Here is a 109,131-nt window from a genome sequence, read left to right on the forward strand (position 1 = left end):
TCCGAGTGCGTATTATTTCACCAAAACTGATTAAACTGCCAGTTTTTCGAGCGTTTTGAAGCCATAACGCTGGAGGACTGGCAGTAATTGTTCAGCTTCAGGCGTCATTGCCATACAAAAGGCAATATTCTCGTCAGCTGATTTTGCGTCAGGTGCTTCATGTTCTAACAACCAAGCCGTGCGACGCGCAATCGCGGCACCGGAATCCACCAGTCGCGTCCCTTCAGGTAGAACCTGTAAAAGTTCTTCCTGTAATAGAGGGAAATGCGTACATCCGAGAACAACCGTATCCGGCGGTTCCGACATCCGCAACCATGGTCGCAGAATGCGGCGCAACTCATCCAGAGGAACCGCTTCTCCGTGCAGCTTCGCTTCCGCCAGCTCCACCAGCTCAGCGGAACCCAACATCGCGATCTGGCACTCGTTCGCAAAACGCGCAATCAACTCATGCGTATATGAACGCTTCACCGTCGCTCGCGTCGCCAACAGCCCCACTACACCGTTAGCCGTAAGGCGCGCCGCCGGTTTAATCGCAGGTACCACGCCGACGACCGGGAAAGCGAACTTTTCGCGTAACGCAGGGAGTGACACCGTGCTGGCGGTATTGCAGGCGATAACAGCCAGTGAAAGGGGGTAGCGCTGCTGAACAGCAGTCACAATCTCAACAACACGCTCGACAATAAATTCCTCGCTCTTCTCTCCATAAGGAAAGGCAACGTTATCGAAAGCGTATATATAGTGGAGATCCGGCAAGAGGTTGCGGATCTCATTGTAGACCGACAACCCACCGACGCCGGAATCAAACACCAGCACGGTGGGACGTGGATCAGAAGGTGTAGCTGCCAGACAAGGTGTATTCCCGTCCTGCAGTTGGGTAGCCATAAACTGTCTCGTAATCTTTATCGAACAGGTTGGCGATTTTACCACGAACTGTCAGCTGTGAGGTGATCGGATATGACACCGCCAGATCCCACAAACTCACTCCACCCATTTTCACCGGCTGGTAGGTAACATAGTCCGTGTCATAGCGAGTTCCCAGATATTGATACGTCAGACCCCAGTCAAAATCATAGACCTGCCAGTCGAGCTGATACTTCACTTGCTGTTTGGAACGACGGGCCAGCGGCTTGTCCGTAATCGCATTGCGCGAATCGACGTAGTCATAGCTCAGCGTATGCGCCAGCGGACCCGTATCGAAGTTCGCCGTTGCCTCAACGCCTTTAATCCGCACTTTCCCTTCGTTATAGTATTTTTCCGTATGGGTGTTGTAATCGATCATGTTATCGATATCGTTACGATACCCTGACACACGCCAGGTCACCCCTGCCGTTAGTCCTTCAAACGCCCCTTCCCACTGCTTACTCTCCTCTGGATTCAGATTTGAGTTGCCGTAATAGCCATGCAACTGTCCCAGATTAGGTGCTTTATAGGAGGTACCATAAGAAGCAATGAAACGATAACCGTCAATAAACGCCCATCCGGCGCTGGTTTGCCATGTGCCATGCCGACCAAACTGGGAGTTGTCGTCGCTGCGCGCCGCGCCTTCGAAGGTGAAATCGCCGAGCTGTTGCAATCCGGTCAGATAAAGGCCAGTGTTACGCTGATCGTAACCGTCCGTAACATACCCGGTGCCTGGCTCTGTGGTTTGCTTTTGCCAGTCTACACCTGCACCGACGTTGCCGTGACCAACCACCATACTGTTTGACCACTGCACGTTATATTGCTTCATCTCATCCAGGGTCGCCGACGAGTCATAGCGGCCATAATCTGGATCATAGTTGTAGTCTTTGCTGTGGCTGTAGCTGGAAACCAGCTGTGACTGGATTTGCTCGCCATTAAAGCGCAGTCCGGCATCCCAGCTTTGGCTGTAGAGCTTGCGGGTATCGAGAAGCGCCGACCCCGGAGAATAATAGGAGTCATAATTGGTGCGGTTATCATAGCCATAGCCGCGCACAAACCCGCTCCAGGTGTCGGAGAAATTATGTTCCAGCGCACCATACAGCGTCTTACTTAAGAAACCGTCCTTGTCGGGCTGCGCCTGTGCACCAGTGCTGCCGTAGGCGACAACGTCAAACCCTTTGGTATAGGCGTAATCCCCCATTAGCGTCACGCGCGTATTCTCACCGAGCTGTTGCTGCGTCGAGATGTCGTAATTCTGATAACCATTACTGCCCACACCGGCGGTCAATTCCGTCCCCGGTTTTTCTCGCGTGGTAATAATATTCACCACACCGCCGATCGCATCAGAACCGTAAACAGCGGAACGCGGCCCGCGAATGTATTCAATACGTTGCACCAGTGATACCGGGAACTGGCTGAGATCGGCTGAGCCGCTCACGCCCGCCAAGTTCAGGCGCACGCCGTCAATCAGCACCAGCACATGACTGGCGTTGGTCCCACGAATAAAAATAGATGAGTTCTGCCCCATGCCGCCGCTTTGCGCGATATCGACACCCGGCAGGCGGCGAAGAACGTCATTCACAGAGGTAGATTGCCAGCGATCGATTTCCTGGCGCGTAACAACGGTGATGGGAGCAAGCACTGCACTAAGGGGTTGCTGAAAACGGTTAGCCGTAACGACGAGAGTGTCTGGGCTAGCATCCTGCGCCCAACCAGAAAATGCCGCGACGGAAAGTGCCGTCAGCAGCAATGATTTTTTAATCATTGTAAAGCATCCACAATATAAGAAGGATGCCGCAGGTCCCACCGATAGTACGCGATGATGAAAACCAGATGCGACGTTAGCCGGCAGGTCTTCGGGCTTGGAAGGTTATTCAATATAGCGAATAAAAAGAAATGAAGACTTCCCACCCAAAGGCAGTGTCTGCTTACGCTCTCATCTCACCTTTCCTTACCGCTGCGCGTCAGCTCCAGATTTACACTGGATTCCCTTTTAACTCACAGGACCGGAACGCGGATGCTACAGTTTGTTGTAACCGACTGTCCAGACTGTGTATCACAATATTAGAAATCATCAATAACTGGACATCTACTGAGCAATCCCTACAATCCCCGCGTACTTTTATTTTTCAGGACGCATCATGACCCCAGAACACCTCCCGACAGAACAGTATGACGCGCAGCTAGCCGATAAAGTGGCTCGTTTACAGAGCTTAATGACGCCATTTACTGATCAGGCTCCGGAAGTGTTTCGCTCGCCGGTCAGTCATTACCGCATGCGCGCTGAATTCCGCCTGTGGCATGACGCTGACGACCTGTACCACATCATGTTTGAAAGCCAGACCAAAAACCGTCTTCGCGTCGACAGCTTTCCGGCAGCCAGCGAACTCATCAACACGCTGATGACGGCCATGATTGAAGGCGTTCGTCACAATCACGTCCTGCGTCATAAATTGTTCCAGATTGATTACCTCACCACCATGAGCAATCAGGCGGTGGTATCCATGCTGTACCATAAAAAGTTAGATGACGAATGGCGTCAGGAAGCCGAAGCACTGCGGGATGCGCTACGCGCGAAAAACCTGAATGTGCATCTGATTGGCCGGGCGACCAAAACCAAAATCGCGTTGGATCAAGATTACATCGATGAACGTTTGCCGGTTGCGGGTAAAGAGATTATCTACCGCCAGGTTGAGAACAGCTTCACGCAGCCGAATGCCGCCATGAACATTCAGATGCTGGAATGGGCGATTGATGTCACCAAAGATTCGCAGGGCGACCTGCTTGAATTGTACTGTGGCAATGGCAACTTCTCGTTAGCGCTGGCGCAGAATTTCAACCGCGTACTGGCCACTGAAATCGCCAAACCGTCCGTGGCTGCCGCGCAGTACAATATTGTGGCTAACCATATTGATAACGTGCAAATTATTCGTATGGCTGCTGAAGAGTTTACTCAGGCGATGAACGGGGTGCGCGAGTTCAACCGCTTACAGGGCGTCGACCTGAAGAGTTACCAGTGTGAAACCATTTTTGTTGATCCACCGCGCAGCGGCCTGGACAGCGAAACAGAGAAGATGGTGCAAGCGTATCCGCGTATTCTGTACATCTCCTGCAACCCGGAGACACTGTGTAAGAACCTGGAAACGTTGAGCCAGACGCACAATGTGTCACGTCTGGCGCTGTTCGATCAGTTCCCGTATACACACCACATGGAGTGCGGCGTACTGTTAACGAAGAAGTAAGACTGAACGTAGGCCAGATAAGCACTACCGGTTCAGATTGCCGGATGGCGGCTTTGCCTTATCCGGCCTACAGCTACAACTGTTACTCCGCGATTTCCTGCTTACGGTTACGCACCTTAAAGCCGATCCAGAACACCAGAATCACTGACAGGACCGCCGGGAAGAAGTTCGAACCGATATCCGGGTATTCCGCGCGCACCACGGTGCTGTACAACAAAACACCGAGAATAAAACAGGCCGCAGCCAGACCTGGCAGCCCCACAGGCATCGTGCGATTCTGGTAACGTTGATGCAGGCAGTAAACCGTCAGCACCAGCGAAATAATCGGGAATACAGAGAATGGTACAATGGAGCTAAACAGCGCCGCAAATGTACCATTGATCGATAAGCCAGCAACCAGCGCCAGCAGCAGCGTACCTTTATCTCGACCTGACTGTTTCATTGCTCGTCCTTCTCGTTACTCGGAGTGATGCGTCATCTTCTCTTGTTCACGGCGATACCAGTAAAATGCGCCTTTGGCGATCATGCGCAGTTGCAATACCAGCCGCTCTTCCAGTTGTCGACGCTGTTCGGCGCCAACATCCAGCGCTTCTGCCCCCGCACTGAAAACAATCGTCACCATGGCTTCGGCTTGTGCTTCAGTAAACGCACGAGGCATATGGTTTTCGAGTTCCAGATAGTCCGCAAGTTCCGCAATGAAATGCTGAATTTCGCGAGCCACGGCGGCACGAAACGCCGCGGAGGTACCAGACCGCTCGCGCAATAATAAACGGAAGGCGTTGGGATTATTGCCGATGAACTCCATAAATGTTGAGACCGAGGTGCGGATCACACTGCCGCCCTTGGCGATACGCTGACGCGCCTGGCGCATCAACTGGCGTAGCATCAGGCCGCTCTCATCCACCATCGTCAGGCCGAGCTCATCCACATCGCGAAAATGGCGATAAAATGAGGTTGGCGCAATGCCCGCTTCACGAGCAACTTCACGTAAACTGAGGCTGGCAAAACTGCGCTCTGCACTCAATTGACTAAATGCGGCCTCAACCAGCGAACGCCGGGTTTTTTCTTTTTGTTGCGCTCTAACGCCCATCACGATGTCTGAATCCTTCCTTATACCTTGCTGGCACTATACCAGAGATTAGGCGGTTGGCATGGCTTTGTGAATGATTGTTTACGCGCAGTTTGTGCTTCGACTTCGCAAAAAAGCACAACGATAATTGGGTTATCCTGACAACGATGTTACTATTCTGTTGCTTTTATGTATAAGAACAGGTAAGCCTGACCATGTCACATTCCTACGATTACGATGCAATAGTAATAGGTTCCGGCCCCGGCGGCGAAGGCGCTGCAATGGGTCTGGTTAAGCAAGGCGCGCGCGTCGCCGTTATTGAGCGCTATCATAACGTCGGCGGCGGTTGTACCCACTGGGGCACCATCCCGTCTAAAGCACTCCGCCACGCCGTCAGCCGTATCATTGAATTCAATCAGAACCCACTCTACAGCGACCATTCCCGGCTTCTTCGCTCTTCTTTTGCCGATATTCTTAACCATGCCGATAACGTCATTAATCAGCAAACGCGTATGCGGCAAGGATTTTACGAGCGTAACCACTGTGAAATTTTGCAGGGGAATGCCCGTTTTGTTGACGAACACACCCTCGCTCTGGAATGCCACGACGGTACGGTGGAAACGCTCACAGCAGATAAATTTGTTATTGCCTGCGGTTCGCGCCCCTACCACCCAAATGATGTCGATTTTTCACATCCGCGCGTTTACGACAGCGATTCCATTCTCAGTCTGCACCATGAACCTCGCCACGTTCTGATCTATGGCGCGGGGGTCATTGGCTGTGAATATGCGTCGATCTTCCGGGGGATGGACGTCAAAGTTGATTTGATCAATACCCGTGACCGTCTGCTGGCGTTTCTTGATCAAGAGATGTCCGACTCGCTGTCTTATCACTTCTGGAACAGCGGCGTGGTGATTCGCCATAACGAAGAATACGAGAAAATTGAAGGCTGCGATGATGGCGTCATCATGCACCTGAAATCCGGGAAGAAACTGAAAGCCGACTGCCTGCTGTACGCCAACGGTCGTACCGGTAACACCGATTCATTAGCGCTGGAGAACATTGGCCTGAAGACGGACAGCCGCGGCCAGCTAAAAGTGAACAGCATGTACCAGACGGCGCTGCCGCATGTGTATGCCGTAGGGGATGTGATCGGTTATCCGAGCCTTGCTTCCGCAGCCTACGATCAAGGCCGTATCGCCGCCCAGGCGCTGGTGAAGGGTGAGGCCACCGCGCACCTGATCGAAGATATTCCGACGGGCATTTACACCATTCCCGAAATCAGCTCCGTCGGTAAAACTGAACAGCAACTGACGTCAATGAAAGTCCCTTACGAGGTTGGCCGCGCGCAGTTTAAACATCTGGCACGCGCACAAATCGTCGGGATGAGTGTCGGAACATTGAAGATTCTGTTCCATCGGGAGACCAAAGAGATTTTAGGGATCCACTGCTTTGGCGAACGCGCTGCCGAAATTATTCATATCGGTCAGGCAATAATGGAGCAAAAAGGTGGTGGTAACACCATCGAGTACTTCGTTAACACCACCTTTAACTACCCAACCATGGCGGAAGCCTATCGGGTAGCTGCACTGAACGGCTTAAACCGCCTGTTTTAACGTGTTGTCGAAATGGCCATCCATTGCACCACGGATGGCCTCTGCCAGCTGTTCATAACGGCTGCGCAGCGGCGAACCCGGACGGTACACCAGCCCAATGGTACGACGCGGTTCTGGCTTAATGCACGGCACATAGACCACACCATCACGCTTACGCTCCGGTGGGACAGCCAGCGCGGGCAGTAAAGTAATCCCGCTACCTGCTGCCACCATGTTACGCAACGTTTCCAGACTGGTTGCCCGGAAATGGGTGTCTTCATCGGCCCCGGCTTCAAAACAAAAGCCCATCGCCTGATCACGCAAACAGTGACCATCTTCGAGCATCAACAGTTTTTCACCTGCCAGATCGGACATCGGTACGCGGTCGCGGTTTGCCCATGGGTGATCTTCATAGATCGCCAGCATCATCGGCTCATCAAACAGCGGTACCTCGATAAACGCTTCACTCTCTTTTACCAGCGCCAGAATAACGCAGTCGAGTTTACCGCTGTCCAGTTGCGCCAACAGCTGATGCGTTTGCGCCTCATGCAGGTACATTTCCAGTTTTGGGAAGGTCTGGTGCAACATAGGAATAATATGCGGCAGCAGGTAAGGTCCTACCGTTGGGATCAAACCAATATGCAGCGGGCCGGACATTGCCTCACCCTGTTGGCTTGCCATCTCCTTGAGCACTTTGACCTCGCGCAACACGGTGCGCGCCTGATCCACCAGCAGCAAACCCGCTTGAGTGAACAGCACTTTACGACTCGTACGCTCCAGCAGCATAACGCCAAGCTCATCTTCGAGTTTGCGGATTTGCCCACTCAGCGTTGGCTGGCTGACGTGACAGGAGTCTGCCGCGCGTCGGAAGTGACGATGTTCGGCAAGTGCTACCAGGTATTCAAGATCACGAATATTCATTATTCATCCTCCATTGCCACGATAGTTCGCAGCGATAGGTAGAATAGCAACGAACGATTATCCCTATCAAGTATTCTGTTTAATAATGCACCACAGAAACGGAACGGTACCCCTTTAACCCTTGAAGCTACTGTCCGTTCTCATACTCGAAATAACTAAAGCCAACGTGAACGTTTGCGGACCTCTGGTCCGCTTTTTTTTGCATAAAAAAGCCCGGCTTGATGCCAGGCTCAGATAACCATTTGCCGGATGGTGACGCGAAGGCGTCTACCGCCATCGGGCAAAACACACGTTACGCCAGGCGCGCCTTCGCGTAGTCGATCGCCTGCGCTACCTGCTGCGGTGAAACGCCCCCTTTCGCCACACGCTTATCGAGGCACGACTGTAGCGAGAGGATCGGGTACACGTCATCGCCAATCACGGCGCTGAATTTTTGCAAATCAGCCAGTGACAGTGCTTCCAGCGGTTTGCCCTGACGAATCGCCTCAACTACCGTTTCACCCACGATATGGTGTGCTTCACGGAACGGGACGCCTTTCGCCACCAGATAATCGGCCAGCTCCGTAGCGTTGGCATAGCCCTGCTGCGCGGCTTCCTGGCAACGTGGGCGTTTTACCTGAATACCGTCCAGCACCAGCGCCGCCATATGCAGGCAGTCCAGCCAGGTATCGAGTGCATCGAACAGCCCTTCTTTGTCTTCCTGCATATCCTTGTTATACGCTAGCGGCAGTCCTTTCAGCGTCATCATCATGCCAGTCAACGCACCTTGCACGCGGCCACATTTGCCACGAATCAGCTCTAATGCGTCCGGATTTTTCTTCTGCGGCATTAATGATGAACCGGAGGTTACGCGATCGGACAGTTCCACAAAACCGGCTTCCCCGGTATTAAAGAAAATCAGATCTTCAGCAAAGCGTGACAGGTGAACCATACCGATAGAGGCATCTGAGAGGAGCTCCAGCACATGGTCACGATCGGATACGCTGTCCAGACTATTGCGGGTCGCCGAGGCGAAACCCAGCCAGCCAGCCAGTTGTTCACGATCGATTTCATAGGCGGTACCCGCCAGCGCGCCACAGCCTAACGGGCTGACATCCAGACGCTTGAGCGTATCCTGCAGACGGCTCTCATCACGCGCCAGCATTTCAACATAGGCCAGACACCAATGAGCAAACGTCACCGGCTGGGCACGCTGCAGGTGGGTATAACCCGGCATGACGGCATCCTGATTATTCTCTGCTGTCACCACCAGCGCGCTTTGCAACTGACGGTTAGCAGACAATAATTCAAGCACCGTGTCTTTGCACCACAGTTTAAGATCGGTTGCCACCTGGTCATTACGGCTACGCCCGGTATGCAGTTTTTTACCCAACGGCCCGACTTTATCGATGAGCTTGCCTTCTACCCAACTGTGAATATCTTCCGCATCGCTTTGCAGGATCTGTTGCGGGTCGAGGCGTACTTCTTCCAGCAGAGTATTCAACGCCTCTTCCAATTGACATTGTTCATCAGCAGTCAACACACCGACCGTGACCAGCGCTTTGGACCAGGCCACAGAGCCGACGATATCCTGCTCGGCCAAGCGGTAGTCGAAGCGCAAAGAGTCGTTGAACTGTTTGAACCGCTGATCTGCTGCTTGTGTAAAACGCCCACCCCAAAGTGCCATAACGAATTTCCTTAATATGATATTTTGCCCGGTGGCGCTACGCTTACCGGGCCTACAAAACCCATCCAGGCCGGATAAAGCGCTGTCGCTACCCGGCACAGTAATAGTTAAGCCAGAATACGCGTACCGATCGGCGTGCCGTTAAACAGCGCCGGGAGTTGTTCGGCATGACGCCAGGAGGCGATATCCACTGGACGTCCCAGCGTACGTGCCGCGTCCAGCGCCGCGTTCACCTTCACAATCATGCCATCGGTGATAATACCCTGCTCAATCAGCTGTTCTGCTTTGGCTGCGGTCATTTCGGCAATCCGCTGGCCTTTACCATCCAGAATACCGCTGACGTCAGACAACAGGATCAGATCCGCACCCAGCGTTGCCGCCAGCGCCGTCGCAGCCTGATCGGCATTGACGTTCATCAGTTGCCCTTCTTCCGTGACGCCTATCGAGCTGACGACCGGTAGAAAACCGTTTTCCAGTAGCGTGTTAATCAGCTTAGGAGAACCAGGCTGTGCCAGTCCAACATGACCTAACGCTACATCGAGCTGGGTCACTTTTACGCTGTCGCCATCGCCAAGGTACAGACCAACAGCGTCAATATGGTGTTTCTTCGCCCACGCCAGCAGCGTTTTATTCGCCGTTCCGGCCAGGGCACCGGTAATGATGTCGATCTGGTCGGCTGGCGTCACGCGCAGACCATTTTTCTTTGTCACCGGCAAGTTAAGCCCTTTCATCAGCTCGTCAACCACGCAGCCGCCACCGTGCACAATGACCAGCGGACGCTGGTGCGACTCGCGATAATTGACCAGAGCGGTAAACAAACGCGCCAGCGCCTCTTCGCTATCCAGTAAAACGCCGCCCAGCTTGATAATTAATGGATTCATCATTGCACCCTTAAAGAAGAGACTGCGTTTCAGCAAAGCCGAAACGGATATTTGCGCACTGCATCGCCTGTGCGGCAGCGCCTTTCAATAAATTGTCTTCGGTTGCCACCACAATCAGGTGCTCGCCCTGAACAGCAAAACCGATATCGCAGAACGGTAAGCCCACCACATTTTTCAGGGCCGGGACACCGTTGTCATACAGACGAACCAGCGGTTTATCACCATAGGCCTGCTGCAGTGCTTGCGCCACCTGTGCATGGGTCACGCCCGGCCTCAAACGACAGGTGATGGTTTCCAAAATGCCGCGCGGGAAGTTGCCCAGATGCGGAGTAAAAATCACGTCCGCCCCCAAATGTGTGGCGATCTCCGGCTGATGGCGGTGGGTAAATACACCATACGGTTGCAGACTCACTTCACAGAAGCTGTTCGAGATGGCAGCTTTACGTCCTGCTCCACTCACACCACTGGTGGCGTTAATTACCGGCCACTGGCTGAGATCAAGCAGGTTGGCATCAATCAGAGGCTTAAGCGACAACTGCGCCGCCGTAGGATAACAACCCGGTACGGCAATCAGATTCGCGTCTTTTAGTTTGCTTGCACTCCACTCCGCCAGCCCGTAGACCGCTTGCTCCAGCAGCTCAGGATGCTGATGAGTAAAGCCATAATACTTTTCATAGAAGGCGCCGTCGTTAACACGGAACGCACCAGAGAGGTCAAACACCACGCAGCCCGCTTCCAGAAACTGTGGCGCCAGGTCATGACTAACCTCATGGGCCGTCGCCAGAAACACAACGTCCACCCCTGCGCTAAACTCGCGGATATCCGACATGGGTTGCAACGGCAAATCAACAATGCCCTTTAACTGCGGATGTAAATCAGAGATTAATTTTCCTGCATCATTGCTTTGCGCTGAGACAGTCAAAGCGGTTATGTTCATATCAGGATGGCGATTTACATAGGTCACAAGCTCTGCACCAGCATAGCCACTGGCGCCCACAATCAGCGTATTCAACATCGGGGCTGTTCACCTTCTTATATTCGGTTGCCAGGTATAAGCCTTTATCACCTCACCTTACACTTGGTGGGTTTTATTTCGCTCAACATTATTGTATTTTTATTCACAAATACTGCATGAATATTGATACTATCATGACCCGAGGTGTGTCAACAATGAAAAACAATTTACCGCCATTTATCGAGATTTACCGCGCTCTGATTGCCACACCATCGATCAGCGCCACCGAAGAAGCGCTCGATCAAAGTAATGCAGGTTTAATCACTCTGCTGGCGGATTGGTTCAAAGATTTAGGCTTCAGCGTCGAGGTACAACCGGTTCCCGGCACCCGTAATAAATTCAATATGCTGGCAAGTACAGGCACCGGTGCAGGCGGCCTGCTGCTCGCCGGTCATACCGACACCGTACCGTTTGACGACGGACGTTGGACGCGCGATCCGTTCACCCTGACCGAACATGACAACAAGCTCTACGGACTGGGTACGGCGGATATGAAAGGTTTCTTCGCGTTTATTCTCGATGCACTGCGTGATGTCGATGTGAAACAGCTGAAAAAGCCGCTCTACATCCTGGCCACCGCCGATGAAGAGACCAGTATGGCGGGCGCACGCTACTTCTCTGAAAATACGGCGATTCGCCCGGATTGCGCGATCATCGGTGAGCCAACATCCCTGCAGCCAATTCGCGCACACAAAGGCCATATTTCCACGGCGGTACGCGTACTCGGCCAGTCTGGCCATTCCAGCGATCCGGCGCGCGGCGTGAACGCCATTGAACTGATGCACGATGCCATCGGCCACATTATGCAGTTGCGCGACTCGCTGAAAGCACGCTATCACCACGATTCATTCACCGTGCCTTACCCGACGCTGAACCTCGGCAGCCTGCATGGCGGCGATGCCTCCAACCGTATTTGCGCCTGCTGCGAACTGCATATGGATATCCGCCCGTTGCCGGGAATGACGTTAAGCGACCTGAATGGCTTACTGACGGACGCGCTGGCCCCGGTGAGCGAACGCTGGCCTGGCCGACTGACGGTTTCCGAGCTGCACCCGCCGATCCCGGGTTACGAATGCCCGCCGGATCACCAACTGGTCGAGGTGGTGGAAAAACTGCTCGGCGAGAAAACCGACGTGGTGAACTACTGCACAGAAGCGCCGTTTATTCAGACGCTGTGCCCGACGCTAGTACTGGGACCGGGTTCCATTAATCAGGCACATCAACCAGATGAATATCTGGAAACACGCTTCATTAAGCCAACCCGCGAATTAATTACCCAGGTTGTGCATCATTTTTGCTGGCATTAACCGAACGTCGCCTTGCTAATCCTTTAGTGGTAAGCAAGGCGATTCTTTTAACATTTGCATAAGCAACGCTTATTTGACGCGATGTGAATTAAATAACGTAAATTCCCGCCATTTATTCGTTTGCTGAACCGATTTCGCCGCAATTGACGTCAGGTGTTTTACGTGGCTTTATAAAAGACGACTAAAAAGTTAAGTCCGAAAGATTTCGCGTTGCAGCCAATGCCGCTGGGACGCGAAAGATACAGGACATATTCAAAACAGATGGGGTGTCTGGGATCATATGAACGAACAATATTCCGCGTTGCGTAGTAATGTCAGTATGCTCGGCAAAGTGCTGGGAGAAACCATCAAGGATGCGCTGGGAGAGAACATTCTCGATCGCGTAGAAACAATCCGTAAGCTGTCCAAATCATCCCGCGCTGGCAATGAAGCGAACCGTCAGGAACTGCTCACTACGCTGCAGAATCTGTCTAACGACGAGCTGCTGCCAGTTGCCCGTGCGTTTAGTCAGTTCCTGAACCTGGCCAATACCGCCGAACAGTACCACAGCATTTCGCCAAAAGGCGAAGCTGCCAGCAACCCGGAAGTGATTGCCCGTACCCTGCGTAAACTGAAAGACCAGCCCAACCTCGATGAAGCGACAATCAAAAAAGCCGTGGAATCGCTCTCTCTGGAGCTGGTCCTGACCGCACACCCAACCGAAATCACCCGCCGTACGTTGATTCATAAAATGGGTGAGGTTAACGCATGCCTCAAGCAGCTTGATAACAAAGACATCGTCGATTACGAACGCCACCAGTTGATGCGCCGCCTGCGCCAGCTAATCGCCCAATCATGGCACACGGATGAAATCCGTAAACTGCGTCCCAGCCCGGTTGATGAAGCCAAATGGGGCTTCGCCGTGGTTGAAAATAGCCTGTGGGAAGGTGTACCGAACTATCTGCGTGAACTGAATGAACAGCTGGAAGCGCATCTGAACTACAAGCTGCCCGTCGATTTTGTCCCGGTCCGATTCACCTCGTGGATGGGCGGTGACCGTGACGGTAACCCGAACGTAACGGCAGATATCACCCGCCACGTGCTGCTGCTCAGCCGCTGGAAAGCGACCGATCTGTTCCTGAAAGACATCCAGTTTCTGGTTTCTGAACTGTCGATGGTCGAAGCCACGCCTGAGCTATTAGCGCTGGTGGGTGAAGAAGGCGCGGCAGAACCCTATCGCCATCTGATGAAAATGCTCCGTTCGCGTCTGATGACGACCCAGGCCTGGCTGGAAGCGCGTCTGAAAGGCGAAAAATTGCCGAAACCTGCAGGTCTGCTGACACAAAACGAGCAGCTATGGGAACCGCTGTACGCGTGTTATCAGTCACTGCAAGCCTGCGGTATGGGCATCATCGCCAATGGCGAACTGCTCGATACCTTGCGCCGAGTGAAATGTTTTGGCGTCCCGCTGGTGCGTATCGATATTCGTCAGGAAAGTACCCGTCATACCGAAGCGCTGGGCGAACTGACCCGTTACCTGGGCATTGGCGACTACGAAAGCTGGTCAGAAGCAGACAAACAGGCCTTCCTGATCCGAGAACTGAACTCCAAACGTCCACTGCTGCCGCGCAGCTGGGAACCGAGTAACGATACCCGTGAAGTCCTCGATACCTGTCGGGTGATTGCCGAAGCACCTCATGGTTCTATTGCTGCCTACGTGATCTCGATGGCAAAAACACCGTCGGATGTGCTGGCCGTTCACCTGCTGCTGAAAGAAGCTGGCATCGGTTTTACCATGCCGGTAGCGCCGCTGTTTGAAACGCTGGACGACCTCAACAATGCTGACGATGTAATGACTCAGTTGTTGAATATCGACTGGTACCGCGGTCTGATTCAGGGCAAGCAGATGGTCATGATTGGCTACTCTGATTCCGCAAAAGACGCAGGCGTGATGGCGGCGTCCTGGGCGCAATATCAGGCGCAGGATGCGTTGATCAAAACCTGCGAAAAAGCCGGCATTGAACTGACGTTGTTCCACGGCCGGGGGGGGTCTATCGGCCGCGGTGGCGCTCCGGCCCATGCGGCACTGCTCTCACAACCACCTGGCAGCCTGAAAGGCGGACTGCGCGTCACTGAGCAGGGTGAGATGATCCGCTTCAAATACGGTCTGCCGGAAGTGACCATCAGCAGCCTGTCTCTGTACACCGCCGCGATCCTGGAAGCCAACCTGCTACCACCGCCAGAACCGAAAGACAGCTGGTGCCATATTATGGATGAGCTGTCAGATATCTCCTGCAAGCTGTACCGTGGCTACGTGCGTGAGAACAAAGACTTTGTACCTTACTTCCGCTCAGCAACTCCCGAGCAGGAACTGGGTAAATTACCGCTCGGCTCACGTCCGGCTAAGCGCCGTCCGACCGGTGGAGTAGAGTCTTTGCGTGCCATTCCGTGGATCTTCGCCTGGACGCAAAACCGCCTAATGCTTCCGGCCTGGCTGGGCGCAGGTACCGCACTGCAAAAAGTGGTTGAAGACGGTAAACAGAGCGAACTTGAAGCGATGTGCCGCGACTGGCCATTCTTCTCCACGCGCCTTGGCATGCTGGAAATGGTGTTCTCGAAAGCGGACCTGTGGCTGGCGGAATACTACGATCAGCGTCTGGTCAAAAAAGAGCTATGGCCGTTGGGTGAAGAACTGCGCCACCGTCTGGAAGCCGACATCGACGTGGTGCTGGCCATCGCCAACGACTCACATTTGATGGCCGACCTGCCGTGGATTGCCGAGTCAATTCAGTTAAGAAATATTTATACCGATCCGTTGAACGTGCTACAGGCTGAACTATTACACCGTTCGCGTCTGGCAGAAGAACACGGTGAAGCCCCCGATCCGCGCGTTGAACAAGCGCTGATGGTCACCATCGCCGGTGTCGCTGCGGGTATGCGTAATACCGGTTAAGTGAGTCCTCTGTCACCCTCGTGCTATTGCGCGAGGGTGACCTCAAAATCGCTTGTCATAACCACTTCATTTCAAATATATTTCTTCTTTGATTCATTCTTCACTTCATAAATGAATCATCAACAAGAAGCGTTTTTAATATCACAATGCTTCAGGTCCCCTTAAGATTTAGCCGCTACTCTTGGCGACACGATTAATGACAGGCTCACACTATGCACTCCTTATCATCCCAGTCTAAACCCCCGTTTAGCTGGAAGGCCCTGGGTTGGGCACTTCTCTATTTTTGTTTTTTTTCTTCATTACTACAGGTCATTATCTATTTTAGTGGTTACAGCGGCACGAATGGATTACGCGACTCGATACTGTTTAGTTCGCTATGGTTGATCCCGGTATTCTTATTTCCCAATCGTATCCGTATTATTGCTGCCGTTATTGGCGTCGTGCTGTGGGCTGCGTCACTCGCTGCACTGAGCTATTACGTCATTTACGGGCAGGAATTCTCACAGAGCGTGCTGTACGTGATGTTTGAGACCAATGCCAACGAAGCCAGTGAATACTTAAGCCAGTATTTCAGCCTCAAGATTGTTTTTATCGCACTGGCCTATACCGCCGTAGCTATTTTGCTGTGGACGCGCCTACGCCCGGTTCATATTCCCTCCCCCTGGCGTTATCTGGTGTCGTTTGCGCTGTTATACGGTCTGATTCTGCACCCAATGGCCGTTAACACATTTATTAAGCATAAACCTTTTGAGCGAACGCTGAACGGTCTTGCCTCACGTATGGAACCCGCTGCGCCGTGGCAGTTTATTTCTGGCTATTATCAGTATCGTCAGCAACTAACCTCATTGAACAGTCTGCTGAATGAGAACAATGCGCTGCCGCCGCTGGCAAACTTTAAAGACAACTCTGGCGATGCCCCGCGCACGCTGGTGCTGGTAATTGGTGAGTCAACTCAGCGTGGACGCATGAGCCTGTACGGCTATCCGCGTGAAACCACGCCGGAACTGGACGCACTGCACAAATCCGATCCTAACCTGACCGTATTCAATAATGTCGTGACCTCACGTCCGTACACTATTGAAATCCTGCAGCAGGCGCTGACCTTCGCCAACGAGAAGAACCCGGATTTATATCTGACGCAGCCGTCGCTGATGAACATGATGAAACAGGCGGGTTATAAGACCTTCTGGATCACTAATCAGCAAACCATGACCGCGCGTAACACTATGTTGACCGTGTTCTCCAAACAGACGGATAAGCAGTTCTATATGAACCAACAGCGCACCCAAAGTGCGCGTGAATACGACAGCAACGTGCTGGCGCCGTTTAAAGAGGTACTGGCCGATCCGGCGCCGAAAAAATTCATCATTGTTCATCTGCTGGGAACGCATATTAAGTACAAATTCCGCTATCCGGATGGTCAGGGGAAATTCGACAACAATATCGACCACGTTCCTGCAGGCCTGAACAGCGATGAGCTGGAAGCCTATAACGATTACGACAGCGCCAATGTGTATAACGACCACATCATTGCCAGCCTGATTAACGACTACAAAGCCACCGATCCAAACGGCTTCCTGCTCTACTTCTCCGACCATGGCGAAGAGGTATATGACACGCCGCCGCATAAAACGCAGGGGCGTAATGAAGACAACCCAACGCGCCATATGTATACGGTACCGTTCCTGCTATGGACCTCTGAAAAATGGCAGGCCGTACATCCGCGTGACTTCTCGCAAGGCGTTGATCGTAAGTACAGCAGCTCTGAACTTATTCATACCTGGTCTGATTTAGCGGGCTTGACCTACGATGGATTCGACCCGACGCGTGCCATTACCAACCCGCAGTTCAAAGAGACAACCCGCTGGATTGGTAATCCATACAAGAAAAACGCCCTGATTGATTACGATACTCTGCCTTACGGCGATCAAATTGGTAACCAGTAATCGTTTAGCGCCCCAGGCCACTCTTTTAGGGTGGCCTTTTTTTACCATCAACGTTACTGTGACCTTGTCTGCTGCCTGCAAGGGATCAACATGTATCACGACGTCAGCCACCTTCTCTCCCGCCTGATTAACGGTCCCCTCCCGCTGCGGCAGGTGTGTTTCGCCAGCACCAACGGTTCAATGCCAGAACTGGCCTGTCAGGTTGATTTTCCCCGGTTGGAAATTGTACTGGAAGGCGAGTTTGCTGATGTCAGCATCGGAAACAAACTTACCTCTGGTGATGTGCTGTACGTCCCGGCAGGTGGCTGGAATCTCCCGCAGTGGCACACGCCAGTCACCACGATCAGCATCCTGTTCGGCAAACAGCAGTTAGGTTTCAGCATCGTTCAGTGGGATGGAAAACAATTTCAAAACCTCGCCAAACAACACGTTGCGCGGCGCGGACCGCGTATTGGCTCCTTCCTGCTGCAAACGCTGCATGAGATGCAGATGCAGCCACAGGAGCAACAAACGGCCAGGCTGATCGTCGCCAGTCTGTTAAGCCACTGTCGCGATCTGCTGGGCAGCCAGATCCAGACCGCGTCGCGCAGTCAGGCGCTTTTCGACGCTATTCGCGACTATATCGACGAACGCTACGCCTCGCCGCTGACCCGTGAATCCGTCGCCCAGGCGTTTTATATCTCGCCGAATTACCTGTCGCACCTGTTTCAGAAAACGGGCGCTATCGGTTTTAACGAGTACCTGAACCATACGCGACTGGAACACGCCAAGGCACTGCTGAAGGGTTACGACCTGAAGGTGAAAGAAGTGGCGCGCACCTGTGGGTTTGTCGACAGTAACTACTTCTGTCGCCTGTTTCGTAAGAATACAGAGCGTTCTCCGTCAGAGTATCGTCGGCAATATCACAGCCAGTTAACAGAAAAAGAGGCACATCGGCAGTGAAGCCGTTGCGTAGCGACACAGACTGAGCACAAATCCATCATTTACTGGATTTTTGTAATATACAAGAACCCTCACAACTCTCTTCAACCCAGAATAAACCCGCAGCCAATTAACATGTGATGTATCTCTCACTTTGACATATACATTACATTTATCCAGTTTTTGGCAGATTTGTCAGATAGCGCACGACCGTAAAACGCTCTTATCCTGTACACAGAACAGCATTCCGGCAACGGGCGGCTAACCGAAAATTTAGAGGGTGATTTGTATGGAACTGTACCTGGATACCGCCAACGTGGCGGAAGTTGAACGTCTGGCACGCATCTTCCCGATTGCTGGCGTCACTACCAACCCGAGCATCGTGGCAGCAAGTAACGAGTCCATCTGGGAGGTGCTGCCGCGTCTGCAAAAGGCAATAGGCAAAGACGGCATTCTGTTCGCGCAGACCATGAGCCGTGATGCGCAGGGGATGGTGGAAGAAGCTAAGCGCCTGAGCCTCGCCGTACCAGGTATCGTCGTTAAAATCCCGGTCACCGCCGAAGGTCTGGCGGCCATCAAGCAGCTGAAAAAAGAAGGTATTACCACCTTAGGCACCGCCGTGTACAGCGCAGCGCAAGGACTGCTGGCCGCGCTGGCGGGAGCAAAATATGTCGCCCCTTATGTGAACCGTGTTGACGCCCAGGGCGGAGACGGTATCCGCACGGTACAGGAACTGCAAACATTGCTGGAGCTGCATGCGCCAAACAGCATGGTGCTGGCAGCCAGCTTTAAAACGCCACGCCAGGCGCTGGATTGCTTACTGGCAGGGTGTGAAGCAATCACCCTGCCATTAGATGTAGCGCAACAAATGCTCAATACCCCTGCGGTAGAGTCTGCAATAGAGAAGTTTGAGCAGGACTGGAACAACGCATTTGGTCGGATCACTCTTTAAGGAGATAACGTATGGATCGCATTATTCAATCACCGGGTAAATACATCCAGGGTGCCGATGTTATTACTCGTCTTGGCAGCTACCTCAAACCGCTGGCGGAACGCTGGCTGGTTGTTGGAGACAAATTTGTCTTAGGCTTTGCCCAACCCACCCTGGAAAAAAGCTTCCAGGATGCCGGTCTGGCGCTGGAAATCGCCCCGTTTGGCGGCGAATGTTCACAACACGAAATCGATCGCCTGCGCGGCGTCGCGGAACAAGCGCAGTGTGGCGCGGTACTCGGTATTGGTGGCGGTAAAACGCTGGATACCGCCAAAGCACTGGCCCACTTTATGGGCGTGCCGGTTGCCATTGCACCGACCATTGCCTCAACCGATGCCCCCTGCAGCGCGCTGTCGGTAATTTACACCGATGCAGGTGAATTCGATCGCTATCTGCTGCTACCGAACAACCCGGACCGGGTCATTGTGGATACCAAAATTGTCGCGGGGGCACCGGCTCGTTTACTTGCCGCCGGCATTGGCGATGCGCTGGCAACCTGGTTTGAAGCCCGCGCCTGTTCACGCAGCGGCGCCACCACCATGGCCGGTGGTCAGTGTACTCAGGCGGCACTGGCGCTAGCCGAGCTGTGCTACAACACGCTGATCGAAGAAGGCGAAAAAGCGATGCTGGCCGCCGAGCAGCACGTGGTGACCCCAGCACTGGAGCGCGTGATTGAAGCCAACACCTACCTGAGCGGCGTCGGTTTTGAAAGCGGTGGGCTGGCCGCAGCACATGCTATTCACAACGGCCTGACGGCCATCCCGGATGCACATCACTATTATCACGGTGAAAAAGTGGCATTCGGTACGTTAACGCAGTTAGTACTGGAAAATGCGCCGGTAGAAGAAATTGAAACCGTGGCGGCACTGTGCCACTCCGTTGGTCTGCCAATCACCCTTGCCCAACTGGATATCAAGCAGGATATTCCGGCCAAAATGCGCATCGTGGCCGAAGCAGCCTGTGCCGAAGGCGAAACCATTCACAACATGCCTGGCGGTGCCACGCCGGATCAGGTTTACGCCGCGCTGCTGGTGGCAGATCAGTACGGTCAGCGATTCCTGCAAGAGTGGGAATAAGCGACCAATAAAAATCCCCGCGATTGCGGGGATTTTTTATATGCCTGGCCGGGGAAGCGTGAACACCCTCCGGCCTTTTTCTTTACTGCAGGTCGAAACGGTCCAGATTCATTACTTTCACCCATGCCGCGACAAAGTCTTTCACAAACTTCTCGTGGGCATCGCTGCAGGCATACACTTCAGCCACAGCACGCAGGACCGAGTTAGAGCCAAACACCAGGTCAGCGCGGGTTGCCGTGTACTTCACTTCGCCGCTCAGACGGTCGCGACCTTCAAACAGCTCCTGTGACGCATCAACCGCCTTCCATTCGTGACGCATATCCAGCAGATTGACAAAGAAGTCAGTGCTGAGTACGCCAGGACGATCGGTAAAGACGCCATGCTGGCTGCCATCGAAGTTCGTTCCCAGCACGCGCATACCGCCCACCAGCACGGTCATTTCCGGCGGGGTTAACGTCAGTTGCTGCGCTTTATCGATCAACAGCGACTCGGTGGTCGAAACCTCAGGACGGGAACGATAATTGCGGAAACCATCGGCAATCGGCTTGAGCAGTTCAAACATCTCAATATCGGTCTGATCCTGACGCGCATCCACACGACCCGGCGCAAAAGGTACATTGATGCTGACACCCGCCGCGCTTGCCGCCTGCTCTACACCTACAACACCGGCCAACACGATGATATCGGCCAACGAGGCGGTATGCGCGGATTTATAAATACCTTCCAGCACTGGCAGAACACGGGCTGCCGTCGCATTCACATCCCAGCCGCGCTGCGGATTCAGCGCCAGGCGCGCCCCGTTAGCCCCGCCGCGTTTATCACCCCCGCGGAACGTTGACGCAGAAGCCCATGCCACCGACACCAACTCGCCCACGGAAAGCCCGGAAGCCGCAATCGTCGCCTTCAGGTTTAGGATATCTTCTTCGCTTGGGTTGAAGAACGCGTGCGGCAGCGGATCCTGCCAAATCAGATCTTCCTGCGGGACTTCTGGTCCAATGTAACGTGATTTTGGCCCCATATCCCTGTGCGTCAGCTTAAACCACGCGCGAGCAAAGGCTTCGTTAAACGCCTGCGGATCGTTGAGGAAACGACGGGAGATCTTCTCGAATTCCGGATCAAAACGCAGCGTCAGATCGGTAACCAGCATCGTCGGCTTACGTTTTTTCGACGGATCAAACGGATCCGGAATAATTTCAGGAGCATCGACCGCTTCAAACTGGATAGCACCGGCCGGGCTGCGGGTCTGTACCCATTCGTATTTGAACAGGTTCTCGAAGAAATAGTTGCTCCACTGGGTCGGCGTTTGCGTCCAGACCACTTCCAGACCGGAGGTGATGTTGTCTGCGCCCACACCGCTACCGTAGCTGCTGGCCCAACCTAAGCCCTGGGCCTCAATCGGTGCCGATTCTGGATCGGGGCCGACGTGCGATGCAGGACCTGCACCGTGGGTTTTACCCAACGTATGACCACCGCCAATCAGCGCCACGGTTTCTTCGTCATTCATCCCCATATTGCCGAAGGTGGCACGAATCGCTGCTGCCGCGGAAAGCGGTTCACCGCTGTGATCCGGCCCTTCCGGGTTCACGTAGATAAGTCCCATCTCAGTCGCACCCAGCGGGGCTTTCGCCAGCTCTTCCGGATGGCGGTGCGTCAACCAGGCTTTTTCGTCACCCCAGTTCACATCAAGATCCGGTTCCCATACGTCTTCACGACCGGCACCAAAGCCAAAGGTACGGAAGCCGGAGTTTTCCAGCGCCACGTTACCCGCGAGGATAAACAGGTCGGCCCAGGAAATTTTCTGACCATACTTTTGCTTAACAGGCCACAACAAACGACGGGCTTTATCCAGGCTCACGTTGTCCGGCCAGGAGTTCAGTGGTGCAAAACGCTGCTGTCCGCGACCTGCGCCACCGCGTCCATCAATGGAGCGATAGGTCCCTGCGCCGTGCCATGCCATACGGATAAACAAACCGGCATACGTGCCCCAGTCAGCGGGCCACCACGGTTGAGATTCGGACAGGAGGGCTCTGAGATCCCCTTTCAGGGCAGAATAGTCGAGTTTGCTAAATTCTTTGCGGTAATTGAAATCTTCACCCAATGGGTTCGAACGGTTGGAGTGTTGGTTCAAAAGGTCTACGCGGAGTTGATTCGGCCACCAGTCGCGGTTATTTCTTCCTGCTCCCGCGCTGGGATCGTGACCGCCTTGATGGAAAGGACACTTACCGGCAGTTGATGCGTTTTGGCTATCGTCGGACATGCTCATCTATATGCTCCCTTTACAGTGTTCTAGCTACGATATACACCACCAGAGATAAGATATAGTCGAAAAAACCCACAGATTCGATAGCTAAATCCTTTTATATTTTTAGTTACAGAGATGTAGATCAAAATGATCAACAAAAAGCCCTCCGTAGAGGGCTGATGTTACAATTAAGCAGGCCTGACGCCCAGCGTATGGCATATCGCGTAGCTCATCTCGGCGCGATTGAGCGTATAGAAATGGAAATCTTTCACCCCTTCACGGCTTAAAATCTTCACCATGTCCATGGCAATGTTAGCGCCCACCAGCTTGCGGGTTTCCGCATCATCATCCAGACCGTCAAACATCGTCGACATCCAGGAAGGGATGCGCACGTTGGTCATGTCAGCGAATTTTTTCGCCTGCTTAAAATTAGAGACCGGCAGGATACCCGGGATAATTTCCACATCGATACCTGCGGTTACGCAGCGGTCACGAAAACGCAGATAACTTTCCACGTCGAAGAAGAACTGGGTGATCGCGCGATTCGCTCCGGCGTCGACCTTACGCTTCAGGTTGAGCAGATCGGCCTGGGCGCTTTTCGCTTCCGGGTGGACTTCCGGATAGGCCGCAACAGAGATATCAAAGTCTGCCACTTCTTTGAGTAACCCAACCAGATCGGCGGCGTACATATCCGGTTTGCCACTGCCTGGCGGCAGGTCGCCGCGCAGGGCCACAATATGACGAATCCCGTTGTTCCAGTAATCCTGAGCGATAATTCGCAGCTCGTCGCGAGTAGCATCAATACAGGTCAGATGCGGGGCCGCTTCAAGACCGGTGCGATCCTTAATCCCCTTAATGATGCTGTGCGTGCGGTCACGCTCACCGGAGTTTGCGCCGTAGGTTACGGAGACAAACTTAGGCTTCAGACTGCTCAGGCGATCGATTGAGTTCCACAGTGTTTGCTCCATTTCACTGGTGCGCGGCGGGAAAAACTCAAACGAAACGTTAATCTGACCCTGGACTTCAGCCAGGCTCTGATTCAGGGCTTCCCGCTGGTTGGCGTGAAAAAAGCTCATACCTTACCTCATCAATCTTTTGTCGTTATATGTTGTGTTGTGAACTGCTATACGTTTAGACGTCTAGATGTAAAAATGACGGAAAAGCGCCGTAACGTCAACATAAAAATCATCGTGAAAGGTGAGGAATACTCAGTGAAGATGAAAATAATTCACTTTAGCGTGCAGAAAGGAAGGACGCCGAGAGTAATGAAGGAAGCCATTGCAGGCGAGATTCTTGTTCAGGCGATAATACCAACCCGGCAGTAATACACAATTCCGTGCCGTATAGAGGACGAAAAACCACGCCCTGCCGCTGGATAGCGGAAAATGACGAAGGAAACAGGCTCACACCCTCGCCACGGGCAATACGTGCCAGCAAAACGTCATGTTCCAGTGGTTCTTCTATGCAGGCAGGTGAGTAACCTGCACGACGAAAAATAACCCGCGTGTAGTCGAAGAAGGCCGGGTTACGCTCACGCTTAAACCAGAATAGAGGGCGCTCGCTGAGCGTGGTTAGCGTCAGCGAATCTGCTTCTGCTTCCGACCAGTGAGCAGGTAAGGCAGCAATCAACGGTTCCTGCCAGGCGAGCGGGATCACGGTGAGTCCAGTAGCCTCCAGCGGCAGCGCCACAATAGCCGCGTCCAGTTTTCCACGCCGCACCTGGCGCACTAACTCCGGCGAGCCATGACGCACAATATTCAACGCCTCAACGCGCGTCGCGAGCTGAGTTTCCAGCGAGGCAAAAATACCCTGCTCAAACGCGGTGGTCAGCCCAACGCGCAGCGACCGTGCGCCGGTTTTCCCAAGCGAGCCCAATTCTGCATAGGTTTTATCCTGCTGTGCCAGCAGCGGACGGATAATTTCCAGCACGCGTAGCCCTTCATCCGTGAGCGTCAGCCCTTTGGTATGGCGGATAAAAAGCACTACCCCCAACCGGTCTTCAAGCTGGCGAATATGGCGGCTGAGCGGCGGCTGCGACATAAACAAGCGCTGCGCTGCACGGCTCATGTTGTTCTCTTGTGCCACCACCGCAAAGTAGCGCAGCAGGCGAATATCCAAGGAGTGAAGCGGGGAAGTGCTCATACCGAAAAGGTATCACGGAACGGGTATTATCCAAATCATTCTGCGCCCCTTATTCTCTCGTCATACCACAAACCAACAAGGGAAGTATCATGCATTCAGAACGCTATATTACCGGACAGAACATGTTGCAACAGGTTGATGGTAAAGGCGGAGATGCCGTCGTTGAGAGCCTGAAAGAGATTGCGCCGGACTTCGCCCGCTACCTGATCGAGTTTCCTTTTGGCGATATCTACTCACGTCCAGGGCTGGATTTACGCAGCCGGGAAATAGCCACCGTCGCCGCGCTCACGGCGCTGGGAAATGCCGCACCGCAGTTGAAAGTGCACATTGCCGCCGCACTGCACGTCGGGTTAACGCAGGAGGAGATTACTGAAGTGATTATGCAAATGGCAGTATATGCGGGCTTTCCCGCTGCGCTGAACGGACTGTTCGCCGCAAAAGAGGTGTTTTCCTCGCACAAAGGTTAAAATAACAGGCCAGCGGATACTCTGCTGGCCTGAACTCGTTACGGTTTCACATCCTCCACACGCATGCCTTTCAGTTGTTCATCCGTCAGGGTATTACCCGCTTTGAAGTAATCAACAACCGCATTAGAAACATAATAGCCGCCGGAGGTATTACGCGCTTTACCTTCGGTAAATGCGCTAAAACCATCGCCACCATCTGCCAGGAAGCTGTTGGTCGCAATATGGTAAACCGTAGCATCCTCAATCGGCTTGCCGTTTAACGTTAGTACTGTGACCCGCTGACCGACCGGTTTGCTGCTGTCGTATTTCATCTCCAGCCCTTTGGATACCTGCAACACGCCGTTGCTTAAACTCGCGCCGTGCTCCATCAAGCTACGCAACTGCTTACCAGTAAGCTCCATCGTTGCCAGTTCATTCGGAAACGGGAAGGTGCTAATGACCGCACCCATGGTAATGGCGCCCGCCGGGATTTCATTGCGAATACCGCCTGAGTTAGTTAGCGCTAACTGGGTATCTTTACCTGCCGCCGCCAGCAGCGCATCCGCCGCCAGATTTCCCAGCGAAGAAGATTCACCGTAAGCGCGGGTGAGCTCAACCGAAGCATTGGCGACCGTTTGTTGTACAACTTTATCGAGCTTTTTATTCCAGCCGTCAATCACTTGTTTCGTCTGCGGGTCGGGCTGCCATTCATCGGCAAAAATGGTCTTTAGCTCGAAGTTCTTCACGGTAAATTGATGCGGTTTCTGCTGGTAATCCAGCACCAGTTTACCAACATCAATACCGCCGCTGTCGGTAGATAAAATCAGGGTGTTACCTACTTTAATCGGCTCCGGCGTGCCCACATGCGCATGGCCGGTAATCAGGATATCCAGCCCATGCACCTGACCCGCGGTCTGGATGTCTTTATCCAACGCACGGCGCACATCGGTACTCCCCTGGCTGGACTGACGCGCAGGCGTGCCTTCATGGATCAGTGCTACGGTCAGATCCACTTTGCCTTTCAGTTCATCGATATAGCGTTGCAGCCACTTCACTTCATCGCGCGCTTCAATGCCAACGCGCGTCGAAGCAGAAACCGTATCATCAAAAGCAAACACGCCGTGCAGACCAATAACGCCAATCTTCACGCCCTCTTTTTCGATGATGGTATACGGCTTATCCCAAAAGGCCTTGCTGCTGTTCTGATAGAAAATATTGCCCTGAACAATCGGGAATTTTGCCTGGCTGAGTTGCAGCAGCGTGTTGTCCCAGCCATGATCGAACTCATGATTGCCCATCGTAACGGCATCAAAGTCCATGGTGTTCATAATGTCGACAATGGCTTTACCCTTGGTCATACTGCTGATGTAAGGCCCCGTAAAGTAATCACCCGCATCAAAAAACCAGGTCGCTTTATTGCTGGCCTTTTCCTGTTTAACCATCGTCGTGATATTCGCCCAACCGCCAATATCACGTGCGCCATTGGCAATCCACGGCACCTTATAAGGTTCAACGTGGGCATGGAGATCGTTGGTGTAGATGATCGTGACATCTTTCGCCGACGCCCATAATGGCAGTGATACCAGCACACCAACAGCAAGCATTTTTAACTTCATAACCAATCCCTTTCAGTCATATAAAGATTCGCTACGTTACGTTCTGAAAGGTTTTTTTATGTGAGAAAACTCACATCTACTGGTGATAGTTGCAGGTCAAAATCAACGACCATTAAAAATCGTTGGTAATAAGATGTCTTCTTTGTTCACCATCAATTGCTGCAAGTCATTTGGCTGCCGCAATCTGGGGCTGGCAAGCTCAGCAGATTACGATCGGCCAGATTATCGGCTGGGGTATGCCGCGCTGCACTGCCGGGCATGCGGGAGTTATCCGCCGCTGTTTAACGAGGAACAGTTCCGACTCTGGCTGTCGGCCTATTTAGCGGATTCTGCAACCAAGAGCGGTCATTTTTGCCCAAGTTGTTACCAACGGGACCCAATCCGCTATGGCCGAAATCCTCAGGGCAGTCAGCGCGTTCAGTGTCGGGCATGTAAAAAGGTCTGGACGCCCAAACGACAGCCGCTCACACTTTTTGAGCCGCCAGAACAAATCGCCACGGTTCCCTTGATCGTGCCTTTTCAAGGCGCCAGCGCCGACCAGAAACTTTATATATTGCTCAGCTTTGATGCTATTCGTGGCAATATCCTGCATGTTTCCAGCAATTTTACCCCCTATCCCATTGGTGACACATTACGTTACCGCTGGCGCGGCATCGGTGAGGCAACTGCAACGCATGACGATATTGTTGAGAGAGTAAGCCAACGAGAAAGTCAGTTTTTACGCCGCAGCCAATTTGATGAAATCCAGTACGGCAGCGCCGAGCTCAAACGGAACGCCAGCGGCGCGATTCTCCGCCCTGTCATTACCGCGCACGGCCATTTTCGGGTACTGAGCCATCTCTGGCCGGAGGTAAAAACGCACATTATCGCCCACGAATGCTTCCTGCGCGGCGCGGCGATTACCGCATGGGCGGAACAGTTTCGCGAGCACCACGCCTCGCTGTGGTTTATTGATGAAGAAATCAATGACAATACGTGTCCATTACCCTGGCGGCTGCGGGGTAAAACGTATCAGGGATGGTGGCGAAATCAGTGGCAGATTTGTCAACAAGGCAACAATCGAAAAATGGCGTGTCTGTTAACAGAGAGTCAGATCGGAAAAGGGGCGTCAATAACTCTGGCCGCGAGCCATCATTTCATCGCCTGGTTGCGGCAGCAAACGGCGCTTCAGCAAAGCGCGTGTTACTCTGCCCATTCTGTTTTTCAGGCGATAAGGGCGCTGACGGAGAAATATAACATCCTGATCACCCAGCGCGATTTGCCCGGTAGCGCAGCCGCTTACCGGGCCTACGGTTCGTGTCATAGGTAGGCCGGATAAGCGTAAGCGCCATCCGGCAACGCAAACTACAGCAACTGCGCCAGGCGGTTGATATCAGACTGAATCGCCCCGGCGGTCACATCGCGACCCGCCCCCGGCCCACGGATCACCAGCGGGTTATCGCGGTACCAGCGGCTTTCGATGGCGAACACGTTATCGCACGGCAGCAGCGCCGCCAGCGGGTGTTCAGGACGGACCGCTTCCACCCCCACACGCGCTTTGCCGTTGGCATCGAAACGTGCCACATAGCGCAGTACCAGCCCCATTTCACGGGCGGCCTCCAGCCGCTGAACCATCTGCTCATTCAGCTCATCGCCATTTTCAAAGAAATGGTCAATAGAGCCTTCTTCACAGTGCGCAGGTACCAGTGACTCCACGCGAACCTGGTCCGGCTCGATGTCGTAACCCGCCTCACGCGCCAGGATCACCAGCTTGCGCATCACATCTTTACCTGAAAGGTCAACGCGCGGGTCCGGCTCAGTCAGCCCCTGCTGCCACGCTTGATCCACCAGATCGGTAAACGGAACAGAACCGTCAAATTGCAGGAACAGCCACGACAGCGTGCCGGAGAAGATCCCGCTGATCGACAAAATGGTGTCTCCGCTGTCAATCAGATCCCGTACGGTATGATTGATCGGCAATCCGGCACCGACAGTGGCGTTATACAGCCAGTGACGACCGGTTTTCTCAAAGGCGTCGTGGATTTGGCGATACTTATTACTCGTGCTTGCGCCAGCCAGTTTATTGGCGCTAATCACGTGAAAACCGTGGCTGGCGAAATCCAGATACTGATCCGCCAGTTGTTCACTGGCGGTGACGTCCAGCACGACTAAATCGTCATACGGGTGCGCGCGCATCCACAGGAACAAGGATTCTTCATCCTGCTCTACCGCTTCATCATCAAAGAAGGCTAACGCGCGGCTGGCGTCCAGTCCTTCGTAATTCAGCAGGCTACGGCGGCTATCCACCACACCTGCCAGCACGAACTCAAAACCGGTACGCGCAGACAGCGTGCTCTGCTCACGGGCAAACAGCTCCAGCCAACGAGAACCGATATTCCCCTTGCCAAACAGCACCAGGCCGATGCGTTTTTCAGCGCGGAAAATTGACTGGTGCAGACCCTGGATCAGGCTTTCGGTCGGGCCAGTACGCAGCACGGCAACCAGGCTGATACCCTCTTCTGACTGCCAGGTAAACTCAACCGGCTGGCCCTTCAGTTGTTGCCAGAAACGGTGGCAGTGCAGCGGGTTACGCGTCACCCCAGCACCCACCATTGCCACCAACGCCAGGCCTTGACGCAAACGCAGCTCGCCCGGCAGGCCTGCTTCATCAAGAATTTTCAGCGCGCCGTCAGCGACTTCAGAGGTGTAGCAAAATTGCAGCAGTTGGCGATCAGGATGCACACCCACCGCCAGCGGACGCACCTGTGCACGTTTTAAAATCTGGTCGATATATTTGTAAGCCAGCTTAAAGTCCTGACCTGTGGGCACCTGGAACTCAATCAGGCAAACGTCGTCATGGCTGGTGACAATACGCGCCCCGGTACCGGAAGCCAGCACGCGTTCAATGCGCGTCGATCCTTGCTCCGGCGTATAGCTACAGCGCAACTGGAGATCAATATCGCTGCCGGAAACCGGCTGTAAGGTACGGGCATGGAGAACCGGTGCCGCCAGACGCGCCAGTTCGCTGGCTTCATCAAGGCGCAGCAACGGCAGCAGACACGCATCTTTTACTTTGCGCGGATCCGCGCTGTACACCCCGGCGACATCGCTCCAGATAGTCACGCGGGAAACACCCGCCAGTGCGCCAACCTGGGTCGCGGAGTAGTCAGAACCGTTACGCCCCAACAGCACCGTTTCGCCCGCATTGCTGCGGCTGATAAATCCGGTCACCACCAGGCGTTTCCCCGGATGCTGCGCCAACAGCTGTTGCAGTAAGGGATACGAAAGGCCTTCATCCACCTGCGGTTGAGCGCCGCGTTCCGCGCGCAAAAACTCGCGCGCATCCAGCCAGGCAGATTCCAGACCCTGCTGGTTCAGTACGGCAGACATCAGACGCGCTGACCACACTTCACCATGCCCGACTACTTCAGCGTAAACCGTATCGTTGACGCCGCCGTCGAGTAAACCGGCCAGTCGCTCCAGATCGTGAATAAACTCGCCAATCAGCCCATCGGCCACGTCTGGTGGTAACAGACCGCTAATAAGCTCGCTCTGATAGCGGCGTAACGCCTGCTGAACCTGATGCGCAGAAAGGCGATCGGTCTGGCTTAACTTCAGCCAGCTAATCAACTGGTTAGTGGTACTGCCCGCCGCGGAAACAACCATCATGTCGTCAGGCTGCGAGTACTCAGCCATAATGCCTGCGACACGTAAATAACATTTCACGTCAGCCAGACTACTACCACCAAATTTGTGCAGTTGACGACCCTTCGCCCCTGCCTGCGCAATCACACTCATGTTTACCCCTTGTTTGCAGCCCGGAAGCCATTTTCCAGGTCGGCAATTAAATCTTCGCCATCTTCAATACCGGTGGAGATACGCAGCAGCGTCTCAGAAATGCCGGCAGCAGCACGTGCTTCTGGTGCCATCCCCGCGTGGGTCATGGTCGCGGCATGGGAGATCAGGCTTTCGACGCCCCCCAGTGATTCTGCCAGCGTAAACAATGATAACCCGCCAAGGAAGTCGCGCAGCGTTTGCTCATCACCATCCAGTTCAAAACTCAACATCGCGCCAAAGCCTTTTTGCTGACGCGCGGCAATTTCATGCCCCTGATTATCCGGCAGTGACGGGTGATACAGTTTTTTCACCAGCGGCTGGGTTTGCAAATAGTCGACAATCGCCTGGGCGTTGCGTTGTGCCACCTCCATACGAGGTGACAGCGTACGCAGGCCACGCAACAGCAGATAACTATCAAATGCGCCGCCGGTGACGCCAATATTATTCGCCCACCATGCCAGCTCAGTGACCAGTTCTGGATCTTTTGCAATCACCACGCCAGCCACGACATCTGAGTGACCATTTAAATATTTCGTGCATGAATGCAACACCAGATCGGCGCCCAATGCCAGTGGATTTTGCAGTGCCGGGCTTAAAAACGTGTTATCAACGACGCTTACCGCGCCAGCCTCACGCGCCAACTGGCAGATTTTCGCAATATCGACCACGCGTAACAGCGGATTACTTGGGCTTTCTACCAGCACCAACGTCGGTTTCTCCGCCAACGCGGCCTTCAGCGCGGCTTCATTGCCTTGATCGACAAACAGCACGCGATAACACCCACGCTTCGCCAGACTGTCAAACAGGCGATAGCTGCCGCCGTAACAGTCGTGCGGCGCCACCAGCAGGTCGCCCGGCTTCAGGAACACCGTAGTCACCAGATGAATTGCCGACATGCCGGTACTGGTCAGCACCGCGCCCGCACCGCCTTCCAGCTCCGCCAGCGCACGCTGGACAACATCACGCGTCGGGTTACCGCGACGTGAATAGTCATGGGCCCGAGGCTCGTTGAATCCGGTAAAATTATAGGTGCTTGAAAGGTGAATCGGCGGGACAACGCAACCGTACTGCTCGTCGTCATTTAATCCGCTACGCACTGCGATGGTGGCCTGTTTACGCGTCATATTGAGGAGTTCCTGGCTGAGCCGGTGAATAGTCAGACCCCAGAGTAATCATTGTTACAATAGCCGTCAATACATCTGGACATCTAAACTTCTTTGCGTATAGATTGAGCAAATTCGAAATAGCCGTTAAAATTATATGCATTAGCGTACATCTGCGTCGGCTAACTTCGTGTCAGGGCCGCGCCACTACGATAAACTACGCACAGTTATGGTCCGGGCTCAGGTTCTGGCCTCAAATTTAATGACAAAGAGGATTAAGTATCTCATGGCTGAATGGAGCGGCGAATATATCAGCCCATACGCTGAGCACGGTAAGAAGAGTGAGCAAGTCAAAAAGATTACGGTTTCCATTCCTCTGAAGGTGTTAAAGATCCTTACCGATGAACGCACGCGTCGTCAGGTGAACAACCTGCGCCACGCCACCAACAGCGAGCTGCTGTGTGAAGCGTTTCTGCATGCCTTTACCGGACAACCGTTACCCAACGATGACGATCTGCGCAAAGAGCGCAGTGATGAAATCCCGGAAGAAGCCAAGGTAATCATGCGTGAACTGGGGATCAACCCGGAGACGTGGGAGTACTAACTAGTTAAAACGGCGGCTGACGTTGCAAAAGATGAGAAGACGCGGGACTGCTCCCGCCTCTTCTCGTCCTGTTCAACCTAGCGAATAACGTTACTTACTAATACCATTGAGTTTATTCAATGTTTCTTCCATTTTGAGCGTTTCTTTACGGTTCAACGGATAGAAATAAATCAGCACGACCGCCGCCAAAAACAGGCATAAAGCCGGCAAGAGATTCGCCATCGTATAAATATTTTCCTGCACAATGCTGGTTTGCACCGCACCGCCGGTTGATGACGATTGATAACCAATGATCGCCAGCATAAAGCCGCCAATGGCCCCTGCGCACGCCTGACCCACCTTGCGGGCAAAGAAGTTCACGCCATAAACGGTACCATCTTCACGATCGCCGGTGACATACTGGTGGTAGTCGCAAACATCGGTCATGAATGCCCAAATCATCAGGTTGAATAACCCCGCCCCCAGCGTCGCCAGGAACAGAAAAACCAAATAGACTTTCGCGTCGGTGATATGGGTGAAGTACATGATCACATACATGACCACCGAAAAGAGCAGCGCGCCTACGCTGGCTTCTTTCTTACCAAATCGCTTCGTGAGCCAGGATGCCGAGGGTGCCAGCAAAATCAAGGAACCAAAGGTAAACAGTAACGCGACAGACATCGCCTCTTTATTGTGGAAATAGTCATTAAACAGGTAGGTCATATTGGTACCGGAAAGCCCCTGATTAATCACGATCAGCAGATCCACAAAAACTAAAACAATCAATGCTTTATTGCGTATCAACCCCTTCAGAAGCACCGACACGGGCATGCTATCTTTTCTTTCCACCCGCACGCGTTCCGTCGTTAAATGGCAGGTCAGCGTTAAAAAGATAAAGCCCAGTATTGCGCAACCAATGGCGATCCAGAAGAAGTGCTGCCCGGAAATCACCTGGCTTCCGTCCACCAGAGTGGTGTACATCAGGATAGGAATAAAAAAGCCGGTTGCCCCGCCGCCGATTGCGGACCCAACGCTGCGCCAGGTTGAAAGCGATACGCGATCTTCCGGGTTAGAGCTAATCGCCGCAGACATGGCACCATAAGGAATACTCACAGTCGATAGCAGTGAGCCGTAAAGGAAATAGGAGACGCAGATGTAGATAATTTTCGCCGTATAAGAAAAGTCTTGTACAAACGGCAGAAACAGGACGACCGCAATGATACAGAATGGATACTTCATGCGGCGTACCCAAGGGTTAAAACGCCCGTACGCCGTCAGTTTAGACGTATCACATAAGCGCCCTACGCCAACATCGACAAACGCATCAAAGAGTTTGGTCACAAAATAAAGTGAGCCAACAATAACACCAGAAACACCGAGTACGTTGGTGTAATAAATCATTAAAAAGCTATTCACTAACCCAAGAATAAAACAGGTTCCCAGGTCACCACATAAATAACCAATTTTATCTCTGAATCCGAAAGGTCTGACGGCAATACTGCTATTGCTTCTAATCATAGTTCCATCATTGGACATGATGTCAACTCCTTAGATACACTATTCACGCAAATTATGCTTATATCCCGATACTCAGCGTAATAAACCGATGAGAAGAGTATTAGCGATCAGAAGTTATAACCGAGACCAACACGATAACGGGTCTGACGATCGTCTGTCGTTGTTGTGTTATAACCTGATGAAACATTACCGATTTCAACAAAAGGAACCCAGGAACCTATGTTATAAGCAACCCGGAAGTTATACTCATAATCTTCGCTTTTGTTGTTATATAAATCTTCACTATCGGCAATTTTATAAATGCCGTTCAGTTCAAACATCCAGTTATTGATGTTATAACCAACCCAGGCTTCAGGGCGATAAACCATACGGTCATCTTTACCCTCCGTGTTTCTACGCATGTACTCTTGACGATAGCGGAACGCGGTCCACCAGTTGTCATTGATGTTATACTGCACGCGAATATAAGGCTTATAAATCGTGATGTTATCGCCGGTCTCGATTGCAATACCCGGCTGCCAGGTAAGCCCCTGCGAAGTAAATTGATAGCTTGCTGTATACTCGTTGCCGTTACTTTCCATATTGTTCCACGCATCATTCGATTGCGAGTCATCGGAACGTGAGATAGCTTCGACTGCCACACCAAAACCGGTAGCAAAACGGTGAGACATATAAACACGGTCATAGTTACGGCCATCGTCATAATATTCATGGCGGTAATCAACATAACCTGCGTGTGCAGCTGCAGAGAATAATGGAATAAGTAATAATGCGGAGTTTAATTTCATAAACGTCCCTTCCCATAAACAATTAAGGAATGAATCCATATGACCTCCCTAAAAAGGATAATCAAATTGGATCTATGAATAATTTTAGATTTCCCAAAAATTGTATTTAAGCTGGAGGGACAAAACCTTTTAAATTTTGCCAAAAACTCAAATCAGTGGCAAAGACGTAAAGATAAAAACGATAAAGATCACCAATAGAAACATTTTACCGATAAAATAAAAACACCGTTTTATTTATGCGTTGGTTTTACATTCACCGCAAGCATACATATTTCAGCACTGATTCACAGGTACAAAAAAAGCGCCTTACGGCGCTTTTTTCCGACAGCAAAAAACTTATTTGCTGGTACCCGGTACGCTGAAACGCTTGTTGAAGCGGTCAACACGGCCACCGGTTGCAACATCACGCTGTTTGCCAGTATAGAACGGGTGGCATTTACCGCACACGTCGAGGTTCAGATCGTGACCAACGGTAGAGCGGATTTTCATGACGTTACCGCAAGAGCAGTTTGCAGTAATTTCTTCGTATTTCGGATGAATATCTTTTTTCATGGGGAGAACCTCAGTTAAGGCCGCGTCGCTCTTCCAGCCCTAACGCCAGACACCACGCGATGTTAATTATTCCCCGTCACCTTTCACACTGCTGATGCGTTGCCTGCGTTCACTCACTCTGGTCACATAGTTCACTATGCTCCCAGAGATTCGCTCGCTTGCCGCCTTCCAGCTGCGCGAAACTCTCGGGTAATGGTCAGTATTTGACGCAATCAATTTGCATCAAAGGCGGCGAATCATACAGAAATTAGCCTGCTCATGCAAACTGATCCGCATTCCGCTCCTCACTAATGTGTATACTAACCCGCCAGAATTCAAGTCAGGATGATTCAATGCCCGTTGCTCACGTTGCCTTACCCGTCCCGCTACCCCGCACCTTTGACTACCTCTTACCGGAAGGTATGAGCGCCAAAGCCGGGTGTCGCGTGCGTGTACCCTTTGGCAAACAGCAAGAACGCATTGGTATTGTCCTGTCAGTTAGCGAGAACAGCGAACTGCCGCGGAGCGAATTAAAAGCGGTCATTGAGGTGCTGGACAGCGAACCGGTCTATTCGACCTCCGTCTGGCGCTTGCTGCTGTGGGCCGCAGATTATTACCATCATCCCATTGGTGACGTGCTGTTTCACGCCCTGCCGATGCTACTGCGCCAGGGGCGTCCCGCCACCAACACGCCAATGTGGTACTGGTTTGCCACCGAAGAAGGCCATGCCACTGACCTGAACAACCTGAAACGCTCACCGAAGCAGCAGCAGGCGCTGGCAGCACTGCGACAGGGAAAAATCTGGCGTGACCAGGTGACTGACCTCGAATTTAACGACGCCGCATTACAGGCGCTACGTAAAAAAGGCCTGTGCGACCTGGCGAGCGAAACGCCTGGATTCAGTGACTGGCGCACGCACTACGCCGTCTCTGGCGAGCGTTTAAGACTAAATACCGAACAAGCCACCGCCGTTGGAGCTATTCACAGCGCATCGGACAGCTTTAGCGCCTGGCTACTCGCCGGCGTCACAGGTTCTGGCAAAACGGAAGTCTATTTAAGCGTACTGGAAAATGTCCTCGCTCAGGGCAAGCAGGCGCTGGTAATGGTGCCGGAAATAGGCCTGACGCCGCAAACCATCGCCCGCTTTCGTGAACGCTTCAATGCTCCGGTCGAAGTCCTGCACTCTGGTTTAAATGACAGCGAACGTCTTTCTGCATGGCTGAAAGCAAAAAACGGTGAAGCAGCAATTGTCATCGGTACCCGCTCATCGCTGTTCACCCCGTTTAAAAACCTCGGCGTAATTGTCATCGACGAAGAACATGACAGCTCCTATAAACAGCAGGAAGGCTGGCGCTATCACGCCCGCGACCTGGCGGTTTACCGTGCGCACAGCGAGCAGATCCCGATTATCCTCGGCTCAGCCACACCGGCGCTGGAAACGCTGTGCAACGTACGACAAAAAAAATATCGCATGTTGCGCCTGACGCGTCGCGCCGGAAATGCCCGTCCCGCGACGCAGCACGTGCTGGATCTGAAAGGTCAGCAGGTACAGGCCGGACTGGCCCCGGCGCTGATCGCCCGCATGCGTCAGCATCTGCAGGCTGATAACCAGGTTATCTTGTTTCTTAATCGCCGGGGTTTTGCCCCTGCGTTGTTGTGCCACGACTGCGGCTGGATTGCTGAATGTCCACGCTGCGATCACTACTACACGCTGCATCAGGCGCAGCATCATCTGCGCTGCCACCACTGCGACAGCCAGCGCCCGATACCGCGTCAGTGCCCCTCCTGCGGCTCTACGCATATGGTACCGGTTGGACTCGGCACCGAGCAGCTCGAACAGGCCTTAGCGCCGTTCTTTCCCGGCGTGCCGATTTCACGTATCGATCGCGATACCACCAGCCGTAAAGGGGCGCTTGAGCAGCATCTGGCGGAGGTCCATCGCGGCGGAGCACGCATTCTTATCGGGACGCAAATGCTGGCGAAAGGCCACCACTTCCCGGACGTCACGCTGGTGGCGCTGCTGGATGTGGATGGGGCATTATTCTCTGCTGACTTTCGCTCTGCAGAGCGCTTTGCCCAGCTCTATACCCAGGTATCCGGGCGCGCAGGACGTGCCGGGAAACAGGGCGAAGTGGTATTGCAGACGCATCACCCTGAACATCCGTTGCTGCAAACCTTATTGCATAAAGGCTATGACGCCTTTGCCGAGCAGGCACTGGCCGAGCGACAAACGTTGCAGCTTCCGCCGTGGACCAGCCACGTCATCGTGCGGGCAGAAGATCACAACAACCAGCAGGCACCGCTGTTTTTACAACAGTTACGTAATCTGATTCAGGCCAGCCCGCTGGCCGACGATAAGCTGTGGGTATTGGGCCCGGTTCCCGCGCTGGCGCCCAAACGTGGCGGTCGCTATCGCTGGCAAATTTTGTTGCAACATCCGTCACGAATTCGACTGCAGCATATCGTCAGCGGCACGCTGGCGTTGATCAATACCCTGCCCGAAGCACGCAAGGTCAAATGGGTGCTGGATGTCGATCCCATTGAGGGATAAGCCCTCATGATGCGAGGCGGATCGTAAAATTAAATATCCATCACACTTTTTATGAAAATTCTGTAACTGCTTCGATTCACTATCTGATAAAAATGTTTCAGATGAAGGTTACCCAGGGACAGAGCTGCTCCAGCAGCGCCCTGGCGAGGAGAAAGAGTGAAACCGAACAAGCAGGTCACTGCCGCAACGATGAAAGATGTTGCCCTGAAGGCGAAGGTCTCCACGGCAACCGTTTCCCGTGCATTGATGAATCCAGACAAAGTCTCTCAGTCAACCCGTAACAAGGTTGAGCAGGCCGCTCTGGAAGTAGGATATTTACCGCAGTCAATGGGCCGCAACGTTAAGCGTAATGAATCACGTACCATCCTGGTCATCGTCCCGGATATATGCGATCCCTTTTTCAGCGAAGTCATTCGCGGCATTGAAGTCACCGCCGCCGAGCAGGGTTATCTGGTGCTGATCGGCGATTGCGCGCATCAGAACCAGCAGGAAAAGACCTTTCTTAACCTCATTATTACCAAGCAAATTGACGGCATGGTGCTGCTCAGCTCACGCCTGCCATTTGATGCCAGCGTAGAAGAACAGCGCAATTTACCGCCGATGGTGATGTCCAATGAGTTCGCGCCTGAGCTGGAACTGCCCACCGTTCACATTGATAACCTCACCGCCGCCTTTAACGCGATGAACTATCTGCTGGAGTTGGGGCACAAACGCATCGGCTGTATCGCCGGACCAGAAGATATGCCACTGTGCCACTATCGCCTGCAAGGTTACGTTCAGGCGTTACGTCGCAGTGGGATTACCGTCGATCCGCATTTTATTGCGCGCGGCGATTTTACCTACGAAGCGGGGGCTAACGCGCTAAAACAACTGCTTGAACAGCCTCAACCACCGACAGCCGTCTTTTGCCACAGCGACGTCATGGCGCTGGGCGCACTTTCCTACGCCAAACGCCAGGGACTGAAAGTGCCTGACGACCTGTCGATTATTGGCTTTGATAACATTTCACTGACGGAATATTGTGATCCACCGCTGACAACCGTCGCACAGCCGCGTTTCGATATCGGACGTGAGGCTATGCTGTTACTGCTCGATCAACTCCAGGGGCAAAATGTCAGCAGCGGGTCACGTTTACTGGACTGTGAACTCATTATTCGGGGCACCACCCGGGCACTGACGTAAAGTAAAGTGCTTTCGGACTCCCCTGTCTGGTCAAAGGCCCGCCGCTTAAGTAACATGGCGGGCTGACGAACGAATAAATACAGCGAAACGATAGTGGCACAACGAGATTATGTACGTCGCGGCCAACCGGCACCTTCGCGGCGCAAAAAGAGCACCTCACGGAATAAGCAACGCAATACGCCTGCGGTTTCACCCGCGATGGTCGCTATTGCAGCAGCCGTACTCGTGACCTTTATCGGTGGTCTGTACTTCATTACGCATCACAAGAAAGAAGAGTCCGAGACGCTGCAAAACCAGAAAGTTACCGGCAATGGCATTCCGCCGAAGCCGGAGGAACGCTGGCGATACATCAAAGAACTTGAAAGCCGTCAACCAGGCGTGCGTGCACCAACCGAACCCTCTGCGGGCGGTGAAGTGCTGAATGCCGATCAGCTGACCAATGAGCAGCGCCAGTTGCTGGCGCAAATGCAGGCTGATATGCGTCAGCAGCCTACTCAGCTCAACGAAGTTCCGTGGAATGAGCAAACGCCTGCGCAGCGCCAGCAAACGCTGCAGCGTCAGCGTCAGGTGCAGCAACAGCAATGGAGCAACGCGCAGCAGCAGGCTCAGCAGCCACGCCCTCGGGCAACGGAGCAGCCTCAGCAGCAGCAAACGCGTACCGCACAAGCCGCGCCGGTGCAGCAGCCTCGTCAAACGCAGCCCAAACCGGCGGCCCAACAGCCATACCAGGATCTGCTGCAGACGCCTGCACATACCCCCGCCGCTCAGCCGAAGACGCAGCCAGCAGCACCGATTACCGAAGTGCCGAAGCAGACTGCTGAGAAAAAAGATGAGCGCCGCTGGATGGTGCAGTGTGGGTCGTTTAAAGGGGCTGAACAGGCAGAAACCGTGCGTGCACAGCTGGCTTTTGAGGGCTTTAACTCCCGTATTACCACCAACAACGGCTGGAATCGCGTCGTTATTGGCCCACTCAAAGGCAAAGAAAACGCTGACAACACCATCAGCCGTTTGAAAGTAGCGGGTCACTCAAACTGCATTCGACTGTCTGCCGGGGGTTGAAACCCCCAAAATCCCCCCCATCTATACTTGCATTACGCCCCGTACATCTGCGCGGGGCCTGAATTCCGTATTTGTAACCAAGGGGTCTGCTCGTGACAACAATAGTAAGCGTACGCCGTAACGGCCATGTGGTAATCGCCGGTGATGGTCAGGCCACACTGGGTAACACCGTAATGAAAGGCAACGTGAAAAAAGTCCGCCGTCTGTACAACGACAAAGTCATCGCGGGCTTTGCGGGCGGCACTGCGGATGCATTCACGCTGTTTGAACTGTTTGAACGCAAACTTGAAATGCATCAGGGTCACCTGGTGAAAGCTGCCGTTGAGCTGGCGAAGGACTGGCGTACCGACCGTATGCTGCGCAAACTCGAAGCGCTGCTGGCTGTTGCCGATGAGACTGCATCACTCATCATTACCGGTAATGGCGATGTCATTCAGCCAGAAAACGATCTGATTGCCATCGGCTCCGGCGGTCCCTACGCCCAGGCTGCGGCACGTGCTCTGCTTGAAAACACCGAGCTTGGCGCCCGCGAGATTGCTGAGAAAGCGTTGGATATTGCAGGGGATATCTGCATTTATACCAACCACTTCCATACCATCGAAGAATTGAACTCCAAAGCGTAAGGATCCCCCATGTCTGAAATGACCCCACGCGAAATTGTCAGCGAACTGAACAAACACATCATCGGCCAGGATAACGCCAAGCGTTCCGTGGCGATTGCTCTGCGTAACCGCTGGCGCCGCATGCAGCTCGACGAAGAGCTGCGCCATGAAGTTACGCCAAAAAACATTCTGATGATTGGCCCAACCGGCGTCGGTAAAACCGAAATCGCCCGTCGTCTGGCAAAACTAGCCAACGCACCGTTCATCAAAGTTGAAGCCACGAAATTCACCGAAGTCGGCTATGTGGGTAAGGAAGTTGACTCCATCATCCGCGATCTGACCGATGCTGCCATTAAAATGGTCCGCGTCCAGGCGATCGAGAAAAACCGCTTCCGCGCCGAAGAAATGGCGGAAGAACGTATTCTCGACGTACTGATCCCACCAGCTAAAAATAACTGGGGACAGTCTGAACAGCCTCAGGAACCTTCCGCTGCACGTCAGGCATTCCGTAAAAAACTGCGTGAAGGCCAACTGGACGACAAAGAGATTGAAATTGATCTCGCCGCTGCGCCGATGGGCGTAGAAATTATGGCACCTCCTGGCATGGAAGAGATGACCAGCCAGCTGCAGTCCATGTTCCAGAACCTGGGCGGCCAGAAACAAAAACCGCGTAAGCTGAAAATCAAAGAAGCCATGAAGCTGTTGATTGAAGAAGAAGCGGCGAAGCTGGTAAACCCGGAAGAACTGAAGCAAGACGCTATCGACGCCGTTGAGCAGCACGGTATCGTGTTTATCGACGAAATCGACAAAATCTGTAAGCGCGGTGAATCCTCCGGTCCGGACGTGTCCCGTGAAGGCGTGCAGCGCGACCTGCTGCCACTGGTCGAAGGCTGCACCGTCTCGACCAAGCACGGCATGGTGAAAACAGATCACATTCTGTTTATCGCTTCCGGCGCGTTCCAGGTGGCGAAACCGTCCGACCTGATCCCGGAACTGCAGGGTCGTCTGCCGATTCGTGTAGAATTGCAGGCACTGACCACCAGCGATTTCGAGCGTATCCTGACTGAGCCTAACGCCTCCATCACCGTCCAGTACAAAGCGCTGATGGCAACTGAAGGCGTTAATATTGAGTTCACGGAAGATGGCATTAAGCGCATCGCTCAGGCCGCCTGGCAGGTCAACGAAACCACCGAGAACATCGGTGCCCGTCGTCTGCACACCGTGCTTGAGCGTCTGATGGAAGATATTTCCTATGATGCGAGCGATTTAAACGGCCAAAGCATCACAATTGATGCCGAATATGTGAGCAAACATCTGGATGCGCTGGTCGCAGATGAAGATCTGAGCCGTTTTATCCTATAATCGCGTTCAATGCATTTTCATCACTGTTGATGGGGCTGATAAAGCCCCATTTTTATTGGCGCTAAATATGACTGAACAACAACAAATTAGCCGCTCACAAGCCTGGCTGGAAAGTTTACGACCTAAGACCTTACCGCTCGCCTTCGCGGCGATCATCGTCGGTACGGCATTAGCATGGTGGCAAGGGTATTTCGATCCGCTGGTGGCTTTGCTGGCATTGATAACGGCGGGGCTGCTGCAAATCCTGTCCAATCTCGCAAACGACTATGGCGATGCTGTCAAAGGCAGCGACAAACCTGACCGCATTGGACCGCTGCGTGGCATGCAAAAAGGGGTGATCACCCAACAGCAGATGAAGCGCGCATTAATGGTCACCGTGGCCTTAATTTGCCTGTCCGGCCTGGCACTGGTGGCGGTGGCCTGTCACACGATGGCTGATTTTGTCGGCTTCCTGGTGCTCGGTGGCCTGTCGATTATCGCGGCTATCACCTATACCGTCGGTAATCGCCCCTATGGCTACATCGGCCTCGGTGATATTTCCGTGCTGGTTTTCTTCGGCTGGCTGAGCGTGATGGGCAGTTGGTATCTGCAGGCCCATACGCTGATCCCCGCGCTGATCCTGCCCGCCACCGCCTGCGGTCTGCTGGCTACCGCCGTGCTCAACGTCAATAACCTGCGCGATATCAACAGCGACAGGGAGAACGGTAAAAACACCCTGGTGGTGCGTCTGGGCGCCGTGAATGCACGTCGTTACCATGCCTGCCTGCTGATGGGGACGCTGGTTTGCCTGGCGCTGTTTAATCTGTTTTCGCTGCAAAGTCTGTGGGGATGGCTGTTCATCCTAGCCGCTCCGCTGCTGATTAAGCAGGCGCGCTACGTAATGCGTGAAAGGGATCCGGCAGCAATGCGTCCGATGCTGGAACGCACCGTAAAAGCGGCACTGTTAACTAACCTGCTGTTTGTGGTTGGGATTTTCCTAAGCCAATGGTCTGTTTAACTGACAAATATCAATTAACAGTTTCAATTTTTAGAATCGCATAACGCCTCGCAACCCTTACAAATAGAGGGTCGCGAGGTTTTTCCATGTTTTTTATATTTTCCGGGGATACCTAGGGGATACCAACGAACGGTAAACACCGTGACCTATAAGTACTAAAATCTGCGTTTCCCAGCTTACTTAACCGATCACAGGGTCTGAAGCCCAACTGTACGATCTCGTACGGTTGCTCCCCAAACCAGGGGGCTTAACGCTAGAAGCGGCGTAGCCGCAGTTTGTGACAATTTCGGATATTTCCCGCATTTTTTAACAGGAAAAAATTTACTTTAAGGCGTATTAAGGTGTTTTTACCAATGGATGATGCCTCCAATGATAAGGGAAATGAACGATATAGACCGGGGCGGGTTACGGCTGTTAACGCTTGGTGAGATTAACTTGGCCCGTACCCTCTACGCTTTCACCATCCGCTATAACGAAGTCTGGATCCACCGCAGCAGCTATCTACCTTTCAACCTCCAAAAGAACAACTACGCCATGACGCCCAACGGCGAATTGTACTTTCAGGAAGGTACTTATGAGCCTGACTTTTCACAGCCGCATGTTAATAACGATCGCGTTGGTGGACAGCATCTTTTTTTACATGAAATGATGCACGTCTGGCAGCATCAGCGCGGGATGATGGTAAGGATGCGGGGCCTGTTCTCTTGGGCAGTTGATTACTATTACACGTTGGATAAGGCCATACTCTTGGATTACGGCTTAGAGCAGCAGGCTGCAATGGTGGTTGATTATTGGCTGCTTAAAACGTATGGATTCGGCAACCGCTCTGATTTGTATCGCCTCAAGGATTACGATCCATCTGAGCCTGTCCTTAGCCTCATATCCCGCTATGAGAAAGTGTTAGGGAGGTTCCCGCATTGAAACACTACTTTCTCATTCCTGCCTTTTTTGCGCTGGCTGGGTGTGGCGCTGGCGATAGCGTTCCCCCATGGCGTAGTTTCCCCATTATAAATAATTCACTTTGCTTCTCTGTTAATAAATCGGACGTTCTGAGCCGATACGGCGTTTATTCTGAGCAGGGGAATGAATACAAGACATTGGCGGAAAATTCGCATGTAGCTCTCTCCTATCCTGAAACGTGCTTAAAAATACCGATAACGCCGGGCTATATCTATGCGGCTTCATACACGTTGAACGGAAAGAATTACCGTTACAACTTTTTCATCGACAGAAACGGGCAAATATTAAGCACAAAATAAGGAGATCTATAAATGTCATTACCAGCTTATATGTATATTTATGATGAAAATGGACAGCTGATCAAAGGCAGTTGCATGGCGCTGGGCCGTGAGGGTGCAATTGAAATCATGAACAGCAGTTACGGTGTGTACCAAAACACATGCCGCAACACTGGTAAGCTGATGGGTTCGCGCGAACACAACGCTTTTACCCTGCACAAAGAGATTGATAAGACCTCGCCATATTTTGCAGTTGCAGTCTGCCAAAGTAAGCGGCTGCAAAAGGCAGTAATCCACTATTACGACATCAACGAGGCGGGTGTCGAATACGAGATTTACCGAATTACGCTTAACAACATCGTAATCATGTCCGTCAATGCTGCTCATGCTTATATGCCGGGTTCCCACATTCCGGGCATGATGGAAAATATCGCCATCACCTACTCAGGCATTGAGTGGTTTTATATCGAAGGGAATATCAAATACGACGATGACTGGAGCCACCCGGTTGGTTACAACCAGCAGCAGAGGTAAATCGAATTGGCAGGCAGATGTGCTGAAAATAAAGACCACTTAGCAGACTGCCTGCAATACTCGTCGCTATTCCCGAACACGCTTACTTGCAATACGAGCGTACTTGGTCATCAAATCAACGTAAATCAAACCAATAATGCAACAATTTTATAGACTTAAAAGCATAAGGTTACGTTCTTAGCGTACATTTCCGTACGGTTGGGCTTCAACCCCCATCAACACATCAGTTTTATAGCCTGCTATAGCCCATTGTCTTACGGTATCAAGGGCCTTGAGCCAGCGGCCTAAATCATTATTTCTGATTTTAGTTGTTCTCCGTGTATTTCCATTCCAAAGCATTTTTTGTACTTAAAATGGTTGTGGGCGGATCCGGTAACAATCTCCCGCCATCTTTATCACGGTAGCTATCATATGCATAGCGATAGACAGCACGCAGAACACTTGCCCATAAATCAGCCTGGACTTTACTGCCTTTTTCTTCACGCCTGAACAGGCCACCTAACCATATGCCATGCCCGGTAATGATCTGGTGTCTCGTTTCCACCATTTCACGCGTGATAGATGAAAGTTGAAGAGCCACTCAGTCACCAGAATAATTATTGATGGTGTCTTCATATTTTTCGCTGGTCGTTTTTTTATACGCCCAGCAGCCAACCGGGATTTGATGTACTCATCCAAAGCATCAGACAGCGTTACCGCCCGTTTTTTCTCTTCACGCCGCCGTTCGTTCGGTTTACGCCGTGTGGTAGCTACTTCACTTAAGGCGTATATGCCCGCTCTCTGGCCTGCTCAATAGTCATATCCGGGAACTTGCCCAACGTCACACGGTAAAATTTTCCGTCGCGCTTTCGGGACATACAAAAACTTTTGCTGCCACTGGACGTAACGCGCAGCCGCAACCCATTAACGACGCTATCAGCAGGCATCAGGAACGGGGAGTTCCATCAGCACGGCTTTGGTGAATCTGATTGTTCTCATAGGGCTTTCTTTTATGCTCCAGCAATCTTCCGGAGATAGCTCGGGGATACTTTACAGAGGGAAATACGGGTAATTGCAGGTCATTATCGGCTGTTTTAAAAATCAGTAATTGCCTGTTTTTAAATGAAAAATACGAATAGTTATTGATCTGGACACTAATTAACAATTGATGATTTTGCCAACAGTACACATAGCGCGATATACTAAAAATTCTCGCAGCAACTGAACGTTGAGCCTATGAAATACGATACATCCGAGCTTTGTGACATCTACCAGGAAGATGTCAACGTCGTGGAACCACTGTTCTCTAACTTTGGGGGGCGGTCGTCGTTTGGCGGACAAATCATTACGGTAAAATGTTTCGAGGACAACGGGTTGCTGTACGATCTGCTCGAACAAAATGGCCGTGGTCGCATTCTGCTGGTCGATGGCGGCGGTTCTGTCCGTCGTGCACTGGTTGATGCCGAACTGGCACGACTGGCGGTACAGAACGAATGGGAAGGTCTGGTCATCTACGGTTCAGTACGCCAGGTAGACGATCTGGAAGAACTGGATATCGGCATTCAGGCGATTGCCGCTATTCCGGTAGGCGCCGCAGGTGAAGGCATTGGGGAAAGCGATGTACGCGTCAACTTCGGTGGCGTGACGTTCTTCTCCGGCGACCACCTGTACGCCGACAATACCGGGATGATCCTCTCCGAAGACCCGCTCGATATCGAGTAATCGAAAAGGCACCGTAAGGTGCCTTTTTTATGCGTTCTCGCCAATCGCCGGATAGCGGCCTGCGCCTTATCCGGCCTACACGCAGAGCCGATTACGCGAGAGATTTCGTGTTGTAGCAAGGCGGCAAACGAAGATATCCCCAGGAGCGTAGTAAACTACGTGACTGGGGTAGCTGAGCACAGCCAACGCTGCTACGGCGCGAAAGATAAAGCGTAATTAGACTTCTTCCATACGGCCCAGGAGAGCATGCAGACGATCCTGCCAGCCGTTCTGCTGTTCTTTCAGGCTGTTGTTCTCACGCTCCAGCTCTTCACGCTGCTGCTGTGCAGACTGAACTTCCTGCGACAGTGAGTTGTTTTTTTCTTTCAGCTCTTCGATTTCCATCTGCAACAGCGTGATGGTATCAATCGCCTGCTGTACTTTTGCTTCCAGTTTCTCAAACACTTCTAATGACATCGTCATACCTCTCCTGAATTGCAAGGCGTTGATGGATAAAAATCCTCGTCCCGATAACGGTGACGCCTTAATAAAAACGCGCGTTCTCTACTTAGCACCGATTGTATGAAGCCGCGCCATCCCTGTCCAGCAGCATCCCGCGTAGATTGCGGTTTGCAACACTTTTAATCCTTGTCCTGGCGACAAACACCCTATAGCTCAAAAGTGTTAACATATTGGTTAATGAAATGATTCAGCTCACACTTATTATGTATTACAAATGCCTCGTTATGGCGCGAAAACGCTCATTTTGTTGATGCAGTACACACATTTCAATTTCGATATTTCTCGTTTTTGCTCGTTAACGATAAATTAACAGTGTGCCTACCGGCTCCGGGGATGTCAGTGACCTTCTCGCACACAATAAACATTAATCTCTCTTCAGGATCCGATTATGAGTCAAACATCAACCTTGAAAGGCCAGTGCATTGCTGAATTCCTCGGTACCGGGTTGTTGATTTTCTTCGGTGTGGGCTGTGTCGCTGCACTCAAAGTCGCTGGGGCGACTTTTGGGCAGTGGGAAATCAGTATCATCTGGGGTCTGGGGGTAGCGATGGCTATCTATCTGACGGCAGGCGTTTCTGGTGCACACCTGAATCCGGCGGTGACAATCGCACTTTGGCTGTTTGCCTGCTTTGATAAGCGTAAAGTCGTACCTTTTATCATTTCACAAATTGCCGGCGCCTTTTGCGCAGCGGCTTTGGTTTACGGGCTTTATTACAATCTTTTCATCGATTTCGAACAAACCAACCATATCGTGCGCGGCAGCGCTGAAAGCCTCAATCTGGCAGGGACATTCTCAACGTATCCAAACCCGCATATCAATTTTGTGCAGGCCTTCGCAGTTGAAATGGTCATTACCGCTATTCTGATGGGGCTGATTTTGGCACTGACCGACGATGGTAACGGTGTGCCGCGTGGTCCACTGGCACCGCTGCTGATCGGTTTATTGATTGCGGTTATTGGTGCCTCCATGGGACCACTGACCGGTTTTGCAATGAACCCGGCACGTGACTTCGGACCGAAACTCTTCGCCTGGATGGCTGGATGGGGTGAGATTGCCTTCACGGGCGGTCGCGATATTCCTTACTTCCTGGTACCGGTGTTTGGCCCGATTACCGGCGCGATTTTGGGCGCATGGGCATATCGCAAACTGATTGGTCGCCATTTGCCGTGCGATGTCTGCGCGATTGAAGAGAAAGACGTCGCGGCCAACACTCAACAAAAAGCTTCGCAGTAATGTGACTACGGGACAAAAATCATGACTGAAAAAAAATATATCGTTGCGCTCGACCAGGGCACTACCAGCTCCCGCGCGGTCGTAATGGACCACGATGCAAATATTGTTAGCGTTTCACAACGCGAATTCGAGCAAATCTACCCGAAAGCCGGTTGGGTAGAACACGACCCGATGGAAATTTGGGCGACTCAAAGCTCTACGCTGGTAGAAGTGCTGGCGAAAGCCGATATCAGTTCCGACGAAATTGCCGCGATCGGCATTACCAACCAGCGCGAAACCACCATCGTCTGGGAGCGTGAAACCGGTAAACCTATCTATAACGCCATTGTCTGGCAGTGTCGTCGTACCGCGGATATTTGCGAGAAACTTAAGCGCGACGGTATGGAAGACTACGTCCGTAACAACACCGGGCTGGTCATTGACCCGTACTTCTCTGGCACCAAAGTGAAGTGGATCCTCGACCACGTAGAGGGCTCGCGTGAGCGCGCTCGTCGCGGCGAACTGCTGTTTGGTACCGTGGACACCTGGCTTATCTGGAAAATGACTCAGGGGCGCGTACATGTAACGGATTACACCAACGCCTCACGTACCATGCTGTTCAACATCCATACCCTCGACTGGGACGACAAAATGCTGGACGCGCTGGACGTCCCGCGTGCCATGCTGCCGGAAGTGCGTCGTTCTTCTGAAGTCTACGGTCAGACCAACATTGGCGGTAAAGGCGGCACGCGTATTCCTATCTCGGGTATCGCGGGTGACCAGCAGGCCGCACTGTTCGGTCAGCTGTGCGTGAAAGAAGGGATGGCGAAAAACACCTACGGCACCGGCTGCTTCATGCTGATGAATACCGGCGAGAAAGCCGTGAAGTCTGAAAACGGGCTGCTGACCACCATCGCCTGCGGTCCGACCGGGGAAGTAAACTATGCGCTGGAAGGCGCGGTGTTTATGGCCGGCGCATCCATTCAGTGGCTGCGTGATGAAATGAAACTCATCAGCGATGCATTCGACTCCGAATACTTCGCCACCAAAGTGAAGGACACCAACGGTGTGTACGTCGTTCCGGCATTCACCGGTCTGGGTGCGCCGTACTGGGACCCGTATGCGCGTGGTGCCATCTTCGGCCTGACCCGTGGCGTTAACTCCAACCACATCATCCGTGCAACGCTTGAGTCTATCGCTTATCAGACCCGTGACGTGCTGGAAGCAATGCAGGCCGACTCCGGTATTCGTCTGCACGCGCTGCGTGTCGACGGTGGCGCGGTCGCCAACAACTTCCTGATGCAGTTCCAGTCCGACATTCTTGGCACCCGCGTTGAGCGCCCGGAAGTCCGTGAAGTGACTGCACTGGGTGCCGCATACCTGGCAGGTCTGGCCGTTGGCTTCTGGCAAAACCTGGATGAACTGCAGGAAAAAGCGGTCATCGAGCGTGAATTCCGCCCAGGCATCGAAACCACCGAACGTAACTTCCGTTACAGCGGCTGGAAAAAAGCGGTTAAACGCGCCCTGGCGTGGGAAGACCACGAAGAGTAACCCGTCATTGCCGGATGGCACGGCCTACTGATACGAATCTGACGTAGGCCGGATAAGACGCGTTAGCGTCGCCATCCGGCAATATCTTCGTGCGGGGCAATCCCGCACACACATCAATAATCCCGCCCTCTCCCCTGTGCTACACTTCGCGCCATTCCTTTCTGCTACGAGTTTGCAATGAGACGAGAACTTGCCATTGAATTTTCACGCGTAACCGAAGCGGCAGCGCTGGCTGGCTATAAATGGCTGGGACGCGGCGATAAAAATACCGCCGACGGCGCAGCGGTGCACGCCATGCGTATTATGCTCAACCAGGTCAATATTGACGGCACCATCGTGATTGGCGAAGGTGAAATTGATGAAGCGCCGATGCTGTTTATCGGTGAGAAAGTCGGTACCGGTCACGGCGATGCCGTAGACATTGCGGTCGACCCTATCGAAGGTACGCGCATGACGGCAATGGGCCAGGCGAATGCGCTGGCGGTCCTCGCAGTTGGTGACAAAGGCTGTTTCCTCAACGCGCCAGATATGTACATGGAGAAGTTGATTGTCGGCCCTGGAGCCAAAGGGGCTATCGACCTGAACCTGCCGCTGGAAACAAACCTACGTAATGTCGCCGCCGCACTCAACAAGCCGCTCGGCGATCTGACCGTGACGATTCTGGCCAAACCTCGCCACGATGAGGTGATCGCAGAGATGGCGAAGCTTGGCGTTCGCGTGTTCGCCATTCCCGATGGTGACGTCGCAGCCTCCATTCTGACCTGTATGCCAGACAGCGAAGTTGACGTGCTGTACGGCATTGGCGGCGCACCGGAAGGTGTCGTTTCTGCCGCCGTCATCCGCGCGCTGGACGGCGACATGCAGGGTCGTTTGCTGGCACGTCATGACGTCAAAGGCGACAGCGAAGAAAACCGCCGTATCGGCGAACAGGAACTGGCCCGCTGCCAGGCGATGGGCATTGAAGCCGGTAAAGCGCTGCGTCTGGACGAAATGGCACGTAGCGATAACGTTATCTTCTCCGCCACCGGGATCACCAAAGGTGATCTGTTGGATGGAATCAGCCGTAAGGGAAATATCGCCACCACCGAAACGCTGCTGATCCGCGGCAAGTCGCGCACGATCCGTCGTATTCAATCCATCCACTACCTTGATCGCAAAGATCCTGATGTGCAGGCGCATATCCTGTAACAAATTTGTTTGATTGAGCCTTCCAGTCCTTCGGGGCTGGAAATCTTTCGTGCAACGAACGAAGATAAGGCAATCAAAGCAGACAGGAGGACACCATGGCAGATTGGGTAACAGGCAAAGTCACTAAGGTACAGAACTGGACCGACGCCCTGTTTAGTTTGACCGTGCGCGCGCCGGTTCTCCCCTTCACTGCGGGTCAGTTCACCAAGCTTGGTCTGGAGATCGACGGCGAACGCGTCCAGCGCGCCTATTCCTACGTGAATGCACCAGACAACCCCGATTTAGAGTTTTATCTGGTGACAGTGCCTGACGGGAAGCTGAGTCCACGTCTGGCCGCGCTAAAACCTGGCGATGACGTACAGGTGGTCAGTGAAGCCGCGGGTTTCTTTGTGCTGGATGAAGTCCCCGATTGCGATACGCTGTGGATGCTGGCAACCGGCACGGCGATCGGCCCGTACTTATCCATTCTGCAACTGGGCAAAGATGTCGATCGCTTTAAAAATCTGGTGCTGGTCCATGCTGCCCGTTATGCCGCCGATTTAAGCTACCTGCCGCTGATGCAGGCGCTGGAAAAGCGTTACGAAGGGAAATTACGTATTCAGACCGTCGTCAGCCGTGAAACAGCTGCAGGTTCGCTTACTGGCCGCGTTCCCGCACTGATTGAAAGCGGTGAGCTGGAAAAAGCAGTCGGTCTGCCGATGGATACCGCCACCAGCCATGTGATGCTCTGTGGGAACCCACAGATGGTACGCGATACCCAGCAGTTGCTGAAAGATACCCGGCAGATGACCAAACACCTGCGTCGCCGACCGGGCCATATGACCGCTGAGCATTACTGGTAAGGGTGTTTGCCTGAAGTCACTTTTGCCGGATGGTGGCTTCGCCTTATCCAGCCTACGGGTGACACTTTCGCCATCTGGCATGGTATTCACGCTTTGTACTTCACGTCCTGCGTATCCTTACCAAACTTATTCTCGCCCTGGGTGCCAACAAACGCGCCCAGGTCAATCAGCATGCCGACCAGAATCAACGTGGGGACAAAGCGTCCGACGACCCACGGCAAGACGCTGGGTAACATCGTCCAATTTCCTGCCAGCAGCATCCACGCCAGAATCATCAATAGCGCCCATGCGCCAGAGCGTCCCCGGTCATGCAGGCGTTTTACCGTCACCGCCGCTGTCGGCCATAACAAGCACACCAGGCAAAAAGCCGCTGTCTGAATATCGAGAAGTTTTTTACTCGCCAGCGAGAACAGAACCAGCATACCGACAATCCAGAGGCCGACCCAAATCCAGAAATCACGGCGTCCAATACGCCCTTTAATTGAGAATAACCACTGCTGTATGGTCATGTAAGTTCCTTTATTATTACCTTCAAGAACAGCTTACCCTTTTGACAAGCCCGACGGTTTTGCTCTATGGATTTCGAGTGGTGGGAAGGCGGCAAGTGAATGAGTCCCGATGAGCTTACTCAAGTAAGTGATTCGGGTGAATGAACGCAGCTAACGCACCTGCCACTTGAAAGACGACGAGTATATCGTTTTAATCGTGGTCAGTCATAATGAAAGGTACGATTGATGAAGCAAGGATTTACTCTGTTTTTATTATTGTTTTCAGCCCTGTCCGCAAGCCCTGTGGCTCGGGCGGAAGCGCCCTCGACGGCAACCACTGCCCCCTATCTGCTGGCGGGCGCGCCGACGTTTGATCTGTCGATCAGCCAATTTCGTGAAAACTTTAATACGCAGAATCCGAAGCTTGCATTAAATGAATTCCGCGCCATCGACAGCAGCCGCGATAAGGCAAATCTCACCCGAGCAGCCAGTAAAATCAATGAAAACCTGTATGCGTCATCAGCCCTTGAGCGCGGGACATTGAAAATTAAAAGCATGCAGATAACCTGGCTGCCGATCCAGGGGCCGGAACAAAAGGCCGCCAAAGCCAAAGCGCTGGAGTACATGAGTGCCGTCATCCGCACCGTAGCCCCCTTACTGACCAAAGAACAAAGTCAGAAAAAACTGCAAAAATTGCTCACCGCAGGCAAAAGTAAGCATTACTACGCAGAAACCGAGGGTGCAATTCGCTATGTCGTGGCAGATAACGGCGAAAAAGGGCTGACCTTCGCTGTTGAACCGATTAAGCTGGCGCTATCTGAAAATCTCGAAGGGTCGAATAAATGACAAAAAGCAAAGCCTTCATGATGATCAATCTCTATATCCTAAATAATTCGAGTTACAGGAAGGCTGCAAGGGAGTGAATCCCCAGGAGCTTACTAAAGTAAGTGACTGGGGTGAATGAGCGCAGCCAACGCACCTGTAACTTGAAGTATGACGGGTATATACTGTTTCACAGACCATGCTGCCCATACGGGCGGCCATCTTCCTTAATTCGCTGACAAGCGTGGAGAAATGAAATGCGACATCCTTTAGTGATGGGTAACTGGAAACTGAACGGCAGCCGCCACATGGTAAACGAACTGGTTGCTAACCTGCGTAAAGAACTGGCTGGCGTTGCTGGCTGTGCAGTAGCAATCGCTCCACCGGAAATGTATATCGACCTGGCGAACCACGCCGCTGCCGGTAGCCACATCATCCTGGGCGCGCAGAACGTTGACCTGAACCTGTCTGGCGCATTCACCGGTGAAACCAGCGCTGAAATGCTGAAAGATATCGGCGCGAAATACATCATTATCGGTCACTCTGAGCGTCGTACTTACCACAAAGAGTCTGACGAACTGATCGCTAAAAAATTCGCCGTGCTGAAAGAGCAGGGTCTGACGCCGGTTCTGTGCATCGGTGAAACCGAAGCAGAAAACGAAGCGGGCAAAACTGAAGAAGTGTGCGCACGTCAGATCGACGCAGTACTGAAGACTCAGGGCGCAGAAGCATTCGAAGGCGTGGTTATCGCTTACGAACCTGTATGGGCTATCGGTACCGGCAAATCTGCAACTCCGGCACAGGCTCAGGCTGTTCACAAATTCATCCGTGACCATATTGCTAAAGCTGACGCAAAAATCGCTGAACAAGTTATCATCCAGTACGGCGGTTCTGTAAACGCAGCTAACGCGGCAGAACTGTTCGCGCAGCCGGACATCGACGGCGCGCTGGTGGGTGGTGCTTCTCTGAAAGCCGACGCCTTCGCCGTGATCGTTAAGGCAGCTGAAGCCGCTAAACAGGCTTAAGTTGTTGTAAGGGGGGGCATTGCCCCCCTTGTCATCTCCGCGTTACCAATATCCCAGCCAGTGCCACCAGAAGGCACCCGTTACCCCCCAGATAGTCAGGTTGGCCACACTCATCACCAGCCCTGTTTTCCACCACTCAGCCAGCGTAACGTAACCCGAGCCAAAAATGATGGGCGCAGTACCTGTGCCGTAGTGCGTGAGCGACATCATCAACGAGGATGAGAATCCCAGCATCAGGCCAAGCAGCGCCGGAGGCGCACCAAGACCTAATCCCGCCGCGAAGAACGCCGCGAACATCGCCGTAATATGCGCGGTAGTGCTGGCAAAAAAGTAGTGCGAATAGACGTAAAGCAGAACCAGCAGCAGTGTGGCGATACTCCAGTGAACGCCGAGATGATCGATGGCACTTCCGACGCTGGTCGCCAGCCAGCCGACCAGGCCCAGTTTGCTCAGGAAGTCCGCCATCATTACCAGCGCAGCAAACCAGACTATCGTATCCCATGCCCCACGGCATTTGAGAATATCATCCCAGCTGAGTACCCCGGTCACTAACAAAATTGATAAGCCGATTAACGCCGCGCTGGTGGGGTTGACGGTCCAGGCACTGCCCATGATCATCGCAGGAACACCCGCCCACAGGCAGAGCAGCAAAACGAAAACCGCGAGGGTGATTTTCTCTGCCAGCGCAAGCGGGCCAAGCGCATCGAGCTTTTGCCGGGCGAACTGCGGCGCGTTCGGCGTGCGGGTAATGGCCGGCGGGTAGAGCCACCAGATAATAATGGGCATCACGATCAGTGAGACGACCGCAGGCAGAAGCGCAGCGATGGCCCACATTCCCCAGGTCATATTCAGTACTCCATCCGTCCCTTTGGTCAAAAAGCTGACAATCAATGGGTTAGGCGCGGTTGCAGTAATAAACATCGCCGAGGTGATCGGGTTAATGTTGTAGTTCACCAGCGCCAGATAGCGGCCGGTAGAACCGTTTTCCTTATCTCCTGGCTGAGACCCGAGGCTTTCGGCAATCGCCCGCATGACCGGGTGAATAATCCCACCACCGCGCGCGGTATTGCTTGGGGTTACAGGGGCTATCAGCGTTTCCGCCAGGGTTAACGCCCAGGCAATACCCAGCGTCCGTTTGCCAAACAGGGCAATAAATCCATAGCCAATGCGCGCGCCCAGCCCCGTTTTCAACAGGCTTTGCGACAGCATGATGGAGATACCGATCAACCAGATCAGTTGGTTAGAGAAACCGCTCAGCGCATCACTCAGCGCCGCAGTCGGTTTACCAGGGTGAGTGACGCCGGTCATTGCCACCAGCATAATCGCTACAATCGCGATAGCGCCAATAGGCATGGCTTTGCCAATGATGGCCGCGATAGTGCCAATAAACAGCGCCAGCAGATGCCACGCTTCGGGAGTAACGTCAGGAGGGCAAGGGATAACAAACCAGATAGTCAGGGTAATCACGATCGAGATAATGGCAGGCCAACAGCGTATAGGGGTCAATCTGTCCATGAGTCAATCCTTGAGTTTCCAGCACGCAAGTATGCACATCGATATTACCCGGTATCGACATACAGAATGCGATTCACCTTCTCAATACATAAATTTTTACGATTACAAGACGTTATAGCTTCCCCAGTACGCTAAACCACAGATAATCCAGCGGCAGCAGAACCAGATACGTTGCCATAGCCAGCGTAATGCACAGCAGCATTCCTGCCCGTGCAGGCACTTTGCCTAGCGCCATCGCCACCACAATTGGTGATGCCTGATACGGCAGCAACGGAGTGGAATAGCCCAGCACCTGAATCATAATCACCGACAGCAGCGGAAACCCGGTCGCATCGGCAAAGCTCTGTGCCAGCGTGGTATACAGCGCCGGAACGCCGTTGGCGGTCATAATAAAATTGAGCGCCGTGGTAATACCGGTTAACGCCAGAAAGCTGGTAAAGGGTTTATCCGCGTTCAGCGGCATCACCTGTAGCAACGCCTCCCCCACCGCGCTACCGATGCCGGTTTGCGTCACGGTGATCGCCAGCCCCAGGATCCCCGCCACGTAAATACAGGTGCGGATGTTCACCCCGCTGGAAAACTCATCCCCGTTAATAAAGCCTACCCGTGGCAACAGCGTAATGATTGCCGCCACCAGCCCGGTCCAGGCCGGACCAATACCGTGCCAGCTTTCGCTGACCCACATCAGCAACACCACCGCTAACATCCAGGCCAGCCGTTTTTCATCGCGACTCATCGGCGCAGGTGGCGTCACATCCATAGGGGCATGGGGCTTGCCGGGGAACAGCCAGCAGATCAGTCCAACCAGCAGCGCGCCTTTTAGCCAGCCGAGGACCGGCGTATGCAGCAGTAAATAAGGTAAATAATTCAGATGGATACCGTAAGAACCTTCCGTTGCGCCGCTCATCACCAGATTCGGTACGTTGGCGGGTAGGATGGTAGCGGAAAGCTGGAACGTCCCAAAACCCACGGCTAACGCCAGACCGTACCAGGCACGGGTGCCGTCGACAATGCCAGCGCGTTTCGCCATCGCCGCGACAATCGGCATCAGCAGCGCAATACGCCCCATATTGGACGGCATCACAAACGCCAGCGCATAGCTCAGCAGCACCACGCTTGCGACCATTAACGGCCAGGAATCGGTCAGCCGGGACGACAACGCCCGCGCCGCCCTGTCCGCCAGTCCCGTTTTACGTATCGCGATGCCCAACACGAAACCACTGAAAACCAGCCAGAACGCCGACGAAGCAAAGCCGCCAAAAATCACCTCCGGTGGGGCGATTTTCGCCACCATTGCGACAGAGAAGAAAATCAGCGCCGTAATGAACTCCGGCAAAAGCGATGTGGCCCAGAGCAGGATGGTGATGCCAACCACCAGTGAAGGGATAAACAGAGGGTGCGTAAGCCAGAGCGACATGCCTGTCTCCTGTTGTTTTTTTCAACAAGAATACGGGGACAGGCAGAGCGAGTAAACGCCAGAATAGGTGGGTTACTGCAGGATCTGACACTGATGATCCTGAATCTCCTCGGCGGACGCGAGATTCAGCGACAGCAAATCACGTTGGGTCGCCAGCAGGACAAAGGACTCATCGCTCTGACGTACCATCGCCAGCGCATAGCGCCCCATATGATCACGCGCATCCGGCACCTCTTCTGCCAGCATCATAAACGGGCTGCGCTGTGCCAGTTCGTTTTCCGTCACGCGGCGCGCCAGATACTCGTGCCCACGTAATCCCCCCGGCAAAGGCAGCCAGCGGGTGCTGATTTTCGCCAGATTGTCATCCAGTTGCGTTCTAACGTCAGGACGCAGGCAAGAGATATGAATGTGGAAATGGTTTTGCGTGCGGCCAGACGGCGAGTTGATCGTGAGTGATACCGCTTTATCAGGAATTTCCTGGCCGTATTTTTGGCTCATAAAACCGCGCGCTTGCCAGGCGAGCCAGAAAAAATTCGGCGTGCCTGATTGCAACAGCAGCGGGCTTTCCGTGCCGTTAATGCGGTAAGTGGACATCAATAAGTATTGCAGAGGGCCGTTACGGTCTTTGAACACCACATACCCGGCATCCGGTTTCACCTCCGCACACGGCGCAGGGTTATGCCGTTGCAGCTGGTTCGGCAGGCATTGCTCAAGAACAATCTGGCGTAATGCATCCGGGTTACCGTTGAGTTTCCAGTAACCTATGCCCGCAGCGGCAGCGATAATCATCACCACCAGTAAAAAATAGCCTGCTTTTTTCATTACGCGTTTCCTGTATCCCATTGAAGGGTAAGCGTAACGTAAAATGATGACAAATAAAAAAGCCCGGTCGCGTTATGCCACCGGGCCTGCAAACACATCTGCGTTAGCGTTTACTGATTTGGTCAAACGTACCGCCGTTAGAGAAGTGCTCTTTCTGCGCTTTGGTCCAGCCACCAAACTCGTCGTCGATGGTGAACAACTTCAGCTTCGGAAAGGCATTTTCGTATTTCTTCGCCACGTCAGCATCACGCGGGCGGTAATAGTTTTTCGCTGCAATTTCCTGACCTTGCGGAGAATAGAGATACTTCAGGTAGGCTTCGGCCACCACTTTGCTGTCTTTCTTTTCTACCACTTTGTCAACAATAGACACGGTCGGTTCTGCGAGAATAGATTCGCTTGGCGTGACGATCTCGAACTTGTCTTTACCCAGTTCGTTCGTCGCCAGCAGCGCTTCGTTTTCCCATGCGATCAGCACATCACCAATTCCGCGTTCAACAAAGGTATTGGTAGAGCCGCGCGCGCCGGAATCCAGCACTTCCACGTTTTTAAACAGAGCTTTGACGAAGTCCTGAGCTTTGGCCTGATCGTTGTTGTTGTGGTGCAGGGCGTAACCCCATGCCGCCAGATAGTTCCAGCGTGCCCCGCCGGAGCTTTTCGGGTTTGGCGTAATGACTGACACGCCCGGTTTAACCAGATCGTTCCAGTCATGAATCTGCTTTGGATTGCCTTTGCGCACCAGGAAGACGATGGTGGAGGTGTAAGGTGCAGAGTTGTCCGGCAGGCGTTTAATCCAGTTTTTATCGATACGGCCACGCTCAGCAATGGCGTCCACGTCATAGGCCAACGCCAGGGTAACCACATCGGCTTCGATACCGTTGATGACGGATGTCGCCTGTTTACCGGAGCCACCATGTGACTGGCGGATCACCACGTTATCGCCCGTTTCCTGTTTCCAGTGCGCCGCGAAGGCTTTGTTGTACTGTTCGTACAGCTCACGCGTTGGATCGTACGATACGTTAAGTAACTGAATATCCTTTGCCAGAACGCTGGTCGATGCCAGCAATAATGTTAACCCTACGCCCCATTTGTTCATCGCCCAGCTCTCTTATGTAATGTAGTGATGAGCAGAGCGTGCCAGAAAGCGGTCCAAACTTTAAAGAATAAAAAAAGATTTGCTATAACTTCGGGGAATAAATCTGAGGGGTTGCCGGATGGCGGCTAGCGCCTTATCCGGCCTACACGTATCTGCAACCTGTAGGCCTGATAAGCGTAGCGCCATCAGGCGCGCAAAAACAATCAGTACAATCTTTTCGCGCAGTCCAGCCAGTCACCTTTGAACGGACGCTTCATATTCTCGATAGCGTCGATGATGTCGTGGTGAACCAACTGTTCGTTCTGAATACCGACGCAGCGACCGCCATGACCTTCCAGCAGCAGATCAATGGCATATGCCCCCATACGGGATGCCAGAATACGGTCGTAAGGCACCGGGGAACCACCACGCTGGATGTGACCCAGTACGGTTGAGCGCGTTTCACGGCCGGTTTCTTTCTCGATGTAGTGCGCCAGTTCATCAACGTCACACATGTGCTCGGTGATCGCCACAATCGCGTGCTTCTTACCTTTGGCGATGCCAGCTTTGATTTCAGCGACCAGATCGTCACGGCTGAATTCAACTTCCGGAACGACGACGAATTCGCAGCCACCGGCAATTGCTGCCGCCAGAGTCAGGTCACCACAGTAGCGCCCCATCACTTCAACGATGGAGATACGCTGGTGAGAAGAAGAGGTATCACGCAGACGGTCAATCGCTTCTACCACGGTACCCAATGCGGTGAAGTAGCCGATAGTGTAGTCGGTGCCTTTAATATCGTTGTCGATAGTACCTGGCAAGCCAATGCACGGGAAACCCATTTCAGTCAGACGTTTTGCACCCAAGTAGGAACCGTCACCACCGATAACAACCAGGGCGTCAATTCCACGCTTCTTCAGGTTTTCAATAGCCACAGCGCGCACGTTTTCGTCGCGGAATTCCGGGAAGCGAGCAGAACCGAGGAAAGTACCGCCACGGTTGATCATGTCGGACACGCTATAACGGTCGAGCTGAACCATACGGTCTTCATACAAACCCAGGTAGCCATCATGGATCCCCATGACTTCCAGTCCTTCCGTCAACGCTGCACGTACAACACCACGGATTGCTGCGTTCATGCCCGGCGCATCACCGCCGCTTGTCAACACACCGATTTTCTTAATCATGACTACCTCTGAACTTTGGAATGCAAAATGAAATCTGCTGCCGGAAGTCGATTCCGCATATCGAAACGATCCAACGAATATGCAGATAGTATAACAATCACTTCCTGCTGAATTGATTCAGGTCAGGCCAAACGGTGGTAATTTATACACAAAATGCTGGCCCTGCTCACTTTTTTACAACGAATTATGAAAGCTCAAACATCTTGCCTTCCTTGGGTACGACTGAACAGGGATCCTGATGAATAATCACATCCGATCCCGGGAAACGCCGCAAAATCGCCTGCTCAACCTGTTCAGCCACTAAATGCGCCTGAACGAGCGGCAGATTATCTTCCATTTCCAAATGAATCTGAATAAAGCGGGTCGGCCCTGACTGCCGCGTGCGAAGATCGTGAGCGCCGCTGACTCCTGGCCATGACGTCACTATATCAATAATTTCCTGACGTTCTTCATCGGGCAAGGCGCGATCCAGCAAGGATTGCACCGCCTCGTAGCCCATACGCAATGCGCTATATAGAATATAGATGCCAATCCCGAGCGCAAACAAGGCATCTGCACGATGCCAACCGTACCAGGCCAGACCAAGCGCGACGAGAATAGCGCCGTTCATCATAACATCAGACTGATAATGAAGCATATCTGCCCGAACGGCCTGACTTTGCGTACGCTTAACGACCCAACGCTGAAACGTGACCAGTATGATAGTACAAATTAACGCAATGACGGTGACGATTACCCCGACGCCCGGATCTTTCATCGGCGTCGGTTGAACAAGATGCTGAATGCCGGTCAAAAATAAGAACAGCGCCGAGCCAGAAATAAACATACTTTGCGCCAGCGCCGCCAGCGATTCTGCTTTCCCGTGCCCGAACGTGTGTTCATCATCGGCTGGCTGTAAGGAATAGCGCACCACCAGCAAATTGGTTAACGACGCGGCAATATCGACCAAAGAGTCCACCAGTGCAGCCAGAATACTCACCGACCCGGTGTACCACCACGCAAAAATTTTGATCAAAAGTAACAGCGAAGCCATCACGGTCGCCGCGATAGCCGCCCGGCTCACCAGCCGCCCATAAGTTTGATTCATAAGCACTCCCATCAGGATATGCCGCTAGTATAACGGATGAACTAAAACAGTCAGGCAATAAGAAAGTGTCAAATTTTGGGCAAAAAAAACCCCCACATCATGTGGGGGAAGACAGGGATGGTGTCTATGGCAAGGAAAACAGGGTTACTACTGGGAACGTGAGTTGCTACTACTCAATAAATTCAACGATGAGCTTTTTTGCCATTGCGCGACATCGCGCAGCTGCTCCATTCGTTGTTCATGTTTCTCATTTAAAACCGCTTGCTGCTCGGGCGTTAACAGGCGATACATCTGGTTGCGGACCTTGGCGATTTCAACCTGGCGGGCAACCTGCTGTTGTGCCATCTTTTCTGCCTGAGCGCACACAGCGCTTTCATCAAAATTCTCTGCGGTGACAAGACGATGCATTGTCTCCATTTCGCTAACATTAACAGGAGGCTGCTCATGTCTGGCCTGCTGCATTAAATCTCGCATCTGTTGACGTTGATGTTCGGTTAAACTGATACCGTCAAACATGTGGCTCTGCGCATTACGTTGCGAAGAGCTTTCACCCAGGTGCCAGTGATCGCTTGTGACGACTTCAGCTGCATGGCTAAACGTACTGAGTGCCAGCGTTGAGGCCATGACGGCAGCGGTAACTTTGCCCATCACTTGCTCCCAAAATCTTTTCTGTCGCGATTCAACGAGAGACAGTTTACGATTCGGGCTGCAAACATGCGTCAGGGGGTGTAAAACAACGTAAAGTCATAGATTAGCGCCGCCTGATGTCGTAATTTCTGCCTCGGAGGTACGTAAAAAATGAATAAAATACTGCTAGTTGATGATGACCGAGAGCTGACATCCCTGTTAAAGGAGCTGCTCGAAATGGAAGGTTTCGATGTGCTGGTTGCCCATGATGGGGAGCAGGCACTGGAGCTTCTGGATGACAGCATCGATTTACTTTTGCTCGACGTCATGATGCCGAAGAAAAACGGCATTGATACACTGAAAGCACTTCGCCAGACACACCAGACCCCCGTAATCATGCTGACCGCCCGCGGCAGCGAACTGGATCGCGTACTCGGCCTTGAGCTGGGCGCGGACGATTATTTACCCAAACCGTTTAACGACCGCGAACTGGTCGCGCGTATCCGCGCCATTCTGCGCCGCTCCCACTGGAGCGAACAGCAGCAGAACAGCGATAACGGCTCGCCGACGCTGGAAGTGGATGCGTTAAGCCTCAATCCGGGTCGCCAGGAAGCCAGCTTTGACGGGCAAACCCTGGAGTTAACCGGTACCGAATTCACCCTGCTGTATTTGCTGGCGCAGCATCTCGGCCAGGTGGTTTCTCGTGAACATTTAAGCCAGGAAGTGCTGGGCAAACGCCTGACACCGTTCGATCGTGCTATCGACATGCATATCTCGAACCTGCGTCGTAAGCTGCCGGAGCGTAAAGACGGGCACCCGTGGTTTAAAACCCTGCGCGGTCGCGGCTATCTGATGGTCTCCGCTTCATGATAGGAAGTTTAACCGCACGCATCTTTGCCATCTTCTGGTTAACGCTGGCACTGGTGCTGATGCTGGTGCTGATGTTACCCAAGCTCGACTCACGCCAGATGACCGAGCTACTGGATAGCGAACAGCGTCAGGGGTTGATGATTGAGCAGCACGTTGAAGCTGAACTGGCGAACGATCCGCCCAACGATTTGATGTGGTGGCGTCGCTTGTTTCGTGCGATAGACAAGTGGGCGCCGCCGGGACAGCGGTTATTACTTGTTACCACCGAAGGACGCGTGATCGGCGCAGAACGCAACGAAATGCAGATCATTCGTAACTTTATTGGTCAGGCCGATAACGCCGATCATCCGCAAAAGAAAAAATACGGTCGTGTTGAAATGGTTGGGCCTTTCTCCGTCAGAGATGGCGAAGATAACTACCAGCTGTACCTCATTCGGCCTGCCAGCAGTTCACAATCTGACTTCATCAACCTGCTGTTTGACCGACCGCTGTTACTGCTGATCGTGACCATGTTAGTCAGCTCTCCGTTGCTGCTTTGGCTGGCCTGGAGTCTGGCAAAACCGGCACGTAAGCTGAAAAATGCGGCGGATGAAGTGGCACAGGGTAACCTGCGTCAGCATCCCGAACTGGAAGCCGGCCCGCAAGAATTCCTGGCGGCAGGAGCCAGCTTTAACCAGATGGTGACGGCGCTGGAACGCATGATGACCTCACAGCAACGCCTGCTGTCGGACATCTCTCACGAGTTGAGAACGCCGTTAACGCGTCTGCAACTGGGGACCGCGCTGCTGCGCCGTCGTAGCGGCGAGAGCAAAGAGCTGGAGCGTATTGAAATGGAAGCGCATCGACTGGACAGCATGATCAACGATCTGCTGGTCATGTCGCGCAATCAGCAGAAAAACGCGCTGGTCAGTGAAACCGTGAAGGCGAATCACCTGTGGGGTGACGTGCTGGATAACGCCGCCTTTGAAGCCGAGCAGATGGGCAAATCGTTCACAGTTAACTTCCCGCCAGGGCCGTGGCCGCTGTACGGTAACCCGAATACGCTGGAAAGTGCGCTGGAGAACATTGTTCGCAACGCCCTGCGCTACTCACACACCAGGATTGAAGTGGGCTTCGCGGTGGATAAAGACGGGATTACCATCACCGTGGACGATGATGGTCCGGGCGTGAGCCCTGAAGACAGAGAACAGATTTTCCGTCCGTTCTATCGTACCGATGAAGCGCGCGATCGCGAATCTGGCGGTACCGGTCTGGGCCTGGCAATTGTTGAAACCGCTATTCAGCAGCATCGTGGCTGGGTCAAGGCCGAAGACAGCCCATTGGGTGGTCTGCGCCTGGTGCTCTGGCTGCCGCTGTATAAACGTGCGTAATTGTGCCTGTTGCGCCGGATGACGATGCTAACGCATCTTATCCGGCCTACAGGTTCAATAATCGCCTTATTTTCCCCACAATCTCCGCGAATTATCTTCGATCTTGCCGCTTAAGCGCCGTTTCTGCATGGTTCTGGTCCAGCTCTTTGACAGCCCCGCCGCCGACAGCAAACGGTGATACTGGTCGTCATCAAACGGCATATGCCAGGCAATGGCGATGGCCTCTTGCACGCTAACGTCACTCACACGAGACGCCAGTACCAGCGGCGCATCCGCCGATACCATGCCGGGTGCGATAACGCTGCACAACCAGCCGGTCTTGCCCGCATCCTGCATCTGGCTTGCCATGTCGCTAATAGCAAAATGAAAATTCAGCTTAAAACACGGCGAGCGTGGCTGTGTGACCTGAATCAGCGCCTCACCCCACTGGAAGATATCACCAATAAAAACATTCTCTTCCGTCATGCCCTGCGTTGACAGGTTCTCGCCAAAAGCGGGCGCAACGAACAACTCTGCCTGTTCAGGAAAAGCCTGTCGCCAGTGTAGGTAGTGTTCACGCGGATAGTGGCACAGCGCGCGGTCCGGCCCACCGTGAATTTTCGTTTCTGCCTGTTCATCCCCTGCCAACCCTAATTCGGTCAGCATCAGCTCGCCATCGACCTGAACTTTCGCAATCGCACTGGGGCGGCTTCCCGTGTAATCCCGAATCTTGCCTGCAAATACATCAACCGGATATCGCATCTGTTCCCTCTCCCGATAACTTTTCCCCATTACACCCTATTTATTCTACCCTATTCGCTCAAAATGAGAGCACGGTTGGTGTGAAACGTAGGGACACATGCTATCAATGTAAGTTGGTTTTGAAACAACATTTCAATTAAGGAGTCGACAACGTGACGGGTCAATCGCAATTTGCTGGCGTCTGGTGTCCTTCCATTACGCCAATGGACAATGACGGCAAGATCGATTTCAACGGTCTGAGCCAGCATCTCAAACGCCTTACCGAGGCACAGATCGACGTTATTTTGCTGATGGGAAGCATTGGGGAATTTGCCTCCTTTACGCTCGCCGAAAGGCTGCAGTTGATCCGTGAAGCCCGAGCTATGAGCTCGCTGAAGATGGTCGCCAACGTCTCATCCACCTGCCAGAATGATGTGCTACTGATGGCGCAGGAAGCGTATCACGCGGGATACGATGCCGTCATGATCCTGCCACCTTACTATTACGGACAAACGGCAACGCAGCTGCTGAGCTACTTCCGCCAGTTAGGGCAACAACTCAGCGGTCAATGGTTTGCCTATAACTTCCCGGCCCGTACCGGCTGTGATTTAACACCTGAGCTGGTTGCTACCCTGGCCGGGGAATTCCCGAACTTCGCCGGTATCAAAGACACTGTGGACTGCCAGTCCCATACCCGCAGTATGATTCAGACCACCCGCGCTGTACGCAAAGATTTTGCCGTACTCTCCGGCTACGACGAATATTACATCCCCAATCTGCTGGCAGGCGGCGCGGGGATTATTTCTGGCCTAAATAACGTGATGCCTGAGCTGTTTGTCCACGCACGCGAGGCGTTTAAACAGGGCGACCTGGCGGCGTTGCGTGATATTCAGGATAAGATTGGCACGTACATGTCCATCTACGCTATTGGCGAGGATTTTGTCACCACCATTAAAACCGTGGTGTCGCGTAAGTTTGGCTATTGCACCGGCGTTTCGCGTAATGCAGGTGGGGAGTTAAACGAGGACCAATGCCGAATAATTGATGAGGTGTTTGGGCGTTAATATTACCCGGCCCGCATCATGATGTGGGCCGGGTATACGTTATGTATCTGGCAAAGAACTGTTACTTCACCGCGCTTCGCATATCAATCGCCGCCGCCTTCGCTTTCACTCTCCGCGACCAGATAGAGGTGATAATCGGCACGAGGATTGAGGTCACAATCACCGACGTCGCGACCAAAGAGGTTGCTGCCGGCGCCATCGGTTTAAATGCCGGAACCATTTCAGCAATCAGCACCGGCGTGGCAACCGCAGCACCTGCTGAGCTGGAGGCGGCAATGCCTGCCGTACCGTCCCCGCCGCCAATCAGTTTATCGGCGATAATCAACGGGATACCGGTGATGATAATCACAGCTACACCCAGCAGGATCCCCAGCACACCGGTCTGCGCAATCACGCCCAAATCAATGGTGTTACCCAGCGCAAAAGCGAAGAACGGAATGAGTGTTTGTACCGCTTTACTGAAGAACTCACGCAGTTCAGGGTCCAAATTCCCCAGCGCAAAACCAATCAGGAACGGCAACACCGCCCCCACAAAGACATGCGGCTCAAACGAGGCTATCCCGGCAGTGCCCAGAATCACCATAGTCATCAATGGGCCTGATTCCAGCGACATCAGGACAAACGCCCCGGCCTCTTCTTTGGTGCCGTACTGCTGCATAATCGACGCATACAGCCCACCGTTGGTCATATCCATTGCGGCCACCAGCGCCAGCGTGGACAACCCGGCGAAGAAACCCACCTCGACCCCGTGTTCTGGCAATACCCGTGATGCTATAGCCGCAACCACCCATGCCACCAGAATCTTGGTGATGACTAACGTGCCGGATTTACGCAGCACAGTGCCGGTAGCGCTTAGCTTTATTGACGCGCCCATGCAAAAGAACCAGACGGCCAGAATCGGCACCGTCCCGGTGATCATACCGTTAGTAAAAGAACCGAAGTATTTTCCGGCACCGGGGGAAAAGGTGTGACACAGTGCGCCCAGAAAAAGCGGCACCAGCATCATACCGCCTGGGATTTTCTCAATCGTACGTTTTATCTGCATTTCCATCACCTGTAGACATAAAAATGGGGCATTTTTTATGGGCGATTGCATCTTGCTTTGAGATGCACCCGTCTTGATGAAGTGAAGATAGACATTCAGAGAAACTATAAAAGTGATCCCAATCGCATAATAAAACCTTGTTTCAATTTATATGGATCAATGTTCCAATATTGACTTTGATCACAAAAAAACCCCCACAAGCATCGCTTGCAGGGGCATCATCAAACTGAGAAGGTAAAAACTTACTTTTTCGCCGCGAAACGCGCCGCTGCTTCGTCCCAGTTCACCACGTCCCAGAATGCTTTGATGTAGTCCGGGCGACGGTTCTGGAATTTCAGGTAGTAAGCGTGTTCCCAAACGTCCAGGCCCACGATCGGGAAGCCGGAAGCGCCAGAGATAGCCTCACCCATCAGCGGGGAATCCTGGTTGGCAGTAGAAACCACAGCCAGTTTGTCACCTTTCAGTACCAGCCATGCCCAGCCAGAACCGAAACGGGTTGCCGCTGCTTTTTCAAATTCAGCTTTGAAGTTATCAACAGAGCCAAAGTCGCGTTCGATAGCCGCTTTCAGGTCACCCTGCAGCGTAGTACCGGTTTTCAGACCTTTCCAGAACAGGCTGTGGTTAGCGTGGCCGCCTGCGTTGTTACGCAGTACGGTTTTCTTATCCGCTGGCAGCTGATCCAGTTTAGTGATCAGCTCTTCAACAGGCAGGCTAGCGAATTCAGGCAGGCTTTCCAGCGCAGCGTTCGCGTTGTTTACATAGGCCTGGTGGTGCTTGGTATGGTGGATTTCCATCGTCTGCTTATCAAAGTGCGGTTCAAGGGCATCATAAGCGTACGGCAGGGATGGCAGTGTATAACTCATAATCATCTCCAGTATTGTCGGGCGGCCAGTGTTAACGCCGCGTAAGCAGTTGAGTCATTATAGTTAATTAAATGATATTGAAAATGATTATCAATGCCGTACTTTTTACAGGGCTATTGCAAGATGAAAATGTGAGCGCCACCGGGAAAATCAGGCGAATTTTGCCAACCTGCGTAGGAAACAGGCAGCGACATAAAGGACATGGGAGACAAAGCACGAGATAGTCTGCGGATTATCTCACAAGGAAATATTGCTATGTCTGTCAACATCGCCCTTTTCGGAATCGGCCTCGACACATACTGGCCCCAGTTTGCTGGCCTGGAGTCACGCTTGCAGGGTTACCTGCAAACGATTGATGAGCGTCTGACGGCGCAACAGGCCACCGTCATTAATGGCGGCCTGATTGATAACGTCGATAAAGCCGATGCTCTTATCAGGCGATTACAACAGCAGCCGGTCGATGCGGTCTGTCTTTACATTAGCACCTACGCACTCAGCGCAACGGTTCTGCCCCTTGTACAGAGTATCAATAAGCCAGTTATTATTATGGCCCTACAGCCGGAGCCTGGCCTGCCCTATTCGGCAATCCGCCAAATTCCCGATCGGGGCGGACGTACTGGAGAGTGGCTGGCGCACTGCCAGGCCTGCAGCGCGCCCGAACTGGCAAACGTATTTAATCGTGCGAATATCCGCTTTCAGTTGATTGTTGGTGCGTTACAGGGCGATGAGTACGTCTGGCAACAAATGGCACAGTGGTTACAGGCCCTTAATGCCCGCCAAATGCTGGCAAACTGTCAGGTCGGCGTACTCGGACACTATTATGACGGCATGGTGGACGTTTACAGCAATATGACGAACCTGTCCGCCAAATTGGGCGTACGCTTTAAGCCATTGGAAATGTGTGAGCTGGCGGAATACCGCGAGCAGGTCAGCGAGACCGATCTCAGCGTCAAACAACAGGAAATGTACCGTGTGCTTCAGTTGGATCCGACATGCGAACCGGCAGAGCTTGATCGCGCACTCACCACCGCCTGCGCCATGGATAAACTGATTGCCCAGAACACACTCGGTGCACTGGCCTACTACTACGAAGGTAGAAACGGCAATGCTTACGAGAACATCATCACCTCAATCATTCTTGGCAACACACTACTCACCCACCGTGGTATTCCCGTGGCAGGTGAATATGAAATCAAAAATGTACTGGCGATGAAAATTCAGCAGCTTCTGGGGGCGGGTGGTTCATTCTCTGAGCCATATGGAATTGAATTTATTGATGATGTTGTATTGTGGGGACATGATGGCCCGGCGCACCCGCTGATGGCCGATGGTCCGGTGCGTCTGGTTCCGCTGCCGGTTTATCATGGTAAACCGGGTAAAGGTGTGTCTATCCAGATGACCGTGAAACCGGGCCCGGTAACCTTTCTTTCGGTCACTGAAGATGCCGAAAACGGGGTGCGTTTGCAGTATGCCGAAGGGGAAGCAGTGGCAGGTGAAGTCCTGGATATCGGCAATACCAACAGCCGCTATCGCTTCCCGTTATCAGCTCGCGATTTCACCACGCAATGGTGCATGGGCGGTCCAGCCCATCATTGCAGCATTGGCCTTGGTCATCATGGTGAGGTACTGGAAAAACTCGCCTGGCTACTGGGTATTCAGACGGTAAAAATCTGCTAACCCTTAATATTATCGCCCTTCTCAAAAAAGAGGGGCGGATCAGCATTTGTGATCAACATCCTTTTCATCCCCTGAATTTTGCCAGCATTGCCCATCCTACGGCAGCATGCTGAAGGTTAATTCATTGCTCACTCTTTAGACTTTTGAATATCAAAACGGGTGATTTTCATCCAGCCAGAACGACAATTTAAAAGGAACCAGAATGGGTAACGCAATTACGATGGGGATATTATGGCATCTTATCGGTGCCGCTAGTGCCGCTTGTTTTTATGCCCCTTTTAAAAAGGTACAACACTGGTCCTGGGAGACCATGTGGTCCATAGGCGGTTTTGTTTCATGGTTGATCCTGCCCTGGCTCGTCAGCGCAATCCTGCTGCCAGACTTCTGGGCCTATTACAGTTCATTCAGCGCGTCCACACTACTGCCGGTATTTTTATTCGGCGCAATGTGGGGGATCGGTAATATCAACTATGGCCTGACCATGCGCTATCTCGGCATGTCGATGGGGATCGGCATCGCTATCGGCATTACGCTGATTGTTGGCACCTTAATGACACCCATCATTGCCGGTAAATTTGACGTGCTCATCGGCACGCCGGGTGGGCGTATGACCCTGCTTGGTGTGCTGGTCGCGCTGATCGGCGTGGCGATAGTCACTCGAGCAGGACAGTTAAAAGAACGCAAGATGGGTATCAAAGCCGAAGAGTTCAACCTGAAAAAAGGTCTAATACTGGCGGTGATGTGCGGCTTTTTCTCCGCAGGGATGTCCTTTGCCATGGATGCGGCTAAACCGATGCACGAAGCCGCCGCTGCGCTCGGTATCGATCCTTTGTATGTCGCTCTGCCAAGCTACGTAGTCATTATGGGCGGCGGTGCGGTGATCAACCTGGGATTCTGCTTCATTCGTCTGGCAAAAATGAAAAACCTGTCGGTAAAAGCCGACTTCTCGTTAGCAAAACCACTTATTATCAGCAACATCCTGTTCTCGGCCCTTGCCGGTCTGATGTGGTATCTCCAGTTCTTCTTTTACGCCTGGGGCCACGCCAGTATTCCGGCGCAATATGACTACGTCAGCTGGATGCTGCACATGAGTTTCTACGTCCTGTGCGGCGGCATTGTCGGTCTGATGTTGAAAGAGTGGAAGAACGCGGGCCGTCGTCCCGTGGGTGTGCTGAGCCTCGGCTGCGTGGTGATTATCCTTGCCGCAAACATTGTCGGTCTGGGAATGGCCAGCTAGTCCTGCGGATTACTGAGATGACGCCACTGGCTCGGCGTCATCCCGGTTTCTCGCGTAAACACCACCGAAAAGTAGTTACTGTCCTCAAAGCCACAACGCATAGAAATCTCACCAATCATCAACTTGCTATGTTGCAGCAAATACTGAGCGTGGCAGACCCGCACCTGTCGAAGATACTGGTTGATGGTCATTCCAGTCTGGCTGCGAAACTGCTGACGCAGCACGCGCTCGCTGCACTGCTCCCGTTGACAGAATTTATCCAGTTCAAAGGTATGCTCATGGCTGCCGGCCAGCGCGGTGATCAGCGTATCCAGCAGTGTCTCACTGGTGGTGGCCGGGAGCCTGTCCGTGGCATAACGATGGCGCTTGAGAAGCGTCACCAACTGTCCGAACAACAGCTCCGCCATATCATTACATAACGGATCGCGCTGCTGGCTTTCGTGTTCCAGTTGGCTAATCACCTGTCGAGCCTGAGCCATACCGGCACTGCCCAGCCGCCAGTGGGGCTGGCACGGCGTGCCGTTAAAACCGGGGATCGCATCTTCCCAACCCAGATTCAGCGTCAACCGCTCAGGGCAGTAGATAATATTCTGCAGGACGAGGTCGTTAACAGAGGTGTACGAGTGTTTGTCTGCAGCGCGAATGTAAAACAGATCGCCACGGGTTATTCGATACGGCCGATCGTTGAGAACATGCAGACCATTGCCACGCCAGACCATCACCAGTTCACAAAACTCATGAGTATGTTCGGCAAACACATCCTGCGGATAGCGATCGGCGACGGCGACGGCCTGCTGTTCGCTCGCAAAAAAGTCTGATTTCAGAAGGACTAGCTGATTCGCCACCACATCACCTCAACCTGAACGCTTGCCAGATGCGCTGCGCTTATTCGGCCTACAGGGCATCCATGTAGGCCGGACAAGGCGCAGCCGCCATCCGGCATTAAAGGGTATGATTATCAGCAAACGGACGGTAAAAAACGTTGATAGCTTTCGCGTTACTGGAGGCTGCTTCCGGCCATGACGTCGCGGCCCTGACGAATATCGCGCGGTGACCAGTTAAACTCCCGGCGAAATAGCGTCGAAAAGTGGTTACTGTCGCCAAAACCGCAGCGATAAGCGATGTCCGTAACGCTGTCATCGCTATGGCGCAATAAGTGCCGTGCTTTGATTAGCCGCAGGCGATTGAGATAGCGCTGCGGCGTCAGCCCGGTTTGCTGTTTGAGCTGGCGGTGCAAGGTGCGTAAAGAGAGCGAAAACTGCTCAGCCACCGCATCCCAGCAGACTTCGTCGGCAAAATTATCTTCCAGCCACGCCATCAGCCGGTTTAGCCGCGCATCGTTATCCGCTGCCGCTTCCATCAGACTACTTTTGCGTAGCAGCACCAGCAGTTGCATAAACAGGATCTCGCGATTGGCCGCCGTCGGCGTATCCATCTCCTCACCAAGATGCTCTATTTGCCCTACCAAGTGACGGACCTGCTGCAGTACGCCCTGATTCACGCGCCAGTGGGACGGATACTGACCGTTCTGCTCCTGAGGTAACAACTGGTTTAACCCGGCCAGAAACTGAAACGCATCCGGGGAACGATACAGTACATTTGTCAGGCACAGGTTGTCAGTATGTTCATATAAGTGTCTGTCATGATCGCGGACAAAACAGACCGTCCCACCGCTAATGGTGTAGGGCTGTCCATTGAAAACATGAATACCTGTTCCATGCTCAACTATCACAATTTCATGAAAATCATGATGATGCTCGGGAAAAGCAGTCTGGGGCAGTCGCGGTTCGATCGCCACAGGCGCTTTACCTGTCGGAAAAAAATCCACGCAATGCAGTACGGTCATGATGACTTCCTTCCAGATCAAATGAACATGGCTGCATAGTAATTAAGGGTTATGACCCTCACCTTAAATTTTTGACGCCAAAGTGCGTAAACACGGTTAATTCTTCAAGAAACGACAGGAAAGATCGGGAAATGCGGAAGGGGTCACATCAGACAAAATCCCGCCCATTACACGAAACTGTGAACAACATCACGTTCACCTTTGCCATGCTGCCAGCGGCTTATTGTGACTGTCACTAACAAGAAGGTACGCCGTTCCAGGGGTTCTTAGACTGAGTGCAATAAAACTCAGAAGGACCTCGCTATGACTCTTCGCCATTGTGTCGCTGTCGATCTCGGCGCATCCAGCGGACGCGTAATGCTGGCACGTTACGACAGTGACCACCGCACCCTGACGCTGCGCGAAATCCACCGTTTCGCGAACTGTCTGCAAAAAACAGATGGTTTTGACACCTGGGATATCGACAGCCTGGAAAACGACATTCGCCTGGGGCTGAAAAAGGTCTGCGATCAAGGCATCCTGATTGACAGTATCGGGATTGATACCTGGGGCGTGGATTACGTCCTGATCGGTAAAAACGGTCAGCGGGTCGGTCTGCCGGTCTCTTACCGTGACAACCGTACCACCGGCGTAATGTCGCAAGCCTTAGCGCAACTGGGTAACAGCGAGATCTATCGTCGGAGCGGCATTCAGTTTCTGCCCTTTAACACCCTGTATCAGCTCCGCGCGCTGGTCGAACAGCAGCCAGAACTGGTCCCGCAGGTGGCGCATGCCCTGATGATCCCCGACTACTTCGGCTACCGCCTGACCGGCGAAATGAACTGGGAATATACCAACTCCACCACCACACAGTTGGTCAATATCAACACCGACGACTGGGATGACACCCTGCTGGCATGGACCGGCGCAGACAAAGCCTGGTTTGGTCGCCCAACGCATCCGGGGAACGTGATTGGTCACTGGATCTGCCCGCAGAAAAATCAGATCCCGGTGGTTGCCGTCGCCAGCCACGACACCGCCAGCGCGGTCATCGCCTCACCGCTGGCCGATAACAACAGCGCTTATCTCTCTTCCGGTACCTGGTCCCTGATGGGGTTTGAGAGCAAAACACCGTATGCCAACGAGGCCGCGCTGGCGGCAAATATCACCAACGAAGGCGGCGCGGAAGGACGTTACCGCGTGCTGAAAAATATTATGGGCCTGTGGCTGCTGCAACGTGTTTTAAAAGAGCGGCAGATTACCGACCTGTCGGCGCTGATCGCGAAAACCGAGGCGCTACCGGCCTGCCGATTCCTGGTCAATCCGAACGACGATCGCTTTATCAACCCTGTCGATATGAGCGCGGAAATCCAGGCCGCATGCCGCGAATCCGGCCAACCCGTTCCGGTTCAGGATGCTGAGTTGGCGCGCTGTATTTTCGACAGTCTGGCGCTGCTGTATGCCGACGTCCTGCAGGAACTGGCACACCTTCGTGGTCACGCCTTCAACCAACTGCACATTGTTGGCGGCGGCTGCCAGAACGCCCTGCTCAACCAACTGTGCGCGGATGCATGCGGTATCCGCGTCATGTCCGGGCCTGTTGAGGCCTCTACGCTCGGCAATATTGGCGTTCAGCTGATGACGCTGGACGAACTTAACAACGTCGATGAATTCCGCCAGGTGGTGACCGCTAACTACGACCTGACAACCTTCATCCCAAATACTGACAGTGAAATTGCCCGCTACCAGGCGCAGTTTCAATCAACACGACAGACAAAGGAGCTTTGCGCATGACCACTCAACTTGAACAAGCCTGGGAACTGGCAAAACTGCGTTTCGCCGCGGTAGGTATCGATGTCGAGGAGGCATTACGCCAGCTCGATCGTCTGCCGGTCTCCATGCACTGCTGGCAGGGCGATGATGTCGCCGGATTCGAAAACCCGGAAGGTTCGCTCACCGGCGGTATTCAGGCCACCGGTAACTATCCAGGTAAAGCGCGTAACGCCGTTGAACTGCGCGCCGATCTGGAGCAGGCACTGAGCCTGATCCCGGGTCCTAAGCGTCTGAACCTGCACGCTATCTACCTGGAATCCGATACCCCGGTTTCCCGTGACAAAATCAAACCTGAACACTTTAAAAACTGGGTGGAATGGGCGAAAGCGAACCAGTTAGGGCTGGATTTCAACCCGTCCTGCTTCTCGCATCCGTTGAGTGCCGACGGTTTCACGCTGGCACATGCTGACGACAGTATCCGTCAGTTCTGGATTGACCACTGCAAAGCCAGCCGTCGCGTCTCCGCGTACTTTGGCGAACAACTGGGTACGCCGTCGGTGATGAACATCTGGATCCCGGATGGCATGAAAGACATCACCATTGACCGTTTAGCGCCGCGCCAGCGCCTGCTGGAAGCCCTGGACGAAGTGATCAGCGAGAAGTTCGACCCGGCGCATCATATTGATGCCGTCGAGAGCAAACTGTTTGGTATCGGCGCAGAAAGCTACACCGTTGGCTCCAACGAGTTTTACATGGGCTACGCCACCAGCCGCCAGACCGCACTGTGCCTGGATGCAGGTCACTTCCATCCGACTGAAGTGATTTCCGACAAGATCTCTGCCGCCATGCTGTACGTGCCCCGCCTGCTGCTGCACGTCAGCCGTCCGGTGCGCTGGGACAGCGACCACGTGGTATTGCTGGATGATGAAACTCAGGCGATTGCCAGCGAGATCGTACGCCATAACCTGTTCGACCGCGTACACATTGGCCTCGACTTCTTCGACGCCTCCATCAACCGCATTGCCGCATGGGTGATCGGCACCCGCAATATGAAGAAAGCCCTGCTGCGTGCGCTGTTAGAACCCACTGAGCAACTGCGCCAACTCGAAGCTAGCGGCGATTACACCGCCCGCCTGGCCCTGCTGGAAGAACAGAAATCGCTGCCATGGCAGGCCGTCTGGGAGATGTATTGCCAGCGTCACGACACCCCAGTTGGCAGCCAGTGGCTGGACAACGTCCGCACGTATGAAAAAGACGTACTGAGCAAGCGTAGCTAAAGGCGCTGTCTGCCTTGTAGGCCGGATACGGTGCGTTAGCGCCGCCATCCGGCAACGTACAAAACACTACGCCGGATGGCGCTGCGCTTATCCGGCCTACGTAAGACCCGACACCCGTTCGGGCAATAAACAGGAACACCGACCATGCAAAACATTACTACCTCCTGGTTCGTCCAGGGGATGATCAAAGCCACTTCTGATGCCTGGCTGAAAGGTTGGGATGAGCGTAACGGCGGCAACCTGACGCTGCGCCTGGATGAGGCTGATATCGCCCCCTTTACCGCTGATTTCCACGAAGAACCGCGCTACATCGCGCTGAGCCAGCCGATGCCGCTGCTGGCTAACACGCCGTTTATCGTTACCGGTTCCGGCAAATTCTTCCGCAACGTCCAGCTCGATCCGGCAGCCAATTTGGGTGTGGTAAAAATCGACAGCGATGGCGCCGGCTACCACATTCTTTGGGGGCTGACCCACGAAGCCGTACCGACCTCCGAACTGCCCGCACACTTCCTTTCCCACTGCGAGCGTATTAAAGCCACCGATGGCAAAGACCGCGTGATCATGCACTGCCATGCCACCAATCTGATTGCTCTGACCTATGTGCTGGAAAACAGCACTGCGCTGATCACCCGCAAACTGTGGGAAGGCAGCACCGAATGTCTGGTGGTGTTCCCGGACGGCGTAGGCATTCTGCCGTGGATGGTGCCGGGTACCGACGAAATAGGTGAAGCAACGGCAGTTTCAATGCAGCAGCATTCTCTGGTGCTGTGGCCGTTCCACGGCGTATTTGGCAGCGGCCCGACGCTCGACGACGCGTTCGGTTTGATAGATACCGCAGAGAAATCGGCCGAAGTTTTGGTCAAAATCTATTCGATGGGCGGTATGAAGCAAACCATCACGCGTGAAGAGCTCATTGCTCTCGGCAAACGTTTTGGCGTGACCCCACTGGCCAGCGCATTAGAGCTGTACTGATACCTCCCTCATTCGACGCCGGATGCGGCTTTGCCTTATCCGGCCTACATGACGGTCCCTATTTAACCGTAGGCCCGATAAGCGAAGCGCCATCGGGCACCAGGGATTTATTATTCAGGAGAATACTTATGAGCTTTATGTTGGCACTGCCAAAAATCAGTTTGCACGGCGCTGGTGCGATTGGTGATATGGTCAACCTCGTGGCGAACAAGCAATGGGGTAAGGCGCTGATCGTAACCGACGGTCAACTGGTCAAACTGGGCCTGCTGGACAGCCTGTTTACCGCCCTTGATGCGCATAAAATGTCGTATCATCTGTTCGACGACGTATTCCCGAACCCAACGGAAGAACTGGTCCAGCAAGGTTTTGCCGCATACCAGGACGCTGAATGTGATTACATCATCGCTTTCGGCGGCGGCAGCCCGATCGATACCGCTAAAGCGGTGAAAATCCTGACCGCCAACCCTGGCCCGTCTACCGCCTATTCCGGCGTGGGCAAAGTTAAAAATGCCGGCGTACCGCTGGTTGCCATTAACACCACCGCGGGTACGGCCGCAGAAATGACCAGCAATGCGGTGATCATTGATTCCGCACGCAAGGTGAAAGAAGTCATCATCGATCCGAACATTATTCCGGATATCGCCGTCGATGACGCCAGCGTGATGCTGGAAATTCCTGCCTCAGTCACCGCCGCTACCGGTATGGACGCCCTGACCCACGCGGTGGAAGCCTATGTTTCCGTCGGCGCACACCCGTTGACCGACGCCAACGCGCTGGAAGCGATTCGCCTGATCAACCTGTGGCTGCCCAAAGCGGTCGACGAAGGCCATAACCTCGAAGCGCGTGAGCAAATGGCGTTTGGCCAGTATCTGGCAGGGATGGCGTTCAACAGTGCAGGTCTGGGTCTGGTGCATGCGCTGGCACATCAGCCGGGCGCGACGCATAACCTGCCGCACGGCGTCTGCAATGCCATCCTGCTGCCGATTATCGAAAACTTTAACCGCCCGAACGCCGTGGCGCGCTTTGCCCGCGTGGCACAGGCCATGGGGGTTGATACCCGTGGGATGAGCGATGAAGTGGCAAGCATGGAAGCCATCAACGCGATCCGCGCCCTGAGCAAGCGCGTGGGCATTCCGGCGGGCTTCAGCCAGCTAGGCGTGACCAAAGAGGACATTGAGGGGTGGCTGGACAAAGCACTCGCCGATCCGTGCGCACCATGCAATCCGCGCACCGCCAGCCGCGAAGACGTCCGCGCGCTGTATCTGGAGGCGTTATGATCCGCAAAGCCTTTGTGATGCAGGTGAATGCCGACGCGCACGTTGAGTATCAGCGTCGGCATAATCCCATCTGGCCGGAGCTGGAAGCCGTACTGAAAGCCCACGGCGCGCATCACTACGCGATTTATCTCGACCAGGAGCGCAGCCTGCTGTTTGCCACCGTTGAGATTGAATCCGAAGAGCGCTGGAATGCCGTCGCCAGCACCGACGTGTGTCAGCGTTGGTGGAAGCATATGCGTGACGTGATGCCCACCAACCCGGACAACAGCCCGGTGAGCGCGGAATTAAAAGAAGTGTTTTATCTGCAGTAGTATTGTAGGCCGGATAAGGCGCTAACGCGCCGCATCCGGCACAACGCAACATAACAGTTAGTTTTGCTCAGAAACCAGAATCGCCTGGGTATCCGGTTCCAGCGCTTTAAAGATATGTGCCTGGTCCGCGGGATAACAAATGTAATCCCCTTCGCCTAACTCTTCCGGCGCTTCAGTCAGTCCCACCAGTGCCTTCCCCTGCGTCACAATAATATGCTCAACAGACCCCGGCGGATGCGGGTGTGAGATGCGGTCAGCACCCGGTTGCGTCAACAACAGATAGATATCTCGCCGTGCACCCGGTGGACAGGCTGCCAGTAAAATAGCCTGATAATGGGCCTGCTCCGCCACCACTTTGGTCCCTTCACCCCGGCGTATCACCTGCGTTTTTTGCACCACAGGCTCCAGCAATCGCGCAAAGGGAATATCCAGCGCCACACACAGCGACCACAGCGTTTCCAGGCTAGGATTGCCATTACCCGCCTCCAACTGCGAGAGCGTCGATTTTGCAATGCCCGCGCGGCGGGCGATTTCTGCCAGCGACAGACCGGTACGCTGACGTTCACGCACCAGGCTTTTCGCAATCATACTGATGGGTTGGGTCATACATGACTCCATGTTCTTTATATCGAACGAATCGTTCGACTTGTAAAGCAATCTCGTTGCGTTCATTATAATGGAAATTCGTTCGATATGGCTAAAGCAGGATGAAACATTATTTTTCCAGTCTCAAAGGCGACACGATAAAAGCAATATTTTTAGTCTGTCTGGCTGTCGGCGTAGTCGGCATGTCATACGGCTCGCTGGCGATGGCTTACGGCTTCCCGCTGTGGGTGCCGTTTGTGCTCTCGATTACAGTGCTGGCGGGTGCGTCTGAGTTTATGTTTATCGGGATTGTTGCCAGCGGCGGTAATCCTCTGGCTGCTGCAGCAGCAGGGTTGCTGGTGAATGCCCGCCACGTTCCGTTCGGCGTGACGGTACGCGATCTGGTGGGCACGCGGGCCGCCAGTTTCCTCGGCTGCCATATCATGAACGATGAAAGCGTGGTGTTTGGCCTGTCGCAAAAAACGCCGGAGCAGCGCAAAGCCGCCTACTGGCTGTGCGGACTGGGCGTAGCCATTGTCTGGCCGCTGGGCACGCTGCTTGGGGCGATGGTTGGCAAGCTACTGCCCGCCCCAGAAACCATCGGCCTGGATGCCGTTTTCCCTGCCATTCTGCTGGCCTTAGTGGTCCCGGCATTTAAAAACCGTACCACGCTGGTTCGCGCCTGCAGCGGTGCTGCGCTGTCGCTCGCCGCCGTCCCGTTTGCGCCGGTGGGCCTGCCGGTACTGCTTTCACTGTTTGGCTTACTGGCGAGGAAAAAATAATGGGCAACATGACGCTGTTTATCGTCGGTATCGCCGTACTCTCTCTGGGAACCTATTTGATGCGTTTAGGTGGAGCAAAGTTGGGGAGCCGTCTGGCATTTTCCACGCGCTCGCAGGCGCTGCTTTCCGATGCCGCGACGGTATTACTGTTCTCCGTCGCCCTGGCGACCACCTTTTACGAAGGTGAGCACTTTGCTGGTATGGCTCGGGTGCTGGGCGTTGGTTTTGCGGTTTTTCTTGCCTGGCGAAAAGCACCATTAATCGTGGTAATCATCGCCGCCGCTGTCGCCACCGCGCTGTTGCGTCTGGCGGGTATATAAACTAAAAGTGTGTCCTTGTGCACAAAGCTCACTCGCGCTTACCTGGCAAAATGTCACTGCACACTGACATATTGCCGCTCATCTCTTCGCCATCTCGACGTTAAAATCATATTCATTAGGTTTTAACGGAGTCTCACCATGGCAGCCCTTACAGCGAACTGCATTGCCCTGAATATTCAGGGCAATAGCGTTTATTCCATCCTCAAGCAGCTGGCGGATATGGCCTTTCATAACGGTTACGTCAGCGACCGTAATCAGTTTTTACAAACGCTGCTGCTGCGCGAAAAATTGCACTCCACTGGCTTTGGTTCGGGCATCGCCGTTCCTCACGGAAAAAGTACCTGCGTGAAGCAACCCTTCGTCCTGTTCGCACGTAAATCCGCCAACGTGGACTGGAAAGCCAGCGATGGCGAAGACGTCAACTGCTGGATCTGTCTCGGCGTGCCACAGGCTGGTGAAGACGACCAGGTCAAAATCATCGGCACCCTGTGTCGCAAAATTATCCATCAGGATTTTATCAACCAGCTGAAACAGGGCGACGTCGACCAGGTGCTGGCGTTGTTAAATCAGACCTTAACCTCATAAGGAAGCGGCTATGGAGATATCCTTACGCTTAGTGGCGATCACCAACTGCCCTGCGGGAATCGCCCACACTTACATGGTGGCGGAAGCACTGGAGCAAAAAGCGCGTTCGCTTGGCCATACCATTAAAGTTGAAACTCAAGGCTCAAGCGGCGTCGAAAACCGGCTGAGCAATGAAGAGATTGCCGCTGCGGATTACGTGATTCTGGCGACGGGACGCGGGTTAAGCGCTGATGATCGCGCGCGCTTTGCCGGAAAAAAGGTCTATGAGATCGCTATTTCCCAGGCGCTGAAAAACATCGACCAGATTTTCACCCAGTTACCCTCTCATTCACAGCTTTTCGCCGCCGATAGTGGCGTCAAGCTGGGCAAGCAGGATGTACAGCAGGGCAGCGTAATGAGCCACTTGATGGCGGGGGTTTCCGCTGCGCTGCCGTTTGTTATCGGCGGTGGTATTCTGGTCGCCATCGCCAATATGCTGGTGCAGTTCGGTTTACCGTATACCGATATGTCGAAAGGTGCGCCGTCGTTTACCTGGGTTGTCGAGTCTATCGGCTATCTCGGCTTCACCTTTATGATCCCGATAATGGGCGCGTATATTGCCTGGTCGATTGGTGATAAACCGGCGTTCGCCCCGGCGTTTCTGGTGTGCTATCTGGCGAACGATAAAGGTCTGCTGGGGACGCAGTCCGGCGCGGGATTTCTCGGCGCGGTAGTGCTGGGGTTGGCAATTGGCTACTTCGTGCTGTGGTTTCGCAAAGTGCGCCTTGGCAAAGCGCTTCAGCCGCTACTCGGCTCGATGCTGATCCCGTTCGTCACCCTGCTGGTATTTGGCGTGCTGACGTACTACGTCGTCGGCCCGGTGATGTCCGACATCATGGGCGGCCTGCTGCACTTCCTGAACACCATTCCACCCTCAATGAAAATGGGCGCCGCCTTCCTCGTTGGTGCGATGCTGGCGTTCGATATGGGCGGCCCCATCAACAAAACCGCGTGGTTCTTTTGCTTCTCACTGCTGGAAAAACACATCTATGACTGGTATGCCATCGTTGGCGTAGTGGCACTGATGCCGCCCGTCGCCGCAGGCATCGCCACCTATATCGCACCAAAACTGTTTACGTCACAGGAGAAGGCCGCCGCCAGCAGCGCGATTGTGGTAGGCGCAACCGTCGCCACTGAACCCGCAATTCCTTACGCGCTGGCCGCACCACTGCCGATGATTACCGCCAATACACTCTCCGGCGGCATTACCGGTATGCTGGTGATCGCCTTCGGAATCAAACGCCTGGCACCGGGTTTAGGTATCTTTGACCCGCTGATCGGTCTGATGTCGCCGGTAGGGTCATTTTATCTGGTGCTGGCGATAGGCCTGGCGCTAAACATTTCTCTAATCATCATTCTGAAAGGATTGTGGCTCAAACGTAAAGCCGCGCAGCAGGAGCTTGCCCATGAACATTGAGTTACTACAGCAGTTATGCGAAGCCAGCGCCGTCAGCGGTGATGAACAGGAAGTTCGCTCGATTTTGATCAATACGCTGGAACCGTGCGTGGATGAAATCACCTTTGACGGCCTCGGCAGCTTTGTCGCCCGCAAAGGCAATCACGGACCGAAAGTCGCCATCGTCGGGCATATGGATGAAGTGGGCTTTATGGTGACGCATATCGATGAGAGCGGTTTTATCCGTTTCACCACCATTGGCGGGTGGTGGAGTCAATCGATGCTCAATCATCGGGTGACCGTTCGCAACCGCGCGGGGATAAAAATACCCGGCGTCATCGGCTCCGTGGCGCCACACGCCCTGACGGAAAAGCAGAAGCAACAGCCGCTGTCGTTTGACGAAATGTTTATTGATGTTGGCGCAAGCAGCCGCGAAGAGGTGGAACAACGCGGTATTGCGATCGGTGATTTCATCAGCCCGGAAGCGAACTTTGCCCGCTGGGGTGAAGACAAAATTGTCGGCAAAGCGCTGGATAACCGCGTCGGCTGCGCCCTGATGGCGGAGCTTTTACAGGCGGTGGATAACCCGGAAATCACCCTGTACGGCGTTGGCAGCGTGGAAGAAGAGGTTGGGCTGCGCGGGGCGCAAACCTCGGCAGAGCATATCAAGCCCGATGTGGTGATCGTGTTGGACACGGCGGTTGCGGGCGACGTGCCCGGCATCGACAGTATTAAATATCCACTGAAGCTCGGCGCTGGCCCAGGGCTGATGCTGTTTGATAAGCGCTATTTCCCCAACCAGCAGTTGGTCGCCGCGTTAAAAGAGAGCGCCGTAAGCAGCGGTGCGCCATTGCAGTTTTGCACCATGAAAACCGGGGCGACAGACGGCGGGCGCTACAACGTGATGGGCGGTGGTCGCCCGGTGGCGGCGCTATGCCTGGCGACCCGCTATCTGCACGCTAACAGCGGCATGGTTTCGGCAACAGATTATGACGCCTTGTTCACCCTGGTCCGCGAACTGCTGAGCACGCTGACGGCGGATAAGGTCAAAGCCTTCACCAATTTTCGTCAGGTGATCTAATGCTCAGTGAACGCCAGTTGAGAATAGTCGACCTCCTTGAACAGCAGCCCTGCTTGCTGGGTGAGCTGGCGCGGCAAACTGGCGTGTCGAGCCGCACGATCCTGCGCGATATTGATTACCTCAACTTTACCTTCAGCGGTAAAGCCCGCATTCACCCCGCAGGGAGTGCAGGCTATCAGCTGGATATTATCGACCGGCACAGCTATTTCCAGCTTTTACAACGTCATGATAATGATGACCGGTTGCTGGCGATATTATTGCTAAACCCATTTACGACCCGCATGCAGCTCGCGTCGACGCTGAATTTACCTGAGACCTGGGTCGCCGACAGATTGCCTCGTCTGAAGCAGCGCTACGAGCGTGCCTTCAACATTCAGAGCCGCCCTGGCGTCGGGCACTTTATTGATGAGCCTGAAGAAAAGCGCATTATCCTGCTGGCGAATTTACTGAAAAAAGATCCGCTGTTGATTCCCCTGCCGGGCATGACGCGCGAGAACATCGAGCAACTTCAGCAGGCCTGCGAAAGCCTGCACGCTTTTGCACTGGTTGCTGGAGAGTATCTCGCCAGCGTAGTGCTTGCCGTTTATGCCCTGCGCAACCAGCTCACCGCTGCCTGGCCTGAGTGTCAGCATTGTACGCTTAATAATGCGGTGGAACAGGCGGGAATTTATCTGGGAGACAAGGCGTTCAGCACGCTGGTTGGGCTGCTGGAAATGCAGCAACGGCATACCGCTGCTATTTCCGAACAGGGCGTCGTGTCGCTGCTAAAATCGCTCCCCGGCGTCGCCCCACTGAGCATTATCGACGAACAGCTGGTCGAAAACATTACCGGTCACCTCCTGCGCTGCGTCGCGGCCCCGGTGTGGATCCCGGAACATCGTCAGGGCAGCATGAACAATCTGAAGGCCGCCTGGCCCGCAGCCTTCGACATGAGCCTGCGTTTTATCGCCCGGTTGCGCGAACAGTTGGATATTCCACTGTTCGACAGCGATCTGATTGGGCTTTATTTTGCCTGCGCCCTGGAACGGCATCAAAACGAACGCCAGCCGATTATTTTGCTCTCCGATCAAAACGCCATCGCCACCATTAACCAGCAGGCGATTGAGCGGGACGTGCTGAATTGCCGGGTGATCATCGCCCGTAGCGTGCATGACGTGAGCGCTATTTGTGAGGAAATAACCCCGTTGTTAATCATCAACAACAGCCACTATCTGATTGATGATGCTGAAAAAAACGTTCTGAATATCAAAAATATTATCACCGCAACCGGTACCGAGCAGATTAAAAACTTCCTCGCTACGGCGTTTATCCGCCAGCAACCTGAGCGTTTCTTTTCCCTGCAGGGCAGCTTCCATTATGCCAATGCGACGGGCGAATCCTGGCAGGGAATTATCGGGAAAATCTGCGGGCAGCTGGTGATACAGAGCCATATCACCGAGGATGAAGCACAGCGTATTTGCGCCCGGGAGCATGAAGGTGAAAACTTGATTGTAAATCGTCTGGCGATCCCCCACTGCTGGAGCGAACAAGAGCGTCGCTTTCGTGGATTTTTTATCACCCTTGCTCATCCCGTGCAGGTCAATAACGAGCCGGTCAGCCATGTACTCATCGCTTGTGCCGCCGCCGACGCGCGCCATGAGTTAAAAATCTTCAGCTATTTATCCAGCGTACTGTGCCGTCATCCGGTGGAAACTATTGCGGGACTGGCGGGGTATGAGGCGTTTATTGCGCTGCTCAAAGAGTAACTGCAGAAAACTAAAAAAGCGCCGCAAGGGCGCTCTTTCGACAGTATTAAGGTATCTTATTTCAGCAGTTCAGCCGTCATGTGCACGCGGTTACCGGTGTAAGCCTGAGTGATTTTATAATCGCTGGCACCAGCACGTTCTGCCTGAGCCGCAATTTTCGCTTCAGTGCTTTCCAGAGTTGACCCGGTAGCGGTAACAGACTGAGCAGCGAAAGAACCGAAAGAGGTGGCGAGAGCGATAACTGCGACAAAAGTTTTGATGCTTTTCATGATGTAAACCCTTTAATTTAGTTGTTTGAGTAAGGCACCGTGCCTTGATGTGATAAATAATAGCTCTCACATCGCACAACTAAAAGCGGAAGGATTTGCCAGTCTTATTCAAATATATTGAACATATATTATTCAGCGATTAAACGCTGCGGATGCGTATAAATCGTTGCCCGGCCCGGTTTGCAAAAACCCACCAGCGTCAGGTTACAGCGTTCGGCTACTTCTACGGCCAGCGTCGTCGCGGCAGAGACAGCAAACAGGATCTCCACGCCGCACATAGCCGACTTTTGCACCATCTCATAGCTGGCGCGACTGGAGACTAAAACGGCTCCCTGCCGCCATGTTTCGCCTTCAATTGCACGCCGCCCGAGCAGTTTATCCAGCGCCACGTGGCGGCCCACATCTTCATGCCCTCCCGCCAGATCCCCCGACGGCTGGACCCAGGCCGCTGCGTGCGTACAGCCCGTCAGTTGCCCCACGGGCTGGAAGTCGTGCAAATGCTTTAACGCGCGATCGAGGTCCGCCAGGTTAAACGTCTGGGTAAACGTCAAAGGCTGAACCGGCTTGCCAATGTCATTGAGCTGTTCCACGCCGCAAACGCCACAACCGGTACGACCGGCCAGCGCACGACGGCGCTCTTTCAAGCCCATAAAACGGCGGCTGGACAGTTCAACCTGAACTTCTAATCCGTTACAGGAAGGCACTACTTCCATGCCGTAGATATCCTGCGGGGACTCAATAATGCCTTCAGAAAGTGAAAATCCCATCGCAAAGTACTCAAGATCTTTCGGTGACGCCATCATCACCACGTGCGAAATCCCGTTGTACACCAGCGCAACGGGCACTTCTTCAGCGACGACATCCGGCTGAGGATGTTGCAAATCCTCGCGTTTCCAGAGGGTCAACTGGCGCGATCCCGTCAAAGTCGTCACATTTTCGATATTTTCTTGAATAATCTTATTCACTTTCTTTTAACCATATTGGAACACACATACCAACATTGTGGTATTCTTTACAAATCCCTCCTGGACGGAGGGAAATTCACCCAATTCTGGACCTTTGCGGTCCCGTCCGCAAAGAAAAATAACAACCACTTCCCTCGCGGTCGCGATACATCTACGCGAAGGGAACGTGACAATGTCGAAACAAGGAGCGAACCATGCAGGTCAGCAGAAGGCAGTTCTTTAAGATCTGCGCTGGCGGTATGGCAGGCACCACGGCAGCGGCACTGGGTTTTGCACCCGGCGTAGCGCTAGCGGAAACACGGCAATATAAACTGCTGCGTACCCGCGAAACCCGTAACACCTGCACTTACTGTTCCGTTGGCTGTGGACTGTTAATGTACAGTCTCGGTGACGGTGCGAAAAACGCCAAAGCATCCATCTTCCATATCGAGGGCGATCCGGACCATCCGGTGAACCGTGGCGCACTGTGCCCGAAAGGGGCTGGTCTGGTGGATTTCATCCACTCCGAAAGCCGGCTGAAATTCCCGGAATACCGTGCGCCAGGCTCCGATAAGTGGCAACAAATTAGCTGGGATGAGGCATTTGACCGCATCGCGAAGCTGATGAAAGAAGACCGCGACGCTAACTACGTTGCGCAGAACGCCGAAGGCGTCACCGTTAACCGCTGGCTTTCCACCGGGATGCTGTGTGCTTCCGCCTCCAGTAATGAAACCGGCTATTTAACGCAAAAATTCTCCCGCGCGCTGGGTATGCTCGCGGTCGACAACCAGGCACGCGTCTGACACGGACCAACGGTAGCAAGTCTTGCTCCAACATTTGGTCGCGGTGCGATGACCAACCACTGGGTCGACATTAAAAATGCCAACCTCGTTGTGGTGATGGGCGGTAACGCCGCTGAAGCTCACCCGGTCGGATTCCGCTGGGCGATGGAAGCCAAAATTCACAACGGCGCGAAGCTGATTGTGGTCGATCCTCGCTTTACGCGAACCGCAGCGGTGGCGGATTTCTATGCCCCTATTCGCTCCGGTACTGACATTGCCTTCTTGTCAGGCGTCTTGCTGTACCTGCTGAATAACGAAAAATTCAACCGCGAATATACCGAAGCCTACACCAACGCCAGCCTGATTGTGCGTGAAGATTATGGCTTCGAAGATGGCCTGTTCACCGGCTATGACGCGGACAAACGCAAGTACGATAAAACCAGCTGGAACTACGAGCTGGATGAAAAAGGCTTCGCCAAACGCGATGTTACGCTGCAACACCCGCGCTGCGTGTGGAATCTGCTGAAACAGCACGTTTCCCGCTACACGCCGGATGTTGTCGAAAACATTTGCGGTACGCCGAAGGCTGATTTCCTGAAAGTCTGCGAATACATCGCTGAAACCAGCGCCAAAGACAAAACCGCGTCGTTCCTGTACGCGCTGGGCTGGACGCAGCACTCCGTGGGCGCGCAGAACATTCGCACCATGGCGATGATCCAGCTGCTGCTCGGTAATATGGGAATGGCAGGCGGTGGCGTTAACGCCCTGCGTGGCCACTCTAATATTCAGGGTCTGACTGACTTAGGCCTGCTGTCGCAGAGCCTGCCTGGTTACATGACGCTGCCAAGCGAAAAACAAACCGATCTGCAAACCTACCTCGCCGCCAACACGCCAAAACCGTTGCTGGAAGGTCAGGTAAACTACTGGGGCAACTACCCGAAATTCTTCGTCTCAATGATGAAAGCCTTCTTTGGCGATAAAGCGACAGCGGAAAATAGCTGGGGCTTCGACTGGCTGCCGAAGTGGGATAAAGGGTACGACGTACTGCAGTACTTCGAGATGATGAACCAGGGCAAAGTGAATGGCTACATCTGCCAGGGCTTCAACCCGGTCGCCTCGTTCCCGAACAAAAACAAGGTCGTGGCTTCGCTGTCAAAACTGAAGTTCCTGGTGACTATCGACCCGCTCAACACCGAAACGTCCACCTTCTGGCAAAACCACGGTGAGTCGAACGATGTGGATCCGTCGAAAATCCAGACCGAAGTGTTCCGTCTGCCGTCCACCTGCTTCGCCGAAGAAAACGGCTCAATCGTTAACTCCGGACGCTGGCTGCAGTGGCACTGGAAAGGCGCGGATGCCCCAGGGATTGCCGCCACCGACGGTGAAATCCTCGCCGGTATCTTCCTGCGCATGCGCAAGATGTACGCCGAACAGGGGGGAGCAAACCCGGAACAGGTGCTGAGCATGACCTGGAACTACTCCACGCCGCATGAACCCGCTTCGGAAGAAGTGGCGATGGAGAGCAATGGTAAAGCCCTGGCCGATATTACCGACCCGGCAACCGGCGCGGTAATCGTCAAGAAAGGCCAACAGCTTAGCTCGTTTGCCCAACTGCGCGACGACGGCACCACCTCCAGCGGCTGCTGGATATTCGCCGGTAGCTGGACGCCGGAAGGCAACCAGATGGCGCGTCGTGATAACGCCGACCCATCGGGCCTGGGCAATACGCTGGGCTGGGCATGGGCATGGCCGCTCAACCGCCGTATTCTGTATAACCGCGCCTCCGCTGACCCGCAGGGGAATCCGTGGGATCCAAAACGTCAGATCCTGAAATGGGATGGGGCGAAATGGAGCGGGATGGATATTCCGGACTACAGCGCCGCCGCACCGGGCAGCAACGTCGGGCCGTTTATCATGCAGCCCGAAGGGATGGGACGCCTGTTTGCTATCGATAAGATGGCGGAAGGGCCGTTCCCGGAACACTACGAGCCGTTTGAAACGCCGCTGGGCACCAACCCGCTGCACCCGAACGTTATCTCTAACCCGGCTGCTCGTATCTTTAAAGGCGATGAAGAAGCACTGGGCAAAGCGGATAAGTTCCCGTACGTCGGGACGACCTACCGTCTGACCGAGCACTTCCACTACTGGACCAAGCACGCGCTGCTAAACGCCATCGCTCAGCCGGAACAGTTTGTGGAAATTGGCGAGAAGCTGGCGAACAAGCTCGGCATCTCTCACGGCGATACCGTTAAGGTCTCTTCTAACCGCGGCTACATCAAAGCCAAAGCGGTGGTGACCAAACGTATTCGCACGCTGAAGGCCAACGGTCAGGATATCGACACCATCGGTATTCCGATCCACTGGGGCTACGAAGGTGTGGCGAAAAAAGGCTTTATCGCTAACACGTTAACGCCATTCGTCGGTGATGCGAACACGCAGACGCCGGAATTTAAGTCCTTCCTCGTGAACGTGGAAAAGGTGTAACGGAGACGACCTATGGCTTATCAATCGCAAAACATCATTCGTCGATCCGCCACTAACGGTTTCACCCCCGCGCCTCAGGCGCGGGATCACCAGGAAGAAGTGGCCAAGCTCATCGACGTCACCACCTGCATCGGTTGTAAAGCCTGTCAGGTGGCCTGCTCAGAGTGGAACGATATCCGCGATGAAATCGGCAGCAACGTTGGGGTGTACGACAACCCCGCCGATTTGACCGCCAAATCCTGGACGGTGATGCGCTTCTCGGAAGTGGAACAAGACGACAAACTGGAGTGGCTGATCCGCAAGGATGGCTGCATGCACTGTGCCGATCCGGGCTGCCTGAAGGCGTGTCCGGCGGAAGGGGCAATCATTCAGTATGCCAACGGCATTGTCGACTTCCAGTCCGAGCAGTGCATTGGCTGCGGCTACTGCATTGCAGGCTGTCCGTTCGACGTGCCGCGCCTCAACCCGGAAGACAATCGCGTCTATAAATGTACGCTGTGCGTTGACCGTGTTGTGGTAGGACAAGAACCGGCCTGCGTGAAAACCTGCCCAACCGGCGCGATTCATTTCGGCACCAAAGAGTCGATGAAAACGCTGGCAGGCGAGCGCGTGGCAGAGCTGAAAACCCGTGGTTACGATAACGCCGGACTGTACGATCCGATAGGCGTTGGCGGTACGCACGTCATGTACGTATTGCATCATGCCGACAAGCCGAATCTGTACCATGGCCTGCCGGAGAACCCGGAAATCAGCGCCACCGTGAAGTTCTGGAAAGGTATCTGGAAACCCCTCGCAGCGGTCGGCTTTGCAGCGACATTTGCGGCCAGCATCTTCCACTACGTCGGCGTAGGTCCGAACCGTGCGGAAGAGGAAGAAGACAATCTGCATGAAGAAAAAGACGAGGTGCGCAAATGAAACGACGTGACACCATCGTGCGCTATACAGCGCCGGAACGCATCAACCACTGGGTCACCGCCTTCTGCTTCATGTTGGCGGCGATAAGCGGGCTGGGCTTTTTCTTCCCATCCTTCAACTGGCTGATGCAAATCATGGGCACCCCGCAGCTGGCGCGAATTCTGCACCCGTTTGTCGGCGTGATTATGTTTGCCTCGTTTATCATCATGTTTTTCCGTTACTGGCACCACAATCTAATCAATCGGGATGATATCTTTTGGGCGAAGAATATTCGTAAGATCGTCGTCAACGAGGAAGTAGGTGACACGGGACGTTATAACTTCGGCCAGAAATGCGTATTCTGGGCGGCGATTATCTTCCTGGTCCTGTTGCTGGTGAGCGGAGTGATCATCTGGCGCCCGTATTTTGCGCCTGCTTTCTCAATCCCGGTGATCCGATTCGCGTTAATGCTGCATTCATTTGCCGCAGTAGCGTTAATTGTGGTTATCATGGTGCACATTTACGCCGCCCTTTGGGTGAAAGGCACCATTACCGCGATGGTGGAAGGATGGGTCACCAGCTCATGGGCGAAGAAACATCACCCACGCTGGTACCGTGAAGTCCGCCAGAAACAGGAAAAGTCATCTGAATGAGTATTCGCATAATCCCGCAAGATGAGCTGGGTTCGAGCGAGAAACGCACGGCGGATATGATTCCGCCGTTATTGTTCCCCAGACTCAAAAATTTGTATAACCGCCGTGCTGAGCGTCTGCGCGAGCTGGCCGAAAACAACCCGTTGGGTGATTATCTGCGCTTTGCTGCGCTGATCGCTCATGCGCAGGAAGTGGTGCTGTACGACCATCCGCTGCAGATGGACCTGACCGCGCGCATCAAAGAAGCGAACGATCAGGGTAAACCGCCGCTGGATATCCACGTTCTGCCACGCGATAAGCACTGGCAAAAACTGCTGCAATCGTTAATTGCTGAGCTGAAACCAGAAATGAGCGGCCCTGCATTAGCGGTGATCGAAAATCTGGAAAAGGCCTCAGAGCAAGAGCTGGAACTGATGGCCAGCGCGCTGTTTGCTTCTGATTTTGCGTCCGTCAGCAGTGATAAAGCGCCGTTCATCTGGGCCGCGCTGTCGCTCTACTGGGCACAAATGGCAAGCCTGATCCCCGGTAAAGCCCGTGCGGAATACGGTGAACAACGCCAGTTCTGCCCAGTGTGCGGTTCAATGCCGGTCTCCAGCATGGTGCAAATTGGTACCACTCAGGGGCTGCGCTATCTGCACTGCAACCTGTGTGAAACCGAGTGGCACGTGGTGCGCGTGAAGTGCAGCAACTGCGAGCAAAGCCGTGATTTAAACTACTGGTCACTGGATAACGAGCAGTCTGCGATTAAAGCTGAAAGCTGCGGCGACTGTGGGACTTACCTGAAGATTCTGTATCAGGAAAAAGATCCAAACGTCGAAGCCGTTGCCGACGACCTCGCCTCACTGATGCTGGACGCGCACATGGAGCAAGAGGGCTTTGCCCGCAGCTCCATCAACCCGTTCCTGTTCCCGGGTGAAGGGGAGTAAGTCTACGTCACGTCGGGCAGCGTTTGCTGCCCGTCTTACACTTGATATGGCGTGATTACCCCAGGGATTCCTGCAAAATCCTTGGTATTACGCGTGACCAGCGTAAGGCGATGTATCTGCGCAGTTGCCAGAATAATCGCATCCGGCAATTTCATCCCATATTCCTGCCTGAGGCGAACGCTTCTTTCCGCAATATCCTGCGACACGCCGATAATGTTAAATGCACTCAACGCAACACGTGTACGGGATTCCTGACGATACTTTTTTGCGCCTACCATTACCTCCATCCACGTGATAAGGCTAATGGCATTCTGCGGCGGCCATGTTTCTATCGCATATTTTGCTTCAGCCCGTCCGCTAAACAGATCGATGAGTATATTGGTATCAAAAAGCGCTGACCCGTTAACCATTACCATTCCTCACGAAGCTTGCGCTGGTATTCAACACCATCTTCCTCACAGCCTTGCCATAGACCAAGGGCGCCAGAAATAGTGGTCTCAGCGTTATCCTGCCTTTCCAGATACTGCTCAACCGCTTCCCGTAGTAATTCAGCACGGGGAAGATTGCGCTGCACCTTGAGATCGTCAAGCCGTTGAATCACCTCATCAGACAAATCGAGTAAAATTCTGCCCATATCTATCCCTACCAGCGTTGTCACATATACCTCCAGTATATCATTGGCGATTAATTTTCAAACAACATACACCTACCGAAAACGGGAAAAAAGCCAATACTGCAACGATGTTTAAATTTGCGAGCCACTTTCCAGAATCTCACCGCCATCAAAAACCGCCATATTCATTCTCTAAAAACCAGGTTATAACACTGTGTATTCATACAGACCACAGGACTAAAAATGGCACTGGAAAAAGGAATGGCAGACCTCGTGGCTGAGTTTATTGCGGCTGGTCGCCCCTCTTCACGCGAGCAGAGTATTGATGACCGGAGAGCGGGCTACATCGCCAGTACCGTACTGGCTGGAGAAACAGAAACCCGCGTACAGGTTGAAGACATTGAACTTGATGCCATGACATTTCGCGTTGTTTCGCCGCTTAACGCCACGGGAAATCTACCCTGTATTATCTACTATCACGGCGGCTGCTTTGTCAGCGGCGGGTTTGCCACCCACAATAATCAGTTAAGGCAACTCGCCTTCTACAGCGGCTGTCGGGTGATTGCCGTGCAGTACCGTCTTGCGCCAGAGCATACGTTCCCGGCAGCTCACGACGATGCCGAAAGCGGGGCCAATGTCATCTGGAAATATGCTGAGGAACTGGGCGTAGACCGCAACAGAATAACCCTTGCTGGAGACAGTGCGGGTGGGCACCTGGCACTGGTTACTGCGCTACGCCAGAAAGCAGCACGTCAGTGGCAACCTGCGCAGCTCATACTGATTTACCCCATGCTCGACGCAACCGCCAGCTTTGCCAGCTACATCAGCAATGGACAAGATTACATTATCACTCGCGACACGCTGCTATCCGGTTACGAGATGTATTTGCCACATACCGACCCGCAGCACCCGGAAGCCAGCCCGCTGTGGCGGGACGACCTTACTGGTTTACCGCCAGTCCATATTATTACCGCTGAATCTGACCCGCTGCGTGATGAGGGTGAAGCGTTATATCAACGGCTGCAGGAGCAACGCGTGGAGTGCTCCTGCCAGCGTTATCTTGGCGTTATTCACGGATTTTTCCAGCTCGGAGGCGTGAGCCAGGCGGCACGCAATGCAATGCGTGACGTGGCCTGGCGTGTTGCAACACGCGAATAAAACGCGAACGGGATAGAATGAAAAACAGGGATTTGCCCCCTACTCTTCTTCGTTCCCGCCTTCTTCGTAGGCACCAAACGGTTTTGCGGGTAGCACAATGTAGGTGCCTTCAAACACCACACCTGCCGCATCATCGCCAAAGACCTCTACCTGCATCTGGACACGCGCTTTACGGCCTCTCGCCAGACGGTCAAGATCGCCACTCAGCGAACCCAGATCGGCAATAGCCGTCGGTTTCCCGGTAATCGGTCTGCTGTAGCGGATATGCGCATCGGCGAGGATAATCGTTCCGCCCAAATGGCGCTCGCGCAGCATTAGCCAGATCAGCCCCCAACCGGTTAACGTAGCCAGAGAAAACAGGCTCCCGGCAAACAGGGTATGGTGCGGATTTTGATTACCGGTTTCGGGCATCGTGGTAATGAATTTTTGCCCGGTATACTGCTGAATACGCACGCCCATTTTCTCGCTCAGCGGAATATGTTCGTACCAGGCTTGCTGAAGCTGTCCACACCAGTCACCGCGATGAAGAATATCATCCAGCGTGGCAATGGGCTTGATCATCAAAAAGTGGCGTACCGGCGTGGTTTGCGGCGTGGTGATTTCACCCTGGCTCACAAAACCCAGCTTGGCAAAAAATTCGACCGCATCTTCACGGGCGCTACAGGTTACGCGCTTGACTCCTTCCTGACGCGCCACAGATTCCAGGGTCATCGCCATCAGCGTGCCTAAGCCCTTCTCCTGCACGGACGGGTCAACGGCCATAAAGCGTATAGAGGCTTCGTTATCCGCATTGATGTACAAACGCCCAACCGCAACCAGATTACCCTCTTCATCCACCACCATCTGATGGTGCGCCATCGCATCCCAGGCATCTCGCTCGGAGCCTTTTGGCTGGTGCAGCGGTTTACGCAGCATCTCCCAGCGGAACTGGTAATAACGCGCCAATTCTTCTTCTGTTTGCGGTACTCGAAGGTGATACATAGTTGTATTCTCTCTTGTTACCCGCGACCACGCCGGAAGTTGGTTCATACCTGTAACCAGAACGTCACGGGGCCATCATTAACCAGTGATACCTGCATATCCGCAGCGAATCGTCCGGTTTGCGTATTCATCTCCTGTTGGCGACAGCGCTCAACAAAGTATTCATATAACGCTTCGGCACGATCGGGCGCAGCGCCCTTTGAGAAGCCCGGGCGCATGCCCCGTTCGGTATCTGCCGCCAGCGTAAACTGTGAGACCACCAGCACGCTGCCACCCGCCTGTTGTACATTCAGGTTCATCTTACCTTCGGCATCGCTAAAAATTCGATAGCCGAGCACGCGCTCGCACAGGCGGTTCGCTTTCTGTTCGTCATCATCCCTTTCGACACCTAATAAAACTAAAAGTCCTGGGCCAATTTCACCCGTCACCTCATCCTCCACGGTGACGCTGGCACGGGTTACGCGCTGAATCAATGCAATCATATTTATTCTGCTTCTTCTTGTTCTGCGGCTTGTTTGAGTTTGCGGTATTCACCGAGAGTGACAGTTATTTCCGCGCCTAGCAAGACGATACACCACGTCCAGTATACCCAGACGAATAAAATAGGGATCACCGCCAGCACGCCGTAAATCAACTGATAAGACGGAAACATCGTGATATAGAACGCAAATCCTTTCTTCCCAGCTTCGAACAGCACCGCGGCGACAAAAGCGCCGATCACCGCATCACGATTGGGTACGCGCGTGGTAGGTACAATGCTGTACAGCAGCCAGAATGAGAGCCAGGAGAGCACCAGCGGCAATACCCTCAGGACGTTATCAATAACGGTATTGAGATCGCTGGCCCAGCGCAGGGACAAAAGATAAGAGCTGATCGCCAGACTGGCACCCGCCAACAACGGGCCCAGCGTTAAAATCATCCAGTACACCGCAAACGAATACACTTTGGGCCGGGTGCGTTTGCTGCGCCAAATGGTATTCAGTGCGCTGTCGATGGCATACATCAGCAACAGCGCCGTCACAATCAGCCCACATGCGCCGACGGCGGTCATTTTGTTCGAGTTCGCGACAAACTGTTCGATATAGCGCTGAATAACATCGCCGGTGGCCGGAATAAAATTAGCGAATATAAAATGTCGCAGCTGAATGCTGACGTCGGAAAACATGGGAAATGCGGCGAAAAGCGCAAAAACAACGGCGATAAGCGGCACTAACGAAAGCAACGAGACGTAAGCCAGGTTGCCCGCCAGTGTCGTCATATTGTCCTCATCAATGCGTTGCCATAATAACCTCAGCCAGGCCCGTACAGGACGCGTAGGGTGCCTGGCTTTTTGATGCACGTTTTTTAGCATAACACCGTCGCGAAATAGTCAGGTATGGTCGTTTTATCAACGACCAGGATGCTGGTGATCCCTAACTGGTTAGCCCCTTCAATATTATCGGCGTTATCATCAAAAAAGACCGTATCTGCGGCAGAAAAACCTTCGGACTGCAGAACATGCTGGTAAATCCGCGCTTCGGGTTTACGCATGCCGAGTTCCTGAGAAAGATAGATATGGTCCGCAGCCTGACGAACTTCTGGGTACTCATCCGGCCAAAATGTCGTATGCAGGCGGTTGGTATTCGACAGCACCACGACACGATGCCCCTGCTCACGCAGTTTATGCATGATGTCGATGACGTCGGGGCGTAGCGCGACAAAAACGGCCTGCCAGCCATGGGAAAACTGTTCGTAACTCAACGGCAGCGCCATGTCGTGACACAGCGCCTCGGCAAACGCCTCATCGGTTATTTCACCCCGCTCATGTTGGCGAAAAGCCTCCCCCATGGTGAAACTTTGCTTTAGCGAAGCCAGCGGGACACGGCTCAGATCGCTCCATGTGCCTAACACGCGATTGAAGTCGATATCGACAATCACATTACCCAAATCAAAGATATAGAGCATGTCCTTCTCCTTACTCGCCATGGATGAATAACTGTAGCGGGAAAGGAGAAGTTTGACTATGCGTGCGTGATGGCTTTGACGTTTCCGAGTCACCACTAGAGGGGATTACATTGCCAGAGCGTCATCCTGGGAGGGACTCACCTGCACAATTTCCACCTGCTGCGACTGGAGCAGGTTGTGCAATGCCGGACCGGGATACTCATCGGTAAACAACGCCGTCACCTGAGACACGTTACCAATCTCTACCGCTGCGGAAGCCGTGTATTTCGTATGATCGGCAGCCAGCAGAATATGCCGCGAATGGGCCATCATCGTTTTCACCACGCTGGCTTCGTTGACATCAAATTCCAGCAGCGCGCCATCGTTTTCTATCGCCCCGACGCTGGTCACCAGATAATCTGCCCGAAAATCAGCCACAAACGCGGTGGCGGAAGGGCCGATAATCCCGCTGTTGTGCGGGCGCAGCGTCCCGCCGGGTACCATCACCTCGAAGCGCGGGTTGTTATACAGAATATGCGCCACCCGCAGACTGTTGGTGATAATGCGCAAATGGTTATGGTTTAACAGCGCCCGCGCCACCTGTTCAACGGTGGTACCGATGGTAATAAACACCGTTGAACCATCTGGAATATAGTCAGCCACCGCTTCTGCGATGGCTTTTTTCTCTTCCGTCCAGGAGACTTCACGCTGCTCGAACGCCGTATTAACCACGCTCGACGCTCTGCCCGCCCCACCGTGGTGACGCGTAATCAATCCCTGTTCGCTGAGTTTACGAATATCGCGACGCACGGTCTGCGTGGAAACATCCAGCAGGCTGGCCAGCTCGTCAATATTCATATAACCGCGCTCGCTAATCAGCATCAGCAGCTGATCGTGCCGCGGGTTACCGGTCAGTTCGGTAAGACTCATGAAATTTCCTCGAAAAACCATTGCCCTGGCATTTTATACAAAAAGTGACAGAAAAGATCGGGTTTGATCACAGTCAGGAATACCCGCACGCCCACCCGGGCGCGTACATTTCAGCGCTGCGACTCCGCTGGCGAACCTGACGGCATCTTCCATAGCGTTACCGGAAGCCAGGCTGAATGCCAGCGCACCGTGAAAAACATCTCCAGCACCGGTAGTATCAACCACATCCACGGCGAATCCAGGCTGATGCTGTAACACATTATTTTTTATCCAGTCGCAGCCTTCCCCGCCTCGCGTCACATAGACATGTCCATTTGTGAGCGTTTGTGCTTTTTTCAGTCCAGCCTCAGGTTCTTCTATCCCGGTTAGACGCGCCAGACCCGGTTCTGAGAATGCCGCATGATCGCTTAACGCCACCAACTCGCTAATGTCCTGAGGCGTAACGTCACCATCCAGCACGGTGATGACGCCCGCCTGACGCGCAAGAGTAAATGCCTGCTTTGCGCCTTCGTGCCAGCGAACATCTGCCAGCACCACGTCCCACTGGGAAAAATCAATCGCATGCAACCAGTCGGCATCCGGCAGTAAGTCCGGGCTGGGGTAGTTGACGATAATCCGCTCCCCTTTCGCATCAACCATGATTGCCGATTGCGAAGAGTTTGCTCCTGTATAGCGCCGGGTGTAGCGGGTATTTACCCCCAGGGACTCCAGCTCCGCCAGCAGGCTATTTCCGGTGTCGTCATCGCCCACACGGCCAATAAAGTCCACCTGCGCGCCCAACTTCGCCGCAGCCACTGCCGCCGTTGCGGCAGGCCCCCCCCCCCCCCACTTCCGTATAGCGCTTCGCCACATATTTCCCCCCTTCAGTCGGTAAGCCTTCTACGTAATAGATGCGGTCCATCACGGTAATACCCACACAAGCAACACGAATCATTAGTCATTCCTCAAATGTTTTGGATGGGATCATTTTAATTTCACAAAATGTTTAAAAAGTGACGGCTGTCAATTTTTTGACCATAAATTACAAATACGATCAAAAACAGACAGAAAAGACCGATTTTGAATGACAAAAAATGACATCCACGTCTCAGGAGAACGTTATGGCAGTTATAGCATTTATCGGATTAGGTCAGATGGGTTCCCCCATGGCGGGCAACCTGCTGAAGCAGGGCCATCAGCTCAGCGTCTATGACGTTAACCCAGATGCCGTACAGCAGCTGGTTGAAAAAGGGGCTCGCTCTGCCACCAGTCCGGCTGAGGCGGCGAAAGACGCAGAGTTTGTTATCACCATGCTACCAAACGGCGATCTGGTGCGCAGCGTACTGTTCAGCGAGAAGGGTATCTGCGAAAGCCTCTCCCCGCAGGCGTTAGTGATTGATATGTCGACTATTCATCCGCTGCAAACCGACAAGCTGATTGCCGATATGCGAGCCAGGGGCTTGTGCATGATGGATTGCCCGGTCGGACGCACTTCCGATCATGCAGTCGCGGGCACGCTACTGCTGCTGGCGGGTGGCACGGCAGAACAGGTCGAACGCGCCACACCGCTACTGATGGCGATGGGCAGCGAACTGATTAACGCAGGCGGGCCGGGCATGGGTATTCGCGTGAAGCTTATCAATAACTACATGAGTATTGCGCTGAATGCCCTGTCTGCCGAAGCCGCCGTGCTGTGCGAGGCACTCGGTCTCTCCTTCGATGTGGCCTTGAAAGTGATGAGCGGGACCCCCGCCGGAAAAGGCCACTTCACCACCTCCTGGCCTAACAAAGTGCTGAAAGGCGATCTTTCCCCGGCCTTCATGATCGATCTGGCCCACAAAGATCTTGGCATCGCGCTGGATGTTGCCAATCAGTTGCATGTACCGATGCCGCTCGGTGCCGCCTCTCGCGAGGTTTATAACCAGGCACGTGCCGCAGGTCGTGGTCGTGAAGACTGGACCGCCATTCTTGAGCAGGTGCGTAACAGCGCCGGACTGACTGCCAAAGTAAAAATGTAACGACTGTATAAAGGAAAATTGAATGAACAACTACACCATCAAAGACATTACGCGTGCATCCGGCGGTTTTGCCATGCTGGCAGTCGATCAGCGTGAAGCCATGCGCTTAATGTTTGCCGCTGCGGGTGCGAAATCCCCGGTCAGCGACAGCGTGCTGACCGATTTCAAAGTGAATGCGGCAAAAATCCTTTCTCCTTATGCCTCGGCCATTCTGGTCGATCAGCAATTCTGTTACCGCCAGGTGGTGGAGCAAAACGCGGTAGCCAAAAGCTGCGCCATGATTGTTGCCGCCGATGCGTTTATTCCGGGCAACGGCATTCCTGTTGATAGCGTAGTGATTGATAAAAGTATCGATCCGCAGGCTGTGAAGCAAGACGGCGCCAAGGCGTTAAAACTGCTGGTGCTGTGGCGTAGCGATGAAGATGCCCAGCAGCGTCTGGATATGGTGAAAGAATTTAATGAGATGTGCCACTCCAGTGGCTTGCTGAGCATTATCGAACCGGTCGTACGTCCACCGCGTCGCGGCGATAAGTTCGATCGCGAGCAGGCCATTATCGATGCCGCTAAAGAACTGGGTGACAGCGGTGCCGATCTCTACAAAGTCGAAATGCCGCTGTACGGCAAAGGTACCCAACAAGAACTGCTTAGCGCCTCCCAGCGCCTGAATGAAAACATCAACATGCCGTGGGTCATTCTCTCCTCTGGTGTGAATGAAAAACTGTTCCCGCGCGCGGTCAGCGTGGCCATGACGGCAGGTGCATCCGGCTTTCTCGCCGGACGTGCGGTCTGGTCATCGGTTGTTGGCCTGCCAGATACCGAACTGATGCTGCGTGATGTTTCCGCGCCTAAATTGCAACGTTTAGGTGACATTGTCGATGAAATGATGGCCCGTCGCCGCTAATACGAGGATCAAAGAATGAAATGGTTTAACACATTGAGCCACAACCGCTGGCTGGAGCAGGAAACAGACCGCATCTTTAATTTTGGTAAAAATGCTGCTGTTCCTACTGGATTTGGCTGGCTGGGTAACAAGGGGCAAATTAAAGAAGAGATGGGTACTCATCTCTGGATCACCGCCCGTATGCTGCATGTTTACTCTGTGGCCGCGGCTATGGGCAGGCCAGGGGCATATGATCTGGTTGATCACGGCATCAAGGCTATGAATGGCGCGTTACTCGATAAAAAATACGGTGGTTGGTATGCCTGCGTGAATGACGAAGGCGTGATGGATGCCTCCAAACAAGGGTATCAACACTTTTTTGCACTGCTGGGCGCAGCCAGCGCAGTAACAACCGGGCATCCTGAAGCCAGGAAATTACTGGATTACACCATAGAAGTTATTGAGAAATACTTCTGGAGTGAAGAAGAGCAGATGTGCCTTGAGTCCTGGGACGAAGCCTTCAGCCAGACGGAAGATTACCGCGGCGGTAACGCCAACATGCACGCGGTCGAGGCTTTCCTGATCGTTTATGACGTTACCCATGACAAAAAATGGCTGGATCGCGCTATCAGAATCGCATCCGTCATCATTCATGATGTAGCCAGAAACAATCATTACCGTGTGAATGAGCACTTTGATGCTCAATGGAATCCTATCCGCGACTATAACAAAGACAACCCGGCACACCGTTTCCGTGCATTTGGCGGCACGCCAGGCCATTGGATCGAATGGGGTCGTTTAATGCTGCATATCCACGCAGCGCTGGAAGCCAGATGCGAACAACCCCCAGCATGGCTGCTGGAAGATGCTAAAGGTTTGTTCCACGCTACAGTACGCGATGCCTGGGCTCCAGATGGGGCAGACGGTATTGTGTATACCGTTGATTGGGAAGGGAAACCTGTTGTACGCGAACGTGTACGCTGGCCAATTGTAGAAGCAATGGGGACAGCCTATGCCCTCTATACCGTAACAGGGGATCGTCAATACGAAACCTGGTATCAGACATGGTGGGATTACTGCATTAAATACCTGATGGACTATGAAAATGGTTCATGGTGGCAAGAATTGGATGCTGACAACAAAGTGACCACCAAAGTCTGGGACGGTAAGCAGGACATTTATCACCTGCTGCACTGCCTGGTAATCCCACGCATCCCGCTCGCTCCAGGGCTGGCTCCAGCCGTAGCAGCGGGTTTGTTAGATATCAATGCGAAATAAATAAGCCTGGTAAAGACGGCATATCAGCAAATGAATGTTGCATATGCCGTTGTTTAGTAAGGATATCTAATATTAAGGTGATATGTATGCATAGTGGTGGGAATACGATATTAATCGCTGCAGGTGATTACCGGGCGCAAATAGTTTCAGTTGGTGCCGGTCTTGCCGAATTAACCTGGCAGGGCAAACATCTGGTTATACCTCATAAACCAGAAGAGATGCCTCTTGCTCATCTGGGTAAGGTATTAATCCCTTGGCCAAATCGTATTGCCAATGGCATCTATCAGCATGATGGGCATGAGTATCAGCTACCGATTAATGAACATGGTTCTAATACCGCTATTCACGGTTTACTTGCATGGCGAGACTGGCAAACTGATGAATTAACGGCAGAAAAAGCCTCATTTTCCATATTTCTGCCACCAAGCTATGGCTACCCATTCGCATTGATCTCACGAGTGATTTACTCACTGGACGCAACAACTGGGCTGTCCGTTGAGATAATTAGCCAAAATGTCGGCGATAAACCAGCACCTTACGGAGTCGGTATTCACCCTTATTTAACCTGTGATTTAACGCCTGTTGATGACTATACGCTGCTGCTTCCTGCAAATGAGGTTTTTGCTTTCGATACACAGTCTAACTCAACAACGTTACTTCGCGTCGATGAGCTGAATTTGGACTATTCCGTCCAACAAAAAATCGGTGATAAACGGATTGATCATACTTTCAAAACTTGCGGTGAGCGGTGGGAGGCGAAAATTATTAACGAACAACAGCAGTTGGCTGTTAGTTTGTGTTCCGATCAGCCGTGGCTTCAGGTCTATAGTGGCGAAAAGTTGAATCGTCAGGGATTAGCTATCGAGCCGATGAGTTGTCCACCTAATGCCTTTAACTCTGGGATCGACTTACTATTACTTAAACCAAAACAGCAGCATACATTATTTTTTAATATTCACGGTGAATGCATATAGTTCAAGTATTTATTTGTGCAGGATACCCATTACCCTGACTTAAAAAGTCCACGGTAATATTTTAGAATTTGATAATGAAGGAATTATAATGGATTTCTTTAATTTATTTACACCTGATGGCGTGATGTTGGAATCTAATGTTATATACACCGTTATCGCCTTAATGTTTCTTTATACATTCGTAGGAATATGTGCTGGCTTTGGTGGTGGACTGACAACCATGCCGCTCATCACCCTAATGCTACCTGTAAAAATGGCAACACCACTTTCTGTTATTGTAGGAACAGCAACCGCCATTTATGCCACATGGTTATCTCGTAAAGAAACGGACTGGCGATCGGCTGCCGTTCTTATCGGCTTCTCTTTCCTTGGCATTCCGGTAGGTTTATATGCACTTTCCTATCTGCCTGACCACATTATGAAAATAGGATTGGGCGGTTTTCTTATTCTCTACTCATTCTACAGTATGTTTATTCCTCGCCTACCCATCTATGACAGACGTTGGATTGCGGCGCCGTTAGGGGCAGTTGCTGGTGCGTTAGGAGCGGCCTTTTCCACAAACGGACCACCCGTTGTGATGTATGGAATGCTACGTAACCTGGGCCCAGCCGCTTTTCGCGGTACGCTGAATGCGTTCTTTACGGCAAACAACATTGCAGTTGTCGGCGGTCTGGCAACCAGTGGAATATTAACAATATCAATATTTAAACTGGTTATTTTCTGTATTCCTACCATGATACTCGGTTCCTTAGTCGGGCAATATGTACATAAGCGCATTTCGGTAAAAGTCTTCCGTGTTTTAGTATTTTTGTTATTAATCGCTTCGGGTGCAATGTTAATAAAAGGTGCATTAGGTATTTCAGCTATTACTGCGCTTCTACCACCATTTGTGTTGTTGACAGTATTACAAATGCTTTTAGGTAAAAGAATCGCTGAGATTCGTAAAGTGGATGCTAGCAAATAATAAAAGCTTATGTTGTTCAGGCGCTACTTCAAGGGTAGCGCATAACTATTTAAGGCTAATGAATAATAGCAAATCATAAACGATCAGTATGCTCGCGTTCCTCAATTTCATGGAGAATATTTTATGAGCACGCAAAGTAAGCATTTATCCTCAGTCCTGATAGAAAAGAATATTGATGGCTTTACGCTGACATACCATCAGCGCCTGATTCTGCGCCATACCTCGCAAACCCCTTGTCTGTGGATCGGCGCAGGCGTTGCCGACATTGAGATGTTTCGCGGCAACTTCAGCATTAAAGACAAACTCAATGAGAAGATTGCCCTCACGGAGGCGACGGTCAGCGAATCACTTGATGGCTGGCGGGTACATTTCAGCCGCGGCGGCGCCATCGCGGCCAGCCTGCACATCTCCACCGATGAACAGGGCCGACTGAAGCTGGATCTGCAAAACGACGATCTCAGCCACAATCGCATCTGGTTACGTCTGGCCGCCAATCCGAAAGATCATATCTACGGCTGCGGCGAGCAATTTTCTTACTTTGATTTACGCGGTAAACCGTTCCCGCTGTGGACCAGTGAACAGGGCGTGGGCCGTAATAAAAATAGCTATGTCACCTGGCAGGCAGACTGCAAAGAAAACGCCGGCGGCGACTATTACTGGACTTTCTTCCCGCAACCGACCTTTGTCAGCACGCAAAAGTACTACTGCCACGTTGATAACAGCTGCTATATGAATTTCGACTTCAGCGCACCGGAGTATCACGAGCTGGCGCTGTGGGAAGACAAAACCACCCTGCGCTTTGAGTGCGCCGACACGTATATCGCCCTGCTGGAAAAACTGACCGCGCTGTTAGGCCGCCAGCCGGCGCTGCCGGACTGGATTTACGACGGCGTCACGCTGGGTATTCAGGGCGGCACCGAGGTTTGCCAGAACAAACTGGACACCATGCGTAATGCGGGCGTGAAGGTGAATGGCATCTGGGCGCAGGACTGGTCCGGGATCCGTATGACCTCGTTTGGCAAACGCGTGATGTGGAACTGGAAGTGGAACAGCGACAACTATCCACAGCTGGATAGCCGCATTAAACAGTGGAAAGAAGAAGGCGTACAGTTCCTCTCGTATATCAATCCGTACGTTGCCAGCGATAAAGACCTCTGCGCGGAAGCGGCGGCTCGCGGCTATCTGGCAAAAAACGCCGCTGGCGGTGACTATCTGGTTGAGTTCGGCGAGTTCTACGGCGGCGTGGTCGATCTGACCAACCCGGAAGCCTACGACTGGTTCAAAGACGTCATCAAAAAGAACATGATTGAGCTCGGCTGTGGCGGCTGGATGGCGGATTTTGGCGAATATCTGCCGACCGATACGTATCTGCACAACGGCGTCAGCGCCGAGATCATGCACAACGCCTGGCCTGCGCTGTGGGCGAAGTGTAACTACGAAGCGTTACAGGAAACCGGCAAGCTCGGCGAGATCCTGTTCTTTATGCGTGCGGGTTACACCGGCAGCCAGAAGTACTCCACCATGATGTGGGCAGGCGACCAAAACGTTGACTGGAGTCTCGACGATGGTCTGGCCTCGGTCGTGCCTGCCGCACTTTCGCTGGCAATGACCGGTCACGGCCTGCACCACAGCGATATCGGCGGTTATACCACCCTGTTTGAGATGAAGCGCACAAAAGAGCTGCTGCTGCGCTGGTGCGACTTCAGCGCCTTCACACCAATGATGCGCACCCACGAAGGCAACCGCCCGGGCGATAACTGGCAGTTCGATGGTGATGCAGAAACCATCGCCCATTTTGCCCGCATGACCACCGTGTTCACCACCCTGAAACCGTATCTCAAGCAGGCCGTCGCGCAAAACAGCGCCACCGGACTGCCGGTGATGCGCCCGCTGTTCCTGCATTATGAAGACGATGCCACCACCTACACCCTGAAATACCAGTATCTACTGGGTCAGGATCTACTGGTTGCGCCGGTTCACGAACAGGGTAAGCGCGACTGGACGCTGTATCTGCCAGAGGATAACTGGGTCAACGTCTGGACCGGGGAAACTTATCAGGGCGGAGAAATTACCGTGGGTGCGCCAATTGGCAAGCCTCCGGTGTTTTATCGCGCGAAGAGTGAGTGGGCATCACTGTTTGCAACTTTACGTAGTATCTAATCAGGCTCGCCCGTGGGGAAACTCACGGGCACATGGAGAATAATAATGAGTCAGACCTCTGCTGATCCGGCAATGCTACGCCTGCCACTTAAAGAAAAAATAGCTTATGGCATAGGCGATCTGGGTTCCAATATTCTGCTGGATATTGGCACACTCTATTTGTTGAAATTTTACACTGATGTCCTCGGTCTCCCGGGAACCTATGGTGGAATTATCTTCTTAATCGCTAAATTCTTTACCGCATTTACCGATATGGGCACTGGTATTGTGCTCGACTCGCGGCGAAAAATAGGACCGAAAGGTAAATTTCGCCCTTTCGTTCTGTATGGCTCATTCCCGGTAGCACTGCTGGCTACAGCCAACTTTATAGGGACACCGTTAGAAATTACGGGCAAAACGGTCGTCGCAACGCTGTTGTTTATGCTGTATGGATTGTGCTACAGCCTGATGAACTGCTCTTATGGCGCGATGGTGCCTGCCATAACCAAAAATCCAAATGAACGAGCCTCACTGGCCGCCTGGCGTCAGGGCGGATCCACCTTAGGCCTTCTCATTGGCACCGTTGCGTTTGTACCAGTAATGAATTTAATTGAAGGCAATCAACAACTGCAATATGGCGTAACCGCAGCTCTTTTCTCGTTATGCGGACTTCTATTTATGTGGCTTTGCTATGCGGGTGTTAAAGAACGTTATGTTGAGGTCAAACAGACTGATTCCGCGCAAAAAGCAGGAATATTGCAATCCTTCCGCGCAATCGCGGGTAATCGCCCACTGTTTATTCTGTGCGTTGCCAACCTCTGCACTCTTGCGGCATTTAATGTCAAACTGGCGATTCAAGTCTATTACACCCAGTACGTGCTGAACGATCCGATTATTTTGTCCTATATGGGCTTCTTCAGCATGGGTTGTATCTTCATCGGCGTCTTTTTGATGCCTGCCGCAGTTCGCCGCTTTGGTAAGAAAAAAGTCTATATCGGCGGACTGATAATTTGGGCCGTGGGCGATCTGCTGAACTACGGCTTCGGCGACACTTCGGTGAGTTTCGTGGCCTTCTCCTGCCTGGCATTCTTCGGCTCAGCATTCGTTAACAGCCTGAACTGGGCGCTGGTCTCAGATACAGTGGAATATGGCGAATGGCGTACTGGTGTTCGTTCCGAAGGGACAGTTTATACCGGGCTCACCTTCTTTCGCAAAATTTCCCAGGCACTCGCTGGATTTTTCCCTGGATGGATGCTTACACAAATTGGCTACGTTCCAAACGTGGTGCAATCGGCCAGCACCGTTGAAGGATTACGTCAGTTGATCTTCATATATCCTTGTGTGCTAGCGGTGCTCGCCATGATTACAATGGGCTGTTTTTACAACCTCAACGAGAAAATGTACTTCCGTATCGTTGAAGAAATAGAAGCGCGTAAACGTACTGCTTAACAATAATAATTAAAGACGCCCTTCGGGGCGTTGTAAGGAGTGGTTATGCCTGACCATGATCCGCTAACGCTAAAATTAAGCCTGAAAGAAAAACTCGCTTACGGCGCGGGTGATATTGGCTCCAATCTAATGCTAAGCATTGGCACATTGTATTTGCTCAAGTTTTACACAGATGAGCTAGGAATGCCTGCATATTATGGTGGGGTTATTTTCCTTATAGCAAAATTCTTTACTGCATTTACAGATATGCTAACCGGATTTCTTCTCGACTCTCAAAAAAGCATCGGTTCCAGGGGGAAATTCAGGCCTTTTATTCTGTATGCAGCGGTACCATCCGCGATTATTGCGACAGTTCAGTTTATTGCTACAACATTTAGCCTGCCGCTCAAGACTGCTATTGCAACTGGTCTATTTATGCTATTCGGTCTATTTTACAGTCTAATGAACTGTTCATATGGCGCCATGATTCCAGCAATAACAAAAAATCCAAATGAACGAGCACAATTGGCAGCTTTTCGACAGGGTGGGGCAACAATAGGTTTATTAATCTGTACGGTTGCTTTTATCCCTCTTCAATCTTTATTCTCTACAACTACCATTGGTTATAGTTGTGCAGCCTTAATTTTCTCTATCTTTGGTTTTGTTTTTATGATGTTATGTTATAAAGGAACCAAAGAACATTACATTGAGCCCCTCTCGCCGGGGCATAAAACAAGCATAATCAAATCATTTTGTGCAATTTTTCACAACCCACCACTATTAGTTCTATGCATTGCAAATTTGTGTACACTAGCAGCATTTAATATCAAGCTCGCCATTCAGGTTTATTATACCCAATATGTACTAAATGACATTAGCCTATTATCCTGGATGGGTTTTTTTAGTATGGGTTGCGTAATCATTGGTGTTTTGTTAGTCCCCTGGACCGTGAAATGCTTTGGCAAGAAACGCGTATATTTAGCAGGTATGGTTTTATGGGCCGCTGGCGATATTTTAAATTATTTTTGGGGTTATAACTCCTTTTATTTTGTGATTTTCTCTTGCTTAGCCTTCTTCGGAACCGCTTTTGTTAACAGCCTGAACTGGGCGCTGGTCCCGGATACGGTGGATTATGGGGAGTGGAAAACGGGGATCCGTGCTGAAGGTTCCGTCTATACGGGTTATACCTTTTCACGAAAAATTTCTGCTGCACTGGCGGGTTTCTTGCCGGGTATTATGCTGACGCAAATCGGCTATGTCCCCAACATAGTCCAGAGTGAGGCCACCTTGCTCGGTCTACGCCAACTAATTTTTCTCTGGCCATGCGGGCTTGCCATCATTGCAGCCTTCACCATGGGTTTATTTTATAAACTCAATGAAACTCGCTTTGCTTTTATTATCGAGGAAATCAGTCAACGGAAGAAAAGCAATTTCAAACCTGATACTGAGAGTCATAAAAAGAATACCTCTGTTGTAAACGTATAAAAATAATTGCCGCTTTCTCCATCTCTATGGATGGCGGCTTCCCTACGCTTATAAAATGGATTTATTATGAAAAAGTTGAATGCAATAATTCTTTTATCCTCTGTCGTCTCCACCTCTGTTTTTGCCGGTGCCTATGTGGAAAACCGCGAGGCATATAATCTGGCATCCGATCAGATGGAAGTCATGCTGCGCGTTGGCTATAATTCCGATATGGGTGCGGGTATCATGCTCACGAATACCTACACCATGCAACGCAAAGATGAGTTAAAGCATGGCTATAACGAAATAGAAGGCTGGTATCCATTATTCAAGCCGACAGATAAACTGACTATTCAACCCGGTGGACTGATTAACGATAAGAGTATTGGTTCTGGCGGCGCAGTATATCTGGATGTGAATTATAAATTTACGCCCTGGTTTAACCTTACGGTACGTAATCGATATAATCATAACAACTACAGCTCAACCGATTTAAACGGCGATCAGGATAACAACGATACCTATGAGATTGGCAACTATTGGAACTTCAGCATTACGGATAAGTTTTCTTATACGTTTGAACCACACTACTTTATGCGAGTAAATGATTTTAATAGTAGTAATGGTAAAGACCATCATTGGGAAATTACCAATACCTTTAAATATCGCATCAACGAGCACTGGCTGCCCTATCTTGAATTACGCTGGTTAGATCGTAATGTGGAACCCTACCACCGGGAACAGAATCAAATTCGTGTCGGGGCAAAGTATTTCTTCTAAATAGCTGCGCGGAATAGTAGATCAC

General features: G+C 52.9%; 100 protein-coding genes, 1 pseudogene and 1 riboswitch. Of the genes and pseudogenes, 57 read left to right on the plus strand and 44 right to left on the minus strand.

The genetic code is table 11. From position 1 onward, the window contains the following. Window positions 1-30 precede the first annotated feature (30 nt). Both murI and btuB read right to left on the minus strand, forming a co-directional pair. Complete coding sequence (gene murI, locus FDW98_RS20815; RefSeq protein ID WP_096758786.1) at window positions 31-882, minus strand: glutamate racemase; 852 nt, start codon at window positions 880-882, stop codon at window positions 31-33. Beyond that, on the minus strand, window positions 827-2,665 hold the full coding sequence (gene btuB / locus FDW98_RS20820; RefSeq protein ID WP_096758787.1) for a TonB-dependent vitamin B12 receptor BtuB: 1,839 nt from the start codon (window positions 2,663-2,665) through the stop codon (window positions 827-829). The genes murI and btuB overlap by 56 nt, the downstream gene beginning before the upstream one ends. Window positions 2,666-2,729: 64 nt before the next feature. Further along, window positions 2,730-2,926: riboswitch (cobalamin riboswitch) on the minus strand. 115 nt (window positions 2,927-3,041) lie between these two features. Here btuB and trmA point away from each other — a divergent pair. Next, window positions 3,042-4,142: a tRNA (uridine(54)-C5)-methyltransferase TrmA gene (gene trmA / locus FDW98_RS20825; protein WP_096758788.1), complete on the plus strand. Its 1,101-nt coding sequence runs from the start codon at window positions 3,042-3,044 to the stop codon at window positions 4,140-4,142. An 82-nt stretch (window positions 4,143-4,224) separates the two neighbouring features. On the opposite strand, the gene FDW98_RS20830 is transcribed toward trmA, so the two are convergent. Further along, window positions 4,225-4,584, minus strand: a complete 360-nt coding sequence (locus tag FDW98_RS20830; protein ID WP_096758789.1) for a YijD family membrane protein — start codon at window positions 4,582-4,584, stop codon at window positions 4,225-4,227. Between the two features lie 15 nt (window positions 4,585-4,599). Next, window positions 4,600-5,235: an HTH-type transcriptional repressor FabR gene (gene fabR, locus FDW98_RS20835; protein ID WP_003028862.1), complete on the minus strand. Its 636-nt coding sequence runs from the start codon at window positions 5,233-5,235 to the stop codon at window positions 4,600-4,602. Window positions 5,236-5,426: 191 nt separating this feature from the next. On the opposite strand from fabR, the gene sthA reads away from it, so the two are divergent. After that, the gene (sthA, locus tag FDW98_RS20840; RefSeq protein ID WP_096758790.1) at window positions 5,427-6,827 is read left to right on the plus strand and encodes a Si-specific NAD(P)(+) transhydrogenase; all 1,401 of its coding nucleotides are present in this window, start codon (window positions 5,427-5,429) and stop codon (window positions 6,825-6,827) included. Here the strand turns inward: sthA and oxyR are convergent. The 4 genes from oxyR to argC all read right to left on the minus strand — a co-directional run bounded on the left by oxyR (window position 6,810) and on the right by argC (window position 11,289). Then, window positions 6,810-7,727, minus strand: a complete 918-nt coding sequence (gene oxyR / locus FDW98_RS20845) for a DNA-binding transcriptional regulator OxyR (protein WP_096758791.1) — start codon at window positions 7,725-7,727, stop codon at window positions 6,810-6,812. The two genes, sthA and oxyR, sit on opposite strands and share 18 nt — an antisense overlap. Window positions 7,728-8,019: 292 nt before the next feature. Next, window positions 8,020-9,393: an argininosuccinate lyase gene (gene argH, locus FDW98_RS20850; RefSeq protein WP_096758792.1), complete on the minus strand. Its 1,374-nt coding sequence runs from the start codon at window positions 9,391-9,393 to the stop codon at window positions 8,020-8,022. Window positions 9,394-9,500: 107 nt separating this feature from the next. Next, entirely contained in the window at window positions 9,501-10,277 is a 777-nt protein-coding gene (gene argB, locus FDW98_RS20855; protein WP_096758793.1) for an acetylglutamate kinase, read from the minus strand. Window positions 10,278-10,284: 7 nt separating this feature from the next. Then, complete coding sequence (argC, locus tag FDW98_RS20860) at window positions 10,285-11,289, minus strand: N-acetyl-gamma-glutamyl-phosphate reductase (RefSeq protein WP_096758794.1); 1,005 nt, start codon at window positions 11,287-11,289, stop codon at window positions 10,285-10,287. A gap of 155 nt (window positions 11,290-11,444) precedes the next feature. Here argC and argE point away from each other — a divergent pair, with 155 nt between their 5' ends. The 6 genes from argE to gldA all read left to right on the plus strand — a co-directional run bounded on the left by argE (window position 11,445) and on the right by gldA (window position 20,462). Further along, entirely contained in the window at window positions 11,445-12,596 is a 1,152-nt protein-coding gene (gene argE, locus FDW98_RS20865) for an acetylornithine deacetylase (protein ID WP_096758795.1), read from the plus strand. 280 nt (window positions 12,597-12,876) lie between these two features. Continuing rightward, window positions 12,877-15,528 carry a phosphoenolpyruvate carboxylase gene (gene ppc, locus FDW98_RS20870; protein WP_096758796.1) on the plus strand — a complete coding sequence of 884 codons (2,652 nt, stop codon included), beginning with the start codon at window positions 12,877-12,879 and terminating at the stop codon, window positions 15,526-15,528. Between the two features lie 212 nt (window positions 15,529-15,740). Further along, window positions 15,741-17,474, plus strand: coding sequence for a phosphoethanolamine transferase CptA (locus tag FDW98_RS20875; RefSeq protein WP_096758797.1), 1,734 nt, complete (start codon window positions 15,741-15,743; stop codon window positions 17,472-17,474). A 90-nt stretch (window positions 17,475-17,564) separates the two neighbouring features. Next, on the plus strand, window positions 17,565-18,416 hold the full coding sequence (locus FDW98_RS20880; RefSeq protein ID WP_096758798.1) for a helix-turn-helix transcriptional regulator: 852 nt from the start codon (window positions 17,565-17,567) through the stop codon (window positions 18,414-18,416). A 268-nt stretch (window positions 18,417-18,684) separates the two neighbouring features. Beyond that, the gene (gene fsa / locus FDW98_RS20885; RefSeq protein WP_096758799.1) at window positions 18,685-19,347 is read left to right on the plus strand and encodes a fructose-6-phosphate aldolase; all 663 of its coding nucleotides are present in this window, start codon (window positions 18,685-18,687) and stop codon (window positions 19,345-19,347) included. An 11-nt stretch (window positions 19,348-19,358) separates the two neighbouring features. Beyond that, window positions 19,359-20,462 carry a bifunctional L-1,2-propanediol dehydrogenase/glycerol dehydrogenase gene (gldA, locus tag FDW98_RS20890; RefSeq protein ID WP_096758800.1) on the plus strand — a complete coding sequence of 368 codons (1,104 nt, stop codon included), beginning with the start codon at window positions 19,359-19,361 and terminating at the stop codon, window positions 20,460-20,462. 82 nt (window positions 20,463-20,544) lie between these two features. Here the strand turns inward: gldA and katG are convergent, their stop codons facing one another. The 3 genes from katG to FDW98_RS20905 all read right to left on the minus strand — a co-directional run bounded on the left by katG (window position 20,545) and on the right by FDW98_RS20905 (window position 24,846). Further along, window positions 20,545-22,725, minus strand: a complete 2,181-nt coding sequence (gene katG / locus FDW98_RS20895) for a catalase/peroxidase HPI (RefSeq protein ID WP_096758801.1) — start codon at window positions 22,723-22,725, stop codon at window positions 20,545-20,547. Window positions 22,726-22,892: 167 nt separating this feature from the next. Then, complete coding sequence (gene metF / locus FDW98_RS20900) at window positions 22,893-23,780, minus strand: methylenetetrahydrofolate reductase (RefSeq protein WP_096758802.1); 888 nt, start codon at window positions 23,778-23,780, stop codon at window positions 22,893-22,895. Window positions 23,781-23,937: 157 nt separating this feature from the next. Then, complete coding sequence (locus tag FDW98_RS20905) at window positions 23,938-24,846, minus strand: LysR family transcriptional regulator (protein ID WP_096758803.1); 909 nt, start codon at window positions 24,844-24,846, stop codon at window positions 23,938-23,940. 89 nt (window positions 24,847-24,935) lie between these two features. Here FDW98_RS20905 and FDW98_RS20910 point away from each other — a divergent pair, with 89 nt between their 5' ends. Beyond that, the gene (locus FDW98_RS20910) at window positions 24,936-25,313 is read left to right on the plus strand and encodes a carboxymuconolactone decarboxylase family protein (RefSeq protein WP_096758804.1); all 378 of its coding nucleotides are present in this window, start codon (window positions 24,936-24,938) and stop codon (window positions 25,311-25,313) included. A gap of 38 nt (window positions 25,314-25,351) precedes the next feature. Here FDW98_RS20910 and FDW98_RS20915 read toward each other — a convergent pair whose 3' ends face one another. Next, a complete protein-coding gene (locus tag FDW98_RS20915) occupies window positions 25,352-26,908 on the minus strand; it encodes a bifunctional UDP-sugar hydrolase/5'-nucleotidase (protein ID WP_096758805.1) in 1,557 nt (518 codons plus the stop codon). Between the two features lie 133 nt (window positions 26,909-27,041). Here FDW98_RS20915 and FDW98_RS20920 point away from each other — a divergent pair, with 133 nt between their 5' ends. Continuing rightward, entirely contained in the window at window positions 27,042-28,217 is a 1,176-nt protein-coding gene (locus tag FDW98_RS20920) for a cytoplasmic protein (RefSeq protein WP_096758806.1), read from the plus strand. A gap of 35 nt (window positions 28,218-28,252) precedes the next feature. Here the strand turns inward: FDW98_RS20920 and metL are convergent, their stop codons facing one another. Then, entirely contained in the window at window positions 28,253-30,685 is a 2,433-nt protein-coding gene (metL, locus tag FDW98_RS20925; RefSeq protein WP_096758807.1) for a bifunctional aspartate kinase/homoserine dehydrogenase II, read from the minus strand. A gap of 2 nt (window positions 30,686-30,687) precedes the next feature. Then, window positions 30,688-31,848: a cystathionine gamma-synthase gene (gene metB / locus FDW98_RS20930; RefSeq protein WP_096758808.1), complete on the minus strand. Its 1,161-nt coding sequence runs from the start codon at window positions 31,846-31,848 to the stop codon at window positions 30,688-30,690. Window positions 31,849-32,113: 265 nt separating this feature from the next. Between metB and metJ the strand changes: the two genes are divergently transcribed. Beyond that, window positions 32,114-32,431, plus strand: a complete 318-nt coding sequence (gene metJ, locus FDW98_RS20935; protein WP_003825168.1) for a met regulon transcriptional regulator MetJ — start codon at window positions 32,114-32,116, stop codon at window positions 32,429-32,431. Window positions 32,432-32,521: 90 nt separating this feature from the next. On the opposite strand, the gene FDW98_RS20940 is transcribed toward metJ, so the two are convergent. From FDW98_RS20940 to rpmE, 3 genes are all read right to left on the minus strand, one after another. Continuing rightward, entirely contained in the window at window positions 32,522-33,946 is a 1,425-nt protein-coding gene (locus tag FDW98_RS20940; RefSeq protein ID WP_096758809.1) for an MFS transporter, read from the minus strand. A gap of 89 nt (window positions 33,947-34,035) precedes the next feature. Continuing rightward, window positions 34,036-34,716 (minus strand): oligogalacturonate-specific porin KdgM family protein, encoded by a 681-nt coding sequence (locus FDW98_RS20945; RefSeq protein ID WP_096758810.1) that lies wholly within the window; start codon window positions 34,714-34,716, stop codon window positions 34,036-34,038. A gap of 336 nt (window positions 34,717-35,052) precedes the next feature. Then, window positions 35,053-35,268: a 50S ribosomal protein L31 gene (rpmE, locus tag FDW98_RS20950; protein WP_096758811.1), complete on the minus strand. Its 216-nt coding sequence runs from the start codon at window positions 35,266-35,268 to the stop codon at window positions 35,053-35,055. 332 nt (window positions 35,269-35,600) lie between these two features. On the opposite strand from rpmE, the gene priA reads away from it, so the two are divergent. The 9 genes from priA (at window position 35,601) to FDW98_RS20995 (ending at window position 44,773) form a co-directional block, all read left to right on the plus strand. Continuing rightward, entirely contained in the window at window positions 35,601-37,799 is a 2,199-nt protein-coding gene (priA, locus tag FDW98_RS20955; protein WP_096758812.1) for a primosomal protein N', read from the plus strand. Window positions 37,800-37,955: 156 nt separating this feature from the next. Next, window positions 37,956-38,981 carry a DNA-binding transcriptional regulator CytR gene (gene cytR / locus FDW98_RS20960; protein WP_096758813.1) on the plus strand — a complete coding sequence of 342 codons (1,026 nt, stop codon included), beginning with the start codon at window positions 37,956-37,958 and terminating at the stop codon, window positions 38,979-38,981. Window positions 38,982-39,074: 93 nt separating this feature from the next. Next, window positions 39,075-40,040: a cell division protein FtsN gene (gene ftsN / locus FDW98_RS20965; RefSeq protein ID WP_137398951.1), complete on the plus strand. Its 966-nt coding sequence runs from the start codon at window positions 39,075-39,077 to the stop codon at window positions 40,038-40,040. A gap of 92 nt (window positions 40,041-40,132) precedes the next feature. Beyond that, window positions 40,133-40,663: an ATP-dependent protease subunit HslV gene (hslV, locus tag FDW98_RS20970; RefSeq protein ID WP_003028805.1), complete on the plus strand. Its 531-nt coding sequence runs from the start codon at window positions 40,133-40,135 to the stop codon at window positions 40,661-40,663. A 9-nt stretch (window positions 40,664-40,672) separates the two neighbouring features. Further along, the gene (gene hslU, locus FDW98_RS20975) at window positions 40,673-42,004 is read left to right on the plus strand and encodes an HslU--HslV peptidase ATPase subunit (protein ID WP_096758815.1); all 1,332 of its coding nucleotides are present in this window, start codon (window positions 40,673-40,675) and stop codon (window positions 42,002-42,004) included. 67 nt (window positions 42,005-42,071) lie between these two features. Beyond that, window positions 42,072-43,001, plus strand: coding sequence for a 1,4-dihydroxy-2-naphthoate polyprenyltransferase (menA, locus tag FDW98_RS20980; RefSeq protein ID WP_096758816.1), 930 nt, complete (start codon window positions 42,072-42,074; stop codon window positions 42,999-43,001). Between the two features lie 369 nt (window positions 43,002-43,370). Further along, window positions 43,371-43,922, plus strand: coding sequence for a type IV secretion protein Rhs (locus tag FDW98_RS20985; RefSeq protein ID WP_096758817.1), 552 nt, complete (start codon window positions 43,371-43,373; stop codon window positions 43,920-43,922). Continuing rightward, a complete protein-coding gene (locus tag FDW98_RS23860) occupies window positions 43,919-44,260 on the plus strand; it encodes a putative T6SS immunity periplasmic lipoprotein (protein ID WP_220137863.1) in 342 nt (113 codons plus the stop codon). Before FDW98_RS20985 ends, FDW98_RS23860 begins: the two co-directional genes overlap by 4 nt. Before the next feature lie 12 nt (window positions 44,261-44,272). Beyond that, window positions 44,273-44,773 (plus strand): type VI secretion system tube protein TssD, encoded by a 501-nt coding sequence (locus FDW98_RS20995; RefSeq protein WP_096758818.1) that lies wholly within the window; start codon window positions 44,273-44,275, stop codon window positions 44,771-44,773. Window positions 44,774-45,077: 304 nt separating this feature from the next. Here the strand turns inward: FDW98_RS20995 and FDW98_RS23720 are convergent, their stop codons facing one another. Both FDW98_RS23720 and FDW98_RS23725 read right to left on the minus strand, forming a co-directional pair. Next, window positions 45,078-45,353, minus strand: a complete 276-nt coding sequence (locus FDW98_RS23720) for a hypothetical protein (protein WP_226794588.1) — start codon at window positions 45,351-45,353, stop codon at window positions 45,078-45,080. Between the two features lie 178 nt (window positions 45,354-45,531). Beyond that, window positions 45,532-45,699 (minus strand): Arm DNA-binding domain-containing protein, encoded by a 168-nt coding sequence (locus tag FDW98_RS23725; protein WP_226794590.1) that lies wholly within the window; start codon window positions 45,697-45,699, stop codon window positions 45,532-45,534. 289 nt (window positions 45,700-45,988) lie between these two features. Between FDW98_RS23725 and rraA the strand changes: the two genes are divergently transcribed. After that, window positions 45,989-46,474 carry a ribonuclease E activity regulator RraA gene (rraA, locus tag FDW98_RS21005; protein WP_096758819.1) on the plus strand — a complete coding sequence of 162 codons (486 nt, stop codon included), beginning with the start codon at window positions 45,989-45,991 and terminating at the stop codon, window positions 46,472-46,474. 216 nt (window positions 46,475-46,690) lie between these two features. Here the strand turns inward: rraA and zapB are convergent, their stop codons facing one another. Next, window positions 46,691-46,936, minus strand: a complete 246-nt coding sequence (gene zapB, locus FDW98_RS21010; RefSeq protein ID WP_005121725.1) for a septal ring assembly protein ZapB — start codon at window positions 46,934-46,936, stop codon at window positions 46,691-46,693. Between the two features lie 427 nt (window positions 46,937-47,363). Between zapB and FDW98_RS21015 the strand changes: the two genes are divergently transcribed. The 4 genes from FDW98_RS21015 to fpr all read left to right on the plus strand — a co-directional run bounded on the left by FDW98_RS21015 (window position 47,364) and on the right by fpr (window position 51,769). Next, the gene (locus FDW98_RS21015) at window positions 47,364-48,209 is read left to right on the plus strand and encodes an MIP/aquaporin family protein (protein WP_096758820.1); all 846 of its coding nucleotides are present in this window, start codon (window positions 47,364-47,366) and stop codon (window positions 48,207-48,209) included. Window positions 48,210-48,230: 21 nt separating this feature from the next. After that, entirely contained in the window at window positions 48,231-49,739 is a 1,509-nt protein-coding gene (gene glpK, locus FDW98_RS21020) for a glycerol kinase GlpK (protein WP_096758821.1), read from the plus strand. 177 nt (window positions 49,740-49,916) lie between these two features. Then, window positions 49,917-50,927, plus strand: a complete 1,011-nt coding sequence (glpX, locus tag FDW98_RS21025) for a class II fructose-bisphosphatase (RefSeq protein WP_096758822.1) — start codon at window positions 49,917-49,919, stop codon at window positions 50,925-50,927. A 95-nt stretch (window positions 50,928-51,022) separates the two neighbouring features. Further along, a complete protein-coding gene (gene fpr / locus FDW98_RS21030) occupies window positions 51,023-51,769 on the plus strand; it encodes a ferredoxin--NADP(+) reductase (protein ID WP_096758823.1) in 747 nt (248 codons plus the stop codon). Window positions 51,770-51,855: 86 nt separating this feature from the next. Here fpr and FDW98_RS21035 read toward each other — a convergent pair whose 3' ends face one another. Further along, on the minus strand, window positions 51,856-52,278 hold the full coding sequence (locus tag FDW98_RS21035) for a DUF805 domain-containing protein (protein WP_096758824.1): 423 nt from the start codon (window positions 52,276-52,278) through the stop codon (window positions 51,856-51,858). 225 nt (window positions 52,279-52,503) lie between these two features. Here FDW98_RS21035 and FDW98_RS21040 point away from each other — a divergent pair, with 225 nt between their 5' ends. Further along, window positions 52,504-53,103, plus strand: a complete 600-nt coding sequence (locus FDW98_RS21040) for a YiiQ family protein (RefSeq protein ID WP_096758825.1) — start codon at window positions 52,504-52,506, stop codon at window positions 53,101-53,103. A gap of 233 nt (window positions 53,104-53,336) precedes the next feature. After that, window positions 53,337-54,104, plus strand: coding sequence for a triose-phosphate isomerase (gene tpiA, locus FDW98_RS21045; RefSeq protein WP_096758826.1), 768 nt, complete (start codon window positions 53,337-53,339; stop codon window positions 54,102-54,104). A 42-nt stretch (window positions 54,105-54,146) separates the two neighbouring features. Here the strand turns inward: tpiA and FDW98_RS21050 are convergent, their stop codons facing one another. From FDW98_RS21050 to cpxP, 7 genes are all read right to left on the minus strand, one after another. After that, window positions 54,147-55,619, minus strand: a complete 1,473-nt coding sequence (locus tag FDW98_RS21050; RefSeq protein ID WP_096758827.1) for a DASS family sodium-coupled anion symporter — start codon at window positions 55,617-55,619, stop codon at window positions 54,147-54,149. A gap of 112 nt (window positions 55,620-55,731) precedes the next feature. Next, entirely contained in the window at window positions 55,732-57,036 is a 1,305-nt protein-coding gene (locus FDW98_RS21055) for an SLC13 family permease (RefSeq protein WP_096758828.1), read from the minus strand. A gap of 72 nt (window positions 57,037-57,108) precedes the next feature. Continuing rightward, complete coding sequence (locus tag FDW98_RS21060; RefSeq protein ID WP_096758829.1) at window positions 57,109-57,858, minus strand: CDP-diacylglycerol diphosphatase; 750 nt, start codon at window positions 57,856-57,858, stop codon at window positions 57,109-57,111. 103 nt (window positions 57,859-57,961) lie between these two features. After that, the gene (gene sbp / locus FDW98_RS21065) at window positions 57,962-58,951 is read right to left on the minus strand and encodes a sulfate/thiosulfate ABC transporter substrate-binding protein Sbp (protein WP_096758830.1); all 990 of its coding nucleotides are present in this window, start codon (window positions 58,949-58,951) and stop codon (window positions 57,962-57,964) included. 203 nt (window positions 58,952-59,154) lie between these two features. Further along, window positions 59,155-60,117 carry a 6-phosphofructokinase gene (gene pfkA, locus FDW98_RS21070; protein WP_096758831.1) on the minus strand — a complete coding sequence of 321 codons (963 nt, stop codon included), beginning with the start codon at window positions 60,115-60,117 and terminating at the stop codon, window positions 59,155-59,157. Between the two features lie 184 nt (window positions 60,118-60,301). Further along, window positions 60,302-61,204, minus strand: coding sequence for a CDF family cation-efflux transporter FieF (fieF, locus tag FDW98_RS21075; RefSeq protein WP_096758832.1), 903 nt, complete (start codon window positions 61,202-61,204; stop codon window positions 60,302-60,304). Window positions 61,205-61,351: 147 nt separating this feature from the next. Further along, window positions 61,352-61,852, minus strand: coding sequence for a cell-envelope stress modulator CpxP (cpxP, locus tag FDW98_RS21080; RefSeq protein ID WP_137398952.1), 501 nt, complete (start codon window positions 61,850-61,852; stop codon window positions 61,352-61,354). 150 nt (window positions 61,853-62,002) lie between these two features. Between cpxP and cpxR the strand changes: the two genes are divergently transcribed. Further along, window positions 62,003-62,701: an envelope stress response regulator transcription factor CpxR gene (gene cpxR, locus FDW98_RS21085; RefSeq protein WP_005121756.1), complete on the plus strand. Its 699-nt coding sequence runs from the start codon at window positions 62,003-62,005 to the stop codon at window positions 62,699-62,701. Continuing rightward, window positions 62,698-64,071 (plus strand): envelope stress sensor histidine kinase CpxA, encoded by a 1,374-nt coding sequence (cpxA, locus tag FDW98_RS21090; RefSeq protein ID WP_096758834.1) that lies wholly within the window; start codon window positions 62,698-62,700, stop codon window positions 64,069-64,071. Before cpxR ends, cpxA begins: the two co-directional genes overlap by 4 nt. 66 nt (window positions 64,072-64,137) lie before the next feature. Here the strand turns inward: cpxA and yiiM are convergent, their stop codons facing one another. Continuing rightward, entirely contained in the window at window positions 64,138-64,812 is a 675-nt protein-coding gene (gene yiiM / locus FDW98_RS21095; RefSeq protein ID WP_096758835.1) for a 6-hydroxyaminopurine reductase, read from the minus strand. Window positions 64,813-64,964: 152 nt separating this feature from the next. Here yiiM and FDW98_RS21100 point away from each other — a divergent pair, with 152 nt between their 5' ends. Then, window positions 64,965-65,855, plus strand: a complete 891-nt coding sequence (locus tag FDW98_RS21100; RefSeq protein ID WP_096758836.1) for a dihydrodipicolinate synthase family protein — start codon at window positions 64,965-64,967, stop codon at window positions 65,853-65,855. Between the two features lie 61 nt (window positions 65,856-65,916). On the opposite strand, the gene kdgT is transcribed toward FDW98_RS21100, so the two are convergent. Together kdgT and sodA are read right to left on the minus strand one after the other, a co-directional pair. Beyond that, entirely contained in the window at window positions 65,917-66,900 is a 984-nt protein-coding gene (gene kdgT / locus FDW98_RS21105) for a 2-keto-3-deoxygluconate transporter (protein WP_096758837.1), read from the minus strand. Window positions 66,901-67,142: 242 nt separating this feature from the next. Next, entirely contained in the window at window positions 67,143-67,763 is a 621-nt protein-coding gene (sodA, locus tag FDW98_RS21110; protein WP_096758838.1) for a superoxide dismutase [Mn], read from the minus strand. Window positions 67,764-68,018: 255 nt separating this feature from the next. Between sodA and FDW98_RS21115 the strand changes: the two genes are divergently transcribed. Both FDW98_RS21115 and rhaT read left to right on the plus strand, forming a co-directional pair. Next, window positions 68,019-69,440: an L-fucose/L-arabinose isomerase family protein gene (locus tag FDW98_RS21115; protein ID WP_096758839.1), complete on the plus strand. Its 1,422-nt coding sequence runs from the start codon at window positions 68,019-68,021 to the stop codon at window positions 69,438-69,440. Between the two features lie 202 nt (window positions 69,441-69,642). Beyond that, window positions 69,643-70,677: an L-rhamnose/proton symporter RhaT gene (gene rhaT / locus FDW98_RS21120; protein ID WP_096758840.1), complete on the plus strand. Its 1,035-nt coding sequence runs from the start codon at window positions 69,643-69,645 to the stop codon at window positions 70,675-70,677. On the opposite strand, the gene rhaR is transcribed toward rhaT, so the two are convergent. Then, window positions 70,674-71,522, minus strand: a complete 849-nt coding sequence (gene rhaR / locus FDW98_RS21125) for an HTH-type transcriptional activator RhaR (protein WP_096759487.1) — start codon at window positions 71,520-71,522, stop codon at window positions 70,674-70,676. The two genes, rhaT and rhaR, sit on opposite strands and share 4 nt — an antisense overlap. A gap of 152 nt (window positions 71,523-71,674) precedes the next feature. Continuing rightward, the gene (gene rhaS / locus FDW98_RS21130) at window positions 71,675-72,523 is read right to left on the minus strand and encodes an HTH-type transcriptional activator RhaS (RefSeq protein ID WP_096758841.1); all 849 of its coding nucleotides are present in this window, start codon (window positions 72,521-72,523) and stop codon (window positions 71,675-71,677) included. Between the two features lie 303 nt (window positions 72,524-72,826). Between rhaS and rhaB the strand changes: the two genes are divergently transcribed. The 5 genes from rhaB (at window position 72,827) to rhaM (ending at window position 78,112) form a co-directional block, all read left to right on the plus strand. Then, entirely contained in the window at window positions 72,827-74,296 is a 1,470-nt protein-coding gene (rhaB, locus tag FDW98_RS21135) for a rhamnulokinase (protein ID WP_096758842.1), read from the plus strand. After that, on the plus strand, window positions 74,293-75,552 hold the full coding sequence (gene rhaA / locus FDW98_RS21140) for an L-rhamnose isomerase (protein ID WP_096758843.1): 1,260 nt from the start codon (window positions 74,293-74,295) through the stop codon (window positions 75,550-75,552). The genes rhaB and rhaA overlap by 4 nt, the downstream gene beginning before the upstream one ends. Before the next feature lie 144 nt (window positions 75,553-75,696). Beyond that, window positions 75,697-76,524, plus strand: coding sequence for a rhamnulose-1-phosphate aldolase (gene rhaD / locus FDW98_RS21145; protein WP_096758844.1), 828 nt, complete (start codon window positions 75,697-75,699; stop codon window positions 76,522-76,524). A gap of 128 nt (window positions 76,525-76,652) precedes the next feature. Beyond that, complete coding sequence (gene fucO / locus FDW98_RS21150; protein WP_096758845.1) at window positions 76,653-77,801, plus strand: lactaldehyde reductase; 1,149 nt, start codon at window positions 76,653-76,655, stop codon at window positions 77,799-77,801. Further along, window positions 77,798-78,112 carry an L-rhamnose mutarotase gene (rhaM, locus tag FDW98_RS21155; protein WP_096758846.1) on the plus strand — a complete coding sequence of 105 codons (315 nt, stop codon included), beginning with the start codon at window positions 77,798-77,800 and terminating at the stop codon, window positions 78,110-78,112. Before fucO ends, rhaM begins: the two co-directional genes overlap by 4 nt. A gap of 57 nt (window positions 78,113-78,169) precedes the next feature. Here rhaM and FDW98_RS21160 read toward each other — a convergent pair whose 3' ends face one another. Next, window positions 78,170-78,718: a helix-turn-helix domain-containing protein gene (locus FDW98_RS21160; RefSeq protein WP_096758847.1), complete on the minus strand. Its 549-nt coding sequence runs from the start codon at window positions 78,716-78,718 to the stop codon at window positions 78,170-78,172. Window positions 78,719-78,819: 101 nt separating this feature from the next. Here FDW98_RS21160 and FDW98_RS21165 point away from each other — a divergent pair, with 101 nt between their 5' ends. The 6 genes from FDW98_RS21165 (at window position 78,820) to FDW98_RS21190 (ending at window position 84,645) form a co-directional block, all read left to right on the plus strand. Beyond that, entirely contained in the window at window positions 78,820-79,479 is a 660-nt protein-coding gene (locus tag FDW98_RS21165) for an AzlC family ABC transporter permease (protein WP_096758848.1), read from the plus strand. Then, window positions 79,479-79,799 (plus strand): AzlD domain-containing protein, encoded by a 321-nt coding sequence (locus tag FDW98_RS21170; RefSeq protein WP_137398953.1) that lies wholly within the window; start codon window positions 79,479-79,481, stop codon window positions 79,797-79,799. The genes FDW98_RS21165 and FDW98_RS21170 overlap by 1 nt, the downstream gene beginning before the upstream one ends. 138 nt (window positions 79,800-79,937) lie before the next feature. Further along, entirely contained in the window at window positions 79,938-80,384 is a 447-nt protein-coding gene (locus FDW98_RS21175) for a PTS fructose transporter subunit IIA (RefSeq protein ID WP_096758850.1), read from the plus strand. A gap of 10 nt (window positions 80,385-80,394) precedes the next feature. Further along, window positions 80,395-81,840: a PTS fructose-like transporter subunit IIBC gene (locus tag FDW98_RS21180; RefSeq protein ID WP_096758851.1), complete on the plus strand. Its 1,446-nt coding sequence runs from the start codon at window positions 80,395-80,397 to the stop codon at window positions 81,838-81,840. After that, window positions 81,830-82,900: an aminopeptidase gene (locus tag FDW98_RS21185; RefSeq protein ID WP_096758852.1), complete on the plus strand. Its 1,071-nt coding sequence runs from the start codon at window positions 81,830-81,832 to the stop codon at window positions 82,898-82,900. Before FDW98_RS21180 ends, FDW98_RS21185 begins: the two co-directional genes overlap by 11 nt. Next, a complete protein-coding gene (locus FDW98_RS21190) occupies window positions 82,900-84,645 on the plus strand; it encodes a putative frv operon regulatory protein (RefSeq protein ID WP_096758853.1) in 1,746 nt (581 codons plus the stop codon). Before FDW98_RS21185 ends, FDW98_RS21190 begins: the two co-directional genes overlap by 1 nt. 56 nt (window positions 84,646-84,701) lie before the next feature. Here FDW98_RS21190 and FDW98_RS21195 read toward each other — a convergent pair whose 3' ends face one another. Further along, on the minus strand, window positions 84,702-84,914 hold the full coding sequence (locus tag FDW98_RS21195) for a YdgH/BhsA/McbA-like domain containing protein (RefSeq protein WP_096758854.1): 213 nt from the start codon (window positions 84,912-84,914) through the stop codon (window positions 84,702-84,704). A gap of 128 nt (window positions 84,915-85,042) precedes the next feature. Next, on the minus strand, window positions 85,043-85,879 hold the full coding sequence (gene fdhD, locus FDW98_RS21200) for a formate dehydrogenase accessory sulfurtransferase FdhD (protein ID WP_096758855.1): 837 nt from the start codon (window positions 85,877-85,879) through the stop codon (window positions 85,043-85,045). A 194-nt stretch (window positions 85,880-86,073) separates the two neighbouring features. Between fdhD and fdnG the strand changes: the two genes are divergently transcribed. Genes fdnG through fdhE form a run of 4 tightly spaced genes read left to right on the plus strand, consistent with a single transcriptional unit; the run spans window position 86,074 to window position 91,597 of the window. Further along, on the plus strand, window positions 86,074-89,124 hold the full coding sequence (gene fdnG, locus FDW98_RS21205; RefSeq protein WP_117343643.1) for a formate dehydrogenase-N subunit alpha: 3,051 nt from the start codon (window positions 86,074-86,076) through the stop codon (window positions 89,122-89,124). A 12-nt stretch (window positions 89,125-89,136) separates the two neighbouring features. Beyond that, complete coding sequence (gene fdoH / locus FDW98_RS21210; protein WP_096758857.1) at window positions 89,137-90,039, plus strand: formate dehydrogenase O subunit beta; 903 nt, start codon at window positions 89,137-89,139, stop codon at window positions 90,037-90,039. Next, window positions 90,036-90,671 carry a formate dehydrogenase cytochrome b556 subunit gene (gene fdoI, locus FDW98_RS21215; RefSeq protein ID WP_096758858.1) on the plus strand — a complete coding sequence of 212 codons (636 nt, stop codon included), beginning with the start codon at window positions 90,036-90,038 and terminating at the stop codon, window positions 90,669-90,671. The genes fdoH and fdoI overlap by 4 nt, the downstream gene beginning before the upstream one ends. Next, a complete protein-coding gene (gene fdhE / locus FDW98_RS21220; RefSeq protein ID WP_096758859.1) occupies window positions 90,668-91,597 on the plus strand; it encodes a formate dehydrogenase accessory protein FdhE in 930 nt (309 codons plus the stop codon). Before fdoI ends, fdhE begins: the two co-directional genes overlap by 4 nt. A gap of 35 nt (window positions 91,598-91,632) precedes the next feature. Here the strand turns inward: fdhE and FDW98_RS21225 are convergent, their stop codons facing one another. Then, window positions 91,633-92,007, minus strand: a complete 375-nt coding sequence (locus FDW98_RS21225; protein WP_096758860.1) for a type II toxin-antitoxin system VapC family toxin — start codon at window positions 92,005-92,007, stop codon at window positions 91,633-91,635. Next, the gene (locus tag FDW98_RS21230; RefSeq protein ID WP_170975228.1) at window positions 92,007-92,231 is read right to left on the minus strand and encodes a CopG family transcriptional regulator; all 225 of its coding nucleotides are present in this window, start codon (window positions 92,229-92,231) and stop codon (window positions 92,007-92,009) included. The genes FDW98_RS21225 and FDW98_RS21230 overlap by 1 nt, the downstream gene beginning before the upstream one ends. Window positions 92,232-92,453: 222 nt before the next feature. Between FDW98_RS21230 and FDW98_RS21235 the strand changes: the two genes are divergently transcribed. Then, on the plus strand, window positions 92,454-93,368 hold the full coding sequence (locus tag FDW98_RS21235; protein WP_096758862.1) for an alpha/beta hydrolase: 915 nt from the start codon (window positions 92,454-92,456) through the stop codon (window positions 93,366-93,368). Window positions 93,369-93,407: 39 nt separating this feature from the next. Here FDW98_RS21235 and fabY read toward each other — a convergent pair whose 3' ends face one another. From fabY to FDW98_RS21265, 6 genes and pseudogenes are all read right to left on the minus strand, one after another. Then, window positions 93,408-94,349 (minus strand): fatty acid biosynthesis protein FabY, encoded by a 942-nt coding sequence (gene fabY, locus FDW98_RS21240; RefSeq protein WP_153064726.1) that lies wholly within the window; start codon window positions 94,347-94,349, stop codon window positions 93,408-93,410. Window positions 94,350-94,393: 44 nt separating this feature from the next. After that, window positions 94,394-94,831 carry a D-aminoacyl-tRNA deacylase gene (gene dtd / locus FDW98_RS21245; RefSeq protein ID WP_096758864.1) on the minus strand — a complete coding sequence of 146 codons (438 nt, stop codon included), beginning with the start codon at window positions 94,829-94,831 and terminating at the stop codon, window positions 94,394-94,396. Between the two features lie 2 nt (window positions 94,832-94,833). Beyond that, window positions 94,834-95,700, minus strand: coding sequence for a virulence factor BrkB family protein (locus tag FDW98_RS21250; protein WP_096758865.1), 867 nt, complete (start codon window positions 95,698-95,700; stop codon window positions 94,834-94,836). Beyond that, a complete protein-coding gene (gene yihX, locus FDW98_RS21255) occupies window positions 95,694-96,293 on the minus strand; it encodes a glucose-1-phosphatase (RefSeq protein WP_096758866.1) in 600 nt (199 codons plus the stop codon). The genes FDW98_RS21250 and yihX overlap by 7 nt, the downstream gene beginning before the upstream one ends. Before the next feature lie 105 nt (window positions 96,294-96,398). Continuing rightward, window positions 96,399-97,202 (minus strand): DeoR/GlpR family DNA-binding transcription regulator, encoded by an 804-nt coding sequence (locus FDW98_RS21260; RefSeq protein WP_096758867.1) that lies wholly within the window; start codon window positions 97,200-97,202, stop codon window positions 96,399-96,401. 33 nt (window positions 97,203-97,235) lie between these two features. Continuing rightward, window positions 97,236-98,136: pseudogene (locus tag FDW98_RS21265) on the minus strand (sugar kinase). A 166-nt stretch (window positions 98,137-98,302) separates the two neighbouring features. Between FDW98_RS21265 and yihU the strand changes: the two are divergent. The 9 genes from yihU to ompL all read left to right on the plus strand — a co-directional run bounded on the left by yihU (window position 98,303) and on the right by ompL (window position 109,106). Beyond that, window positions 98,303-99,199 carry a sulfolactaldehyde 3-reductase gene (gene yihU, locus FDW98_RS21270; RefSeq protein WP_096758869.1) on the plus strand — a complete coding sequence of 299 codons (897 nt, stop codon included), beginning with the start codon at window positions 98,303-98,305 and terminating at the stop codon, window positions 99,197-99,199. 22 nt (window positions 99,200-99,221) lie between these two features. After that, the gene (yihT, locus tag FDW98_RS21275) at window positions 99,222-100,100 is read left to right on the plus strand and encodes a sulfofructosephosphate aldolase (protein WP_096758870.1); all 879 of its coding nucleotides are present in this window, start codon (window positions 99,222-99,224) and stop codon (window positions 100,098-100,100) included. Window positions 100,101-100,115: 15 nt separating this feature from the next. Then, entirely contained in the window at window positions 100,116-101,357 is a 1,242-nt protein-coding gene (gene yihS / locus FDW98_RS21280; protein WP_096758871.1) for a sulfoquinovose isomerase, read from the plus strand. A gap of 71 nt (window positions 101,358-101,428) precedes the next feature. Then, entirely contained in the window at window positions 101,429-102,331 is a 903-nt protein-coding gene (locus FDW98_RS21285) for an aldose-1-epimerase (protein WP_226794678.1), read from the plus strand. An 88-nt stretch (window positions 102,332-102,419) separates the two neighbouring features. Then, entirely contained in the window at window positions 102,420-103,295 is an 876-nt protein-coding gene (locus FDW98_RS21290) for a sulfite exporter TauE/SafE family protein (protein WP_096758873.1), read from the plus strand. A 123-nt stretch (window positions 103,296-103,418) separates the two neighbouring features. Then, entirely contained in the window at window positions 103,419-105,455 is a 2,037-nt protein-coding gene (locus FDW98_RS21295; protein WP_096758874.1) for an alpha-glucosidase, read from the plus strand. Between the two features lie 45 nt (window positions 105,456-105,500). Further along, window positions 105,501-106,883 carry an MFS transporter gene (locus FDW98_RS21300; RefSeq protein WP_096758875.1) on the plus strand — a complete coding sequence of 461 codons (1,383 nt, stop codon included), beginning with the start codon at window positions 105,501-105,503 and terminating at the stop codon, window positions 106,881-106,883. Between the two features lie 45 nt (window positions 106,884-106,928). After that, complete coding sequence (locus tag FDW98_RS21305; protein WP_096758876.1) at window positions 106,929-108,347, plus strand: MFS transporter; 1,419 nt, start codon at window positions 106,929-106,931, stop codon at window positions 108,345-108,347. A gap of 66 nt (window positions 108,348-108,413) precedes the next feature. Then, on the plus strand, window positions 108,414-109,106 hold the full coding sequence (gene ompL, locus FDW98_RS21310; RefSeq protein WP_096758877.1) for a porin OmpL: 693 nt from the start codon (window positions 108,414-108,416) through the stop codon (window positions 109,104-109,106). The last annotated feature ends 25 nt before the right edge of the window (window positions 109,107-109,131 follow it).

Origin of the sequence: Citrobacter sp. wls711, from assembly GCF_005281055.1 — a bacterium.
In the GTDB taxonomy this organism is placed as follows: domain Bacteria; phylum Pseudomonadota; class Gammaproteobacteria; order Enterobacterales; family Enterobacteriaceae; genus Citrobacter; species Citrobacter gillenii.

Excerpts from the sequence above, each read along its gene's own strand:
- cpxR (WP_005121756.1), top strand. The coding sequence starts at position 62,003 with ATGAATAAAATACTGCTAGTTGATGATGACCGAGAGCTGACATCCCTG.
- argH (WP_096758792.1), bottom strand. The coding sequence starts at position 9,393 with ATGGCACTTTGGGGTGGGCGTTTTACACAAGCAGCAGATCAGCGGTTC.
- FDW98_RS21165 (WP_096758848.1), top strand. The coding sequence starts at position 78,820 with ATGAAACATTATTTTTCCAGTCTCAAAGGCGACACGATAAAAGCAATA.
- FDW98_RS20920 (WP_096758806.1), top strand. The coding sequence starts at position 27,042 with ATGTCTTCTTTGTTCACCATCAATTGCTGCAAGTCATTTGGCTGCCGC.
- argE (WP_096758795.1), top strand. The coding sequence starts at position 11,445 with ATGAAAAACAATTTACCGCCATTTATCGAGATTTACCGCGCTCTGATT.
- FDW98_RS20995 (WP_096758818.1), top strand. The coding sequence starts at position 44,273 with ATGTCATTACCAGCTTATATGTATATTTATGATGAAAATGGACAGCTG.
- FDW98_RS21195 (WP_096758854.1), bottom strand. The coding sequence starts at position 84,914 with ATGAAAAGCATCAAAACTTTTGTCGCAGTTATCGCTCTCGCCACCTCT.
- FDW98_RS21115 (WP_096758839.1), top strand. The coding sequence starts at position 68,019 with ATGTCTGTCAACATCGCCCTTTTCGGAATCGGCCTCGACACATACTGG.
- priA (WP_096758812.1), top strand. The coding sequence starts at position 35,601 with ATGCCCGTTGCTCACGTTGCCTTACCCGTCCCGCTACCCCGCACCTTT.
- sodA (WP_096758838.1), bottom strand. The coding sequence starts at position 67,763 with ATGAGTTATACACTGCCATCCCTGCCGTACGCTTATGATGCCCTTGAA.
- FDW98_RS20830 (WP_096758789.1), bottom strand. The coding sequence starts at position 4,584 with ATGAAACAGTCAGGTCGAGATAAAGGTACGCTGCTGCTGGCGCTGGTT.
- FDW98_RS20915 (WP_096758805.1), bottom strand. The coding sequence starts at position 26,908 with ATGAAGTTAAAAATGCTTGCTGTTGGTGTGCTGGTATCACTGCCATTA.
- yihX (WP_096758866.1), bottom strand. The coding sequence starts at position 96,293 with ATGCTCTATATCTTTGATTTGGGTAATGTGATTGTCGATATCGACTTC.
- rpmE (WP_096758811.1), bottom strand. The coding sequence starts at position 35,268 with ATGAAAAAAGATATTCATCCGAAATACGAAGAAATTACTGCAAACTGC.
- rraA (WP_096758819.1), top strand. The coding sequence starts at position 45,989 with ATGAAATACGATACATCCGAGCTTTGTGACATCTACCAGGAAGATGTC.
- argB (WP_096758793.1), bottom strand. The coding sequence starts at position 10,277 with ATGATGAATCCATTAATTATCAAGCTGGGCGGCGTTTTACTGGATAGC.
- yihU (WP_096758869.1), top strand. The coding sequence starts at position 98,303 with ATGGCAGTTATAGCATTTATCGGATTAGGTCAGATGGGTTCCCCCATG.
- murI (WP_096758786.1), bottom strand. The coding sequence starts at position 882 with ATGGCTACCCAACTGCAGGACGGGAATACACCTTGTCTGGCAGCTACA.
- tpiA (WP_096758826.1), top strand. The coding sequence starts at position 53,337 with ATGCGACATCCTTTAGTGATGGGTAACTGGAAACTGAACGGCAGCCGC.
- FDW98_RS21175 (WP_096758850.1), top strand. The coding sequence starts at position 79,938 with ATGGCAGCCCTTACAGCGAACTGCATTGCCCTGAATATTCAGGGCAAT.
- rhaA (WP_096758843.1), top strand. The coding sequence starts at position 74,293 with ATGACCACTCAACTTGAACAAGCCTGGGAACTGGCAAAACTGCGTTTC.
- FDW98_RS21040 (WP_096758825.1), top strand. The coding sequence starts at position 52,504 with ATGAAGCAAGGATTTACTCTGTTTTTATTATTGTTTTCAGCCCTGTCC.
- cpxP (WP_137398952.1), bottom strand. The coding sequence starts at position 61,852 with ATGGGCAAAGTTACCGCTGCCGTCATGGCCTCAACGCTGGCACTCAGT.
- FDW98_RS20985 (WP_096758817.1), top strand. The coding sequence starts at position 43,371 with ATGATAAGGGAAATGAACGATATAGACCGGGGCGGGTTACGGCTGTTA.
- pfkA (WP_096758831.1), bottom strand. The coding sequence starts at position 60,117 with ATGATTAAGAAAATCGGTGTGTTGACAAGCGGCGGTGATGCGCCGGGC.
- rhaD (WP_096758844.1), top strand. The coding sequence starts at position 75,697 with ATGCAAAACATTACTACCTCCTGGTTCGTCCAGGGGATGATCAAAGCC.
- FDW98_RS21035 (WP_096758824.1), bottom strand. The coding sequence starts at position 52,278 with ATGACCATACAGCAGTGGTTATTCTCAATTAAAGGGCGTATTGGACGC.
- zapB (WP_005121725.1), bottom strand. The coding sequence starts at position 46,936 with ATGACGATGTCATTAGAAGTGTTTGAGAAACTGGAAGCAAAAGTACAG.
- FDW98_RS21180 (WP_096758851.1), top strand. The coding sequence starts at position 80,395 with ATGGAGATATCCTTACGCTTAGTGGCGATCACCAACTGCCCTGCGGGA.
- fdoI (WP_096758858.1), top strand. The coding sequence starts at position 90,036 with ATGAAACGACGTGACACCATCGTGCGCTATACAGCGCCGGAACGCATC.
- sthA (WP_096758790.1), top strand. The coding sequence starts at position 5,427 with ATGTCACATTCCTACGATTACGATGCAATAGTAATAGGTTCCGGCCCC.
- FDW98_RS21160 (WP_096758847.1), bottom strand. The coding sequence starts at position 78,718 with ATGACCCAACCCATCAGTATGATTGCGAAAAGCCTGGTGCGTGAACGT.
- rhaS (WP_096758841.1), bottom strand. The coding sequence starts at position 72,523 with ATGACCGTACTGCATTGCGTGGATTTTTTTCCGACAGGTAAAGCGCCT.
- fdoH (WP_096758857.1), top strand. The coding sequence starts at position 89,137 with ATGGCTTATCAATCGCAAAACATCATTCGTCGATCCGCCACTAACGGT.
- FDW98_RS20905 (WP_096758803.1), bottom strand. The coding sequence starts at position 24,846 with ATGAGCACTTCCCCGCTTCACTCCTTGGATATTCGCCTGCTGCGCTAC.
- FDW98_RS21295 (WP_096758874.1), top strand. The coding sequence starts at position 103,419 with ATGAGCACGCAAAGTAAGCATTTATCCTCAGTCCTGATAGAAAAGAAT.
- FDW98_RS21055 (WP_096758828.1), bottom strand. The coding sequence starts at position 57,036 with ATGTCGCTCTGGCTTACGCACCCTCTGTTTATCCCTTCACTGGTGGTT.
- kdgT (WP_096758837.1), bottom strand. The coding sequence starts at position 66,900 with ATGCAGATAAAACGTACGATTGAGAAAATCCCAGGCGGTATGATGCTG.
- oxyR (WP_096758791.1), bottom strand. The coding sequence starts at position 7,727 with ATGAATATTCGTGATCTTGAATACCTGGTAGCACTTGCCGAACATCGT.
- yihT (WP_096758870.1), top strand. The coding sequence starts at position 99,222 with ATGAACAACTACACCATCAAAGACATTACGCGTGCATCCGGCGGTTTT.
- hslU (WP_096758815.1), top strand. The coding sequence starts at position 40,673 with ATGTCTGAAATGACCCCACGCGAAATTGTCAGCGAACTGAACAAACAC.
- yiiM (WP_096758835.1), bottom strand. The coding sequence starts at position 64,812 with ATGCGATATCCGGTTGATGTATTTGCAGGCAAGATTCGGGATTACACG.
- fsa (WP_096758799.1), top strand. The coding sequence starts at position 18,685 with ATGGAACTGTACCTGGATACCGCCAACGTGGCGGAAGTTGAACGTCTG.
- rhaT (WP_096758840.1), top strand. The coding sequence starts at position 69,643 with ATGGGTAACGCAATTACGATGGGGATATTATGGCATCTTATCGGTGCC.
- yihS (WP_096758871.1), top strand. The coding sequence starts at position 100,116 with ATGAAATGGTTTAACACATTGAGCCACAACCGCTGGCTGGAGCAGGAA.
- FDW98_RS20945 (WP_096758810.1), bottom strand. The coding sequence starts at position 34,716 with ATGAAATTAAACTCCGCATTATTACTTATTCCATTATTCTCTGCAGCT.
- argC (WP_096758794.1), bottom strand. The coding sequence starts at position 11,289 with ATGTTGAATACGCTGATTGTGGGCGCCAGTGGCTATGCTGGTGCAGAG.
- FDW98_RS21170 (WP_137398953.1), top strand. The coding sequence starts at position 79,479 with ATGGGCAACATGACGCTGTTTATCGTCGGTATCGCCGTACTCTCTCTG.
- FDW98_RS20940 (WP_096758809.1), bottom strand. The coding sequence starts at position 33,946 with ATGTCCAATGATGGAACTATGATTAGAAGCAATAGCAGTATTGCCGTC.
- metB (WP_096758808.1), bottom strand. The coding sequence starts at position 31,848 with ATGACGCGTAAACAGGCCACCATCGCAGTGCGTAGCGGATTAAATGAC.
- fucO (WP_096758845.1), top strand. The coding sequence starts at position 76,653 with ATGAGCTTTATGTTGGCACTGCCAAAAATCAGTTTGCACGGCGCTGGT.
- FDW98_RS21060 (WP_096758829.1), bottom strand. The coding sequence starts at position 57,858 with ATGAAAAAAGCAGGCTATTTTTTACTGGTGGTGATGATTATCGCTGCC.
- FDW98_RS21185 (WP_096758852.1), top strand. The coding sequence starts at position 81,830 with ATGAACATTGAGTTACTACAGCAGTTATGCGAAGCCAGCGCCGTCAGC.
- FDW98_RS21305 (WP_096758876.1), top strand. The coding sequence starts at position 106,929 with ATGCCTGACCATGATCCGCTAACGCTAAAATTAAGCCTGAAAGAAAAA.
- glpK (WP_096758821.1), top strand. The coding sequence starts at position 48,231 with ATGACTGAAAAAAAATATATCGTTGCGCTCGACCAGGGCACTACCAGC.
- fdhE (WP_096758859.1), top strand. The coding sequence starts at position 90,668 with ATGAGTATTCGCATAATCCCGCAAGATGAGCTGGGTTCGAGCGAGAAA.
- FDW98_RS21290 (WP_096758873.1), top strand. The coding sequence starts at position 102,420 with ATGGATTTCTTTAATTTATTTACACCTGATGGCGTGATGTTGGAATCT.
- gldA (WP_096758800.1), top strand. The coding sequence starts at position 19,359 with ATGGATCGCATTATTCAATCACCGGGTAAATACATCCAGGGTGCCGAT.
- FDW98_RS20875 (WP_096758797.1), top strand. The coding sequence starts at position 15,741 with ATGCACTCCTTATCATCCCAGTCTAAACCCCCGTTTAGCTGGAAGGCC.
- fpr (WP_096758823.1), top strand. The coding sequence starts at position 51,023 with ATGGCAGATTGGGTAACAGGCAAAGTCACTAAGGTACAGAACTGGACC.
- FDW98_RS21300 (WP_096758875.1), top strand. The coding sequence starts at position 105,501 with ATGAGTCAGACCTCTGCTGATCCGGCAATGCTACGCCTGCCACTTAAA.
- ompL (WP_096758877.1), top strand. The coding sequence starts at position 108,414 with ATGAAAAAGTTGAATGCAATAATTCTTTTATCCTCTGTCGTCTCCACC.
- menA (WP_096758816.1), top strand. The coding sequence starts at position 42,072 with ATGACTGAACAACAACAAATTAGCCGCTCACAAGCCTGGCTGGAAAGT.
- fieF (WP_096758832.1), bottom strand. The coding sequence starts at position 61,204 with ATGAATCAAACTTATGGGCGGCTGGTGAGCCGGGCGGCTATCGCGGCG.
- FDW98_RS21225 (WP_096758860.1), bottom strand. The coding sequence starts at position 92,007 with ATGGTTAACGGGTCAGCGCTTTTTGATACCAATATACTCATCGATCTG.
- FDW98_RS21235 (WP_096758862.1), top strand. The coding sequence starts at position 92,454 with ATGGCACTGGAAAAAGGAATGGCAGACCTCGTGGCTGAGTTTATTGCG.
- FDW98_RS20880 (WP_096758798.1), top strand. The coding sequence starts at position 17,565 with ATGTATCACGACGTCAGCCACCTTCTCTCCCGCCTGATTAACGGTCCC.
- sbp (WP_096758830.1), bottom strand. The coding sequence starts at position 58,951 with ATGAACAAATGGGGCGTAGGGTTAACATTATTGCTGGCATCGACCAGC.
- rhaB (WP_096758842.1), top strand. The coding sequence starts at position 72,827 with ATGACTCTTCGCCATTGTGTCGCTGTCGATCTCGGCGCATCCAGCGGA.
- trmA (WP_096758788.1), top strand. The coding sequence starts at position 3,042 with ATGACCCCAGAACACCTCCCGACAGAACAGTATGACGCGCAGCTAGCC.
- dtd (WP_096758864.1), bottom strand. The coding sequence starts at position 94,831 with ATGATTGCATTGATTCAGCGCGTAACCCGTGCCAGCGTCACCGTGGAG.
- FDW98_RS21050 (WP_096758827.1), bottom strand. The coding sequence starts at position 55,619 with ATGGACAGATTGACCCCTATACGCTGTTGGCCTGCCATTATCTCGATC.
- metJ (WP_003825168.1), top strand. The coding sequence starts at position 32,114 with ATGGCTGAATGGAGCGGCGAATATATCAGCCCATACGCTGAGCACGGT.
- ppc (WP_096758796.1), top strand. The coding sequence starts at position 12,877 with ATGAACGAACAATATTCCGCGTTGCGTAGTAATGTCAGTATGCTCGGC.
- btuB (WP_096758787.1), bottom strand. The coding sequence starts at position 2,665 with ATGATTAAAAAATCATTGCTGCTGACGGCACTTTCCGTCGCGGCATTT.
- FDW98_RS21250 (WP_096758865.1), bottom strand. The coding sequence starts at position 95,700 with ATGCTAAAAAACGTGCATCAAAAAGCCAGGCACCCTACGCGTCCTGTA.
- katG (WP_096758801.1), bottom strand. The coding sequence starts at position 22,725 with ATGAGCATGTCCGACGATAGCCAAAACGCATCAACTGCCGGTAAGTGT.
- FDW98_RS21015 (WP_096758820.1), top strand. The coding sequence starts at position 47,364 with ATGAGTCAAACATCAACCTTGAAAGGCCAGTGCATTGCTGAATTCCTC.
- FDW98_RS21260 (WP_096758867.1), bottom strand. The coding sequence starts at position 97,202 with ATGAGTCTTACCGAACTGACCGGTAACCCGCGGCACGATCAGCTGCTG.
- FDW98_RS23725 (WP_226794590.1), bottom strand. The coding sequence starts at position 45,699 with ATGCCTGCTGATAGCGTCGTTAATGGGTTGCGGCTGCGCGTTACGTCC.
- FDW98_RS21190 (WP_096758853.1), top strand. The coding sequence starts at position 82,900 with ATGCTCAGTGAACGCCAGTTGAGAATAGTCGACCTCCTTGAACAGCAG.
- metL (WP_096758807.1), bottom strand. The coding sequence starts at position 30,685 with ATGAGTGTGATTGCGCAGGCAGGGGCGAAGGGTCGTCAACTGCACAAA.
- fabY (WP_153064726.1), bottom strand. The coding sequence starts at position 94,349 with ATGTATCACCTTCGAGTACCGCAAACAGAAGAAGAATTGGCGCGTTAT.
- rhaM (WP_096758846.1), top strand. The coding sequence starts at position 77,798 with ATGATCCGCAAAGCCTTTGTGATGCAGGTGAATGCCGACGCGCACGTT.
- metF (WP_096758802.1), bottom strand. The coding sequence starts at position 23,780 with ATGAGCTTTTTTCACGCCAACCAGCGGGAAGCCCTGAATCAGAGCCTG.
- cpxA (WP_096758834.1), top strand. The coding sequence starts at position 62,698 with ATGATAGGAAGTTTAACCGCACGCATCTTTGCCATCTTCTGGTTAACG.
- FDW98_RS21230 (WP_170975228.1), bottom strand. The coding sequence starts at position 92,231 with ATGGGCAGAATTTTACTCGATTTGTCTGATGAGGTGATTCAACGGCTT.
- FDW98_RS20910 (WP_096758804.1), top strand. The coding sequence starts at position 24,936 with ATGCATTCAGAACGCTATATTACCGGACAGAACATGTTGCAACAGGTT.
- glpX (WP_096758822.1), top strand. The coding sequence starts at position 49,917 with ATGAGACGAGAACTTGCCATTGAATTTTCACGCGTAACCGAAGCGGCA.